We start from the raw sequence: 113,211 nt of genomic DNA on the forward strand, positions 1-113,211 counted from the left end.
GGGTCCGTGCACGACGGGGATCATGTGGGTGCCGAGCAGATCGGATTGCTTCTTCCTGCCGTGCTCGCGCCAGCGCTTGCGCTTCGCCTTGACCTCGCGCATGCCGACCGTCATCTGCGTCGGCCGGAGCGACAGGATCGGCACCGGATGCACTCTCGGTTCGCGCGCGTTGGTCGTGGTCATGATCGAAAGCCCCTTGCATGGATGCAGCCGGCGGGTCCGGTTCCCCTGATTACCATGGGCTGTGCGGCGGCAAAATGCGCTCAGTGCGGATGTCGAGATCACAAGACGATGTTCGCGGCCGGCGCAATGCGCGCGTCGTGACGCTTGCTGCAACGCAACTCCCTGATCATCCTGACGCCGGCATGACGGCCGGCGCCGTGCCGCCATGAAAGATAGTGCAATGGCGCAACGCTCGTGTGCGTTGAGAAGATTTTCTGCAACCCTTTGACCACGTGTGCTATCTAAAAATCGCTGCTTCGGAGTGATCCTCACACCATGAAAACCCAGCGGCCCATAAGCTCTGATGAGGAGCATCGGGTGCTCCAGTTCAGGCCGCGCTCCTCGCCGTCCCCGGCCGTTCACCGGGGCAGCGGCACCGTGCAGCCTCTGCGGGTCACACCCGAGCCGCTCGACCTGTCGCGCTACGAGCAGCCCCGCGCCGAGCCCGACCATTTTCGCCATCGCATGCTCGCCAACATCGCCGCCCTCGCCTTCACCATCGCGCTGACGGCGGTCGGAATCTGGCTCGCGGTGAGCATCGCCGACCTCCGGCGGACCCAGGATTGCGTGCTGATGGGGCGCCGGGACTGCGCCAGGATCGTCACGCCGCAGATCTAGGCCTGGCCCGCCGCCGATACCCCGGCGGGATCGGCCTTGGCCGCCATCCCCAGCCCTGTGCCTGCTGTCCCCCACAGCGGCCCGGCTCCATTGAACTCAGGGCGGCGCTCCGATATACGGGCTTTCGACCCGGCCAGAGGGGGGTTTGTGGGCGTCATAGGGGCGCGACGCCCAGCCACCGCGCCACTCTGGAACATCTGACAAATATCCGCAATATATCAAAGGCTTAGTGATGTCTTCCACATTCGATCAGGTCGCCACGATCATCGCTGAAACCTGCGACATCCCGCGCGACACGATCACGCCGGATAGCCATGCCATCGATGACCTCGGCATCGACAGCCTCGATTTCCTCGATATCGCCTTCGCGATCGACAAGCAGTTCGGCATCAAGCTGCCGCTGGAAAAGTGGACCCAGGAGGTCAACGACGGCAAGGCGACCACGGAACAATACTTCGTGCTGAAGAATCTGTGCGCCCGGATCGACGAACTGGTTGCCGCCAAGGGCGCGAGCGCCTAAGCGCGCAGTCATGCGGCTCGAATATTTCCACATGATCGATCGCGTCGTCGACCTCAACGTCGACGCGAAGACGATTGTCGTCGAGGCTCAGGTCCCCAAGGAGAGCACCATCTTCGAGGGGCACTTCCCGGGCTATCCCCTGATGCCCGGCGTGCTGCTGATCGAATCGATGGCGCAGGCCTCGGGCTGGCTCCAGCTCGGCGTGCTCAAGTTCGAGCGCATGCCGATCCTGGCCGCCGTGAAGGAAGCCAAGGTCCGCGGATCGGTATTCCCGGGCGACCTCATGAGCATCGAGGCGACCCTCGCCCATGAGGGCTCGGGCTACGCCATCACCGAAGCCAAGATCCGGGTCGGCGGCAAGCTGCGCGCGAATTCGACGCTCACCTTCACGCAGATACCCTTCCCCAATGCGGATATGCGCGGCTACATGGACGACTTCGCCAAGCGCATCGGCTTTCCGCAACAGGCCGCATCGTCATGACTGAGACTGCTTCGAAGCCCGGCCAGACGGAAGTCTGGATCACCGGCATTGGCCTTGCCACCTCGCTCGGCGAAGGCCTCGACGCCAATTGGGCCGCGCTTCAGGAGAAGCGCATCAACGTCGATGAGAAGGGCTTTGCGCCCTACATCGTGCATCCCCTGATGCCGGTGAGCTTCGACAGCCAGATCCCGAAGAAGGGCGACCAGCGCCAGATGGAGGCGTGGCAGCGCATCGGCACCTACGCAGCCGGACTTGCGCTCGACTCCGCCGGGATCAAGGGCAACAAGGATATCCTGTCGAAGATCGACATGGTGGTCGCCGCCGGCGGCGGCGAGCGCGATCTCAACGTCGACACCGGCGTGCTCACGGCCGAGGCCAAGGGGGCGAACGCGCCCGGCTTCCTCAACGAGCGCCTGATGAGCGATCTCAGGCCGACGCTGTTCCTGGCCCAGCTCTCCAACCTGCTCGCCGGCAACATCGCCATCGTGCACGGCCTTGGCGGCACCTCGCGCACCTTCATGGGCGAAGAGGTGGCGGGCGCCGACGCCGCCCGCATCGCGCTGGCGCGCATCGCCTCCGGCGAGAGCGACATTGCCCTGGTCGGCGGCTCGCACAATGGCGAGCGCAAGGACCTCATGGTCCTCTACGAATTCGGCGACTTCAACCTGAAGGACAAGTTCGCTCCCGTCTGGGCGCGCAAGGACCATGCGGGCTTCGCGCTCGGCTCGGCCGGCGCGTTCCTGGTGCTGGAATCGAAGGCGCACGCCGAAGCGCGCGGCGCCAAGCCATTCGCAAAGCTGTCGAGCGTCGTTGCCGATCTCGCCCGCCGCAAGCAGCCCGGCGACATGGCCGCAACGCTCGAGAAGCTCTGGGGCCAGTTGCCCAAGCGCGAGGGCAAGGGCGCGATCATATCGGGCGCGACGGGCGCCGAGCCCGCGACGAGCGAAGAGCGCGGCTTCCTGAAGGGCCATGCCGACTTCCCGGTGCGTTCGACCGGTACGATGTTCGGCCACACCATGGAAACGCAATTCCCGCTCGGCCTCGCGCTCGCCGCGCTGTCGATCTCGCGCGGCGCGCTGTTCCCGCCGAACGATTCGACCGGAACCGAGATTGAAATGCAGGGGGCGCCCACCCAGATTGTGGTGGTGGGGGCCGGACACTGGCGCGGCGAAGGCATGGCGCTGGTCGAGGCTGTCGGCTGAAGCGCACCGCGCTTTGACCGAATGCTTTAGCTCTATCGGGGGATCGACATGACTGCACCACGCGACAAATTCGGGCGTCCCGTCGTCGTCGTCACCGGCATGGGCATCATGACCTCGCTCGGTGCCGGCAAGGCCGACAATTGGGCCAAGCTCGTCGCCGGCGAATCCGGCATCCGCACCATCACGCGCTTTCCGGTCGAGGGTCTGAAGACCACGATGGCCGGCACCGTCGACTTCGTCAGCGTCGATCCGTTCTCCTCCACCGGCCTGTCCGAACGGATGGCCGAGATCGTGACGCAGGAAGCACTCGAGCAGGCCGGCATCGGCGCCAAGGCCGATTTCCCGGGCCCCCTCTTCCTGGCGGTCGCGCCGGTCGAGGTGGAATGGCCGCAGCGCCGCGAGCTCGGCCGTGCGGTCGGTGCGCCCGACTTCACCTATGACGATCTCTTGCGCATCTCCGGCGGCGGCAAGTACAGCGCCTATCATCACCGCTTCATGTTCGGCTCGGTCGCGGCCCACCTCGCCGAGACCTTCGGCACCAAGGGCTCGCCGATCTCGCTGTCGACAGCCTGCGCGTCCGGCGCGACCTCGATCCAGCTCGGCGTCGAGGCGATCCGCCGGGGCGAGACCGATGCCGCGCTGTGCGTTGCGACCGACGGCACCGTGAATCCTGAAGCGCTGGTGCGCTTCTCGCTGCTCTCGGCGCTGTCGACCCAGAACGATCCGCCGCAGGCGGCCTCCCGTCCCTTCTCCAAGAACCGCGATGGTTTCGTCATGGCCGAAGGCGCCGGCGCACTGGTGCTGGAGAGCTACGAGGCCGCTGTCGCGCGTGGTGCAAAAATCCTCGGCGTGATCGCCGGCTGCGGCGAGCTCACCGATTCCTTCCATCGCACCCGCTCCTCGCCGGATGGCAAGCCGATCATCGGCTGCATGAACAAGACGCTGGCCGACGCCGGCATGACGCCGGACCAGATCGACCACATCAACGCGCACGGCACCGCGACGCCCGAGAACGACAAGATGGAGTTCAACACGACCTCGGCCGTGTTCGGCGATCTCGCGCAGAAGATTCCGGTCACCTCGAACAAGTCGATGGTCGGCCACACCATCTCGGCCGCGGGCGCGGTCGAGGCGATCTTCTCGCTGCTCACGCTCGAGCACCAGCGCATCCCGCCGACGATCAACTACGACAATCCGGATCCCACGATCCTGTTCGACGTCGTCGGCAACAAGGCACGCGATGCCCGCGTCACCGCCGTCATGTCGAACTCGTTCGGCTTCGGCGGCCAGAATGCCTCGCTGATCCTGACCCGCGAACCGGCCTGACCGGACGCATGGCGCTGATTTCTCTCGGTACGAAGATCCGCGCACGCAATGCAGCCAAATCGATCGGCGGTAGCCTCATCGGCGCCGCCACCGTCGCCATGCTGCGCACCACGCGCTATTTCGATCCGGTCAAGACCTCGGACTTCTTCGCGCGCGTCGTGAAGACGATCGGACCGCGCCTGCGCGAGCATCGCATCGGCCGCGCCAATCTCACGGCCGCCTTTCCCGAGAAATCGCCGGAAGAGATCGATGCGATCCTGATGGGCGTGTGGGACAATCTCGGCCGCGTCGGCGCCGAATTCGCCCATATGGACCACGTCTGGGACTATGACCGCGAGCATCCGGAAAACAGCCGGATCGATTTGCCCAAGCGCAGCATCGAGCTGTTCGACCAGATCCGCGACGACGGCAAGCCGGCGCTGATCTTCGCCTCGCATCTCGCCAATTGGGAATTGCCGGCGCTCGCCGCCGTCTCCCACGGCCTCGACGCCGCGATCCTCTACCGCCGCCCCAACATTGCCTCCGCCGACCGCATCATCCAGGAGATGCGCCAGGTCAACATGGGCACGCTGATCCCGGCCGGCCGCGACGCGCCGCTGCGCCTCGCGCAGGCGCTGAAGGACGGCAAGCACGTCGCGATGCTGATCGACCAGTATCTGACCGGCGGCGTCGAGGTCACCTTCTTCGGCCGCAAGACCCGCGCCAATCCGATGCTGGCCCGCCTGCTGCGCCAGGTCGAATGCCCGATCCACGGCGTCCGCATCATCCGCCTCCCCGGCGGCCGCTTCACCGCCGAGCTGACCGAAGAGGTCCCGCCGGTGCGCGACGCCGACGGCAAGATCGACATCCAGGGCACGACCCAGGCAATCACCAATGTGGTGGAAGGCTGGGTGCGCGAGCATCCCGAGCAGTGGCTCTGGCTGCATCGGCGGTGGCGGTAGCCGCCTTCACTGCTCCGGCAGACCTGCATCCACCATCGACTGGACGACGCGAGCGGACGCCTCGAGAAAGACCGGACTCGTATTCCCCTTCGGCGGCGAGACGTTGAGCCTGGTCGTGCCGGGCCGCAGCCTCAGACCCTCCTCGATCGCCGCCTTGGCCTCTTCCTTCCGGCCTGCCCTGTAAAGGGCCGCCGCAAGCAGCATGTGCGAGCGGCCGGACGCCGACGTGATCGCGATCGAACGCTGCAACCACGGCAGCGCCTCCTCGCCCTGCCCCTTCAAGAGCGTCGCCCAGCCCGCGCCAAGCAGCCAGGTCCAGCGGGAGGACGGCGGCGTGTCGTAACGATCGGCCTGGCGGAATGTCGCGAGCGCATCGTCGAAGCGGCCAAGATGGATCTGCCCGAGACCGATCAGATAGAGCGCAGGTCCATTCCACGGATCGAAGCTCAGCGCCTTGGCGCAGGTGACGAGACTTTCGACGAAATGATTGGTCGCGCTGAGGAAGCGGCAATAGGCTTCGAGCACCGGAATCGAATTCGGCTTCGACCGCAATGCCTGCTGGAGCGTCGCATTGGCCTTGGCCTCGACCACGACAGCCTCGTCGGCGATGAACCAGGCCATCTGGATGCCGCGCAACTGCAGCGAAGACAGCGCAACGGCGATGTCGAGATTGTCGGGCTCGTCAGCGAGCGCCTTTTGCAGCATGCTCTGCGCCATGCCGAAGCGCTCGCGCGTGGTCTGGTTGATCGACGCTATGGCCTGCTCGATCGCGACCTTGTCGCCTCCGGCCGACGCCCCGCGCGCGCGTGCGGACAGCACATTCGGCTCCAGCACGTCGTTGAGGCGCCGTGCAAGCGCATGACCGACGCCGGCGACGAGACGCGACTGTTGCAGCTGCGCGTCCGCTTCGTCCGCGTTGACCGATGCGGCAACGACCGACTGAACCTCGCCGGTGCCCGCCTTGATGATGCGCGCGCGCAGGGTCCAGGACTGATCGTTTCGCTGCAGCTCGCCGCGAACTTCGTAGTCCGGTGACGTCACGGACGCACCGGCCTTGTCGGCACCCGCCACCGCCGACGGGCGCAACGCCACGACGCTGATGTTCTGGATCTTCGCAAAGCCGTCCGTGAGACGGTCGGTGACCTCCGCCACCATCATCGCGCCCCGCGGGTCGTTGCTGGCGTCAACGATCGGCATCACGGCGACGCGCGGCGGCGCCCGCCTGAACAGCAGCTCCGGCTTCCACACCGGCACGGCGGCCGCAACCGCGAGAATGATGGCGCAGAGTCCGGTCGCCGCCGCCACAAGAGCCCGCTTTCGCGAGCCGATGACGATGTGCGGCGGCGTGACAGATGCGGCTTCGGTCGGTGGCGCAGGACCGGCTTGCACGGGGTCGGCCACCGGACGCTCTGTGACTACCGCCGCGGCGGCGACCCGTTCGGCCAGAACCTCCGCCATCAGCGAATAGCCGCCGCCCGAGGCGAGCTTGATGAGCTGCCGCCGTTCGTCGCCGAGCGCGGTGCGAAGCTCCCGGATGCATTGAAACAGGCTGTCCTCGCCGACATGGACGTTCGGCCAGACCGCCTCCATCAGCTCCTGCTTGGTCAGGACCTGTCCGCCGCTGGTCGCGAACAACCGGAGCATCTCGAAGGTCTTGGGCCGCAGCCTGATCGCAACGCCATCGGCCCCACGCAGCTCTCCGCGCTGCTGATCCAGCTCGAAACCGGCGAAACGAAGCAACTTGTCCCCCAAACGTCTCTCCCGGCCGCTCATATAGATGAAGTTTGTCGAGATTGACCGAAAAGCGGGTCTGAAACGGAAATATCAGAAATCTTCAGAAAGCTCCCGCCCCCCTTATCAGGACACCAGCCCGAACCCAATGCGATGAATCGGCACGCGGACTCGTGCCCGCAGTGGGGAAAATCGTGAGGACGGAGAAAGATTATTTCGGGCGGAGCCGCAGCCTGCGCGCCGCGTTGCTTGGCTCGACGGCGCTGGCTTTGGCCTGGTCGCTGCCGGCCGGCCCCGCCCGCGCACAGGATGCGACGTGGCTCGCCTCGCCGGGGTCGAATATCTACAACACCGGCAGCAACTGGAGCACCGGCTCGGCGCCGACAGGCACTGCGTATTTCGGCACCTCGAGCCAGACGAACCTGACGTTGGCGACCGCCGTCTCCGTCGGCAAGTGGTATTTCAACGTAGGTGCTTCGTCCTATACCTTCAACATCCCCAACGGGAGTGGGCTAAGCTTCACCGACGGCGGCATGGCCCTCTGGGGAGGCAGCTCCACCATCAATAACAACGGCGGCTTGAATTTCTACAACTCCAGCGTCAGCCAGGGCACCATCATCAATAATGACTTCCTGACCTTCTGGGGCATGAGCGCGGCGGGCTCTGGCACCATCACCAACAACAACATCCTGTCGTTCAACGGCAACACTTTCAGCGGCGGCACGACCATCATCAACAACCACCTCATGGCGTACCAGGAGACCAGCTTTGCCGGCTACGGCACCGGCCTCACCAACAATTCCCATCTGGAATTCCGCAACACGGCCCGCGCCGGCAACGGATCCTCCATCACCAACAGCGCGGGCGCCGACCTGTACTTCAAAGCCAGCAGTCGGGCCGACGGAGGTTCCACCATCGCCAACTCCGGCAACCTGTACTTCTCAGAGGGCAGCACTGCCGGCAATGCATCCATAACCAATAACAGCCAGCTGTACTTCAGCGACGCCAGCAAGGCCGGAAGCGCCACCATCACCAACAGCGCCGGCGCTGTCGTGAATTTCAGCAACACCAGTACGGCCGATAACGCCGCTATCACCAACGACGGCATCGTCGATTTCTCGCCAAGCGCTGGCGTGAACAACGACCACAAGCTCAGCGCCGGCTCGATTGCCGGTGCTGGCCAGTATTTCCTCGGCTCCAACGAGTTGACCGTCGGCTCCAACAACCTGTCGACCACGGTCACCGGCGTGATCGCAGATGGCGGTTCTGCCGGCGGCACCGGCGGCTCGCTGGTCAAGGTCGGGACCGGCGTGCTGGCACTGGCAGGAACCAACACCYATACCGGCGGCACGACGATCAACGGCGGCACACTGAGCSTCAGCGGCGACGCCAATCTCGGCGATGCAGCCGGCGCGCTGACCTTCAACGGCGGCACGTTGCAGATCACTGGAAYGTCTTTCCATTCGACCGCGCGCACCATCRATTGGGGCGCGGGGGGCGGCGGCTTCGACATCGCCGATTCCGCCAACACGTTCACGGTGAGCCAGTCGCTCGGCGGCGCCGGCGGCCTCACCAAGCTGGGCGCTGGAACGCTGGTGCTRTCAGGCACCAACACCYATRSCGGCGGCACSACGATCGCGGCCGGCACTTTGCAGATCGGCAATGGCGGGACGACCGGCTGGATCGTCGGCAATGTCGTCAACGACAGCGTGCTCGCCTTCAACCGCAGCGACACGATCACCTTCGCCGGCGAGATTTCCGGCAGCGGCGCCGTGCAGAAACTCGGCTCGAACACCGCGATCCTGACAGGAAACAACAGCTACACGGGCACCACCACGATCGCGGCCGGCACCTTGCAGATCGGCAATGGCGGGACGACCGGCTCGATCGCCGGCAATGTCGTCAACGACGGCGTTCTCACCATCGACCGCAGTGACGCGGTCACCCTGCCCGGCGATATCTCAGGCAGCGGTTCACTCCGGCAGGTCGGTTCGGGCACCACGATCCTGACCGGCAGCAACAGCTACACGGGCGGCACCACGATCGCGGCCGGCACCTTGCAGATCGGCAATGGCGGGACGACCGGCTCGATCGTCGGCGATGTCGCCAACGACGGCGTGCTCGCCTTCAACCGCAGCAACACGCTCACCCTGGCCGTCAATATTTCCGGCAGCGGTTCCGTGCAGCAAATCGGTTCGGGTACCACGATCCTGACCGGCACGAACACCTATAGCGGCGACACGATCGTCTCCGGCGGCCGGTTGCAGTTCGGCGACGGCAGCGCAGGCGGCAGCACCAATCTGGCCGGCAACATCAACGTCACGGGCGGGACGCTGGCGATCCAGGCGCCGGCGACCCTGAACGTCGCGCAGGCCGTGACCTTGGGCAACAACACCGCACTCTCCATCGTCGCGGGAACGAACAGCCCCGCGCTGTCCGCCGACGGCGTCGCGATCGGCAACGGCGTTGCCTTCAACGTCAGCGGCATCAACGATGCGAGCCAGCTCGACAAGGTGCTGATCGACACCCGTACTGGCATCAGCGGCGACTTCGCCAACATCACCATCGGCGGTTTCAGCGGCACGGTGGATTACCTCACGATGTCCGTCCGCAAGTCGGCCGACGGAATGCAATACCTCGCCAGCTACGGTCTGAGCTGGACGGCAGGCAACTCCCTTGCCCATGGTACCTTCACGCTGACCAACGTCAGCGACAGTTTCACGGTGGGGACAGCACTGACCGATCAGGCGGCGAACCCCGCGACAGGCTGGGACGGCAAATCGCTCACCAAGGCTGGTGCCGGCACGCTCATCCTGACCGGACAGAACACCTATAGCGGCGGCACGGCCGTGTCGGGCGGCACGCTCCAGATCGGCAGTGGTGGTGCGACCGGCTCTATTGTGGGTACAGTCACCGTCAACAGTGGGGCCACATTCGAGGTCGTCAACGCCGACACGAGCGGCATCACCAACCTCGCAAACGACGGGCTCACGAACTTTCGCAACAGCTCCAGCGCCGGCAACGCCAGCGTCGCCAATACCGGCCAGTTGAATTTCTATGACGCGAGCACCGGCGGTGCCGCCACCATCACCAACGACGGCAACCTGGCGTTCAACAATTCGAGCAGCGCAGGCAGCGCTGCGATCACCAACAACGCCAATCTCTATTTCCGGAACACCGCATCGGCCGGCAGCGCTCTGATCGGCAATCTGGGCACGACGAACTTCAACGACACCAGTTCGGCCGGCACCGCGACGATCAACAACTCTTCCACCCTGGCCTTCAATGGTTCAAGCACAGCCGGCGGCGCCAACATATCCAATAGCGCCAATCTGAACTTCAACAATTCGGCCTCGGCCGGCACTGCAACCGTCACCAATACAGGCACGCTCGAATTCAAGGACGTCGCCACGGCAGCCAATGCCCAGATCACCACGACGGGCTTGACGAATTTCCGAGACTCCAGCTCGGCCGGCAACGCAACGCTCACCGTCAACGGCAGTTACTATAGCTACGTCAACTTCTACAATACGAGCACGGCCGGCAGCGCCACGATCAACGTCGACATCGGCACCTTCAATTTCCGGGATACGAGCACGGCCGGCAACGCCACCATTATCAATAGCGGGGGCCTCGTCACCTGGAACAGTGCCACGCTGAGCAATGCCAACATCACCAATAACAGTGGCTTCTATCTGGAAGACAACAGCTCGGCCGGCAACGCTGTCATCACCAATAACCGCTGGATGTACTTTTATTACAGTTCGACGGCTGGGACCGCCACGATCGCCAACAATCTCAGCCTGAATTTCTGGAGTGACTCCAGCGCCGGAAGTGCGCGCATCACCAACGCCGCCGCAGGCACGCTCGAGATCGTCAACAGCGCCACACTGGCCAATGCCACGGTCATCAACAGCGGTCAGATGAGTTTCTGGGGCGGCAATTTCGGCGACGTTCCCACGGCCGGCAACGCGACCATCACCAACAATGCCAGCGGCACGATCGAATTCCGCGACAGCGGCACCGCAGGCGGTGCGACCGTCACCAACGCCGGCACCATTATTTTCAGCAACAGCTCCACAGCCGGCAACGCATCAATCACAAACAACAACCAGTTGCGGTTCTATGCCAACACCACGGCTGCCAGTGCCGCCATCGTCAACAGCGGCAACGTGCTGTTCGACGGAAACTCGACGCCTGGCAATGCGCAGCTCATCAACGCCGCGCCCGGCGCGGTCTTCGATCTCTCGATGACAACAGGCCCGAACGGCGACAACAGGCTCACCGCCGGCTCGCTCGCCGGCAGCGGGACCTTCCAGCTCGGCGGCAAAGAACTGACAGTCGGCAGCAACAATCTGTCGACCACCGTCACCGGCGTGCTCGCCGACGGTGGATCCGGCGGCTACACCGGTGCCTCGCTGGTGAAGGTCGGCACCGGCAGGCTGACCCTGTCGGGCGTCAACACCTATACCGGCGCGACGACAGTCGACGGCGGCACGCTGGCGGTGAACGGCGATATCACGGCATCGAGCGGCGTGACCGTGAACGCGGGCGGCATTCTCGGCGGCACCGGCATTGTCGGCAACACAACGATTGCGAGCGGCGGCGCGCTGGCGCCCGGCAATTCCGTGGGCACCCTCACCGTCAGCGGCAACCTCACCTTCAGTGCCGGCAGCTCGTACACGGTCGAGGTCTCCACGAACGGGGCCGACCGCACCAATGTCACGGGCACCGCGGCGCTCACCGGGGCCACCGTGCAGGCGGTTGCCATCCCCGGCAGCTTCCGCGGCCAGACCTTCACGCTCCTCAATGCGGCCGGCGGCCTCGGCGGAACGCAATTCGCCGGGCTGAGCATCAGCGGCACGTTTAGCCCTGCCCGCAATCCGCGTCTTAGCTACGATCTCAACAACGTCTATCTCGTGCTGGATCCCGGCACGATCGTCTTGCCGCCGGGCACGAGCGGCAACCAGACCGGCGTTGCGAACGGCATCAACAATGCGGTCAACAGCGGTGCGACACCGCCCGCCGGCTTCGATACGCTGCTCAACATGAGCGGCGCGCAGTTGAACCGCGCGCTGAGCGAGGTCTCGGGCCAGCCCGGCGCCGCCAGCACCCAGGCCGCGTTCAACGCTATGCAGCAGTTCTTGGGCATGCTCGATCCCTTCAATGGCGGCACGGATGGCGGGCGCGGCACGGACGCTGCCGATGGTGGCGCGCTCGGCTATGCCGCCACCGCCGAGAGCGACGCCAGGACGCGCGAGGCCTACGCCGCAGTGACGCCGGTTGATGCCAGCAGCGATGTCATCGACCGGCGCTGGGGCGTGTGGGCCTCAGGCTATGGCGGCGCCAGCACGTTGAACGGCAATGCCGCGGCCGGTTCGAGCCCCACCACCAGCCGCATCTACGGCACCGTGGTCGGCGCCGATTATCGCCTCTCGCCGGACACGCTGCTCGGCTTCGCGCTCGGCGGCGCCGGCTTCAACTTCTCCGTTGCGGATGCGCTCGGCGGCGGCCGTGCCGATGTCTTCCAGGCCGGCCTCTATGCCCGGCACAATCTTGGGCCTGCCTACATCTCCGCGGCCCTCGCCTATGGCTGGCAGGACGTCACCACCGACCGCACCGTCACGGTGTCAGGCACCGACAAGCTGACCGCAAACTTCAAGGCGAGCACCTTCTCCGGCCGCCTCGAAACCGGCTGGCGCTTCGCGCCCATCCCCGCCTCCAGCTTCGGCGTGACGCCCTACGCTGCGGTGCAGGCGACGGCCTTCCACCTCCCCGGCTACGGCGAGACCGCGCTCGTCGGCAGCAACCAGTTCGCGCTGTCCTACACCTCGCAGGACACCACCAATGTCCGCACCGAGCTCGGCGCCCGCGCCGACCAGCGCTTCCTAGTCGCCGATGGCCTGCTCACTTTGCGCGGCCGGCTCGCCTGGGCCCACGACACCAACACCAATCGTCTCGTGAACGCCGCCTTCCAGGCGCTCCCCGGCGCCGCCTTCACCGTCAGCGGCGCGCAACCCGCGGCCGACTCTGCGCTGGTCGGTGGTCGCGCCGAGATGAAGTGGAGAAGCGGTCTCTCGCTCGCAGGCACGGTCGAGGGCGAGTTCTCGCAGAGCACGCAGACCTACACCGGCAAGGGCACGGTGCGGTATGAGTGGTGAGGCTCGGAGCGCGCTTTCGTCATAGTCCGCTGTCATCGCCCGGCTCGACCGGGCGATCCAGTACTCCGAGACGCTAGCGATGGAACCGAGAAGCTGCGGCGAACTGGATTCCCCGCCTTCGCGGGGAATGACAGCGAGGTTGGGAAGCCGCTTGCGCTCCTGACCCACGCTTTCTGTCCCTTTGCGCCCGCGCGGCGATTAGCCCAGGTTGCGCCACGGCTTAAGCCCCGCCACCGCCGACAACGCAGCGATCGCGGTTCTACTGTGCATGGGGTTGTTTTTCAGGTTTTGGATTCGAGGCTGGTCGCCGGATGCGCCTAGCGCCCCGTCTTCACCTTGGTCCAGAGCCGGTTGATGATCCGCTGGGTCGCCGGTTCGCGCGCCGTGATGACGAACAGTTTTGCCAGCGTCGCCTCGTCCGGATAGATGTTCTTGTCGTTCAGGATTTTTGGGTCGACCAGCTTCTGGCTGGCGAGGTTGCCGTTGGCATACGACAGGAAGTCCGAGTTCTTGGCGGCAACATCCGGACGGTAGAGATAGTTGATCAGCTCGTAGGCTTCCGCGACGTTCTTGGCATCCGCGGGGATCGCGAGATTGTCGAAGAACATCTGCGCACCCTCCTTCGGAATGGTGTAGCCGATCTCGACGCCGCTCTTGGCTTCCGCCGCGCGGGCGCGGGCCTGCATGATGTCGCCGGACCAGCCGACCACGAAGCAGATCTCGCCGGTCGCGAGTGCGCTGAGGTATTCGGAGGAGTGAAACTTGCGCACGGAGGGCCGGACCTTGGCGACGGCATCGGCGGCCTTCTCGAGGTCGGCCTGCTTGGTCGAGTTCGGATCGAGCCCGAGCCAGCTCAGCGCCGCCGGAAAGATGTCGTCGGCGGAATCGAGCATGTGCACGCCGCAGTCTTTGAACTTGGCCAGGTTCTCCGGTTTGAAGACGATGTCCCAGCTGTCGATCTTCGCATCGGGGCCGAGGATCTGCTTCACCTTGGCGACGTTGTAGCCGATGCCCGTCGTGCCCCACATGTAGTTGGCGGCGTAGACGTTGCCGGGATCGTAGATGCCGAGACGCTGCGTCACCACCGGCCAGGCGTTGGCGAGGTTCGGCAGCTTCGCCTTGTCGAGCTTCTGGAAGATGTTCGCCTTGATCTGGCGCTGCAGGAAATAGGCGGTGGGCACCACGACGTCGTAGCCGGACTTGCCGGCCATCAGGCGCGTCTCCAGCGTCTCGTTGGCATCGAAGGTGTCGTAGACCACCTTGATGCCGGTCTCCTTGGTGAAGGCCTCCAAGACATCCGGTGCCATGTAGTTGGACCAGTTGTAGAAGTTGACGACCCGCTCCTCGGCCCCGGCGGGAGGCGACAGCAACGTCAGCGCGGCGATGGCAAGACCAAGACAAAACCCCGCGCGGCTGACGTTCGTCATCTCGGTCTACCTCTTGCGTCCACGCACCGCGTCCGACAGCCGCTCCAGCGCGGTGTCCAGCGTCTCGTCCTTCTTGGCGAAGCAGAAGCGCACCACCGAGGTGACCGGATCCTGCTCGTAGAACGCCGAGACCGGGATCGCGGCGACTTTGTAGTCCTTCACGATGCGCCAGCAGAACTCGGTGTCGCTCTCGTTGAGCCCGAGCGGCGACAGGTCTACGGTGAGGAAGTAGGTGCCCTGCGACTTCAGCACGGGGAAGCCGAGGCTTTCGAGACCCTTGGTCAGGCGGTCCCTGCTCCGCGTCAGATCCTTGCGCATCGACAGGAAGTAGTCGTCGGACTTGCCGAGACCGTAGGCGACGGCGGCCTGCAGGTTCGGCGCGGTGGTGAAGGTCAGGAACTGGTGCACCTTGGCGGCGACGCGCAAGAGCGGCGGCGCGGCGCAGACGAAGCCGATCTTCCAGCCCGTCAGCGAGAAGATCTTGCCGGCCGAGCCGACCTTGATGGTGCGATCGCGCATGCCGGGGATGGTGATCAGCGGGATGTGCTTGTGCTCGTCGAAGGTGACGTGCTCCCAGACCTCGTCGCAGATCGCGATGACGTCGAACTCCTGGCAGTAGCGCGCCAAGAGCTCGAGGTCCTCGCGCGGATAGACCACCGCGGAGGGATTCAGGGGATTGTTGAAGAGCACCGCCTTGGTCTTTGAATTGAAGACGCTTTTCAGCATGTCCTCATTCAGGCGCCAGTGCGGCGGCTCGAGGCGCACGAGGCGCGGAATGCCGCCGGCCTGGCGGATGATCGGCAGGTAGGAATCATAGACCGGCTGGAAGCAGACCACCTCGTCGCCGGGCTGGACCACGGCAAGGATCGCCGAGGTCAGCGCCTCGGTGCCGCCGGAGGTGACCATCACCTCGCTCATCGGATCGAGCTTGAGGCCGTGCCAGTGGCCGTAATGAGTCGCGATCGCCTGGCGCAGCTCCGGCAGGCCCATCATCGAAGGGTACTGGTTGTAGCCGTTCAGCGAGGCCTCGGCCGCGGCGCGGCGGATGTCCTCGGGGCCGGGATCGTCAGGAAAACCCTGGCCGAGATTGATGGCGGCATTGTCGCGCGCGGCCTGCGACATCGCCTCGAAGATGGTGACAGGAAGGTCGGAGAAGACCTTGTTCAGGGACGAGCTTTTGGACATCGGGCCGATCAGCCACCGACCTTGCTGGGAAGACCCGCCGCTTTCCAGCCGAGCATGCCGCCGGCCAGATGCTTGTCGTAAGGCAGGCCCGCCGCCTGCGCCGCGAGCGAGGCCGTCACCGAGCGCTTGCCCGAGCGGCAGGCGAACACGACCTGCTTGCCGGCGGGATCGGGGATCGCCTTGGGATCGAAGGTCGAGAGCGGAACCACGACGCCGTAGGGGTAGGCCTCGGCCTCGACCTCGTTCGGCTCGCGCACGTCGACGAGCAGATAGCGCCCTTCCGCGACACCCTTGGAGACCTCGTCCGGGGTCAGATCCTGTACTTGATGCGCCACATCATCCTCCAACGTCGCAAGTCGCCTGCCGGGGCGATCCCGGCGGGCGGCAACCTCGCCTCTCGGCAGACGAAAATCAAGCGCTACAAAGGCTTGAGCTGCCTTGCGCAAGTTAAAGCTAAATCGCAGCGACTTGAAGCACGGCGTTCGGAGGCCCTGCCTGAGAGGGCCTTTACCCCCACCACGCCCTCGGTGTCATTCGCCGCGAAGGCGGGGAATCCAGTACGCCGCGGCTCCTCGGTTCTAGCCGCGCCGTCTCTGGAATACTGGGTCGCCCGGTCAAGCCGGGCGACGACAGCGGTCCTAGATCGTCACCTGCGTACCGACCTCGACCACACGGCCCGACGGGATCTGGAAATAGTCCGTGGCGTCGTTGGCGGAGCGGCTGAGCGAGATGAACAGCCGGTCCTGCCAGCGCGGCATGCCGGAATGGGCGGCGGGCTTGAGCGCCCTGCGCGACAGGAAGAACGAGGTCGACATGATGTCGAACTGCCAGCCGAGCTTGCGGGCGATGGCGAGGGCCTTCGGCACGTTGGGTGATTCCATGAAGCCGAACTTCAGCGTCACCTTGGAGAAGGTCGGCGAGATCTGCTCCAGCCGCACCCGCTCGGCCGGGTCGATGCGCGGGGTCTGCGCGGTCTCGATGGTGAGAATGACGTTCTTCTCGTGCAGCACCTTGTAGTGCTTCAGACTATGCATCAGCGCCGTCGGCGCGCTGAGCGGGTCCGAGGTCAGGAACACGGCGGTGCCGGGCACGCGCTGCGGCGGCCGCTTCTCCAGCATGGCGACGAGGTCGGCGAGCGGGAACTCGAGCTTGCGCGACTTCTCGAACAGCAGCCGGCTGCCGCGCCGCCAAGTGTACATCAACAGGATCATCAGCGAGCCGAGCGCCAGCGGCACCCAGCCGCCCTCGAACACCTTGAGCAGGTTGGCGGCAAGGAAGGTCAGGTCGAGGAACAGGAAGGGCACGATCAGCGCGGCGGCGGCGAAGGGCGACCAACGCCAGGCCTTCCAGATCACGACGAAGCCCATCATTCCCGTGACGACCATCGTTCCAGTCACGGCGATGCCGTAGGCCGACGCCAGCGCGCTGGAGGAGCGGAACAGCAGCACCATCAGGATCACCGCGACCAGCAGCAGCTGGTTGATGCGCGGGATGAAGATCTGCCCGGAATGGGCTTCGGACGTATGACGAATTTCAAATCGCGGCAGCAGCCCGAGTTGGATCGCCTGGCGCGTCAGCGAATAGGCGCCGGTGATGACGGCTTGGCTCGCGATCACGGTCGCCATGGTGGCCAGCACGACCATGCTGCCGCGGAGCCAGCCCTGCGGAAACAGCTGGAAGAACGGGCTCACGATCGCGCCGGGGTCGTCAAGCACGAGCGCCCCTTGCCCCAGATAGTTCAGCGCCAGCGACGGCACCACGATGAACAGCCAGGCGGTCTGGATCGGGCGCTTGCCGAAATGACCGAGGTCGGCATAGAGCGCCTCGGCGCCGGTCACGGCCAGGAACACCGCGCCCAGCGTGACGAAGCCGATGACGCCGTGATGGAGCATGAAGGACACCGCGTAGAGCGGGTTCAGCGCGAACAGGATTTGCGGCTGCCGGATGATCGGGCCGATCGCGGCGACCGCGATCACGGCGAACCAGACGCACATCACCGGGCCGAAGAACGCCGCGACCCGGGCGGTGCCGCGCGATTGCACGGCGAACAGGCCGACCAGGATCACCACGGTCAGCGGAACGATATAGGGCTCGAAGGTCAGAGTGACGTCCTTCATGCCTTCGATCGCCGACAGCACCGAGACCGCCGGGGTGATGACGGCATCACCGTAGAACAGGGCGCCGGAAATGATGCCGAGCAGGACGATGGTGGCCCCGCCGGTTCCGACCGCGCGCTGGGCCAGCGCCATCAAGGCGAGCGTGCCGCCCTCACCGTTGTTGTCGGCGCGCAGCAGGATCACGACGTATTTGAGCGTGACCACGACGATCAGCGCCCACAGGATCAGCGAGACCACGCCGAGCACGGCCGCCGTCGTCGGCGACCCCTCGGCGCCCGCAGCCACCATCACCGCCTCGCGGAAGGCGTAGAGCGGGCTGGTGCCGATGTCGCCGTAGACGACGCCGATGCTGCCAAGCGTCAGCGCGCCGAAACCGGCGGTGGTGTGGGCTTCGCCATGCCCATTGGCCGCCGCCGTTGCCGGGGCGGGAACTGCTACGTCGCTAGTCATGGGAGAGCCTGATGGCCTCTAAAAATGCTTCACTGCACAACGGCGGAAGAGCGCGCGGCTTATAGTCCTGCGCTACCGGCATAGCCTAGCCCGATTTTGGGCCCTTGCCATGCGATTTTCGCATGGGTTCGGCAGTTGCCTTTTCAAATAGTCACTTGAGTTCCGACTTCAACCACCCGCCCGGTCGGGATCTGGAAATAATCGGTGGCGTCGTTGGCGGAGCGGCTGAGCGCGATGAACAGGTGGTCCTGCCAGAGCGGCATGCCCGACTGCGCCGAGGCCTTCAGCGACCGACGCGACACGAAGAACGACGTCGACATGATGTCGAACTGCCAGCCCTGCTTGCGCGCGATCGCCAGCGCCTTCGGCACGTTGGGTTGCTCCATGTAGCCGAAGCGCAGGCGGACCTTCGAGAACTTGTCGCTGATCTTCTCCATGCGGAATCGCTCGGACAGATCGACCCGCGGCGTATGTGAGGTCTCGATGGTCAGGATCACGTTGTGCTCGTGCAGCACCTTGTTGTGCTTGAGGTTGTGCAGCAGCGCGGTCGGCACGAAGGCGGGATCGCTGGTCAGGAACACCGCGGTGCCCTTGACGATGTGCGGCGGCCGCTTCTCCAGGCTCCGGATCAGATCGTCCAGCGGCACCTCGATGCGCCGCGTCTTCTGGATCAGGATTCCGGAGCCCTTCCGCCAGGTCCAGATCGTGCCCGCCATGGCGGCACCGAACAGCAGCGGCACCCAGGCGCCCTCCAGCAGCTTGAGCAGGTTGGCGCTGAAGAAGCTGAGGTCGACGACGACGAACGGAACGATGACGGCCGCAGCCGTGGCAGCGCGCCAGTTCCACAATTTCCAGATCACGACGAAGCCCATGATGCCGTCGGCAACCATGGTGGTGGAGACCGCGATGCCGTAGGCCGACGCGAGATTGCTGGGAGTATGGAACAACAGCACCAGCAGCATCACGCCGATCAGCAGCAGCCGGTTCACGCGCGGCAGATAGATCTGCCCGGCATGGGTTTCGGAGGTGTAGCGCACTTCGAAGCGCGGCAGGAGGCCGAGCTGCACGGCCTGATAGACCAGCGAATAGGCGCCGGTGATCACCGCCTGGCTCGCGATCACGGTCGCCGCGGTCGCAAGTCCGACCAGCGGCAGCACCAGACCCTCGGGGACCATGCGATAGAACGAATGCTCGATCGCGCTCGGATCGGACAGCACCAGCGCGCCCTGCCCGAAATAGTTGATCAGCAGCGCGGGCAGCACGAAGAACATCCACGCGGACTGGATCGGCTTGCGGCCGAAATGGCCGAGATCGGCGTAGAGCGCCTCGCCCCCAGTGACCGCCAGGAACACGGCGCCCAGCGTCACCAGGCCGATCGTGCCGTGCGACAGCAGGAATTGCAGCGCGTAATAGGGATTGATCGCCGCCAGCACCGTGGGATCGTCGGCGATGTGGACGGCGCCCATCACTGCGAGGACAGTGAACCAGACCACCATCACCGGGCCGAACGCGGACGCCACCAGCGCCGTCCCCTTGCTCTGCACGGCGAACAGCAGCGCCAGGATGAGGACGGTGAGCGGCACGACATAGTGCTCGAACGCAGGCGTAGCGAGCTTGAGACCTTCGACCGCCGACAGCACCGAGATCGCCGGCGTGATCATGGAATCGCCGATGAACATGGAGGCGCCGACGACGCCGAGCGCGAGCAGGAACCAGCTCCGCCGCCCCAGCGCACGCTGGCCCAGCGCCATCAGCGAGAGCGTGCCGCCCTCCCCGTTGTTGTCGGCGCGCAGGAGCAGCAGGACGTATTTGGCGGTGACGACGATCAGCAGCGCCCACAGGATCAGCGAGAGCACGCCGAGCACCATGCTCCGTGTCACCGCCTCGCCATGGGCCGCGCCGCGGACCGCCTCGTGGAATGCGTAAAGTGGCGACGTGCCGATGTCGCCGAAGACAACGCCGATGCTTCCGAGCGTCAGACCCCAGAAACCCGAGGTGGCCGGAGCTTGCCCTTCTTGGGCGTCGCTCGATGTGATGCTCGCCGTCATGTGAAACTGGAAACGCTTCTTCCCGAGAATTGATCCGGCGCCTTTTGACGGTTCCGGCGCGCCTGTCAATCGGCACACCACCATAGCAGGCGGCGAGCCGGATGCTGTGACGACGCAGCAACGGTCGCCGCCAGCGCGACGACATGCCTCAGGTAGAATGGTAGCGCAAGGGCCTGAAGCGCGAACCGTGCGTCGAGTTCGCTCGAAACCGCTCTATGGCTTCAGATTCGGCGGCAGCGGCGGATCTTCGCGCATGAGCGTGATGGTCACGCGCCGATTGGCGGCAAGCGAGGGATCGTCCGGAAACAGCGGCTGGGTGTCCGCCTTGCCGGAGACGGCGAAGATGTGGGAGGGCGGCAGGCCCTCGCGCTCCAGGATCTGGCGCACGGCGTTGGCGCGGTCGGCCGACAGGTCGAAGGCGCCGTATTCGCTGCGGGTCGGAACGAATCCAGCCGCGGTGTGACCGGCGATGGAAACGCGGAGCGGCGTCGCCTTGAGCGGGATCGCGAGCTTCTCGATCAACCGGCGCGTGCGGTCGTAAGGCACCTTGGAGCCGTCGGCGAACATCGAGCGCCCGTCCTGGTCGACGATCTCGAGGTTGAGCCCCTGCTTGGTCTCCTCGAACATGATGTGCTTGGACATCTCGGTCAGTTCCGGCATGTCCTGCAAGGCCTGGCGCAGCGAGGCCGCGGCGAGCGCGAAATTGCGGTCGACCTTGATCTTCGCGCCCGACGTCTTGTCGCGGTCCTCCTGGTCCGGGGTCGGCGTGTTGGAGGCGTCCTCGGGCTGGATATGGTCGACGTTCTTCAGCCGCGGGCGCGTCGGCAGGCCGTCGGACTCGACGATGCCGGCGTAGCGCGCCTCGCTCTGCACACCGAAGGCATCGCGCATCGAGCCGGCGACGATCTTCAGCTTGTTGGCGTCCTGCGTCGAGAACGCGACGAGCATCACGAAGAAGCTCATCATCAGGCCCATCAGGTCGGCGAAGGTCACGAACCAGCCGTGACCGCCACCGTGAGCATCGCCGCGTTTCTTCTTGGCCATCTCGCGAAATCCCGACGGGCGGCGTTAGGCCGGCACCGGCTCGCCTTCGGCGTGACGATGCTTCTCCGGCAGATAAGCCAGCAGCATTTCGCGCACGAGCGTGGGGCTCTTGGAGTCGCGGATCATCAGGATGCCGTCGATGATCAGGGTGCGGTTGGTTTCCTCGTCGAGCAGCTTGCCGTGCAACTTGTCGGCGATCGGCAGACAGAACAGGTTGGCGACGAGCGCGCCGTACAGCGTGGCGAGCAGCGCGGTCGCCATGAACGGGCCGAGCTTGGACGGGTCGGTCATGTTCGCGAACATCTGCACCATGCCGATCAGCGTACCGATCATGCCGAAGGCCGGGGCGCAGTCGCCGATGGCGCGGTAGATCTTGCTGCCCTCGTCGAGGTGCATGAGGAAGTTGTCGCGGTCGCGCTCGAGATTGTCGCGGATGAAGTCGAGGTCGTAGCCGTCGGCGACGTAGCGGATGCCCTTGGCCAGGAACGGCTCGTCGGTCTCGACCTTTTCCAGACCCACCGGGCCCTGCTTGCGGGCGATCTCGGCGATGCGGGCGAGCTCGTCAACGAGGTCGTGGGCCGACAGGCGGCTCATCGTGAAGGCGAATTTGGCGCCGAGCGGAAGGCCGTGCAGCAGCGCGCTGAGCGGAAAACGGATCATGGTGGCGGAGATCGAGCCGCCGAAGATGATGATCATGGCATGTTCGGAGATGAACATGTGGAGGTCGCCGCCCATGAAGATCATCGCCGTGATGACGATGATGCCCGCAATGAGCCCGACGCTCGTCATGATATCCATGGGAGACTCCAACGCGAACGCAACAACGGCCGTCCTGGCCGCTGGCGCGGCCCAACCCCGAACCGCATCGGAAACCCTAGAGTGCCGCCCTTAAAGCCGCGTAAAGGTTAAGTTGAGCCGATGCGCCGGACCGGGGCAGCGCGCTGAGCCGGCGCCCGCTTTGCTGGCCGCCGACACGGATCTCAACACTTTGCTAACCATAAGCGGTCCCAAGCGCCTTGCTCTCCGGGGCGACCAGCAGGACCGACGGTATCCGCGCCGGACGGGCGGCGCGCAGATAGAAATAGCCGGTGCCGGCGAGACCGAGCATCAAGCCGGGCGACTCCGGTGCACCGTCGATTCCGGACGGCCAGGGACGATGCTCGCGGGCGAAGTCCTGGATGCCGCGCGCCGCAACCGTGTCGACCAGGCCTCGCGCTTCGGAATCACCGGTCAGCTCCGCCCAGGTCAGGAACAGTTCGGCGTCGCCGGCAAGGCCGTGGCACAGCGAGTAGTTTGCCGAGGCCGGATTGCCGTTGAGCAGCGAACGCGCCGTCATCCTGAGCGCTGCGACCACGTCGCCGCGGTAGCGCTCGTCTGCCGTGATCCGCCAGGCCCGCATGCGCGCAAGCCCGATGCCGACCGCTCCATGGCACCAGGCGATGGGACCCGCTGACGTGCCATCGTTGCCGGCGTCGTGCAGACGCAAATCCGGCCAGCGATCATTCGCTGCGTCGAACCAGCTGTCCTCGTAGGCGAAGGCATCGCGTGCCGCATCCTGCATCCGGGCCTCGCCACTCGCCGCACCGAGCTCGAGCAACGCCCAGGCGATACCGCTGGCGCCGTGCGAAAATCCGATCAGGTTCGGGCGCGACCTGTCGCCGGCCTTGATGTCGGCCAGGCGCTCCGACACCCGGGACAGATCCATGGTGCCGGCGAGCTCGCCGAGCACGTCCCATGAAAGACCTCGTTCGTCGCGGCTTGCCCGGGCGAGCAGCATGTCGCCGCGCCTGCGCGCAGCATCCATCAGCCAGCCCTCCCCGCTGTCTGCGAACAGCCGAAGCAGCACAGGGATGACGCCGGCACTTCCCGACATCACGTCAATGACGGCATTGCCGTCGAGATTGGCTTCGGCCGCAGTGCGGACCAGCTCGAAGCCGCGCGCCACGAGCGTCGAATCTTCAAGACATCTGCCGACCTCGATCGCCGCGTAGCCGATCCCGACCTCGCCGGTATAGAAGCCGTACTTGATCCCCCCCGGAATATCCTTCGCGCGCGCCAGTGCGTGCCCGATCGCCGCGTGCGCGACGCGCTTGAAGGCCGGGTCCGCCAGTTCGCGGCCGAGATGTCCGAGGAACAGCGCAATGCCGGCCGTGCCGTCATAGAGGCCGGGACCGAGCGTGCCGCAGGCCAGCTGGTGCGATCCCGCATGCTCCTCGAACACCGGACCGAACCAGTTGCAGATGTTGCCGTGCCAGACCGCACTTCGCAGCAGCCGGGCGCCGATCCCGAACGCGGCGTCGAGATACGAGCCGCCGTCGCCGGACTTAGGCCGAAGATCGGCAGCAGCCGCCATGACACCGTTCATGACCATACCTCGTAGATGTCGGGCGAGCCGGGATTGAGATGGAGCGCCGCAAGGTCGAGCTTCGCCGCAGCGACGGTATCGGCAAACGCGCGCTCGAAGGCGTTCCAGACGAACCGGTCGTCCTCGTGCGCCGACATCAGCGCGGCCGCGACGAGCCGGCTCCTCGACGTGCCAAAACTGTCGCCGTGGCCGGGATCCTCCGCAAACCCGATGCCGCCGCTGAGCCGCTTGGCGAACAGCGGCACGTCATCCGCAAGCAAGCCATCGATCTCCGCGATCCCTGCGCGGATCGCCAGCACCGCCGCGCGAAAATGGTCCTGCGCCAGATAGAGCACGGCATTGTCGGTGCGGATGAAATCTGCGCCGCGCACCGTGATCTTGAACTGGAATGGAATTTGATAACGGTTCAGCGCGCCCGTCAGCGCCTTCACGAATGCCGCCGCATCGTTTGCGCCGACATTGAAATAGAGCCGCACCAGCGGACTGAGGTCATTGGCATCGACGAAATTCTCGCCGAAGCAGTACAGGAACCCCGGTTGCTGGCTGCGCGATCCCGCGGGCAATTGCACCGTGAGCGAGGCGCCGCTGCGTGCCGGCAGGACGCCGTCGGCGACCATGAACTGGCCGGCCATCAAGCGGCGCGACCGGCCATGCCTGATGGCGACCACTCCGCCATCGGGTGCGTGCTCCAGCAGCGACCAGCCGCTCTCGACGCGCGGCCGCGTCGCGTTGGCCTGCTCAAGCTCGGCGGTCAGGTCGGCATCGGGATTGGCGAGGTCCGGCGGCGGAGGGTATGGCTGCATATAGACGTGCTGATAGACGGCGGCACTGAGCGAAGCCGAAAGGTCGGCCCCGGCCTGACCGATCGAGCGCTCCAATAACCGGATCGTCCCCTTGCCATCCACGCTCAGCGCCTCGACGAAGCGTTGCAACCGTCCCGTCGGCTCACACATGCTGCGCCTCATGGGTCAGGGATTGTTCGAGCGCGGCTTGCGACGATGGCGCGGACGGCATCGCATCCGGCGCCTGATTCCGCCGAATGCCGAGCAGCTCGCCCGCGGCCTGCCGCGGATTTTCGAACACGTTGAAAGCGATCTGCAGCACCAGCAGCAGGCGCGGATCGCCGACCTCGACATGCGCGCTCATCTCATAGGCGGAGATCAGCATGCGCGCGGCCATCATCCGCACGCAGCGATCGAGGAACGCGTCGGTGACAGGACGATAAGCGGCGCTGCCCTGGACATAGCCGTCCCAGAAGGAAGAGATCGCCGACTGCACGTCGTCGATCGGCAAGGCTGCATTGGCCAGCAGCGCGTCCGGGCTGGTGCCGCCATTCGCGGACATCGAGCCGATCCAGAAATTGACATAGGCCTGCAGGATGCCGGCGGCATCCCAGGCCGCATCGCCGATATCGGCAAGCTCCCAGTCGATGACGAGCAATCTCTGCTGCTCGGGCGCGGCCTTGCGCGGCGCGAGCAGGCAGTTCTCCCACTTCATGTCGGTGTGGATCAGCGTATCGCGCTGCCAGTCCTCTCGGATTGCGGCGAGATGGGCGGCAAGACCGGGCGCCTCCAGCAGCAGATCGGTCAGCGACGAGGCCGCTCGGCTGCGGCGCAGGCGCGAGACATCGGACTCGATGTGAAGGTCGCAGATCCACGGCGGCTTCTGCGGAAACAGCGCGGCCTGTGGCTTGCCGGGCTCGAAGCGGATACGGTGATAGCCGGCGATCGCCCGTCCGAGCCGGCGCGCCAGATCGGGCGGACACCGGCGCAGGCGGCGGTGATGCTCGGCGACGTTCTCGGCATCGTCGACGAGCTGCACCACGAGGATGTTCTGGCTTTCGTCGAAATCGTGAAAGGCGGGCAGCAGCTCGCGGAGCGGCACCAGACGCTCGTCGCCGAATGCGCCGCGATAGATCTCCGCTTCGCGCTTGACGGTCTCGATGCTCATCGGCTCGGTGGCGATGGCCTGCTTGATGAAGAAGCCGGGACCACCACGCTGCGTCACGCGCACGAAGCGGTTGCGGCTTCTGCTCATCGAAACCGCAAGTCCTCCTGCAACCACCGCGTCCTGATCGAGCAGCTTCTTCTGCACCAGGAAACGGACGATGTTTCGCGTGACGATCTCCATGCCGGCTCCGCTCCTGCAATGCCCTACCCGCGCAAGACGACCGCCGGTCGCTGTGACCGGCGATCGCCATGCCTATGATGTCTGCTTGTCTCCCGGGTGCGCGCGTCGCCGCGCCCACCCGGATTCGTGCAACGCTAGACGGTGCAAACCAGCGTCCAGGCGCCGCTGCCGCAGCCGACGCCGCCTTGCTGTGCCTGACGGAGCTGGTCCACCTGCTGGGCGCTGAGCGTGCATGCGAGCGTGCCGAGCACGTTGCCGCAATCGGCACCGACCGCACCGCCCTGCTGCGCGGCGAAGGTGCAGCCAGCGGTCCACATCACGTTCTTGCAGCCCTCGCCGACGCTCCCCTGCGCGCCCTGCTGGCCCGCGAAGGTGCAACCGGCCGTCCACATCACGTTCTTGCAGTCGGCTCCGCCGCCCACGGCGCCTTGCGCTCCGCCCTGACCGCCGGCGGCGGCCTGCGCCACCATTTGCGTGCCGACCGTGCAGAACGTCGTTGCGGTGATCTGGATGCAGCCAAAGCCGCCGCCGCCGTGTCCGCCCTGCTGCTGGCCTGCGAAGGTGCAGCCGGCCGTCCACATCACGTTCTTGCAGTCCGCGCCGACAGCACCGTGCGCGCCCTGCTGCCCCTGGGGCATCGTGCAAAACGCTGTCATGGTGACCGGCGAACAGTCACCGCTGCCCTGGCCGCCCTGCTGACCCGCAAAGGTGCAGCCGGCCGTCCACATCACGTTCTTGCAGCCCTCGCCGCCTTGCGCGGCCTGCGGCCCCTGCTGCAGCGTGCATGCAAGCGTGCCATACAGATTGACGCAACCGACCGCCCCTCCGGACTGTCCCTGCGCGGCAGCCTGGGCGACGGCCTGGGTGCCGACCGTGCAGAACGTCGTCGCGGTGATCTGGATGCAGCCGAAGCCGCCACCGCCGTGTCCGCCCTGCTGCTGGCCCGCGAAGGTGCAGCCGGCCGTCCACATCACGTTCTTGCAGTCCGCGCCGACAGCACCTTGCGCGGCCTGCTGGCCGTGGGCTGCGAGCGTGCAGGCGAGCGTGCCGAGCACGACGCCACAGCCGGCCTGGCCGGCCTGCGGCGAAGCGAACGTACAGCCCGCGGTCCACAACACGTTCTTGCAATCGTCGCCGAAGGCACCGCCTTCGGCGAATTTCTGTTGAAGCTGTCCGCGAAGATATTGAGCCGCGGGATGATTGCTCATTGGGCGTCTCCTGAAGTCTGGTTATCGTTGTTCGGGATCTTGAAGATGGGGTCGTCGATGTCGAACCAGTCCGCCTTGAGAAGTGACCACCAGTCGATCGCAAGGCCACGCAGGACATATTCATAGGGAAGCCAGCCGTAGCCATCATTGCCCCAGTCTGGGCCCCATGAATTTCGAATCCGGAGCGCGCCCGTCGTGGCTGCGCCTCCGGCCGGATTCTCGATGACGTGCGCGTCGTCATATCCGACCGCGACGACGGCATGTCCGCCGATGCCCTGCTCGTTCTCGGCGGGAAAAGGAATGTTGCCGGTGCTGCCGGCCGAAGCGATCGACTTGAAAAGGTAGAACCCGAAAGCTGCAGGCAGCCCGGCCGCCAGATGGGCCTTGATGCGCTTGAGCACATCCTCCGGAGCGGTCCCTTGCGGGTCGTATCGGTAATATTGCAGCGCCCGATAGTTCGACGCGAAGGCGTACATGAACGCAGGCGGCTCCAGCGTCAGCGTCTCCGGACCGGCCGGCCAGAACAGCTCCGGCGGCGCGCCGAACAGGACCAGCGACTCCATCGCCGTCCGCAAATACGCACCGGCGTCCTGGCTCGTTCCCAGCATGTTGCGGGTGGTCTTGTAGATGAACATCCGCGACGGCGTGACCGCGATCGATTTCGTCCTGATCTCGAAATACTGGATCAGGCCGCCAATCGCGTTTGCGGTGCAGGAGTTGGTCTGCCCCTGATCGAACACTTCAGGGAAATATTGCTGCAGGTTCACGGCCGGCGGCACGGCCAGCGCGACCGCCCCCTCGCCGAACACCTTTCGCAGATGCGCCTCGATCGCGGGCGCAGTCGGGCCCGGGTCGAGTTCAGATGGCGGATCAGGAATCCACCCCGTGCCCGTCGTGACAATCATGGCTCACCCCGCCGTGGTGGAACCGGACCGCGCGCGGTCCAAAAGAAATACAATCTTAAATCGTCTACAATCTAAGATTATGTGTTTCATATATTGCTACCAAACGCGAGTGACATTCCCGTGTAGTTGCCATGAAATCACATACAACCTCTGCGGCGTGTCGCCTCACCGCACGAGGAAGTGAATGTCCGCAGGCTCTTTGCGAACGACCGTTCACGGAAGATGAGTATCGTCTCATCATTGCAACGCAGCGCTTGGCCCTCGCGCGCATGACATCGTCGAAATCGAGCGGACTGCCCGGGCGAGGCAACGGTGACGATCCGCGGGCGGCACCGCGTCCCTGCGCCGCACCCGCCGCGAGCGGCGATGCGATATTCTACGCCCGTGCGGTACGCTCCATCACGGGAGCCGATTTGCAATGTTGACGCTGTTCAGTCTTCTCACCGCACTGCCTGCGGTGCTGGCGCTTCATCTGCTCGAGCCGGAACTCGTGCTGCCGGCCTTCAGCGCGCTGCTGTTTGTCGAGGCCGGCTTCGCCGTGATCGCAGCGCGGCTGCTTCACAGCCCCGACAGCGCAGACGACATTACCCTGTGGGATCTTGCCGGCGGCTTCACCCTGATCGGATGTGCCGCCGCGGTGTTCGGCGAGCCCGATCAGGCCGCCCTGTTTCTGACGGAACAGGGCGACCCGCGGCCGCAATCGCGGCCGTAGGCCACCCCGTCACAACTCAGTGGATCTCCGCCGAGCGCTTCAGCGCGGCCTTCAGCTTCTCCAGCGAGAAGTCGGGGCTGCGCGCGATCTCGAGGATCGGCGTCTCGCGGCGGCCGCAGAGCTCGGCGGCCTCGGGCAGCTTTGCCGCGATGTCGTGCGGGATCACGATGGCGCCGTGCTGGTCGGCATGGATCAGGTCGTCGGACTTCACGGTCATGCCGGCGACGCGCACCTCACCACCAAAGCTCTCGGCATGCACCCATGCATGCGACGGGCCGATCGAGCCCGCTAGCGCCTGGAAGCCCGGAGCCCATTGCGGGATGTCGCGGATCGAGCCGTCGGTGATGACGCCGAGGCAGCCGAGCGCCTTGTGCACGTTGCTCTGCACCTCGCCCCAGAACGCGCCGTAGCCGACGTCGGGACCGTCGATGTCCTGGATCACCGAGATACGCGGACCGTGGCCGGTGCCGACATATTCGTAATATTCGATGCGGCGCTTCGACTGCTCCTCCGCCGGCAGCGAGGATTTCAGCACCGAGCGGATCGCGACCGTGCGGGCATAGCCGACGATCGGCGGCAGATCGGGGAACGGGCAGACCAGTTGCTTGGTGGTGTAGCCGATCAGACGGCGCTCGGGCGCCACGATCTCCATGGCATTGCAGATCGTCGGGGTGTCATAGCGGCCCAGCGCTTCGAGAACGGAAGCAGGCAGCGGCCCGGTCACGGTATTCGTCACGGCGTTATCTCCCAGATTGGCGGCTGATTGACGCAATGCCGCCGGCACAGGGCGATATAGCCGAGATCGGGCTTCAACCCAACCAAGGCCGGCCTCATGGCAGATATCCGCGCGTGGCCGCTCAGTGCAGCCGGCCGGGCCGGTCGTCGTCGTGCGGGGGCTCGGACAAATTCGCCAGCGTCGGCGCCGAGGGCGGCGACGGGACTTCCCCGCCTGACGGCCCGGCCGCTTCCATCGCACGCGCCTGGTCGCGATAGGATTTGTAGCCGAGCGGCAGGGCGAGCAGATACAGCACCGTGCCGATCGAGAGCACGTGCCAGGGATAGGCGATCAGCAGCGCGATGAAGACGATCACCGCGACGAAGGCCGGCAGCACCAGCTCGGGCGGCACCCGCATCCGCTTGGTCTTGCCGGAGAACACCGGCAGGCGCGACACCATCAGGAAGGCGATCAGCAGCGTGTAGGCCGCCGTCACCGACGCGGGCAGCCGGCCGAGATCAAGGAACGCGACATAGATCGGCAGCAGCACGGTGATCGCGCCGGCGGGAGCCGGCACGCCGGTGAAGAAATTGGCGGCGAATGCCGGCTTGTTCGGATCGTCCATCGTGGCGTTGAAACGCGCGAGCCTTAAGCCCCCGGAGATCGCGAACACCATGGCGGCGATCCAGCCGGCATTGCCGAGCTCGTGCAGCTGCCAGAAATACAGCATCAGGCCGGGCGCCACGCCGAAATTGACGAAATCGGCGAGGCTGTCGAGCTCGGCGCCGAATTTCGACTGTCCCTTGAGAATGCGCGCGACGCGGCCGTCGATACCGTCGAGCGCGGCCGCGAACACGATGGCGTAAACCGCGAGCGACATCCGCCCCTCGATCGACAGGCGGATCGAGGTCAGGCCGGCGCAGATCGCCAGCAGCGTGATGACGTTGGGCACCAGCATCCGCACCGGAATCGGGCGGAACCGCCGGCGGCGGACGTCGGGATCCTTGTACTCGTAGGGCGTCATGGCTCGTCCTTATCCTAAGGCGAGATATAGCAAGCCCCGTCCCCCTCCGCCATTGCGGCGGAAGGCCCGCAAGGACCGACTTTGGTTAATTGGCGCGGAAGGCGCGGCTGGGGTCTTCGCCGGCAAGGTCGGCCAGAATGGTCTCGCCGGCGATCGCGGTCTGCCCTTCCGAGACCAGCGCCTTGGTGCCGACCGGCAGGTAGACATCGAGCCGCGAGCCGAAGCGGATCAGGCCAAAACGCTCGCCGGCGCCGATCGCCTGCCCTTCCCTGACGAAACAGACGATGCGCTTGGCGACGAGCCCTGCGATCTGGACCACGCCGATCCGCGCATTGGGTGTCGAGATGACCAGCGAGTTGCGCTCGTTGTCCTCGCTCGCCTTGTCGAGCTCGGCATTGATGAACAGGCCGGGCCGATAGGCGATGCGATCCACCCTGCCCGCCAGGGGAGCGCGGTTCACGTGGCAGTTGAACACGCTCATGAACACCGAGATACGCGGCAGCGGCCGGTCGCCGAGGCCGAGCTCGGCCGGCGGCAGCGCCATGGTGATCATCGAGACGCGGCCGTCGGCCGGCGACACCACGAGCCCCTCGCGCACCGGCGTCACCCGCACGGGGTCGCGGAAGAACAGCGCGCACCACACGGTGAGGATGGTGCCGATCCAGCCCAGCGGCGACCACAGCCAGAACAGGATCAGGCTTGCCAGCGCAAAGCCGCCGATGAAGGGATAGCCCTCCTTGTGGATCGGCGGGATCTGACGCTGGATCGAATCGAGAATGGACATCGCTATCTGCCGCTCAGGGTTGATTGCACGCGGGCATCTCCCGGTGCGGTGGGCCTGTTTAGGCCAGAGTTGGGACCCGAGACAAGGTCACTCCGCGGCCGCCGGCGCCGTCAGGGCGTCGTCGACCGGCGGCGGCTCCCGGTTGGGGGCCTCGCTGCTGTCGGCCATCTGGGCCAGTTTTTCGCGCGCCGCCTCGGCCTCGCGCTGCCTGTTCCACATGCTGGCGTAGAGGCCGCCCTGCGCCAGCAGGTTGGCGTGGGTGCCGCGCTCGGCGATGCGGCCCTGGTCCAGCACGATGATCTCGTCGGCGCCGACGATGGTGGAGAGCCGGTGCGCGATCACCAGCGAGGTGCGGTTCCTGGCGACGCGGTCGAGCGCGCCCTGGATCTCGTGCTCGGTGTGGGTGTCCAGCGCCGAGGTCGCCTCGTCCAGCACCAGGATCGGCGGCGCCTTGAGCACGGTGCGCGCGATCGCGACGCGCTGCTTCTCGCCGCCCGACAGTTTCAGGCCGCGCTCGCCGACCTGGGTCTCGTAGCCCTTCGGCGCCATGCGGATGAAATGATCGATCTGGGCGAGGCGCGCCGCCTCCTCCACCTCGGCATCGCTGGCGTCCCAGCGGCCATAGCGGATGTTGTAGCGGATGGTGTCGTTGAACAGCACGGTGTCCTGCGGCACCATGCCGATCGAGGCGCGAAGGGAGTCCTGCGTCACCGCGCGGATGTCCTGGCCGTCGATCAATATCTTGCCGCCAGAGACGTCGTAGAGGCGGAACAGCAGGCGCGAGATGGTCGACTTGCCCGCGCCGGAGGGACCGACGATCGCAACCGTCTTGCCGGCGGGCACCTCGAAGCTGATGCCCTTGAGGATCGGGCGCGTCGGCTCGTATGCAAAGCGGACATCCTCGAAACGAACGGTGCCGGCGGTGACGGCCAGCGGCCTCGCGTCGGGCGCATCCTTGATCTCGGCCTCGCGGTGGAGCACGCCGAACATCTTCTCGATGTCGATAATCGCCTGCTTGATCTCGCGATAGACCATGCCCATGAAATTCAGCGGCTGGTAGAGCTGGATCATCATGGCATTGACCAGCACGAAATCGCCGACCGTGTTGGTGCCGTTGCGCACGCCGATCGCGCACATCAGCATGGTCGCGGTCAGGCCCAGCGTGAAGATCACGGCCTGCCCCGTGTTGAGGACGGCGAGCGAGGTGTAGGTGTGGACGCTCGCCTCCTCGTAGCGCGCGACCGATCTGTCGTAGCGCTGCGCCTCGCGCGCTTCGGCGCTGAAATACTTCACGGTCTCGTAGTTCAGCAGCGAGTCGATCGCCTTGGTGTTCGCCTCGGTGTCGGAATCGTTCATCTTGCGGCGGATGCCGATCCGCCATTCGGTCGCAATGTAGGTGTAGTACATGTAGACCGTGACGGTGATCAGCGTCGCCACCACGTAGCGCCAGTCGAACTGCCAGAGCAGCACGGCCATCAGCAGCGAGACCTCGACGATGGTCGGGATCAGCTGCAGGATCACCATGCGCACGATGACCTCGATGCCCTCGCGCCCGCGCTCGAGCACGCGCGTCAGGCCCCCGGTCTTGCGCTCCAGGTGGAAGCGCAGCGACAGCTCGTGCATGTGAATGAAGGTGATGGTGGCAAGCTTGCGCACCGCATGCATGGCGACGCGCGCGAAGATGCCGTCGCGCCATTGCGTCAGCACCGCCATCATGATGCGCATCGCGCCGTAGCTCGCCGTCAGCAGCAGAGGCGAAGCGATCACCCAGAGGTGCCAATTGTCGGCCGCGACGGGCGCGGTGTCGGCGCCGGTCAGCGCGTCGGTGGCCCATTTGAAGCTGAACGGCACCGCGAGCGTGATCAGCTTGGCGGCGAGCAGCAGCACCAGCGACCAGACCACGCGCATCTTGAGGTCGAAGCGGTCGCCCGGCCAGATATAGGGCCACAGATGCGCCAGCGTGCCCATCAGCGTGGCCCGTTCCGGCGACCCGCCGGCCGGAGGATTGGGAACGTCGGCGCCGTCCAAGGATTGGGGTTGGTCCATCAAAAAGCCTGAAAGCCCGCCGGATGCGGAGCGTCGCTGCGATTAACGATTTTCGCCTGTCATATAGAGCCTTCCCGATGCGCGCGCACCCCGCCAGATGGCGAATCTTCGATTGTTTGTCGTCATTTACCGGTAGATTTCCGGGTAGTCCGAATCACCGAATGGGCTTGACGCCTCTTCGCTGCAATGCATCATGACACCAATGAGCACCATCAAAACCGTCTGTGTCTATTGCGGCTCCGGCCCCGGAACCAATCCCCGCTTCACCGAAGGCGCCAAGGCGTTCGGCAAAGCCCTCGCCGATAACAACATCCGCCTCGTCTACGGCGGAGGCTCGCTCGGCCTGATGGGCTCGGTCGCGACCTCCGTGCTGGATCACGGCGGCACCGTCACCGGCATCATTCCGGAATTCCTGCGCAAGCGCGAGAACGCGCTGACCCGCGTGCAGGAGATGATCGTCACCCCCGACATGCACGAGCGCAAGCGACTGATGTTCGAGCGCTCCGACGCCTTCGTGGCGCTGCCCGGCGGCGTCGGCACGCTGGAGGAGCTGGTCGAGCAGCTGACCTGGAAGCAGCTCGGCCGTCACGCCAAGCCGGTGCTGCTCGCCAATATCGACAATTTCTGGGAGCCGCTGTTCTCGCTGCTGTCGCACATGCGCCAGACCGAGTTCATCCGCGCCGGCCTCTCGGTCGACATCCTCAAGGCCGATCGCGTCGAGGAGATCCTGCCGAAGCTGAAGGCGGCGGCGGCACAGATCGCCGAGGCGGAAAAGCAGCTCGCCCCGGAAGTCGCGCGCAAGCTGTAAGGGCTTTTGTTTGCGCATGATCTATCCGGAAAACCGCTGCACACTTTTCCGGATCATGCGCTACTCGCTCGGAAACGTCACCGCCTCGATCCGGTTGCCATCGGGATCGAAGACGAAGGCCGCGTAATAGCGCACGCGGTCATGCGGGCGAATGCCGGGCGCGCCGTCGGAGGCGCCGCCGGTTGCGAGCGCGGCGGCGTGAAACGCATCGATCTCGGCTGTCGTCTTCGCCCGCAGGCAGATGTGCACGCCGCTCTCAGGCGCGACGCGCGGCATGGCTTCGCGCAGATTGATCCAGAATTCCGGATAGGCCTTGCCAAAGCCGACCGTACGCGGCCGCGTCACGAGACGCGTGAGGCCGAGGGCGGCGAGCGTTGCCTCGTAGAATTTTGCCGAGCGATCGAGATCGCTGACGCCGACGGAGATGTGGTCGATCATTGGTCGCGCTCCTCCCTCTCCTCGTCATTGCGAGCGAAGCGAAGCAATCCAGACCGCGTTCGCGGAGACAGTCTGGATTGCTTCGTCGCTTCGCTCCTCGCAATGACGGTGCTTGTGGCACCGTCATCGCCCACGTCGCAGTCCTCTACGCCGGCGCGCCCGATTTCACGAGCTTGTAGATCACCGAATCCATCAGCGCCTGGAACGAGGCGTCGATGATGTTCGGGGATACGCCGACCGTGGTCCAGCGATCGCCGTTCTCGTCTTCGCTCTCGATCAGCACGCGTGTGACCGCGCCGGTGCCGCCGTTGAGGATACGGACGCGGTAGTCGATCAGCGTCAGCCCCTCGATATATTTCTGGTACTTGCCGAGATCCTTGCGCAAGGCGACGTCGAGCGCGTTGACGGGGCCGTTGCCTTCGGCGGCCGAGATCAGATGCTCGCCGGCCACGTCCACCTTCACCACCGCCAGCGCCACCGTGACGCGCTCGCCATGCGAATTGTAGCGCTGCTCGACATTGACGTCGAACTGCTCGACCTCGAAATAATGCGGCACCTTGCCGAGCGTGCGGCGCGCCAGGAGATCGAACGAGGCGTTGGCGGATTCATAGGCATAGCCCTGCGCCTCGCGCTCCTTCAGCTCCTCGACAAGACGCGTCAGTTTCGGATCGCTCTTCTCGTAGGCGATCCCGGCGCGGTCGAGCTCGGCGATGACGTTGGAGCGGCCGGCCTGGTCGGATACCAGCACCTTGCGGTGATTGCCGACCAGCTCCGGCAGCACGTGCTCGTAGGTCTGCGGGTCCTTCAGCACGGCGGAGGCGTGGATGCCGGTCTTGGTGACGAAGGCGCTTTCGCCGACGTAAGGAGCATGCCGGTTCGGCACGCGGTTGAGCATGTCGTCGAGCGTGCGCGACACCTTCACCAGCGTCGCCAGCTTCTCCGCGGTGACGCCGATCTCGAAGGCGTCCGCAAACTCCTTCTTCAGCTTCAAGGTCGGGACCAGCGAGCAGAGATTGGCGTTGCCGCAGCGCTCGCCAAGGCCGTTCAGCGTGCCCTGGATCTGCCGCGCGCCGGCGCGCACCGCGGCGAGCGAATTGGCCACCGCCTGCTCGGTGTCGTTATGGGCGTGGATGCCGACGTGGTCGCCCGGGATGTGCTTCGTCACCTCGGTGACGATGGCCTCGATCTCGTTCGGCATGGTGCCGCCATTGGTGTCGCACAGCACCACCCAGCGTGCGCCGGCATCAAAGGCGGCCTTGGCGCAGGCGAGTGCGAAATCGGCATCTTCCTTGTAGCCGTCAAAGAAGTGCTCGCAGTCGAGCATGACCTCGCGCCCGGCCGCCTTCGCCGCAGTGACGCTGTCGCGGATCGAGGCGAGGTTTTCCTCTTTCGTCGTCTCCAGCGCGACGCGCACCTGATAGGCCGACGACTTCGCCACGAAGCAGATCGCATCCGCCTTGGCTTCCAGAAGACCGGCGACACCGGGGTCGTTCGAGACCGAGCGCCCGGCCCGCCGCGTCATACCGAAGGCGGTGAAGCGCGCGTGCTTGAACTTCGGCTTGGCACCGAAAAATTCGGTGTCGGTCGGGTTGGCACCTGGATAGCCGCCCTCGACATAGTCGATGCCGAGATCATCCAACATCGCGGCGATGACCTGCTTGTCTTCAAGCGTGAAATCGACGCCATTGGTCTGCGCGCCGTCGCGCAGCGTGGTGTCGAACAGATAAAGGCGCTCCCTGCTCATGCCGCGGCTCCGAGCGTCTTCTTCATGGTGGTGTTGGCGAGCCATTCGTCGTTGATGGTGATGCTGTTGCGCTGCTGGGCGGTGTAGCCGCGCTTGGCGAAGAAGCCTTCGGCGGTATCGCTGGCATCGACCGTCAGGCTCTTTGCGCCGCGACCGCCGGCGAGCTTCTCCAGCGCGTCGACCAGCATGCTCGCGATGCCCTGCCCGCTGACGGCCGGATGCACGTAGAGCATGTGGATGTGATCGGCGCCGCGCAACGAGGCGAATCCGACCGGCGAGCCCTCGAGCGTCGCGATCAGTGTCAGGTCGGAGGCGAGCTGCTTGCCGAACTCCTCGTCCTCCGCCCTTTCCATCCAAGCCTGCTGCTGCGCCTCGCTGTAGTCGTCGCCGGTCAGCTGCTCGATGCTGGCGGCGAAGATCGCGGCGAGCACGGGCACGTCATCAGGCAGGAACGGCCGCAGGCCGGGCTTTGGCAAAGTCTGTCCCATCGTCTTCACCACATCCCATAGAGTTTGAGCACGATCGCCACCGCGGCGCCGAGCAGCACGATCTTCAGCGCGATGTAATAGAGCCAGTGCCGCGGGAACGGCGTGTCGGGCCGCTTCATCGCGAAACCTCCCAGGTCGTCCCCTCCTTGGAGTCCTTGATCGCAACGCCCATCGCGGCGAGCAGATCGCGGATGCGATCGGACTCCTTGAAGTCTTTCCGCGCGCGCGCAGCTGTCCGCTCCGCAAGCAGGCGCTCAACCTCCCCGGCATCGACCCCGCTCGCCTGCTGCTTGCGCCCTTCCCACTGCGCCGCGGTCTCCGACAGGAAGCCGAGCAGCCGCAACGAACCGGACAATGCAGCGGCATCGCCGCGCAAGCCATGCAGCGCCGCGATCGCCAGCGGCGTATTGAGATCGTCGAGCAGCGGCTCGACCACCGACGCAGCGGGGCTGGCCGGCGCGACGTCGGCCGCGGTGCGATACCAGTCGTCGAGCGTCTTGGCGCTCTCCTCCAGCGACTTCATGGTCCAGTCGATCGGCGAGCGGTAATGCGTCTTCAGCATGTTGAGACGCAGTACCTCGCCCGGCCAGTCCTCGAGCAACTCGTGGATGGTGATGAAGTTGCCGAGCGACTTCGACATCTTCTCGCTCTCGACCTGCAGGAAGCCGTTGTGCATCCAGTAGTTCGCCATACGCTCTTGGTGGAAGGCGCAGCAAGTCTGCGCGACCTCGTTCTCGTGATGCGGAAACACGAGATCGATACCGCCGCCATGGATGTCGAAATGTTCGCCGAGATGCTTCCAGGCCATCGCCGAGCACTCGATGTGCCAGCCTGGACGGCCCTCGGCCTTGATGCCGGCCGGCGACGGCCACGACGGCTCGCCCGGCTTGGACGGCTTCCACAGCACGAAGTCGGTGTTGCCCTTCTTGTAGGGCGCGACATCGACGCGGGCACCGGCGACCATCTCGTCCAGCGAACGGTTGGACAGCGCGCCATAGCGCGGCAGCCCGTCATTGGCCGCGTTCATCGCCTGCGGCGAGAACAGCACGTGGTCCTCGGCGGCGTAGGCAAAGCCGCCTTTGATCAGCCGCTCGATGATCTCGCGCATCTCGACGATGTGCTCGGTCGCACGCGGCTCGACGCTTGGCCTGAGCGCACCGAGCGCATCGACATCGGCGTGAAACTGCTTGCCGGTCTGCTCGGTCACTTTCCGGATCGCCTCGTTCAATGGCAGACCGGGAAAGTCGCGCGCGGCGCGGTCGTTGATCTTGTCGTCGACGTCGGTGATGTTGCGGACATATTTGACGTGCGCCTCGCCGTAAGCGTGGCGCAGCAGCCGAAACAGCACGTCGAACACGATCACCGGCCGCGCATTGCCGATATGGGCGAAGTCGTAGACGGTCGGTCCGCAGACATACATGCGGACGTTGTTCGCATCGAGCGGCACGAAGGTGCGCTTGTCCCGGCTCAGCGTATCGTAGAGGCGTAATTCCATATGGATACCCGTCGGCTGTTGGCCGGGCGTCCAGTGCTCTCAATGTGTTTGAGAAAAGACGGCTCCAGCCAGCGAATCGCTAGCTCGTAATCTCGCAAATGATGCAAATGGCGAGGAGACCGTTCATGCGGGAACATATGGGCTATGAGGCCGCCTTCCGTCAAGGGAGCCGCGAAAATGCCGCCTTCTGCCCGCAATGCGCTCGCGCCCGCCGCAATGGTTCCATTCTCCTTAACCTTTTGAGTTTATTGAGATGCGGGCGGTTTCCAGCCCCCGGTGCCCCATGCGATCCCTGTTCGCGCTCGTCCTTTGCGGCTCGATTGCCGCGTCATCCGTCGCCTTTGCCGAGACGCGTGTCTTCATCATCGCCAACCAGGCGGATGGCTACGGTGTCGACCAGTGCCTGGCCAAAGGCGACAAATGCGGGGCACAGGTCGCGCGGACCTATTGCCAGTCACGGGATTTTGCCCAGGCTTCGGCCTATCGGCGGGTCGATCCCGACGAAATTACCGGCTCTGTCCCCAAAACCGGCGCAAACTGCTCCCATGGCCATTGCAACGAATATGTCGCAATCACCTGTCAGCGCTGAATTCCCTCGGCGCTGGCGGACCTTAGGACCAGTCTTCGGCCCCTGAAACGACGTGACGATGCCGCAGGAAGCGGCTATTGGGTGGGCGCGCTTCGGCCCCCAAATCACGCTGGGCCGTGACCTCGCTAGAATGGCGGATATGCCTGAATTTTTGTCCCTCTCCCGTGCCCGCTCCTTCCTTGCCTGCACCGTGCTCCTCGGCACCGTCGTGCTCGCCAATGGCGCTTTCGCGCAGGCCGGACCGCCCGGCCCGCCGCCTCAGCCGGGCCAGAACGGGCTTGGTCCCAATCCGATGTGCGTGCGGCTAGAAGGCCAGCTCGCCGCGCTCGATCGCGGCGGCGGCGGTGGCGACCCCGCGCGCGAAGAGCAGATCCGCCGTTATCAGGACTCCCAGGCCAAGCAGCAGGCCGAGCTCGATCGCGTCACCATGCAGGCCAAGCGCATGGGCTGCGATTCCTCCGGCTTCTTCTCGCTGTTCAACGGCCAGTCGGCGCAGTGCGGTCCGGTCAACACCCAGATCCAGCAGATGCGCGCCAATCTGGATCAGATCACCGGCAATCTCGAGCGCCTGCGCAGCGCAGGCGGCGCCAGCCCCGAGCGCGACAACCAGCGCCGCTCGGTGCTGATGGCGCTGGCGCAGAACGGTTGCGGCCCGCAATACGCCAACGCGGCGCAGTCGCAGGGCGGCGGCAATTTCCTGAGCAACCTGTTCGGCGGCAACAATCCGAACAACCCGAACAATCCGCAAGGCGTGCCGCCCTCCGACCTCGGTCCGCAATCCGGCACCTTCCGCACCGTGTGCGTGCGCACCTGCGACGGCGCCTATTTCCCGATCTCGTTCGCGACCGTGCCGGCGCGCTTCCCCGACGACGAGAAGACCTGCAAGGCGCTGTGCCCGGCCGCCGAGGCCGTGCTCTACACCCACCGCAATCCCGGCGAGGACATGAACTCCGCCGTCTCGGTCGGCGGCCAGCCCTACACGGCGCTGCCGACGGCGTTCAAATTCCGCAGCGAGTTCAACCCGTCCTGCTCCTGCAAGGCGGCCGGACAGACCTGGGCCGATGCGCTGAAATCGGCCGACGACAAGGCTGCAGTCGAGCAGCAGGGTGACATCATCGTCACCGAGGAGAGCGCCAGGAAGATGCAGCAGCAGCGCCTCAACAAGGGCGCGCCGCAGCCTGCCAACGCCAAGAAGGGCGCAGCGCCGACGACGGCCACCGCACCCGCTGCGACCCCGCCGGCCGATCCAGCCCCCGCGACCTCGTCGGAGAACAAGCCGATCCGCTCCGTCGGCCCGACGTTCCTGCCGCAGCAGCAGAAGTAAGCACCCACGAACTCAGCCGTCATACCCCGCGAAGGCGGGGTATCCAGTAGTCCGCGGCGACAACTGGTTTTCACGATGTCCGCCGCGGAGTACTGGATCATCCGCCCCAGTGCGCAATTGCGCACAAGGCGGATGATGACAGCGCCGTAGGCGGCGAGGCCGCTCGTCCACTCCGCTTACGACGGCTCGCCGCGTAGCCTCCGGTCGATTGTACGCATGAGTTCGCCAACCCGGCCGCCACCGGACGGTGCGAGCGGGTAGCGACGCAGGACCTCAACGAGCCCAGGGGTTGCACGCTGAAGCGCGCGCTCAAGATAGTCGGCACCGCCACCGGGGACATCACCCGCTGCAAGTTCGACGGCCCGCGCAGCGTGGGCAGCGGCGCCAAGAATATGCCTGACCTGCGTTGAACGCGCCAAAGGATGAAGATAGGCCGCAGACGAGGCACTCATCGCCGCCCGCGCGACCTGGCTTGCCGCGGCATCTTCGGCTTCCTTTGCCGCCCTCAGCGCAGCCCAGGCTGCATCGCGCAAGGCCTTCCCCCGCTTGCCTCCGCACGCGAAGGTTCGCGCGGCTTCGACTGCGTCGCGCGGACGAAAATCCTCAGGGCGGGATCGTTCGAAGATCTCCAGCACCTCCGCGGCATTTTCCGCCGCGTACGCCGCGACCACACGGATGTCCTCCATGTCCAGTGCGATCTCGTCTGCCATGCTCCGCCCGCCCGACACCAACAGCCGACTACGCCTATGTGCCGCAGCAGCAGAAGTAAGCAACCACAAACTCAGCTGTCATGCCCGCGAAGGCGGGGCATCCAGCACTCCGCGGCGGGGATTGGTTCCGACAATGTCCGCCGCGGAGTACTGGATCATCCGCCTGCGCGGATGATGACAGCGTTCTGTGTGGCGAGAGCGTCCGTCACACGAGCTTGCGCTTGAGACTCACCCCTCGAATGCGTCGATCGAGGCCCGGCTGCCGCGCGACACCAGCGTCTCGTCTGCCACCGGCAGCTTCTCGCCCTTGTCGCGAAAGCGGTTGGTGATGGGATAGCGGCGGTCGCGGCCGAAATTCCTGGCCGTCACCTTCACGCCGGGCGCGGCCTGACGGCGCTTGTATTCGGCGACGTTGAGCAGATGGTCGATGCGGGTGACGGTGTCGCGCTCGAAGCCGGCGGCGATGATCGCCTCGAGCGGCTCCTCGCGTTCGATCAGCCCTTCGAGGATGGCGTCGAGCACGTCGTAAGGCGGCAGCGAATCCTGATCGGTCTGGTTCTCGCGCAGCTCCGCCGTCGGCGGGCGCGTGATGATATCGGGCGGGATCACTTCGCCTGCGGGGCCGAGCGCGCCATCCGGCTTCCAGCCATTGCGCAGAGTCGACAGGCGAAACACCTGCGTCTTGTAGATATCCTTGATCGGGTTGAAGCCGCCGTTCATGTCGCCGTAGAGCGTGGCATAGCCGACCGACATCTCCGACTTGTTGCCTGTGGTCACCACCATCAGGCCGGTCTTGTTGGAGATCGCCATCAGCAGCGTGCCGCGGGTGCGGGCCTGGAGGTTCTCCTCGGTGATATCAGGCGGCAGGTTCTTGAAGAGGCCCGACAGGATCGTCTCGAAGCCGGTCACGGCTTCGGCGATCGGCAGCACCTCGTAGCGGATGCCGAGATGGCCGGCGAGCTCGCCGGCATCGGCGATCGAGTGCGCGGCCGTGTAGCGATAGGGCAGCATCACGCCATGCACCTGGTCGGCGCCGAGCGCGTCCACGGCGATCGCGGCGCAAAGCGCGGAATCGATGCCGCCGGAGATGCCGAGCAGCACGCCGGGAAAGCCGTTCTTGCCGACATAGTCGCGCAGGCCCAGCACGCAGGCGGCGTAGTCGGCCTTGTCACCCTCGAGCTGCTCCGCGGTCGGCCCCGCGCAGCGCCAGTCGTCGCCATTCCTGGTGAAGCGTAGCGTCGTGATACTCTCCTCGAACGCCGGCAATTGCGCTGCGAGCGACAAATCGCCGTTGAGCGCGAACGAGGCGCCGTCGAACACCAGCTCGTCCTGACCGCAGACCTGATTGAGATAGACCAGCGGCAAGCCGCTCTCGGTCACGCGCGCGACCGCGACCGACAGGCGCACGTCACTCTTGTCGCGGGCGTAGGGCGAGCCGTTCGGCACCAGGATGATCTCGGCGCCGGTCTCGGCCAGCGTCTCGACCACGTTCTCGTAGTCCTCGGACTCTTCCAGCCAGATGTCCTCGCAGATCGGCACGCCGATCCGAACGCCGCGCACGGTCACGGGGCCTGCGGCGGGGCCGCGCGAAAACAGCCGCTTCTCGTCGAACACGCCGTAGTTCGGCAGATTGCACTTGAACCGCAACGCCGCGATGCGGCCGCCATCGAGCAGCGCGCAGGCATTGTAGAGCCTGCCCTCCTCGACCCAGGGCGTGCCGACCAGCATCGCCGGCCCGCCACCGGCGGTCTCGCGCGCGAGGCTTTCGATGGCCGCGCGGCAGGCGGCCTGGAAGGCCGGCTTCTGCACCAGATCTTCCGGCGGATAGCCAGCGATGAACAATTCCGGAAACAGCACGAGATCGGCGCCGTCGGCAGCGGCTCGCGCGCGGGCCGCGCGCACCTTGGCGGCATTCCCCTCGATATCGCCCATGGTCGGATTGAGCTGGGCGAGCGTGACCGCGAATGCGTTGAGACGTTCGGTCATGGCCGCCCCTTATCCGCTTCCAATGGCTAGACGAAACCCAACCGCTCGACGATGGCAAAGATCCAGAACGCGCCCGCCATCAGCAGCGCAACGCCGACGGCAGCCGAGCCCATGTCCTTGACGCGGCCGATCTGCTTGTCGTGGTCCATGGTCAGGCGGTCGGCGAGCTTCTCGATCGCGGTGTTGAGCAGCTCGACCGTCAGCACGAACGCGACCGCGCAGACCAGTTCGACCGCGCGCATCGCGGTCGCGGCGATCAGCCAGGCGGCCGGCACCGAGAGGATGAGCGCAAAAATCTCCTCACGGACCGCCTGCTCCGACCGGAACGCAAAGGCCAGACCGTTACGGGAATTGATCGTGGCCTTCCAAATCCGCAGCAAGGTGTTAGAGCCCCGCTGCGGCCGGCATCGGCTTGACCTTGCCTGCCCGTTCCTGCTTGAGCAGCTCGGCGACCAGGAAAGCCATATCGATGGATTGCTCGGCATTGAGACGGGGATCGCAGACCGTGTGATAGCGGTCGTTGAGGTCCTCGTCGGTGATCGCGCGGGCGCCGCCGAGGCACTCGGTGACGTCCTGGCCGGTCATCTCCAGGTGCACGCCGCCGGCATGGGTGCCTTCCGCGGCGTGGATCGCGAAGAACGACTTCACCTCGGACAGGACGCGGTCGAACGGCCGCGTCTTGTAGCCTGACGTCGAGGTGATGGTGTTGCCGTGCATGGGATCGCACGACCAGACCACCACCTTGCCCTCACGCTTCACCGTGCGGATCATGTTCGGCAGATGCTCGCCGACCTTGTCGGAGCCGAAGCGGCCGATCAGCGTCAGCCGGCCGGGCTCGTTGTCGGGGTTGAGCACGTCGATCAGCTTCAACAGCTCGTCGGGCTTGAGCGACGGGCCGCACTTCAGGCCGATCGGGTTCTTGATGCCGCGGAAATACTCGATGTGGCCGTGATCGAGCTGACGGGTGCGGTCGCCGATCCAGATCATGTGGCCCGAGGTCGCGTACCAGTCGCCGGTCGTGGAATCGACGCGGGTCATGGCCTGCTCGTAGCCGAGCAGCAGCGCTTCGTGGCTGGTGTAGAAATCGGTGGCGCGCAGCTCGGGATGGCTCTCGAGGTCGAGGCCGCAGGCGCGCATGAAGTTGAGCGCATCCGAGATGCGGTCGGCCAGCTCCTTGTAGCGGCGGGACTGCGGGCTGTCCTTGAGGAAGCCGAGCATCCATTCATGCACGCTGCCGAGATTGGCGTAGCCGCCGGTCGCGAAGGCGCGCAGCAGGTTCAGCGTCGCGGCCGACTGGCGGTAGGCCATCAGCTGGCGTTGCGGATCCGGAACACGCGCTTCCTTGGTGAAGGCGATGTCGTTGACGATGTCGCCGCGATAGCTCGGCAGCTCGATGCCATTCAGCTTTTCGGTCGGCGACGAGCGCGGCTTTGCGAACTGGCCGGCAATGCGACCGACCTTCACCACCGGCACGGCGCCGGCATAGGTCAGCACCACCGCCATCTGCAGCAGCACGCGGAAGAAGTCGCGGATGTTGTTGGCGCCGTGCTCGGCAAAGCTCTCGGCGCAGTCGCCGCCCTGGAGCAGGAAGGCCTCGCCGGCCGCAACGCGCGCCAGCGCCTTCTTCAGATTGCGCGCCTCGCCCGCGAACACCAGCGGCGGAAAGGTCGCAAGCTGCGCCTCGACGTCGGCCAAAGCCTTGGCGTCGGGATATTCGGGCACCTGTAGCACCGGCTTGCTGCGCCAGGACTCGGGCGTCCATCGCTCGGACATCGCAATCTCTCCGTGAAGCAAAAAGCGCAACCTGATCTGTGGGTTGCGAGGGCCGCCTTATACACAGGCTAAAACGACACCGCCAGTTGTAAATCCGTTTTGCATTGCAAACCCTTGCGGGCAAAGCTGAATTCGCATTTGCTGGGGGCAGCGAGGAAACCGGCAAGATACTTTCCGCCCATGGACGCGGCATTGGACGACGTTTTCATCGACGAGATCAGCTTCCCGGCGGCCGACGGCTATGCGCTGGCCGGCACCCTGTTCCTGCCGCGCGGCACCAAGCGCCACGCCGTCCTGATCAACTCGGCCACCGCCGTCCCGCGCAAGATCTATCGCGGCTTTGCCTCCTATCTCGCCCATCGCGGCTGCGCGGTCCTCACCTACGACTATCGCGGCATCGGCGACAGCAGGCTGCCGGCGATGGTCGGCTACAACCAGCCGAAATCGCTGGTCGGCTTCAAAGCCTCGATGTCGGATTGGGCCGCGCTCGACGTCAGCGCCGCAGTGCGCTGGATGCGCGAGCGTTACAACACCCTGCCCCTCGCCTATGTCGGCCATTCCTACGGCGGCCAGGCGCTCGGGCTGATCGAGAACAACAGCGAGATCTCGCGGGCCGCCTTCGTGGCCTCGCAGGCCGCGACCTGGCGGCTGATGACCTCGCCGGAGAAGTACAGAGTCTACGCCTTCATGAATTTCGTGGGGGTCCCGCTGGTCCACGCTCTCGGCTACGCGCCGGGCTGGGCCGGCATCGGCGAGGACCTGCCCAAGGGCGTCTTCCTGCAATGGGCCGACTGGGTCTCGAGCCCGCGCTATCTCTTCGATTCAAAACTGCCGGCGCTCGACAATTTCGCAAAGTTCAAGGGCGAGCTGCGGGCGCTGTGCTTCTCCGACGATCCCTGGGCAACGCGCTCCGCGGTCGAGCTGCTGACGAGCGGCTTCACCGCGATCAAGCCGGAGGTCTTGACGGTGAAGCCGTCCGACGTCGGCACCAAGGCCATCGGCCATTTCGGCTTCTTCCGCCCCGATCACCGCGACACGCTGTGGCGCGGCCTTGCGGAATGGATCCAGGGCGAGTGAGACGGCGTCAGCGAATGATCGTCGTGAGCGACGAGTAGCGCCTGTTCGGTTTGACCTCGCTCGGCGCAAACTGCGCGAACGCTTCGCTGACGCGCACGGCCGGCGGCGTGTCGCTTGCGAAGCGGAATTCCTTCGGCTTCGGCGCGTAGAAGCTGGCGCTATAATAGGAATCGTCGAAGCGCGCCTCGCCGACCCCGAACACTGCGTCGCAGGCGAACAGGAGCGCATACACGCCCGCAACCGCCACGACGATCTCCCTGAAGATAGACATGATGAAGCCCTGCCCTGTTGCGGACAGGATGCAGGCCGGTTCCAAAGCTCTGGTTTAAGGCGCCGTGCGACTTGTCGGGAGGGTTTGCACCGGCTGAGCCGAATGCAGACAATTTTACCGATCTCGAAAAAAAGAGCCCGCCTGACCGGACGATCAGGCGGGCCCAGGATTGGCCGATCGGGAGGGTATCAGACGGCCAGATTCATCCACACCGCCTTGGGTTCGGTGAAATTGTCGAGCGCGGCGGTGCCGTGCTCGCGGCCGAGGCCGGAGTCGCGCTCGCCGCCCCAGGGCAGGCGCACGTCGGTATAGCCATAGGTGTTCATCCAGACCGTGCCGGCGCGGGCCCGCTTGGCGAAGCGCTGAAGCTTGCCGACGTCGCGGCTCCAGACGCCGGCGGCGAGGCTGTAGGCGGTGCCGTTGGCGATCCTGAGCGCATCGGCCTCGTCCTTGAACTTGATGACGCTGACGACGGGCCCGAAGATCTCCTCCTGCGAGACCCGCATTTCGTGCTCGACGTCAGCGAACACCGTCGGGCTGATGAAATAGCCGCGCTCGCCGATACGCGTCCCGCCGGTGACGAGCCTCGCGCCCTCCTTCTGTCCGATCTCGACATAGTCGAGGATCGACTTCATCTGCTTCTCGGAAATGACGGGGCCGAGCGCGGTCTTGCGATCGAGCGGATCGCCGATCCTCAGCGACTTCGCGCGCGCGGCAAGCCGCTCGACGACCTCGTCATAGGCCTTCTCCTGCACCAGCACGCGTGAGCCGGCCGAGCAGACCTGGCCTGCATTGAAGAAGATGCCGGAGGCCGCAGCCTTGCTTGCTGCTTCGAGATCGGCATCGTCGAAAATCACGTTGGCCGACTTGCCGCCGAGCTCGAGCGAGACGCGCTTGAAGTTGCTCGCCGCGCCCTTCATGATTCCGCGGCCGACGCCCGGCGAGCCCGTGAAGGTGACCTTGTCCACGTCGGGGTGGTTGACCAGCGCGTCGCCGACGACGCGGCCCGGCCCCGTGACGACGTTGAACACGCCCGCCGGAAGACCCGCTTCGAGCGCGAGCTCGGCGATGCGCAGCGCCGACAGCGAGGTCAGCTCGGCCGGCTTCATCACGATGGTGCAGCCGCAGGCCAGTGCGGGGGCGAGCTTCCACATGCCGATCATCAGCGGGAAATTCCACGGCACGATCGCCGCGACCACGCCGACCGGCTCGCGCATCGTGTAGGTCAAGGCATCATCGCGCACCGGCACGACGTCGCCGCTGATCTTGTCGGCCCAGCCGGCGTAGTAGATCAGCGTGTCGACGGCGGCGGGGAAGTCCTGGCGCATCGTCGCCGAGATCGGCTTGCCGGCATCGATCGACTCGAGCTCGATGATCTCGTCTGAGTGCCGCTTGAGCAGGTCGGCCCAGCGCAGCAGGATCTGGCCGCGCTCGGAGGCGCGCATGGTGCGCCAGGGGCCCTCGAACGCCCGGCGCGCGGCGGCCACGGCGATCTCGACATCGGCCTCGCCGCCCTCGGCGACGGTGGCGATGACCTGCCCCGTTGCAGGATTGAGGGATTTGAAGGTGCGGCCGGAGCTGGCGGGCACGCGGCGGCCGTCGATGAGCAGATGCTGTGGCCGGGCCATGAACTCGGTCGCCGGCGAATGCGCAAAGTCATATGCAACAGACATCATATTTCCTCCTGATCTGGTATGCCAGACTAGGTGTCTATTGGCTGGAGTAAATATGATACGTTCTGCAAATGGACGCCCAACATATGAAGCGTAGTTCATAAGGATAGCCCATGCTTCAGATCGAGATCGAGGCCGTCTGGCGGTTTCGCCGCGAGGGCAGCCCGCGCACTGTCGTCGTCATGCTCGGCGTGCTCAACGAGATCCGGAAGACCGGAAAGATCACCAGCGCGGCCAGCGATGCGCAGCTCTCCTACCGCCACGTCTGGAATCTGATCGAGCAATGGTCGGAGTTCTTCGGCACGCCGCTGGTGGAAACCCAGCGCGGCAAAGGTTCAAAACTCACGCCGTTCGGCGAGCGGCTGGTGTGGGCCGGCGAGCGCATGCAGGCCCGGCTCGGGCCGCAGCTCGAAAACCTGGCGCAGGAGCTCGCCAGCGAGATCAAGCCGTTCCTCGAACAGCGCCCCTCCGTGATCCGCGTTCATGCGAGCCACGGCTTTGCCGTGGCAAAGCTGCGCGAATTCCTCGACCGCGAGCCCGGCATCGGCGTCGATCTGCGCTATGTCAGCAACCAGCATTCGCTGGTGTCGCTGGCGCAGGGTGCCTGCGACCTCTCCGGCCTGCATCTGCCGCACGGCGCACTGCGCGCGCAAGGGATCAAGGCTGCGCGCGAATGGCTCGATCCGCGCGAGGACCGCATCATCAACTTCGTCACCCGCGAGATGGGCCTGATGGTCGCGCGCGGCAATCCGCTGCGGATCGCCTCGCTCGATGACCTCACCAAGCCCACCGTCCGCTTCGTCAACCGTGACCATGATTCCGGCACGCGCCTTTTGTTCGACCAGTTGCTGGCCGCGAACGGTATCGACGAGAGCAGGATCAACGGCGCGCAGCAGATCGAGTTCACCCACGCCGCCGTTGCGGCCTATGTCGCCAGCGGCATGGCGGATGCGTGCTTCGGCGTCGAGGCCGCCGCGCGCCAGTTCGGGCTCGATTTCATCCGCATCCTCACAGAGGACTATTTCTTCGTCTGCAAGCGCGCCTTCCTCGACACCGCGCCGATGCAGCGCATCCTCGAAATCATCCGCAGCCACGATTTTCGCGCAGCGATCGCCACCCTGCCCGGCTACACCGCATCGGACACGGGCGAAGTGACCGGCGTGAAGGCGTTTCTGGAGATGCACGCCGTGCGGTGATGAATGACGGCGCGCTCGCTTGTCCGCGGCGGGCAAGAGTGGCAATGTCGTCAGGCAAAGTCCAAGAGATGCCCGTCATGTCGCGCGCGAGCGCCAAGCCGCTTCCCCAGCTCAGCCTTCGCATCGACCTCGACGACGAGAATCGGATCGGGCCCGGCAAGATCGAGCTTCTGGAACAGATCCGCGAGCACGGCTCGATCTCCGCGGCCGGCCGGGCCATGGACATGTCCTACAAGCGGGCCTGGGACCTGGTCGACGAGATCAAGCGCATCTGCGGGCATGCCGTGGTCGAGCCGCAGGCCGGCGGCAAGAACGGCGGCGGCGCGATGCTGACCCCGTTCGGCGAGAAACTCGTCGCACGCTACCGCAAGATCGAACGCGACGCCGCGCGCGCCGTGCACAAGGAGCTGGAAGCGCTCAGGAGCGACATCGGCCGTTCGCGGAAGTCGTGACAGCGATCAGTTCGGCCGCCCCATCACTTCCGGCATCGGCTGCGTCAGCGCTTCGCCGAGCAGGCTCTGCTCCGACTTCGGGATCGAGAACCGCACCTTGAAGCCGTCCTCGGTCTGGAGCGTGATGATGCGCTGGGTCGTGTCGGTCGCTTGCTCCAACACCCAGGACGCGAGCGGATAGGCATAGCGCAGGCTCTGGTCGCCATAGCGGGCCTTCAGCGCGGTCTCCAGCAGACCGGGGAGCGTCATGATCAGCGCGCCGACCTGGTTGAGCGAGACGCTGACCGCGGCAGGATTGCCCGCCACATCCTCGAATCCCAGCGAGATCGCGCCGCCATCGGCGGCCACCTCGCAGGTCGTGAGCTGCCTCACCTTGATTTCCATCGCCGGTCCAAGAGCACGCTTCGCTATATCCATCAGGATATATCGATGTCGCGGCCGGCGTCCAGCCCCGCTTTTCTGGAATTGATCGAACCCGCCGGAAGCGCTCTGCAAGGCAGCGCGGATCAGACCAGCGGCTCGTCCTTGAGCGCCGAGACCACCTGCTCGCCGCGTTCGGTCAGGCGATAGGTCACCAGCGGACGGCTCGAGGGCGGCTTGCGATCGATCTCGACGATGTAGCCGCGCACCATCAGCGCTTCGAAGCTGCCGTAATAGCCGAACATGCTGATCTGGTTCTGCTTGAGCAGCTTGAACTCGCGCAGCAGGCGGATCTCGTTGCCCGAGAGCAGCGAACGGCGCACGCGCTGCACGAACCGCGCGCGCTGGTCGAACCAGACCTGATCGGGCAGTTCATGCGCGGCCGGCGCCGCATCGCGTTCGCACGGGCGCGCCTCCAGCGTGATGTCGGCGATGGCAGGCGGCAGGCAGGGCATGCTGCTGACGACCGCTTCCCTGGCGACGTCGAGCAATGCGATCGACCAGCGCCGCTTGTTGTCCACCATCACCGGCGGCGGCACGACGTTGTCACGCACCAATTGCTCGAAACGGCCGGCGGTCACCCCGACATAGGCCGCGGCGCGGCGGCGATCCACCAGACGGGTGGTGTCCGGCTTGTGCTCCAGCTCGCAAGCGATGTTCTCGTTCACCCCGAAATCCCCCGGCGCCTCGTTGCGCACGGCCCGGCCGTCCCCTGGGACCTGATCGAGCCGGCGGCGAACCTAGGGATGAGGAGCGCTCTCGAAAAGCAGAGAATTTCGCACGGGTTGATGCCGTTTCGGCAACAGCTATAGTTGGGACGGGGGTCCCATGCGCTTTCATTCGCCGTCCATCCAGTATTTCCATGCCGTGCGCCGGACCGGTTCGATCCGTGCCGCGGCGCGCGTCCTGAATGTCGCCTCCTCGGCCGTCAGCCGTCAGATTCTTAAGCTCGAGCAAGAGGTTGGGTCGCCCTTGTTCGAGCGCAATGCGCGCGGCCTGACGCTGACGACGGTCGGCGAGATGCTGGCCCGGCATGTCATGAACGTGCTCCAGGACCTCGACCGCTTCCGCTCGGACGTTGCCTCCCTCTCCGGCGCCTGGAGCGGCACCGTCAGCATTGCCTGCATCGAGTCGCTGACGGAATCCGTCCTGCCGGACCTGATCGCGTCCCATCGCGGCCGCGCCCGCCGCGTCAGCTTCACCACCGAGGTGAAGGGATCGTCGGACGTGCTGGAGGCGCTCAGCCGCGGCGAGGCCGACATCGGCATCGCCATGGCGCTCCGCCATCCGCCGGATCTGCGGCAGGTCGCCCTGAAGCGCTTTCGCCTCGGCGCGGTGGTCGCCCGCGAGCACCCGCTGGCGCGCCGCAAGACGGTGACGCTGGAGCAATGCCTCGCCTTCCCCGTCATCAATGCGCTGCCGGAGCTGTCGATCTTTCATCTGCTGCAGCCGCTGATCGCGCAGCTCCCGGAGACGCCGGAGCCGGCGATCCAGGCCAATTCGATCGACCTGATGCGCGAGCTCGCCGCGCGCGGCGTCGGCGTCGCCTTCCAGACCCAGCTCGGCATCAACAGGCTGTCGCGCGACAGCCGGCTCGTCTTCCTGCCGCTCGACAATGCCGGCAGCCCGGTCTGGTCCGATCTCGGCATCTATGTGCGCGCCGAGCGCACCTTGCCCGCCTACACCGAGTCGTTTCTCCAGGAGCTGGTGCGGGAGCTTGGCGATCGCGAGCGGCGCGAGAACACGGCCTATCCGCCGACGCCGTAGCGCCGCGTGCAGCCCCGTGCTTCTGCGGACAACCCCGATGAAACACGGGGCATTCTGCCCATTTCCGACAACCGGCTGCACGTCCTGTTAATGACGGAACGAGTTTCAGGCCCCGCGCGCGCGAAAATTAGTTGCTCGGCAATGCCGCACGGCAATGGTGGCCGGATCACACCGGAACAGGCCGATGCCGTCCAGAAGTCTTCATGCCAGGATCCAGCGTCACCCGACCATGGTCGTCTGGGGCTTCGTCGCGCTCATGAGCGCATGCGTGCTCGGGCTCGTCGCGTGGAAGGCGGCGCTCGGCCGCGAGAGCGTGTTGACGCGCAACGAGGAAGACATCCAGAACCTCGTGCACTCGCTCGCCCGGCATGCCGTGCATTCGTTCCAGGCACCCGACGTCGCGATGAACGGCCTTGTCGATCTCCTGAAATACCGCAAGCCCGACATCGCAGCGCGATTCAACGCTCATCTGGCGAGCACGGTGCGATCGCTGCCCCAGCTGCGCGAGCTCAAGGTGCTCGACAGCAACGGCGCGGCGATCTATTCGAGCGCCGCGACGCTCGTCTCGCACAACAATGCCGACCGCGACTATTTCCGCTTCCACCGGGACAACCCGGATGCCGGCCTGCACATCAGCGGACCCAGCATCTCCCGAACCACGGGCGAGCCGACCATCGTGCTGTCCAAACGCATCAGCGATGCCACGACCGGGGAATTTGCCGGCATCGTCATGGGCGCGATCCCTTGCGACTATTTCGGCGATTTCTACCGTTCGCTCTGGGTTGGCGCGCATGGCGCCATCAGCCTGATCACCAGCGAGGGCAAAGTGCTGGTGCGTTGGCCGTCCGGGTCCAGCGGACACGACCTTTCGGGCACGCCGCTGTTCCAGACGCGCCTGAAGCAGAGCCCCGCCGGCTATTACAAGATCACCTCGCCGTTCGACGGGATCAGCAAATATTTCGGCTACGAGCAGAGCGCCAGCTATCCCATCATCGTCACCGTGGCGCGATCGGAGGCGCAGATCCTCGGTGGGTGGCGCCAGAACCTGCAATGGGACGCCCTGGTGGCCTCGTTCCTGCTGCTCGTCGTTGCCGGCACTGCGGTGCTGCTGGCGCGGCAATTCCGCTACCGCTCGCGTCTGGAGCAATCGCTGCGCGAACGCGAGGAGCGCCATCGCCTGCTCGCCGACAACATCGCCGACATCGTCGTCGTGCTCGACGAAGAGGGCGTGTGCCGTTACGTCTCGCAATCGGTCCACACAGCCCTCGGCCTGACCGAGGACATGGTGCTCGGCCGCTCCTGCCTCGACCTCGTCCACCCCGACGATCGCGAGATGGTGGCCAGGAGCAACGAGTTTCGCGACGACAGCGATCGCACGCGCTCGGTCAGCTTCCGCATCACGCGGCCGGACGGCGCGGTGGTGTGGCTGGAATCCAATTTCCGCCGTGCCCGCGGGCTCGGCACCGGCGGCCCAGAGACCGTCGCGGTGCTGCGCGACGTCACGCAACGCAAGCTGCTCGAGGAGGAGCTGTCGACGGCAAATCGCCGCCTCGCGCAGCTCGCGACCACCGACGGCCTGACGCGGCTCGCCAATCGCCGCAGCTTCGACAGCTTCCTGCGCGAGGCCTATGCGCGCAATTCCGCCCTGTCGGTGCTCATGATCGACATCGACCATTTCAAGGGATTCAACGATACACTGGGCCACCAGGCCGGCGATGCCTGTCTGCGCCGGATCGCTGGCGTGATCGAAAACGTCACCGCCGAGGCCGGCGGCCAGGCCGCACGCTATGGCGGCGAGGAATTCGCGATCGTGCTTCCCAGCATGTCCGAGGAGCAGGCGATGGCGGTCGCCGAGCAGCTACGACGCGCGGTCGGCGCGCTCGACATCGCTCATCCGGCGGCACCTTGCGGCACCGTCAGCATAAGCATCGGCGTCGCCGCCAGGAACGAGTCCTGCGCCGACGACATCACGCTGCTGCGCGAAGCCGACATTGCGCTCTACCACGCCAAGGACACCGGCCGGAACCGCGCGGTCGCGAGCAGCGCGCTGCGCTCCGCAGAAATCGCCTCACCGCCCCTCGCCGACCTCGATCTCGCGGGCTAGCCGCTCAACCGTGACCGGCCTGCTTGCGGTGACCGTTCTCGCTGAGACGGTCGACCCAGGCGATGCCGATCGCGGAGATGATGAAGGTCAGGTGGATCAGGACCTGCCACATCACGCCGCTCTCGGTGAAATTGCTGCGCGTGGTGCCGAGATTGCCGGCCTCGATGAAGGTCCGGAGCAGCGAGATCGAGGAGATGCCGATGATCGCCATCGCCAGCTTGATCTTGAGCACGCTGGCATTGACATGGCTGAGCCACTCCGGCTCGTCGGGATGACCGTTCAGGTTCAGCCGCGAGACGAAGGTCTCGTAGCCGCCGACGATCACCATCACCAGCAGGTTCGAGATCATGACGACGTCGATCAGCCCGAGCACGACCAGCATGATCTGCTGCTCGCTGGCGTCGAAGGAATGCACGACGAGGTGCCAGAGCTCCTTCAGGAACAGCAGCACATAGACGCCCTGCGCGATGATGAGGCCGACATAGAGCGGCACCTGCAGCCAGCGCGAGCCGAAGATCAGCTGGGCGAACGGGCCGATCTGCGGCCGGGGCGGCGGTGTAGCCGAATGTGCTTTGGGTTCAGACGTCATCAATCACTCCGAAGTGCAGTCAGGACGCGTCCACTTAGAGACTTGCGATCACGGGCGCAAGCTCGAGCGAGCCGCGATAGATCATCTCGAAGGCGACGTAGACGATGATGGCGAGACCCACATAGGCGATCCAGCGCTGCTTCTGCAGCACCCGTCCGAGCAGATCGGCGGCAACGCCCATCAGCGCGACCGACAGCAGGAGGCCGAAGGCCAGGATGTAGGGATGCTCGCGCGCCGCGCCCGCGACTGCCAGAACGTTGTCCAGCGACATCGAGACGTCGGCGGCGACGATCTGCACCGCGGCCTGGCCGAAGGTCTTGCGCTGCGCCGGCGCAGCACCGGCGCCGCCGCCATGGCTGAACGCCAGCTCGCTCGCATGCGTCTGCTCCCGCAGCTCGCGCCACATCTTCCAGCACACCCAGAGCAGCAGCACGCCGCCCGCAAGCAGGAGGCCGATCACCTGCAGGAGCTGTGTCGCGACGCCGGCAAAGGCGATACGGAGCACGGTCGCCGCGGCAATGCCGACGACGATGGCGCGCCTGCGCTGCTCGGCCGGCAGGCCGGCGGCGGCAAGGCCGATGACGACGGCGTTGTCGCCGGCAAGCACGAGGTCGATCAGGATGACCTGAAACAGCGCGGTCAACGCCTCGGCAGTGATGAATTCAGTCATGATTGATCATTTTTCGATGCAGACGGATCGAGCCATCCCGGCTTCTTCCGCTCGACCCAGTCGAGAACCTTGGAACGCGAGGCGCGCAGCGCGGGCACGTCCTCGGCGAGTAGCGCAAGTCCAAGCGGCAGCATCCAGATGCCGAGCACCGGCAGGAACGAGAACACGCCACCGACGACGAGCAGCGCGCCGGATGGAATCCGCACCCAGCGGCTGGACGGCTTCATCAAATAGGTGACGGTGTCGCTCATGCGCGGCGGCAGGCGATTGACGAGCTTGTCGAGCCGCGGGTCGCCGCCGGCCATCTGGCTGGCGCTACCCGCAGTCCCGTTCATCTGCTCATCCGATGCTGTGCTCATGCTCACTCCTTGGGGGCAGTGCTCGTCACACCCGGCCCGACCTGCTTTGCGCGCGGCAGCACCAGCGTCAGCAGCCGGAGCAGCTTGATCGCCTGTACTTCATGGGGATGGACATCCTCGTCCGCCGCCGCGACGCGCTCCGACAACTCCATCAGGTGCGATGACAGCGGCATGTTCGAAACCGGCCGCAACGTGTCGATCACCACATTGGCAAAGTCCGGCTCCTCCAATCGTTCCGCCAGCTCGTCGAACATCGAGAACAAGCGCTCGTCGGCGACGTGCGGGGCCAATCCGCGATCCCTGATGAAGCGGATCACCTCGTCGCGCTCGACCGGCGAGACGGAGCGGTCGGCGACCGCGACCAGCGCGCCGGCAATGATCAGGGCCGCGGCCGCCTGCTCGTTCAGGCTGGACGGTTCGGTGATCTCGATCGGATTTGAGAATTTGGCGTCAGACATCGTTGCTCCTCGTTTGCGAAATGGCCGCACGGAGCTGCGATGGGGGACGATGAGCCGGAAGGAACTCGAGTAAGCCCGACGATCGGCCGATCCATCGCATTCGCGCGGGACAGGTCATCCGACATCGCGAGGTTTGCCGACATCTGTCGGTGTCCTCGCCAGAGGGGCCCGGATTCTTGTTCGCCTCAGAAATAAAGATCGGTCCGCCGGAATCAAGGCGATGAACTGCGACCAGCAGCCGCACCGGGTTCCGTGGCGCCGCGATTGGTTAAGCAACGGTGTGCGTGTGCCGGCGGCTTCGTAGCCCGGATGAGCCAGCGATATCCGGGAAGCGGTCCCGCAGGTCGCTTCGCTCATGCGGGCTACGGGAGATCCCGACGCACGACGCTCGCTCAACTCATTCCATCCGCTCCACGAGATGCGCACGCGAGGGCCCGGGATCGAACCGGTCGCCGAAATATTGAGTCTCGTGGGCCACCCGTCCGTCGCGAAATTCCATGATGCTGACGACGTAGGACGGTATGCCATCGTAGCTGAGCACGAACTCGCTCACCCAGAGATCGCCGCCGCCGATGATGCGCCGAACCGTGAAGCGCTTCCTGTTCGGCTGCACCGTCCGGCTCTCCTGAATATTCCTGCGGCCACGGATGCGCTCACCCGACTGCGGATAGTCGAGCACGGCGTCCTCCCGGTAGATGTCGTGCTCGGCCTCGAAATCGTTTGCGTCCGAAGCCTCCCAATGGCGCCGCAGCGCTGCCAACCCGGCTTGATCATCCATCTCGGCCTCCGATCTCCAGTGAACATGACCTCTTCGCCCCCCTGAGCTGATGACGCGGAACCGCCGCGGCAAGGCTCCCCTCGCAACGTCTAACAACGGCTAACGCGCCAACACTCCGGTTTGGATGCAGATTACCCTTGGGGCGCCCCGCCGCATGGGGGCCTGCACGCAGGGCCGGGAACATCACGATGGCACGTCTTCTCTCCCTCAATGTCGGAATGCCGCGCGACATCGACTGGCAAGGCAGGACGGTTCACACCGGCATCTGGAAGACGCCGGTCTCAGGCGCGCGCCGCGTCCGGCGGCTCAACATCGACGGCGACGGCCAGGGCGATACGGCCGGCCACGGCGGCGAGCAGCGCGCGGTCTACGTCTACCAGCAGGAGTCCTATCGCTTTTGGCAGAACGAACTGGGCCGGGCGAACCTTGTCCCTGGACAATTCGGCGAGAACTTCACCGTCGAGGGCCTCGCCGACGCGGAGGTCTGTATCGGCGACCGCTACAGGATCGGCTCTGCCCTGTTCGAGGTTACGCAGCCGCGCGTCACCTGTTACCGGCTCGGCATTCGCATGGATGAGCCAGACATGGCCGCGCTGCTCGTCAGGCACGGCCGGCCCGGATTCTATTTTCGCGTCATCGAGGAAGGCGATGTCGAGGCCGGTGACGAGATCACGCAGGTCGCAAGCGGACCCGAGCGCATGAGCGTGTCGGAGATCAACGCGCTGCTCTATCTGCCGCCGCACCCGCGCGATCGCCTCGCGCTTGCGCTGACGATTCCGGCCCTGAGCGGCGGCTGGCGTCATTCCTTCGCGGCGATGCTCGAGCAGCAGCGCGCGGAGACCGGGGCGTCGGGAAACGCCGGGCTCGGGCCGGGGGCGAGCCCGGCTCCGGCGTGGCGCGGCTTCCGGCCGTTTCGGGTCTCGCAGAAGATCGCCGAAAGCGGCAGCGTGACGTCACTGATCCTCGAGCCCGCGGATGGAGATCCACTCGCCGCCGCCCTGCCCGGCCAGTTCGTCATCATCCGGCTCGGGCCTTCCGGGGGACCGGCGATGACGCGCAGCTATTCGCTGTCGGGCCGCGCCGGCGCGCCGTATCGCATCAGCATCAAGCGCGAGGCAAACGGTGCGGCCAGCGCCTATGTCGCCGACAGGCTGCAGGCCGGCGACACCATCGAACTCGGCGCACCGCGCGGGAGCTTCACGCTCCGGCAGGACACGCGGCCCGTCATCCTGCTGAGTGCAGGGATCGGCGTCACGCCGGTGCTTGCGATGCTGCAGGCGCTCGCGGCGGACAGATCGACGCGAGATGTCTGGTGGCTGCATGGCACGCGCAACGGCCGCGAACATGTGTTTGCCACCGAGGTACGCGAGCTGCTGGCGGGGCTCCCCAACGGTCACAGCCGCATCTGCTACAGCTCCCCCGACCCGGGCGATCGCCCCGAAATCGATTTCGATATCCACGGACATCTCGATGGTTCCTTGCTTGCGCGGCTGAACGTGCCGCGCGACGGTGATTTCTATCTCTGCGGACCGTCCTCCTTCATGCGCGACCTGACCGCCGGCCTTGCCACGCTCGGTGTCGCGCGGGATCGCATCCACACCGAATTGTTCGGCTCAAAGCCATCCCTGACGCCCGGCATCGCGGCTTCGCCGCAGAAGCCCGTCCACATACCGGCCGGACCACCGGGGCCGGGCCCGATGGTGTCCTTCGCCCGCAGCGGTCTCAATGTGCCCTGGGCATCATCCTACGGCAGCCTGCTCGAGCTCGCCGAAGCGTGCGACGTCCCCGTGCGCTGGTCGTGCCGGACCGGCGTCTGCCACAATTGCGAGAGTGGGCTGGTCGCGGGCGCAGTCAGCTACGCTCCGGATCCGCTCGACGCGCCCGCCGACGGCAATGTCCTGATCTGCTGCGCGCGGCCCCAGCAGGACATAGTCCTCGATCTCTGATCGCTCCAAGAAAGGAAACTCGATGAGACCCGACATCATGCAGGGGACAATCCCGACTATGAGCTCAGCGACCACACCGGCAAGCATCGGAAACTCTCGGAGCTGCAAGGCAACGACCCGATGGTGCTGGTGCTCGGCCGCGGCGGCTTCTGCCCGAAGGACCGCCGGCAGGCCGAAGGATTGCTGCAGCTGCATCGGGAAATGGAAGTGGGCTATTGCCGGATGGTGACGATCACGACCGACACGATCGCCGAAATCATCGAGTATCGCAGCGGCGTCGGCGCGCACTGGCCCTTCCTCTCCGACCCCAGACGCATCGTCCAGAAGGATCTCGACATCGCCGAATATACCGATCCCGTCCACAATCCGATGATCCCGCATGTCATCGTGCTCAAGCCCGGCCTCGTCGTTCACAAGATCTACAACGGCTACTGGTTCTTCGGACGTCCGACGGTCGAAGAGCTCCGCCACGATCTCAGGGACGTCAGCAGGATTTGCCGCCCGGACTGGGACATCACGGCACCGGGCCTCAAGACGCTCTGGCAGCAGGGCCACAAGGACCATTTCTTCCCTTACGGCAAACCTCACGTCGAAACCGCCGGCGGACAGGATTAGAAACACATTCCAGCCCCCGCGATTCCCGCGGGGACGGCGCGGAGTGTGGATGCCACCGATCAAGCCCAAGCCCCGGCCCGGCGCCGGCCACATCGGCGCACGCCAGATCTACGAGGCGCTGCGCGACCAGATCATGGCGCGGGTATACGGCACCGACGGGCAGCTGCCGTCCTCGCGGGCGCTGGCGGGCGAGATGGGCGTGGCGCGCTCGACCGTCACCGTCGCCTACGAGCAGCTTGCGGCCGAAGGTTTCATCGAGACGCGGCATGGCGCCCGGCCGCGTGTCGCGCGTGCTGTCGTCGAGCGCGAACGCACGCGCGTCGCCGCGCATGCGCCGGCGCGCAAGGTGCGCCTGTCGCGCTTCGGCGAGCGGCTGCGGCAGGACCCGCCGCGCTGGACCGAGCCGCCGCGCGGCCTCGTCGCGAACTTCCGCTATGGCGAGCTCTCGCCGTCGGACTTCCCGGTGCTGGCCTGGAAGAAGGCCGTGACCGCGGCGATGGCGCGCAGGCCCGAGCGGCTCGCCTATGACGACCCCTGCGGCTCGCTGCGGCTGCGGACCGCGCTGCAAGGTTATTTATGGAGATCGCGCAGCGTCCGCTGCGAGGTGGACCAGATCGTGGTCGTCAACGGCTCGCAGCAGGGCCTCGACATCTGCGCGCGCCTGCTGCTCGATTCCGGCGACCACTTCGTGATGGAGGATCCCGGCTACCAGATGGCGCGGCATACCTTTGCGGCAACGGGCGCCAAGACGGTGCCGGTCCCGGTCGATGCGGACGGCCTCGAAACCGAACGGCTCGCCGGCGTCGAGGCCCGCCTCGCCTATGTGACGCCCTCGCATCAATATCCGCTCGGCGGCGTCATGCCGATCGGGCGCAGGCACCAATTGCTTGCCTGGGCGCGCAAGAATGACGCCTACGTGATCGAGGACGACTACGACAGCGAGTACCGCTACGACACGCGGCCGATCCCGCCGCTGCATGCGCTCGAAGGCAGCGGCAACGTGATCTATCTCGGCACCGTCTCCAAGACGCTCTCCCCGACCTTGCGGATCGGCTACCTCGTGGTGCCCGCAGGCTTGCGGCCGCTGTTTGCCGCCGCCAAACAGGTCATGGACCGGCACACGCCGCTCGTCGAGCAGGAGGCGCTGGCCGCAATGCTGGAGAGCGGCGCCTATGACAGCCATGTCAGACGCGTGCGCCGGCGCAATGCCGAGCGCCAGCAGGCCCTGCTCGGCGCGCTGCGGCGCCGGTTCGGCGATCGCGTCCGCATCGAGGGCGCAGCCGCCGGGCTGCACGTGGTGGCATGGTTCGATCATCTCCCGCACAAACGCGAGGATGCACTGATCGCGGCGGCGCGCGCCAAGGGCGTCGGTATCTACCCCGTTTCCGCGCTACGCGTTGGTCCGCGCCGGACCAGGACCGTCGGCCTCGTCATGGGCTATTCGGGGCTGGAGGTCGTGCAGATCGAACGCGGCTGCAAGCTGCTGGCGCAGGCGGCAGCCGAACTGGACTGACAAAATCGTCGCAAACTGGCCGTTTCTGACAGGCCAGATTTCCGCTATCTCCGTGACCAGAACGGAGACACGCCATGTACATTCCCCCCGCCTTCCGCGACGACGACATCGAGAGCATCCGCGCGACCATCCGCGGCGCGCGCCTCGCAAGCCTCGTGACGGCCACCGCCGAGGGTCCGGTCGCAACCCCGCTGCCGCTGTTCCTCGACGAGACGGAGGGCGAGCACGGCGTGCTGTACGGGCACGTCGCGAAGGCTAATCCGCAATGGCAGCTTGCCCCGATCGGCCACGCGCTCGCGATCTTCAATGGGCCCGATGCCTATGTGACGCCGTCCTGGTACGCGACCAAGCAGGAGACCGGCAAGGTCGTGCCGACCTGGAACTACATCGCCGTGCACGCTTACGGCCCGGTCGAATTCTTTGGGGAACCCGAGCGCCTGCTCGACGCGGTGACCCGCCTGACGAACCGGCACGAAGGCGCGCGCGCAAAGCCCTGGGCGGTCGGCGATGCCCCCGCCGATTTCGTCGCCGCGCAATTGCGCGGGATCGTCGGGGTGCGCATTCCCGTCGTGCGGTTCGAAGGCAAGCGCAAGATGAGCCAGAACCGTCCCGAGGCCGACCGCATCGGCGTCGCGCAAGGTCTTGCCGCGAGCAGCGACGTGCACGACCGCGAGGTCGCGGCCCTCATCCCGCAGCCGGCGTGAGACGAGGCCCCGCGCGCGGGCTGAACAAGGAGACGAAGCCACGATGTTGAGATTGGCACTTCCGATGCTCTTCGCCGTGGCGGCGGGGATCAGCCTCGTCGTGCAACAGGCGCTCAACGCCAATTTGCGCACCGCGCTCAATTCGGCAGCGTGGTCGGGCTTCATGAGCTACTTGCTCGGCGTGCTCTGCATGGCCGCGCTGGCGCTCGTGATGCGCGATCCCGTCCCCTCGATGGCGACCGCGTCCCGCATTCCCTGGTTCGCATGGAGCGGCGGACTGTTCGGCGCCGTCTTCATCGGCCTTGGCATCTTCCTCGTGCCGCGGCTCGGCGCCGCCACGTTCTTTGCGCTGCTGATCGCCGGCCAGATGCTCGGATCGATCGCGTTCGACCATTTCGGCGTGCTTGGCGTTCCCGTTCAGCCCGTGAGCGCGGTCCGGATCGCCGGGGCAGCACTTTTGGTCGCCGGCGTCGTCCTGATCCGCATGTAGGATCAGCGGGAACCATCCCGCTGCCAGGCCTGTTGGTGGACCTCAGGACAAATCCGCGACGGGAACACCATGTGCCGCTGGATCGCATACCGGGGCGAGACCACCTCGTTCGAGCCTTACGTCACCGAGCCCGAGCATTCGCTGATCGCGCAGAGCATCCGCTCGCTGCAGTCGACGGCGGGCTCGAACGGCGACGGCTTCGGGCTCGGCTGGTATGGCGAGCATCCGGAGCCGGGCCTTTACCGCGAGACGCGCCCGGCCTGGTCCGACGAGAACCTGCGCTATCTCTGCCGCCATCTGCGCTCGCATCTCTTCTTCGCTCACGTGCGCGCCGCCACAGGCACCGCGGTGACGCGGCAGAACTGCCATCCCTTCGCCTGCGGCCAATGGATGTTCATGCACAACGGCTTCGTCGGCAGCTGGAATCGGCTGCGCCGCAAAGTCGAGGCGCTGATCCCGGACGCCTATTATCCCTCGCGGCTGGGCACGACCGACTCGGAGGCCGTTTTCCTCGCCATGATGGGCGCGGGCCTGGAAAACGATCCGCTTCGGGCGACAGAAGCCGTGTTGCAAGCCCTCGTCGGCCTCGTCAACGAAGACGGCCTTCGCGAGCGGCTGCGCTTCACCAGCGCGATCGCCAATGGCCGCGACCTCTATGCGTTTCGCGTCTCCGTCAACGATGCCGCGAACACGCTCTACTTCCGCGAGGACGGCGGCCAGGTCATCGTCGTGTCGGAACCGTTCGACAAGGAATCGGACTGGACGGAAGTGCCGCCGAATCACGCGTTGATCGCGCGCGCGTCCGAAAGCGTCAAAATTGTTCCGTTCGATCCTGCCATTTCCGGTGAGTCCGGCGCGGAACCGGTTCCTGTCAGACGGATTATCGCCCGCAGGTGGTGACCACGCCGGGTGGCCAATGACAATTGCATCGGACGTCCTGAAACTGCTGCGCGTCGATCCCTCGGACGACAGGCAGCATCTCGTCATCCGCTCCGCCGGTGGGGGCGGCAAGGCGGCGGAATATTCCTTCGGCATCGAGGAGGAATATTTCCTCGCCGATCGCCGGACGTTCGAGGTCGCCATCGAAACGCCCAACGCCCTGTTCGAATCGGCGAACTGGTCCACAGGCGGCCAGGCCATGCGGGAGATGCTGCAATCCCAGCTCGAGGTCGCCACCAACGTCCATGTCGACGTCAACGACGCGCGCGAGGAGCTGCGCTTCCTGCGCCGCGAGGTCGCCAACGTCGCCGCGCAATACGGCTTCGCGATCATGGCCTGCGGCACGCATCCGACCGCGGTCTGGCGGATGTCGCAACCGAGCCCGAAGCCGCGCTATGAGGAGATGATCGAGGACCTGCGCAGCATCGGCCACCGCAACATGATGTGCGGCATGCATGTGCACGTCCAGTTGCCCGACCCGGAGAAGCGCATGGCGGTGATGCGGGCGATGCTGCCGCATCTGCCGCTGTTCATCGCGCTGTCGGCCTCCTCACCGTTCTGGAATTCGCACAAGACCGGCCTGAAGGGCTATCGACTGGCTGCCTATTCCGAGCTGCCGCGCACCGGCCTGCCCGAACTGTTCGAGACGCGGCACGATTACGACGAGTATGTCGGCGCCTTGCAGCGCTCCGGCGTGATTCCCGACGAGAGCCACATCTGGTGGGCGATGCGTCCCTCGATGAAGCACCCGACCCTCGAGCTGCGCGCGCCCGACACCTGCACCTTCGTCGACGACGCGGTCGCCATCGCCTCGCTCTATCGCTGCCTGACGCGGCATCTCTATCTGCGCCCGCATCTGTCCAGGGAGGTCACCGTGGTCGAGCGCGCGATTGCGGTCGAGAACAAATGGCGCGCGCAGCGCTACGGCACCGATTGCATCTTTGCCTCGAAGGACGGCCCCGTCACGATCGCGGAGCTGCTGTCCCGGGTGATCGAGGATACCGCGGAGGACGCCGCGGCCCTCGATTGCGTCGCCGAGATCGAGCACTGCCGCACCATCGTGGCGCGCGGCAGCTCGGCGGAGTTCCAGCTTCGCGCCTATCGCGACAATGGTGAGGACATCGCAGCCGTGTCACGTTGGATTGCTACATCCACGATATCGGGGACGAACGCTCCGATGCGTCCCGGCGCGCCGGCGCCGTCATAGCGCCCGCACAAGCTTCGGCGGCCAAGGTGCCGCCCTCGAATTGGACTGTCGTGGAGAAGAACATGAGTAGCATCACATCGTGCACCGGCTGCGGCCATGCGCTTGTCCCGATGCTGACGGCCAAGGGCCGCGCCGAGCTGAGCTGCCTCTGGTGCGAAGGCATCGACGCGCGCGCGGTGGAGATGGCGAAGTGGGCGGACAGCCCCACCGGCAAGCCCGAGCGGTCCGCTCACCAGCCGTTCGAATGAGCCGCTTTCGCCGCCATGCCGGCGGCGTTCGATGATCCCGCCGGCCCTGCGGTTGCATGCCCTTTGCTGGGCATGCCGACAAATTAGACAAGAGACGTCTCGGCACGCGATCCCAAGGTCGCGTGAACAGGGCAAGGCAAGCCGGTGAAACCGCGCATCTAACCTCAGGCGCGGCCTCGACTTTCCTTCGCGCTTGGTGGCGCCGGAGCGCCCGCGCGCGATGCCGTGCGCCGACTGGCCCGGAATTCGCAAGACAGCATCAAGGCCTGATTCCCTGCCCCTGCCACGCGGGAGCAGCAGGATGCGTGCGCGAGCTTCGGGATCGATGGCCCAGGATCGGAGAATGCCATGAACGTGCATGCCGCGGGCGATCTCAAATTCACCGGCCTCACCCGCCCGGATGGCTCACCCCTTCGCCTCAACGATCAGGATTTCGTCGCGATCGACCGCGACAGGAATGCGACGTTCGAGGCGACCTACCGGCCGCAGGCCCTCTACAACCGCGCCAACGAGGGCTTTCACGCCAACAACGAGACCTTCCTTCTGCACGAAGTCGCGACGAACCTTCCGATCTACCGGCCGGATACCGGCCCGACCGATTTCCATCTGCATCTGCCCCCGGGCGGCTTCCAGCTCGTGCTGGTCACGTCGGGCGCGTTCACCTTCGACTATGACGGGCGCTTCTACAATGTCGGTCCGGGCGCGGTGATGCTGCAAAGCGCGATCGTGCACCGCCAGCTGTTCTACACCTGGTCGGGCCTGTCGACCGAAGAGAACCTGAAGACGCCGCAGACCGTGGTGCCCGATCCGATCTCGATGGGCTATTCCGGCAAATTCCTCGAAGCCTTCATCACCGATCCCACCACCTTTCCGAACCCGACCATTGTCGGTCCGGACCAGATCAACGAAGCCGAGACACCGCGCGTGGCCTGGAGCCATCCGCTGCACAACCGGCCGGCCGATGCCGGCTTCTGGCTGCAGGATCCCCTGGCGCTGGATGCGCTGTTCAAGCCGCTCACCGACGGCTCGGTCAAATCGGCGATGCCGGTTTACGTGCGCGACATCGGCATCAAGGTGCCGAGCGGCCATCTCGTCACCGGCCACATCATCGCGACCGACCCGAGCGGCCAGTCGCTGCTGCCGAAGAGCACGTCGATCGCCGCGGACCCGGCCTGCTTCGCCAAGGGCGAGGTCGTGATCTACCGCGTCATTCGCGGCACGGCCGAGTTCAAAAGGAAGTCCGGCGAAAGCTTCGAACTCTCCGCCGGCGACGTGGTCACCGCAGGCAAGGCGTCCATCAGCCTCGTTGGCATCAGTGAGAACACCCAAGTCCTCCGCCTCGGTTTGCTCAAGGGCATGAACGACCTTCGCGGCTGGACGCCGACGCAGCGCGACGAGATCGACGGCCTCGCCGGCCAGATCATCACGCACAAGGACATCCGCCCCCTGCGCACCGAAGGCAAGCCGGTCGGGTATCTCTACGGCTAGGCGGGTCGCAGCCAAGCCAAGCTGCTCGAGTTCTTCTTCCTTCTCCCCTTGTGGGACAAGGTGGCGCGAAGCGCCGGATGAGGGGTTCTCTCCACTCATAAGACCGTTCGTGAGGAGCGAGACCCCTCACCCGTCTCGCCGCTTCGCGGCGAGCCACCCTCTCCCACAAGGGGAGAGGGTAAGCGCGTCAACTCAACGAAAATCGTGTTCGATTGAGAGCCGCTCGCGCGCCGCCCTACTCCGCCGCCTGCCGCACGTGGCGCGCGGTCGGGGTACGCATCGTCACGAGCTCTTCGGCCGCGGTCGGATGCAGCGCGACGGTCGCGTCGAAATCGGCCTTGGTCGCCTTCATCTTCACCGCGATCGCCACGGCTTGCGTGATCTCGGCGGCGGCATCGCCGACGATGTGGCAGCCGAGCACGCGGTCGGTCGAACCGTCGACGACGAGCTTCATCAGCACGCGGGTATCGCGGCCCGACATCGTGGCCTTGATGGGACGGAACGTCGCCTTGTAGATGTCGACGTGACTGAACTGCGCACGCGCCTCGGTTTCGGTCAGCCCGACCGTCCCCACTTCCGGCTGCGAGAACACCGCGGTCGGGATATTGGCGTGATCGACCTGCACCGTACGATTGCCGAACACGGTATCGGCGAAGGCATGGCCTTCGCGGATCGCGACCGGCGTCAGGTTGAAGCGGTGGGTGACGTCGCCGATGGCATAGATGCTGTCGACCGAGCTCTTCGAGAAATGGTCCACGGCAATGCCGCCATTCTTCGGATTGATCGCGACACCCGCCTTCTCCAGGCCGAGATTGGCGACAGCCGGATGGCGGCCGATCGCGAACATCACCTGGTCGGAGGCAAGGCTCGAGCCGTTCGACAGATGCGTGGTGAACTCCTCGCCGTGACGATCGACCTTCGCCACCGTGCAACCGGTGAGGATGGTGATGCCCTGCTTTTCCATCTCGCTGCGGACGTGGCTGCGCACGTCCTCGTCGAAGCCGCGCAGGATGTTGTCGCCGCGATAGATCACGGTGACGTCCGAGCCGAAGCCGGCGAAGATGCCGGCGAATTCCAGCGCGATGTAGCCGCCACCCTGGATCACGATCCGCCTCGGCAGCTTCTTGAGATGAAACGCCTCGTTGGACGAGATCACGTGCTCGATGCCGGGAATGGAGGCGCCATGGTTCGGCGCACCGCCGGTGGCGATCAGGATGTACTTTGCGGTGATCTTCCTGTCGTTCTCGAGCAGGCGGACAGTGTGCTTGTCCTCGATCACCGCCCGGCTCTTGACGACTTGCGCGCCCGACTTCTCGACATTCGTCGTGTAGGCCGCCTCCAGCCGCGCGATTTCCTTGTCCTTGTTGGCGATCAGCGTCGGCCAGTCGAACGTCGCGGGCGGAACGGTCCAGCCGAAACCGGCGGCGTCCTCGAGTTCGTGACGAAAATGCGAGCCGATCACGAACAGCTTCTTCGGCACGCAGCCGCGGATCACGCAGGTGCCGCCCATGCGGTACTCTTCCGCGATCATCACGCGGGCACCGTAGCCGGCCGCGATGCGGGCGGCACGCACGCCGCCCGAACCGCCACCGATGACAAAGAGGTCGACGTCGAATTCAGCCATTGTCCACTCCGACCTCTAGAGCATGATCCGGACCCGAAGGGCCGCGCCAGCGCAAAGTGTGGAGCGGTTTTCCGAAAAGATCATGCTCAAATAACAACCTAAAGCGCGGTGACGCGCTTTAGGTATTTCTGACTAGATAGGTACTGTCAGATTTCCTTGCCACGCTTGCGCATCTCGGCGCGGAAGGCACCCATCACGGTTTCCGAGAAGTTCTGGGCCCAGGAGTTCATGAAGGCCATGCTGAGGCCGATGGCGCGCGGCTCGGCGTCGATCAGCTTCTTGCCCAGCGGCGACCTGTAGAAGGTGACGAGGTCCTTCAGCTCCTGCTCGGTGAACTCGCTGGCATAAATCTGGGCCATGCCCTCGCCGATCTCGTTCTGGCGGCCGTTGAGCTGCTGGGCCACGATCGGGGCGACCTCGTTGAGATCCTTCTGGTAGTTCAGATTCTGCTGGATCAGCGCGATCTTGGTCTTCTCCACGAGGCCGGGCACGGCGCCGGTATACATCGCGGTGGCGTTCTTGATCTGCAGGATCTCCCTGGCCGCGGCAATCGCCGCCGGCGAGGCCTTCGGCTGGGCCGGTGCGGCGGCCGCCTTGGGCTGTGCCGGCGCCTGCTGCGCAATCGCCGGGATCGCCGAAACGGCCAGGCCAGCAGCAAGCGTCGCGGCCGGCAAGAATTTCAAAACGCTCTTCATTCCTAGTCTCCTTTCGGCTTTCGCCGTTCAATCACGCGAATTCCCTCGCCGCCCGCCAGCACAGCCGAGCTGGCCAGGCCGATGAACAATCCATGCTCGACCACGCCGGGGATCGCGCTCAACGCTCTGGCGAGGCTGGCCGGATCCGCAATACGTCCGAGCTGGGCATCGACGATCCAGTGGCCGCCGTCAGTGACGAAAACGTGGCCGTCCTTGGCCTTACGGACCGCCATTTGCCCGGAAACGCCGCACGCCGCAAATGCCTTCTCGATGGCATGGCGCGTCGCGCCAAGCCCGAACGGGATGACCTCGATCGGCAGCGGAAACTTGCCGAGCGTCGGCACCCATTTGCTGTCGTCGGCAATCACGATCATGCGATCCGAGGCGGCCGCCACGATCTTCTCGCGCAACAGCGCACCGCCGCCGCCCTTGATCAAATTGAGCTCGGGATCGATCTCGTCGGCGCCGTCGACGGTGATATCGAGATGATCGATCTCGTCGAGCGTCGTCAGCGGGACGCCGCAGCGCTCCGCGTCGGCCCGCGTCGCCTCGGAGGTCGGCACGCCGATCACCTTGAGGCCGGCGGCGACGCGCTCGCCAAGCAGCTCCACGAAATGTTTCGCAGTCGAGCCCGTACCGAGCCCCAGCTGCATGCCGTCACGCACCTCCTCGAGGGCGCGCGCCGCAGCCTGCCGCTTCAACTGGTCCATGTTCACGTGTGCGCCCGCCCCTGGATTGAGAGTGCCGCCGGTATAGCCGCTTGCGGCGGCCTATGTAGCCTCGTTTTTTCCTGGAGAACAGGGTCCTGCGGAACAGGCCTCCGGGCCCATCTTATAAGGTGAACTTATGGCCTCGGCCCTTGCGCCGATCCGGCCGGCCCGATAGCGCTGGGGTCATGACCTCCTCCTACACCCTCGTCTTCGATCTCGACGGCACGCTTGTGGATACGGCGCCCGACCTGATCACCGCGCTCAATTACGTGCTCGACCGCGAAGGCCTGCCGCCGGTACCGATGGCCTCGGCCCGCAACATGATCGGCGCCGGCGCCCGCAAGCTGATCGAACGGGGCCTGGAGGCCGAGGGCCGCAGCGTCACCCCCGCCGACATGGACCGCATGACGGCGGATTTCATCGCCTATTACGCCGACCATATCGCGGTCGAATCCCGGCCCTTCGAGGGGCTCGAGGCCGCGCTGGACCATTTTGAGGGCCAAGGCCATCGCCTCGCGGTCTGCACCAACAAGCTGGAATGGCTGTCCAGGCGCCTCTTGGACCAGCTCGACCTCAGCCGCCGCTTCGCGGCGATCTGCGGCGCGGACACTTTTGGGGTCCAGAAACCGGATCCGACCATCTTCCGGGAGACGGTGGCGCGGGCCGGTGGCGAGGTGAAGGCCAGCATCATGGTCGGCGACGCCGGAACCGACGTCGGCGTGGCCCGCCGCGCCGGGGTGCCCGTGATCGGGGTCAGCTTCGGCTATACGGACGTGCCGATCGCCGATCTGAAGCCCGACCGGCTGATCCATCACATGCGCGACCTGCCCTCGGCGGCCGGCAGCCTGATGACGGCCTAGCACCCAACCGACTGAAATTTCATAATAATCCACACGATAGCCCGCGTTAACCAACTATTAACCATGCGCGGCGCGACGGTTGCCTGCCCTGACCGACACTCATAAGGTCCGCCCGGGATGTGGCGGTTCGTCGCAGTCAAAGTGGGTGGTTCATGCGTCGTGTGATCGCAATTGTGCTGGCGGGGGCGAGCCTGGGTGGTTGCTCCTCTTCGATGTCCTGGGACATGTTCAAATCGGCCCCGCCGCCCCTCCAGGTCCGGCTCGAGTCCAATCCGCCGGGCGCCGACGCCACAACCTCGCTCGGCCCGGGCTGCAAGACCCCCTGCTCGGTCTCGGTTCCCGCGCCCGATCTGCCGTTCTCGGTCGCCTTCGCGCTGCCCAAGTACCAGCCCGCGACCGTGCCGGTGAACGTCATCAAGAATCCCGGCGATTTCACCACGCCGGCGTCGGTCACGACCGATCCGAACCCGGTATTCGCGGAACTGCAGCCGGCCGCCCCGCCGAAGCCGGTCCGCAAGCCGCATCGGCCGAAGAAGCCGAAACCGGCCGCGGCCGCTGCTGCGCCGGCCGAGGCTGCACCGGCCGAGGCCGCACCGGCCGGGGCCTCGCCGTTCCCCGATCCGAACGCAGGCAAGCGCTGATCCGGACGGCGGGCTTACGTATACCACCCGATTGTCCTAGCCGCGTCCGATGCTTAGATTGCTTCCAGAGCACCGCCGAAGCAAAGGTGCACCGTCGCCGTAAGTGACAAGGCAATTGGTATGAACGGATCTTCTGCGAATCCCCGCACCGCGCTGTCGAGCGCGATGACCGATCCGTTCGGGCGGACCATCTCTTATCTGCGCGTCTCGGTCACCGACCGCTGCGATTTACGCTGCTTCTACTGCATGTCGGAAGACATGACGTTCCTGCCCAAGGCCGACCTGCTGACGCTGGAGGAACTCGACCGGCTCTGCTCTGCCTTCATCGCCAAGGGCGTGAGGAAGCTGCGACTCACCGGCGGCGAGCCGCTGGTCCGGCGCAACGTGATGACGCTGGTCCGCTCGCTGTCGCGGCACCTTCAGAGCGGTGCCCTGAACGAGCTGACGCTGACCACCAACGGCACCCAGCTGGCAAAGCACGCCCGCGAGCTCGCCGATTGCGGCGTCCGCCGCATCAACGTCTCGCTCGACACGCTCGATCCCAAGAAGTTTCGCGAGATCACCCGCTGGGGCGAGATCGACAAGGTGCTGGAAGGCATCGAGGCCGCGCGCGCCGCCGGCCTCGCCATCAAGATCAACGCGGTTGCCCTGAAGAACCTCAACGAGGAAGAGCTCCCCGAGCTGATGCGCTGGGCCCACGGCAAGGGCATGGGCCTGACGCTGATCGAGGTCATGCCGATGGGCGAGATCGGCGCAGGCCGCATCGACCAGTATCTGCCGCTGTCGCTGGTGCGCGCACGCCTCGCCCAGCAATTCACGCTGACGGATCTGGCCGAGAGCACCGGCGGGCCGGCGCGCTATGTCAGCGTCGCCGAGACCGGCGGCAAGCTCGGCTTCATCACGCCGATGACCCATAATTTCTGCGAATCCTGCAACCGGGTGCGCATCACCTGCACGGGCACGCTGCACACCTGCCTCGGCCACGAGGACGCCTCGGACCTGCGCAAGCCCCTGCGTGCATCGGACGACGACGTCCTGCTTGCGGATGCGATCGACCGCGCCATCGGGCTGAAGCCCAAGGGCCACGATTTCATCATCGACCGCCGCCACGACCGTCCCAGCGTCTCCAGGCACATGAGCGTCACCGGCGGCTAGGCCGACGATAGCGATCAGACCGGCTTGTGCATGAAGAACTGGGCGATGATCGTCGCGCCCAGGAACGTCCCCGCATTCGCCATCAGCGAGACCACCACGATCCGCCAGCCCAGCGATCGGAATGCAGGCATGTCCTTGGCGATGGACAGGCCCGCAAACGCCAGCAGCGGTGTCGCGAGTGCGAGAAAGTTGATCTTGCCGGTCGCGGCCGCGATATCGGCCGCAAAGGGCGTGGCAGGATAGGTCAATGCCATCGCGACGAGAGACACCCAGACCACGGCAGGCACCCAGCCCTTCGTGAGCAGGTAGATCAGGTGGCCGACCATGACGGATGCCACGATGATTGCGGTGCCGGCGAGAACCGAGGTGTCCGGCACGGTCTTGTAGGCGATGTAATTGCCGACCAGCGCGATGAGCGCGCTGAAGATCCAGATCGACAGGCGTTCGATCGCCGACACATCCGCCGTCTGAGGATGCACAAGCTCTGCACCTGCCGCCGCGGGTGACGCGAGCTCTTCCGAGATCGTCGCGCGGCCGCGCCCCAGGATCGGCTCGAGCACGCCGTACGCCCAGACCGTGAAGGGCAGCGACAGGAACAGCGTGAAATAGGTGCCGATGGTCGTCGTGATCAAATTGCTCGCCGCGGCGAAGGCCGCGACATCCTTGGCGACATCAGCGGTCTGCTGAGCCGCAATCGCGCCGGAGGCGGCCGCCATCAGGCTGCCCGAGCCGACACCGGCGCCCATGGCGAGAGCGAGCGGATCGAAGATGCCGAGACCGGTGATGACGCCCGCGAAGATGGCAATGAAGACCGCACCGAAGATTGTGCCGGTCATGTACTCGGCGAGTACGCCGCGCCCCTCGGCGCTGTTCATCCCGTACTTCTCGCCGATGATGGCGAGACTCGGCTCGCGCCCGACGGAAAAGGTCGCGCCGATCGCTTCGCGCTTGATGCCGAGCAGCAGGGCAACCGGCAAGCCGAACACCATCGTGCCGAAGAAATGTCCGAACTCCTGGAACACCAGCGCCCAGCCGGCGGTCAGGATCTTCGGTAGCGACCCGCCGACCAGCAGTCCGAGCTTGGCGACGAACAGAAGCAGGGCCGGCTGAAGCGCGGCAGCCGCGAGCGCCTGGGTGCGAGGCTCGAAGCGCATCAAAGCCGGAAGACGCGGGCTCGCAAGCCCCCAGGCCGCACCGATCAGGAGCGCCCAGAGCAGCGGCAGCAGCACGACCTTGTAGGTCCCGCCGAGCGGCACCGTGACCGCGCCGATCAGTTCAGCGAGCAGGACCGTGACGGCGACCCCGGCAAAGACCCTGGGCAGGCCCATCCGGCCTGCATCGATTCCGGCTGGTGATGCGGATGTGACATTGCTCATGCGAAGCCCCCGTTCCACGATGAGATTGATGTGCGCGAGACGCTACTCGCGCACGCCCGGTGCGTAGCCGAAGCCCACGGCCGGCTCGGCCGCGGTCTCCACCCAGACGCTCTTGACCTGGGTGTATTCGAAGAGCGTCTCGACCCCGCTCGAGCGGCCGTAGCCGCTCATGCCGTAACCGCCGAACGGCGATGCGACGTTGATCGTCTTGTAGGAGTTGATCCAGAACGTCCCGGCCCTGACCTGCGCTGCGACCCGGTGCGCGCGCCCGACGTCGCGCGTCCAGACCGCGCCGGCAAGACCGAACTCGCTGTCATTGGCGAGTGCGATCGCTTCCTCCTCGGAATCGAACGGGATCGCGGCAACAACCGGTCCAAAGATCTCCTCGCGCGCCACCGCCATGCTGTTGCTGACATCGCGCAGCACGGTCGGCGTGACGAAGAAGCCGCTTTGCGCTGCGCTGCCATCGCTGCCGGTTGCAAGCTTTGCACCCTCAGCGAGGCCCTGCTTCACCATCGCAAGCACGCGAGTGTACTGCCGCGCATTGTTGATCGGCCCGACCTCCGTGTCGGCCGCACCGGGCGCGCCGACCTTCAACTTCGCAGCACCGTCGGCGACCATCTTGACGAAGCGGTCATAGACCGAGCGCTCGACCAGCAGCCGCGAGCCTGCGACGCAGCTCTGGCCGGCGCCGGCAAAGATGGCCGACTGGGCACCGATGGCAGCGCGCGCAAGGTCGGCGTCGGCGAACACGATATTGGCGGATTTTCCACCGAGCTCGAGCACGCAGGGCAGCAGGCGCCTGGCCGCGGCTTCCGCGATCAATCTGCCCGTCGGCACCGAACCCACGAACACGACCTTCTTCACCGCCGGCTGGCCGAGCGCGGCCTGGCCCGTGGTGTGGCCGTACCCCGCGAGCACGTTGACGAGACCGGCGGGCAATCCGGCCTGCTCGGCAAGAAGCGCCACGGCCATGGAGGTGAGCGGCGTCAGCTCCGAAGGCTTCAGCAGCACGCCGTTGCCCATCGCGATGGCGGGGGCGACCTGCCAGCCGCAGGTGAAGACCGGCGCGTTCCAGGGCGTGATCTGAAGCACAACGCCGACAGCTTCGCGCCGCGTGTAATTGAGATGGCTCGACGGCACCGGAATCACGTCGCCGTGGAATTTGTCGGCCCAGCCGGCATAGTACTCGAACATCTCGGCGACCTTGGCGACCTCGACGCGCGTGTCGCGGATCGGCTTGCCGGCCGAGAGCGATTCCAGCCGCGCCAGCTCCTCTGCCTTGCCTTGGAGCGCACGCGCGATCGCCTGCATGACGCGGCCGCGCGCCGCACCGGTCAGCCGCGTCCAGCCAGCTTGCGCCGCGACTGCCGCTGCGGCCGCCTCGGCGACCACGGCCTCGCCGGCATCATGATAGGCGTAGAGCGGCGCGCCGGTCGCGGGATCGTCGATCGCGATGAGATCGCCGTGACCGCGAACCATGCGGCCCGCCACATGCGAACCGATCGCCGCGCAGTCCGGCCAGAACGGAGCGAGTGCATCGCGAAGCCGCGTGTCGATGAAGGGGGTCATGGTGCCGCTCACATCCTGCCGAGCTGGAGCTCGACGATCCTGTTGAAGTCTTCGCCGCCGTCGATCGCGCCGGCGCTCTCGGACCAGATCCGTGCGGTTTCCTTGGCGATCGGAAGATCGAGCGACAGGCCGGCGATGAGCTGAGCGGCAAGGCGGACATCCTTGCGCATCAGCGCCATCGTGAAGCCGGAATCGAAGGCGCCGTTCAGCACCCAGGTAGGCAGGTTGACCTGCGTGACGCCGGAGCGGCCCGAGCCGGCATTGAGGCCTTCGAGCAGCCGCACCGGATCGACATCGGCGTCGCGCGCGATGCGGATCGCCTCGGAGGCGGTCAGCAGATGCGCCGCGCAGAGCAGATTGTTGACGAGCTTGCAAACATGCCCGGCGCCGACCGGGCCGACATGGACCCGCTTCGCGCTCATGTCGCTGAGAACGGGCTCGACCGCGGCCACATCGTCATCCGCGCCGCCGATCACCATGGTCATTGTGGCGGTGATGGCGCCCTTCGGCCCGCCGCTGACCGGCGCGTCGATCATCGCCATGCCGCTCGCGGCGAGAGCCGCTGCAAGGCGACGGGTCGTCTCGGGATTGGAGGTCGAGGTGTCGACCACGCGCAGGCCCGGCCTTGCATGGGCGATAATGCCGTCCGTGCCGGTGACGACGGCTTCGACGATCTCTGCGGTCGGCAGGGAGAGGATGAGGATTTCGGCGCGGGCGCAGAGCGGCGCGACAGTTTCGAAAACCGCAACGCCGGCGGCGGCGAGTGCCCCGCGCGCCGCGTCCGACGGGTCGGTGCCAAGCACGTCATGACCGGCTCGCGCCAGCGAGAGCGCCATGCCGCGCCCCATATTGCCGAGCCCAACGACGCCGATGACCGCCATATCCCGTCCCTCCCCCTGATCTGTCTGGTGACCATAGGGAGCGGAGCCCGGCCTGGGCATCAGCGGCGCGGTTGCCTAATGTTGCCTCATGGGCAACACTTGGGCATGAGTAATGCGATCGACGAGAACCGGCTTCGCTACCTGTTCGAGGCGGCGCGCTACGGCGCCGTGCGCGCGGCTGCCGACGCGCTCGGCGTCAATCCGTCCGTGGTGAGCCGCCAGATCGCCCTTCTGGAGCAGGAGCTCGACGCGGCCCTCCTCGACCGGCACAGCCGCGGGGTGCGGCCGACCGAAGCCGGCGAGCTCCTGATCGAGCATTATCGCCGCCACACCGTGGACCGCAACGATACGCTGGCAAGGTTGCGCGAGCTGCAGGGACTGCATCGCGGTCACATCGACCTCGTGCTGGGCGAGGGTTTCGTCGCGGATCTCATGGGAGGCTCGCTCGGCGATTTCTGGCGTCGCCATCCGCGCTTGACCATTTCGCTGGAGCTTGCCGGGACGAGCGAGGTCATCCGCGCCATCGCGGACGACCGCTGCCATATCGGGCTCGTCTATCATCCGCCGCAGGATCCGCGGATCCGCTCCTGCGCCGCGATCCGTCAGCCGATTCGCCTGATCGCGCGCCCCGACCATCCGCTTGCGAAGCTCCGCCGCCCGGTCAAGCTGCGGGAGATCGCAAGGCACGAGCTTGGCATCATGCATGCGGGCTACGGCACGCGCCAATTGCTGGCTATGGCCGAAACATCCGAGAAGGTCGGCCTCTCGCCGAAGCTGACCACGACCTCGATCAGCATCCTCCGGCATTTCGTTCGTTCCGGTCTCGGCGTGACCTTGCTTCCGGCCTTCTCGGTTGCATCCGACCTCGATGATGGATCACTGGTTGCCGTTCCGGTCGACAACGTGCTGCTCGCATCGGCAGAAGCCCAGATCATCACCCGGCTCGGCCGCGAGCTGCCGAACGCGGCCAGCCAGTTGCTCAGGTTCTTGATCGGTCGGATGAAGGCGTTTCGACCCGGCCGCCGCTAATCTAAGCTTTTGACCCGGCGTCAATTTGTCCATTTTCCGATTGACGGCACGTGAACCCGCTGGTTTGGTGCCAGCGCCTCTGCTTGCCCGGCAGCAATAAGCCGGCCCGCCCCGTTGGCGGTCGCGGTCAAGACGGCGGGGCACGAGGGGAGGACTGACGCCGCAATCGCTCAGGAATACGAGCCGTGCGGTCCGGTGCTTTTTGCATGCGGGCCGAACGATGCGTGCTGATGCTGCTCCCGTGAACTTGGGCCGCGACGGAGAAAAATTAAGATGCGTCCATTGCTGGCGGTGAGCAACGCCATCGACCTTCTCAACGAGAAGATCGGCTACGTCTGTAACCTCCTCGTGCTTCTCGCGTGCCTGGTCAGCGCGGCCAACGCCATGATCCGCTACGCCTTCAGCTACTCCTCGAACGGCTGGCTGGAGCTGCAATGGTACATGTTCGCGATCCTGGTGATGTTCGGCGCCTCCTACACCTTCAAGCGCAACGAGCACGTCCGGGTCGAGATCCTCTATCTCCTGCTGTCCGAGCGCGGCCAGCTCCTGCTCGATTTGATCGGCACGCTGTTCTTCCTGATCCCCGCCTGCCTCCTGCTCGCCTATCTGTCCTGGCCGTTCTTCATGCAGGCCTATGACGTCGGCGAGATGTCCGGCAATGCCGGCGGCCTGATCCGCTGGCCGATCAAGTTCGTGATTCCCGCCGGCTTCGTGCTGCTGGCGCTCCAGGGTGTTTCCGAAGTCATCAAGCGTATCGCGGCTCTCCAGGGCTATGTGACGATCGACGCCAAGTACGAGAGGCCGACCCAATGATTACGCTGGAGATGATGCCGCCGCTGATGTTCGGCGGCCTGGTTCTGGCGATGCTGATCGGCTTCCCGGTGGCGTTCACGCTCGCCGCGGTCGGACTGTCCTTCGGCTTCCTCGCCATCCATCTCGGGTTCTTCGACCTCAACTTCCTGCAGGCGATCCCGGGCCGCGTGTTCGGCAGCGTGCTCTCCAACGAGCTGCTGCTGGCGATCCCGTTCTTCACCTTCATGGGCGCCATATTGGAGAGATGCGGCCTCGCCGAGGACATGCTGGATTCGATGGGCCAGCTGTTCGGCCCGGTGCGCGGCGGTCTCGGCTATTCCGTGATCATCGTCGGCTTCATCCTCGGCGCGATCACCGGCACGGTGGCGGCGCAGGTGATCGCCATGGCGCTGATCTCGATGCCGGTGATGATCCGCTACGGCTACAACATGCGCTACATCACCGGCGTGCTGGCGGCCTCCGGCACCATCACGCAGCTGGTGCCGCCCTCGCTGGTGCTGATCGTGCTCGCCGACCAGCTCGGCAAGTCGGTCGGCGACATGTATCTCGGCGCCTGGGGCCCCTCGGTGTTCCAGATCATGCTGTTCGCCGGCTACACCTTCATCCTCGGCCTGATCAAGCCGGACCACGTGCCGCCGGTTCCGATGGAAGCGCGCACGCTGACCGGCTGGGCGCTGTGGAAGAAGTGCCTGATGGGCATCATTCCCTCGGCCGTGCTGATCTTCGTCGTGCTCGGCACCATGATGATGGGCCTTGCGACGCCGACGGAAGCCGGCGCGATGGGCGCGGTCGGCGCCATCGTGCTTGCCGCGATCCACCACAAGGACTTCACCTCGAACGACCGCAAGGTGCTGGTCATCGGCGTCATCGCCGCGGGCATCGGCACCATCATCGCGATGCTGTTCAGCGAGAATCTGATCTTCAAGCTCGCCTTCGCCGTGACCTATCTCGCGGTGGCGTGGATCTGCTTCCAGGCCGCGCGCATCCCGGACCTGCGCGATCTCATCAAGCAGGGCTACGAATCCACCATGCGCCTCACCTGCATGGTCACCTTCATCCTGATCGGATCGACCTGCTTCTCGGTGGTGTTCCTCGGCGTCTCCGGCGGCGTCTGGCTCGAGCATCTCCTGACCTCGCTGCCCGGCGGCGTCTGGGGCTTCCTGATCTTCATCAACCTCTTCATCTTCTTCCTGGCGTTCTTCCTCGACTTCTTCGAGATCGCCTTCATCATCCTGCCGATGATCGCGCCGATCGCGCAGAAGATCCTCGCCCCGGTGGTCGGCGCGGACGCGGCGCTGATCTGGTTCGGCGTGATGCTGTGCGTCAACATGCAGACCTCGTTCCTGCATCCGCCGTTCGGCTTCGCGCTGTTCTACCTGCGCGGCGTCGCACCGAAGGAAGTGAAGAGCTCCGACATCTACTGGGGCGCGATGCCCTGGATCGGCCTGCAGATGATCATGGTGCTGCTGGTGATCATCTTCCCGTCCGTCGTGACCGGCCTCCTGGACAAGCCGCTCAACGTCGACCTCGACAAGGTCAAGATCGAGGTCCCGCAGATCGAGCTGCCCCCGCTGGATCTCGGCCCGCCGCAGAAGTAGCGGGCGGACTGACCGACGCGGGTGTAGCTGCCCTCTTCCTTCTCCCCTTGCGGGAGAAGGTGGCGCGAAGCGCCGGATGAGGGGTCGCTTCAGCGAGCGCAAATGAGAGTGGGACTCGCGGAGAGAGACCCCTCACCCGTCTCGCCGCTAATGCGGCGAGCCACCCTCTCCCGCAAGGGGAGAGGGTGCAGCGTCAGTGCCGCATCGCTTGCTCGACGCCGTCCGGTTTCTCAGCCAGCCGAAACCGCAGCGTGAACTCCGCGCCGCCGCCTTCGAGATTCTCCACCGCGACCGTCGCGGCGTGATCGTCGGCGACGCCGCGCACGATCGATAGGCCGAGGCCGGCGCCGTCGCTGCGCTGGCGGTCGCGGCGCCAGAAGCGCTGGAAGATCAGGTCGCGCTCGCCCTCGGCAATGCCCGGGCCGCAATCGCGCACCCGCACCGAGCCGTCCTCGCCGACCTCGACATCGACCGAGGTGTCCTTCGCCGTGAACTTGATGGCGTTCTCGGCGAGATTGAAGATCGCGCGCTGGAGCATCTCGGCATTGCCGTGGATCATTACCGGCGCATCGGTTCCCCTGAGCGCGATGTCCTTGTGCTGGGCCAGCGCGAACGGCGCGATCGACCCCACCACCTCGGTGCAGACGGCGCGCAAATCTGCGGTCTCGCCGGGATCGAGCACCAGCGTGTCGAGCTCGGCGATCTCCAGCAGCTGGGCGACGATGCGGCTCATGCCCTCGATGTCGGCATGCAGCGCCTCCCGCGCCGCTCCGTCGTGGAGCGTCTCGATCCGCGTGCGCAGGATGGCGAGCGGCGTGCGCAATTGATGCGCGGCATCGGCCGTGAACTGGCGCTGCACGCGAAAACCGCCCTCGAGGCGGTCGAGCGCCTGGTTGACGGCGGTGACGAGCGGCATGATCTCGCGCGGGATCTGCTCGGTCGGCAGGCGGATGTCGGTGCGCGCCGGGCCGATATTGCTGGCCTCCTCCGAGGCCTTCCACAGCGGCGCGACGGCGCGGCGGAAGATGATGATGTCGGTGGCGAGCAGGACCAGCAGGATCGGGATGGTGATCCATCCCACGCGCCGGAAGAAGTTCGAGATGATGTCGTCGATGATGACGTCGCGATGGGCAAGGTCCTCGGCGACGCGGATGCGCACCGTCCTGCCCTCGATCACACGGCTGACGCCGGCGCCTGAGATCGTTTCCGACAGTCGCGGCGGCGCGGCATCGCCGGACCTTCGCCGCGAGGAGAACAGCACGCGGCCGTCCTGATCGCGGATGTCGTAGAGGTAGCGGCCATAGGCTTCCGAATAGAGGCCCCTGAGACTATCGGGCAGGTTGAACGTCAGCGTGCCGTCCGGCTGCGGGACGATGCGCTCGGCCAGCACCTCGGCCTGGGCGCGCATGGCATCGCGATGCAGCTGGTCGACCTCGGAGTTGAGCAGCCAGAACAGCACCAGCGGCAGGAAGATCGCGACCACCGCCACCGCGACGATGTGCAGGAACACGATGCGCCAGATCAGCGATTTGAACGTCGGCCTGGCGGATGACCGGGCGGCGGACACGCTATTTCTCCTCCGCCATCAGATAGCCGACGCCGCGGATGGTGTGGATCACGACCTTGGCGCCGTGTTCAGTGAGCTGCTTGCGCAACCGCGAGACGTAGACCTCGACCGCGTTGGAGGCGACATCGCCTTCGAGCCCGAAGATGTGGTCCTCGACGTTCTTCTTCGGCACCACCCGCCCCTGCCGGCGCAGCAGGATCTCCAGCACCGAGGTCTCGCGCGCGGAGATGATCCGCGGCTGGTCGTCGACGAAGATCTGGCGGCTCTCGGTGTCGTAGACGAGATTGGCGAGGCGCAGCGAGCGGCCGAGCAGCTGGCCGGGGCGGCGCAGGATCGCCTCCAGCCGCGCCACCAGCTCCTCCATCGCGAACGGCTTTGCCAGATAGTCGTCGGCGCCGCTGCGCAGGCCGCTGACGCGGTCCTGCAGGCCGCCGCGCGCGGTCAGCACCAGCACCGGCAGCGGCTCCATCTGCCGGCGCAGCTCGCGCAGCACCGACAGGCCGTCGCCGTCGGGAAGCCCGAGGTCGAGGATCATCGCGGCGTAGCTGACGCTGCTGACCGCCTCGCGCGCCTCGGCCGCGCTGCCCACGATGTCGCTCTCGTAGCCCGCAGCCGACAGCCCCGCGGCCACGAGCCGCGCCAGCTCGGCATTGTCCTCGACGATCAGAAGGCGCATCGCGTGTCCGGAACAGTATTCATGTCAGCTCACGGCTCGCGCCGCATCTTCGCTCTCTTCCACCATCCACGCCGTTTCGGCCAGCAAAAAGGCGGGCCTCGCCCGGCCTTTTGCCCTTGTCAGGCTCATGTAAGCCGCAAGCCTACGCCGCCGGAAGCGACACGCCGGTCAGCTCGCTGAGCCTCTCGATGAGCGCGTCCTGGAAGTTCGGGTCGGCCGCCTCACCGGCGGGCTGCTCCTGCCGCAGGTGATGCCAGTAGCGGCCGCTGACCATCGCGGCCGGCTCCTCGCTGACGGCGAGCCAGGACTGTGTCCGCTGCCCGGTGTCGAGGTCCACGGGGGCGCCCGCACCGCCCATTCTGGTGCGGACCCAGCCGGGATCGACCGCATTGCTCAGAACCTGCGGCCAGCGCCGCGCCAGCGCAAAAGCCAGCGCGACCGCATGCAGCTTGCTCTCCGCATAAGCCTTTGCCGCATCCCAGCTGCGCCCGGTCCAGTCGAGATCGTGCAACGATCCCTCGCCGCCGCGATGCAGGCCGCTGCTGAGATAGACCAGCCGCTTCGGCCGTTCGATCAGCGCCGTCAGCAGGTACGGCGCCAGCGTGTTGATCGCCAGCGTGCCGGCATGCCCCTCCGCAGTCGCAGCGCGGCTGTCCTGGGTGTAGACACCGGCATTGTGGATGATCGCATCCATGCGTCCGATCGCATTGACCTGATCGGCGATGCCCTTGGTCTCGGCCGCGCTCCTGAGGTCGCCAACCACAACTCCCGCGGCGCGCGAAGTGAAGTCCGCGACCGCCGCGGCGCGATCGGCCGATCGCGCATGCAGCACCACGCGGTGCCCCTGATCGAGCAGCGACTGCGCCGCCGCCCGGCCGAGACCGTCCGTGCTGCCGGTGATGAAGACGATCGCCATGCGTTGCTCCCTGGTCTGTCGCGGCGCGCAAGCCCGACGTCGGGGCCCTGCGCGTCCGCGATGGCCTGCGACATTGTTCGTCGCCGACCTCGTTCATCCAGTCAACGCTTTTGCCGCCGGCGCGATCCATAGCGTCGCGGCGCGTGCTTCAGGCGAGATATCCGGACACGCCGTCCCACAGCAGCTTGAACGGCGTGACCACCAGCAATCCGTAGCAGGCGCGAAAGATCTGCTGCTGGTCGAGCCGCCCGTGCAGGCGCCAGCCGAGCCACACGCCGGCGGGAATGGCGAGGAGGCAAATCGCCATCACGATCCATTCGTTGCCGCTCGGGCGCACCAGCAGCAGCCACGGCAGCGCCTTGGTCGCATTGCCAACGGTGAAGAACAGGCTCGTCGTTCCCGCATAGACCTCCTTGCTGAGGCCGAGCGGCAGCAGATACATCGCAAGCGGCGGTCCGCCGGAATGCGCGACCATGGTCGTGACGCCCGAGGCGAGACCAGCGGCGACCGCCTTCGGCCTCGAGCGCGGCGCGATGACCACCTTCGGATCGCTAGAGAACCACAGGCCGACAAAGACGAGCGTGACGAGCGCCATCACGATCGCGACAGCGCGGTGGTCCAGCGCGCGAAACAGGAGATAGCCGAGGGCGATGCCGATAAGGAGCCCAGGCAACAGCAAGACGAGGTCCGGCTTCGACCAGGTCGAGGGCTTCCAGTAGCGCAGCGCGAACAGGTCCATCGCGATGAACAGCGGCGCGAGCAGGCCGCCGGCCGTCACCGGGTCCATCACGACGGACAGCAGCGGAATGCCGACGATGGAGAATCCGCCGCCGAACGCGCCTTTCATGAAGCAGATCAGGAACACGCCGGCGAAGGCGATGAGGATGGTGGTGGCCGTCAGATCCATAGCGGCATCCCCGGCCCCTGCTCGGCTCTACGAAGCCCGACGCGATGTGTCCTCTGTCCGGAAAAACAGGCCGGGCAACGCCGAGGGCACGCCGAACACCAATCCGATGAATGCGAGAAACAGGTCGAGATAACTGACGGTCATTTCGTGGCTCCGTGGTCCGGGAACGAGCCCGGTGCAATGCTTTGATTGCATGGAATATGATCCGATCTAAACCTCAGTACAATAATAACATTGATCTCGGTGCAATTTGGGCGCCATCCCTCGACCTCAGCGGCCCTTGCCGTGACCGGCATCACGTTCGGATTGCTGGTCGCATTCGACAGGTTGATCGACGGATGATGCCAGGCGCGCTGCTGCGCTCGCTGCGAGATCTCCCGGCGCTTTCGCGCCGGGAGTAGTCCGTTCACTTCACAAGCGCTGCCTTCTCGATGACCTCGGCGACTTCTTGCGCGTGCACGACGAGCGAGGCATGGCTGCCGGCGATTTCCGTCGTCTGGGCCTTCATCCTGGCTGCGAACGACTTCTGGGCCTCGGGCGCGATGACCCTGTCCTTCGTGGTGATGACGTCGAACGTCGGCTTGTCATGCCAGGCCGCAATGGTGACGGGGGCCTCGAACGCGGCGACACTCAACGGAAGCTGCGAGTGAGCCAGATGCTCGGCGACCTCCGGGGGAAGGTCGGCCGCGACGGCGGACGGAAACACCTTGGGATCGATGTACAGATTGCCCTTCGCGTCGGGATGGATCGCGCTGCCACCTTCGGTCGGCGGGCCGGCCTTTGACAGCGCCGCCAGGGACTCACCCACCTCCGGCGCGAAGGCGGACACATAGACCAGCGCCGAGACCCTGGGATCGTCGCCGGCTTGCGTGATCACCATGCCGCCCCAGGAGTGGCCGACCAGAACGGTCTTGCCGGCCTGCTTTGCGAGCACCTGCTTGGTCGCATCGACATCGGCCTGCAGGGAGGTGAGCGGATTTTCGACGAGCGTGACGTTGTAGCCTTTCTTCGTGAGAATATCGGCAACGGGCTGCCAGCTCGTCTGATCCACGAAAGCGCCGTGCACGAGCACGATGTTGTGGGCTGCGCCCTTGGGCAGTTCGGCTGAACGGGCGAAGCCCATCAACGTTGACCCGGCCAGAAGTACGGTGGCAGCTGAAAGAAGGATATGTCGCATTGAATGGTCCTGTTGGAATGTCGGACGAATACAGTCCGTGGGGGAATGGACAGGCGTTTCCAGTAAGGTCGCGGTTTTCCATCCGCCGTTGGCGAAATGGTTGCCCCACCTGGCGTCGGCCCGCCGCGGGATGAGGTAGTCCGCAGACCTTCGGCCAACAGCGATCAATCGTCCGGATGTTGTGTCCGATCGTCCATCGGACTAACTTGGACGGCATGGACATCCTCGCCCAGGTGCTGGATCGCGTTCGTCTCGGTGGGACGCTGCTCTTTCACTTCGAGCTCGGCCATCCCTGGCACCTTGAGTTGCCGACGCGCCCCTACGCCTTGTTTCACTACCTCAGCCATGGCTCAGCGACTCTCGCGCTTGAACAGGGTGAGGAAATGCAGATGACCGCGGGCGATTTTGTCGTCATCACACGCGGCGAGCCCCATGTGTTTTATTCGGATCGCCGGGCCAAGCCGCTGCGGATCATCGATATCGATCGCATGTCCCCGCGTCTTGGCGTCGTTCGACACGGCAGCCGTACGAAGCCGCACGCGACCATGATCTGCGGCAACTTCACGGTGTCACGCCCATTGTTCGGCAATGTGCTGGAACTGCTCCCGCCCGTGCTCCTGCTGAAGCCGACGGCGGATGGCGGCTGGCTCGAAGCGATCCTGCGGCGCATGGTCAGCGAGTCCGCGACCGAGCGCCCCGGCCAAGGCGTCGCGCTGTCGCGATTGACGGAAGTGCTCTTTGTCGAAGTGCTCCGAAGCTGGATCGCTTCTCTCAGTCCCGGACAAGGCGGCTGGCTCGGGGCCATATCCGATCCGCACATCGGACCGGCACTGAAGCTGATCCACGAAAACCCGGAGCGGCCCTGGACGCTGAGCGACCTTGGTCAGCGCGTGGGGCTCGGTCGCTCGGTCTTTTCGGCGCGCTTTACCAAGCTCGTCGGTCAATCCATGCATCGTTACGTGATCGAACGCCGGATGGCGGAAGCGGCATTCCTGCTGGAAACCAGCGACGAGCCGATCGCACGGATTGCGAGCCGGGTCGGTTACGAGACGGCGGCGGCATTTTCGAAACTGTTCCATCGGCATCAGGGCCAATCGCCCGGCCGGTACCGGGCAGCGCGACGCTCCGACACCGGCATGCGGCATGGAGACGCTCAGGAAGCAGAAGTCGCCGATTGACTCCGGCTCCGATGCGGGCGCCGGATTGGTCGTATGTCCGCGCGGCCGTTGCTCAAACTCGGTCCCCGTCTGTATAACGAGCCCGTCACCCTGATCGATCAGCCTCGCGGGACAATTTGCGGCCGGGGCCCGGCCTGAATGAGACGGAGCGGTGAGAAGATGGACCGGCGTTCGTTTTTGGTCTTGGCCGCATCGATGGCAAGCTGCTCCCGGACTGCTGCTGCGCAGAGCAGCCCGAAAGCCCTCAAGATCGGATGGCTGACAGCGCAGCGGGAAGCGAGCCTCACGCCCTACCTCGCCGCCCTGCGCCAGGGCTTCAGCGACCTCGGCTATGCCGAGGGACAGAACCTTTTCATCGACTATCGGTTCGGCAACGACCAGGTCGGTGACGTGCCCTCACTTGCGGCAGAGCTGGTGAAATCCGGCGTCAAGCTCATCGTCGCTCAAGGGGCTGCCGTGTCCGAACTCGCAAAGCTCTCTTTGCCCGTTCCCGTCGTCTACATCTTCAGCGGCGATCCCGTGGCGGCAGGCTTCGCCGATGGCCTCGCCCGTCCGCGTGGCAACATGACGGGCGTCACCCTGATGGCTGCCGAGCTCAACGGCAAGAGGCTGGAGATCCTGCGCGACATCGTACCAGGGCTCCGACGCGTCGCCATCATCGCGAACCCTGAGCATCACGGCGTCAATCTCGAGAAGGCCAATTCCGAGCAAGCCGGGCAGCGCCTCGGCGTCGATATCGATTACTATCCAACGGCCTCGCCGAGGGAACTGGAAGACGCCTTTGCCAGCATCAGGACCAAACCGGTCCAGGCCGTCTCGATCTTCTCGGACGGCTTTGCGGTCCAGAATCGAAAAACGATCATCGACTTCGCCTCGGATCAGCGCGTCCCGGCGATTGCCGCGTGGTCTCTCTTCGCGAGAAGCGGTGCCATCTGCACATACGGGCCGTTGCAGTCCGAGCAATACCGGCGCCTCGCGGCGTATGTCGATCGCATCGCAAAGGGCGCCAAGCCTTCCGATCTGCCAATCCAGCAGCCGACGAAGTTCGAGACCGTCGTCAATTTGAAGACGGCCAAGGCCCTCGGCCTTTCGCTGCCTCCGACATTGCTGGCCAGCGCCGACGAAGTAATTGAATGAGCTGTCACCGCGCCTTCCGCGCGGCGGCAAAAACGGGCGGTGTTGCTCAAATCCGGCCCGTCTATATAACGAGCTCGCGTCACCGTAACCGATGGCCTCGATCCCCTGCGAGCGCCATGGTCGGACACGAGTGATCAAGTGCCAGCGCTCCGCCGGGGCGAGTGTCGACCGGAGTTAGTTATGTCTCATCAAGACGACAGCCTTGCCGCGAAGATCGAAACGTTTGTCCGTGCGGAAGTCATTCCCTACGAGAAAGATCCGCGGACAGGTCCTCACGGCCCGAGCGACGAGCTCGTGCAGGAGCTGCGCGACAAGGCGCGCAAGGCCGGCGTCCTGACGCCGCATATTCTGCCGGACGGATCTCATCTCACGCAACGCGAGACCGCAAAAGCCCTGATCAAGACCGGCCTCTCGCCGCTCGGGCCGCTGGCGTGCAACACCATGGCGCCGGACGAAGGCAATATGTACCTGCTGGGCAAGGTCGGAAGCAGCGAGCAGAAATCGCGGTTCCTCGAGCCGCTCGTGTCGGGCAAGGCGCGCTCGGCGTTCTTCATGACCGAGCCTGCGGATGCGGGCGGCGCCGGATCCGATCCGTCGATGATGCAGACGACGTGCCGTCTGGACGGCAATCACTGGGTCATCAACGGCCGAAAGAAGTTCATCACCGGGGCCGAGGGCGCAAAAGTCGGCATCGTCATGGCGAAGTCGAACGACGGCGCCTGCATGTTCCTCGTCGATCTGCCCAATCCCGCGATCCGCACGGTGCGCGTGCTGGATACGATCGACAGCTCGATGCCCGGCGGACATGCCGAGATCGACATCGAAAATCTTCGCGTGCCCGCCGACCAGATGCTCGGCGCGTCCGGCGACGGTTTCAAATATGCCCAGATCCGACTGAGCCCTGCCCGCCTGTCGCACTGCATGCGCTGGCTGGGCCTGGCGATCCGCGCCAACGAAATCGCCACCGACTATGCCTGCCGCCGCCAGGCGTTCGGCAAACCGCTGGTCGATCACGAGGGCGTCGGCTTCATGCTGGCGGAGAATTTGATCGATCTCAAGCAATCGGAGCTGATGATCGACTGGTGCGCGAGCGTGCTCGATACCGGCTCCCTCGGGACGAGCGAAAGCTCCATGGCGAAGGTGGCCGTGTCGGAAGCCCTGATGCGCGTCGCCGATCGCTGCGTCCAGGTGATGGGCGGCACCGGCGTCTCGACCGAGACGATCGTCGAGCAGGCCTTCCGCGAGATCCGCGCATTCCGGATCTACGACGGCCCGACCGAAGTTCACAAATGGTCACTGGCCAAGAAGATCAAGCGCGACTGGAAAGCAGGGCAACACTGACGCCCGGAGAAGCACGCAGGACGTAGGATGGGTAGAGCGAAGCGAAACCCATCCTACAACGTTCCCCCGGGCTAGTCCGCCTCCAGCGCCTTTCGTTGATGCGGTCGATTGTGGCCCTGAAGGTCTCCGCGGCCACCTTGATGGCCGTCCTGCGGGTTTCGATGAAATTGGTGATCGTGAGCGCGGTTGCAAGCAACAGAGCCGCCAGCACGAACAGGGACAACACGGTGACGAATATCGGAATCCGTGGACTTCGGCCTGCGGGACGCATGGCTGTCAGCTCCACAACTCGTCTTCACGTTGACAGGTCGTTGATGCGCTTGGACAGGTAGTCGACCCAGTATCGAAGAAACGGGTCGGCCTCCTCGAGTTTTTGCTTGAGCCTGCTCTCGCTCACCGCCAGGAGCTCGCAGCCATTCTCGGTGTAGGCCGTAGCAGCGCGCTGCGCCCCGGCCATCAGCGCATGCACGCCAAACATCTGGGGCGGCGTCAGCCTGGTGACGGCGCGTTGCTGCTCGGTTCCGAACCTGAGGAAAATGGTAACGTCACCGCGAAGAAGAACATAGGCGATCGTTCCGATCTCGCCTTCTGCGAAGATAGTCGAACGGGCGGGAAAGACTCTTCTGCCCAGTCCTTCCCGGATGGATGCGATCGGGGCGTCGCTCGTCTTGGGTTCGATGATCATTGGCATCGCGCTCCGGCGACCGACAACAGCGCCGCTCGGGTTCACGACATTCTATGTCGACCGTCTCACTCGCCGTGCTTGTTCAGCTTCTTCATCGCGTCATCGACGGCCTTCTTCATGCTGAGCGTGTCCGCTCCCTGGCCCGGTGGAAACGCGGCCAGGCTTTCCAGATGAGCCTGCACGAAAGGTCCGGCGGCCGTCGGCGCCCAAAGCTTCTGCGCGAAGAACTTTCGCCCTGCATAGCCCCATTCGTGCGACTCGGGATCCATCTTCTCCATCGGATCCATCCGCAAATTGAAGACGTACGGGATGCTCGGATAGGACTTCTCGTTGAACCAGCTATTGTCCTTCTTGACGCCGAACGCGATCTTCCAGTCATCGACGCGTATCGCCATCAGATCGGTTTCGTCGTAGTAGAAGAACTCGCGGCGCGCGGACTTGTTGGATTTTCCGGTCCACAACGCCGTATTGTCGTAGCCGTCGAGATGCACCTTGTATTGGGTCGGCCCGAGCTGGGCGCCGGACAGCAGCTTCTCCTTGAGCCCGGTCTGGCCGGCCGCCGTCGCAAGCGTCAGATAGATATCCTCGTGCGCCTGCACCTCGTTGGAGACCTGTCCTGGCGGGATCTGTCCCGGCCAGCGTACCATGCAGGGAACGCGAACGCCGCCCTCCCACGTGGTCCCCTTCTCTCCCCTGAACGGCGCGTAGCCGCCATCGGGCCAGTACAACAATTCGTTTCCGTTGTCGGTCGTGTAGACGACGATCGTGTTGTTGGCGACGCCCAGATCGTCGAGCTTCTTCAACAAGGCGCCGACATGCTCATCGTGCTCGATCATGCGCGCACGCACCACGTCTTCCTCGGCGCGCCCCTCATCGACGGCCATCTGAACGTATTTTGGATTCGGGTGCGACCAGACGTGAATGGCCGTCGAGTTGAACCAGACGAAGAATGGCTGGTCGCCTTTGGCGTTGGTGTCCATCCATTTCAGCGTTTCGTCGAGCACTTCCTTGTCGATCGTTTCCATTCGCTTGCGTGACAGCGGGCCGGTATCCTCGAACCTTTGCTTGCCGACGCGGCCAAATTTCGGATCGGTGGTGGGGTCGTCGACATCCGTTGCCCATGCGCGCAGGACGCCGCGCGGGCCGAACTTCTGCTTGTATGCCGGATTCTTCTGGCCGGGATAGTCGAGCTCTTCCGGCTCTTCCTCTGCATTCAAGTGATAGAGGTTGCCGAACCAATAGTCGAAGCCATGCATGGTCGGCAGAAACTCGTTCCGGTCGCCGAGGTGGTTCTTGCCGAATTGTGCGGTCCGGTAGCCAAGCGGCTTCAGGACTTCGGCCAGGGTGGGATCTGTCTTTTGTATCCCGCGCGTTGAGCCTGGAATGCCGACCGTCGTCATGCCGGTCCGGATCGGCAACTGCCCCATGATGAACGCGGCGCGGCCGGCGGTACAGCTCGGCTGCCCGTAGTGATCGGTAAAAATGATTCCTTCCTTGCCGACGCGGTCGATGTTCGGTGTCCAGCCCATCAAGCCGTTGTTGTAGGCGCTGACGTTCCACATGCCGATGTCGTCGCCGAAGATGACAAGGATGTTGGGACGTCGGGCGGAAGCGGCTGGCTGGTTTTGTTGTGCCTGAGCCGCGGGAATGACAGCTCCCGGGCTCATCGCCGAAGCGGCGGCCATCGCGGTGCCGGCGAGCAGGATATTTCGCCGGCTCATGAATGGTCGATCCGACCTGCTGTTTGTGGGCTGACGACGCATTTCGACGGGATCTTCCGCGGTCTTGCTCATCGATGCCTCCTAGCGGTCTAGTATTTTCTCTTGATCGAATATCCTTCGCTTGGTCAGCGCTCCAGCGCAGCGCCCTTACTCTAGCCGCGATGTCGAGCCAGGGGATGTGCAGATCGTGCCATTCGTGGCGGAGCCTTCGGTCGCCATCCCAGCCAAATGGTCGCACCTGCTGCGGAGCGTCCGCGAGATTGATCAGCCTATAGCTTCTATGGATAATGGTACGGATGGATCGAGCCGATCCGCACGGCGCGCGACTTCGGATTATTCGATTCATGCATTCTGCCACTGTTTTGCCCGACGGGTCAAAGGGCCTCGTTGCTGCTCAGCAGAACTCCGCTCCATCGTCCGTCATTCCGAGCGCAGCAAAGCCAATCCGGTTCCTTCCGAACTCCGTATTGCTTCGCGCGGACCCGTTGGCTCGCCATGACGATGTGGAAGCAGACGGGACGCCGGTGTCGCTCCGAACACGGTCGGGCGAAAATCACCGTTTCGGCCACAATTGCCCGCCCCGCTGATTTGTCCCGACATGTCAGACGATTAGCCGCCTTGTTGAGCGACATGCCCTCGCCCCGTGTCTACTGTGCATGGGGTTGTTTTCGACGTTTTGTTTCGGATCCGGATTCTCGGCGCAAAGAAAAAGCCCGGCCTCTCCTGGAGGCCGGGCTTTCCGGTGTTTGCTACGTCTGAAAGATCAGCCGCGGGTGCGCGCGCGGATCATGAAGGTGTCGTAGGTGTACTCGGCGACCTGCCACCACAGATATTCGTCGGAGCGGTAGGCCTGCATGGCGTCGATCGACTTCTTGAAGTCGGCGTTCTTGGCCGAGATCTCGGCCCAGAGCTCGTTGGTCGACTTGAGGCAGGCTTCCAGCACTTCGTTGGTGAACGGACGAAGCTGGGTGCCGCCGGCAACCAGACGCTTCAGCGCCGCCGGGTTCTGCATGTCGTAGCGCGCGGCCATCCAGCTGTTGGCATTGGCCGCCGCGTTGGTGAGGATCGCCTGGTAGTTCTTCGGCAGCGAATTCCACTTGTCGAGGTTGGTGAAGGCGTGGACGGTCGGACCGCCCTCCCAGAAGCCCGGATAGTAGTAGTACTTGGCGACCTTGGCGAAGCCGAGCTTCTCGTCATCGTAGGGGCCGACCCACTCGGCCGCGTCGATGGTGCCCTTTTCCAGCGCCGGGTAGATGTCGCCGCCGGCGAGCTGCTGCGGCACGACGCCGACCTTCTGCAGCACCTGACCGGCGATGCCGCCGATGCGCATCTTGAGGCCCGAGAGATCCGCAACGGTCTTGATCTCCTTGCGGAACCAGCCGCCCATCTGGGTGCCGGTGTTGCCGCAGGGGAAGCCGATCACGTTCGACTTCTTGAAGAACTCGTTGCCGAGCTGCTCGCCGCCGCCCTGGTACCACCAGGAGTTCTGCTGGCGCGCATTGAGGCCGAACGGCACCGAGGCGTAGATCGCCCAGGTCGGGTCCTTGCCGACATAGTAGTAGGAGACGGTGTGGCACATCTCGACGGTGCCGTTCGAGGTCGCGTCGAGGGCCTGGAGACCCGGGACGACTTCGCCGGCGGCGAACACCTGGATCTGGAACTTGTTGTCGGTCATCTCGGCGACGTACTTCGCCAGCTGCTCGCCGCCGCCATAGATGGTGTCGAGCGACTTCGGGAAGCTCGACGTCAGGCGCCACTTGATCTCGGGCGAGGACTGCGCGATCGCCGGCGAGGCCACCGCGGCGGTCGCCGCCGCGCCTGCTGCCGACACTTTCAGAAAATCACGACGCTTCATCTTCAGGTCTCTCCTTGCTGGGGCGTTTCCCCTAGACTTCCTCTTTGCCGCCGCTCATGCCGGCAACGCGTTATGGGCCGCGTCGCACCGAAGGGGCTTGACTGCCGTGGCCTTTAACACGGACGGCCCGGTTTCGGAACGCGACAATGGCATGACGGGGGTCTACGAAAGTCGCATGCCCCCAATGGATTGGCCGGGCCTCCTCAGGCCGTGGCGATGACGCCCTTGAGCTGGTCCCGGACCTGTCCCGCAATGGCGCGGTAGATCGCCGCATGGGGACCGTCCGGCTCGCTGTCGACCACGGGGTTGCCGGCGTCCGAGGTGGCGCGAATCGCCATGTGCAAGGGGATCTCGCCGAGGAACGGTACCCCGAGCTTCTCGGCCTCGTGCCGCGCCCCGCCATGGCCGAAGATGTCGGATTTCGTGCCGCAATGCGGGCACTGGAAATAGCTCATGTTCTCGACGATGCCGAGCACGGGCACGTTGACCTTCTTGAACATCGCAAGGCCCCGGCGGGCATCGATCAGCGACAGGTCCTGCGGGGTCGAGACGATCACGGCGCCCTTCAGCGGCACGTTCTGCGCCAGCGTGAGCTGGGCATCGCCGGTGCCCGGCGGCATGTCGACGACCAGCACGTCGAGCGTGCCCCAGGCGACGTCGCGCAGCATCTGCGTCACCGCCGACATCACCATCGGACCGCGCCAGATCATTGCGGTCTCTTCCTCCACCAGGAAGCCGATCGACATGATGGCAAGGCCGAAGCGGCGAAGCGGAATCATCTTGCGCTCGCCGTCCAGCTCCGGCTTCTCGTGCAGGCCGGTCAGGCGCGGCACCGAGGGGCCGTAAATGTCGGCATCGAGCAGCCCGACCTTGAGGCCGAGGTCGCGCAAGCCCAGCGCGAGGTTGAGCGCGGTGGTCGACTTGCCGACGCCGCCCTTGCCGGAGGCGACCGCGATCACGGCGGCGACACCCGGAATTTCGGACTGCCGCGCCATCGGCGACTGGGCACCGCCCTGCGGCGGCGGCTTGTGGGCGTGGACGGGCTGCACGCCGGGCGCGCCGCGGCTCGGCTGCGGGGGCGGCGGCGGTGCGGAGCCCGCCTTGCGCTCGGCGGTCAGTGCCACCATCACCGTGGTCACGCCGGGAATGGCGCGCACCGCGGCCTCCGCCTCGCCCCGGATCGGCTCCCAGGCCCGCGCCTCGGCGGCATCAACGTTGATCGAGAAGAACACCTTGCCGTCGGAGGCGCTGATCGGGCTCAGCACATTGGCATTGGTGAGCGCGACCCCGCGCGGCGACTTGATCCGGGCGAGGCTGTCGAGAACCTGTTGCTGCGTCACGCTCAAAGCGCATCTCCTGCAGAGAGCAAGATCCGGAAACGTGTGAAGCGGTGTTCCGGCCGGATCATGCTCAGGACTTTAGGATGCCCCATTAGAGCGGAAACGCCCAAAAGGCTACTGCCTGCCGATATCGTCTGCCATCTCGACGGGCGCGGCCCCCTGCTCCAGGGCGGCCTCGTAATTCAGCTCGATCATGACCCCGTTGGGGTCGTGGACGAAGATCTGCCAGAGGTCGCCGCCGGGCACCTGGCGGGAGTCGAATGTCATCCCCTTGGACGTCAGCCGCTGCTTCATGCCGTCAAACCCGCGGCTGACGAAGGCGACGTGGTGGACAACGCCGGAATCCGGCTTTTGCGGCTCGGCGGTCGGCGAAATATCGACGAGGTGCACCACAGCCTTGCCCTCGCTGTACATCCAGGCCCCCGGGAAGGCGAAATTCGGCCGGGCGCCTTTTTCCAGGCCGAGCACGTCCTCGTAGAAGCGAACCGTCTCGGCCAGATTCCGGGTCCGGATGTTGAAGTGATCGAGGACACCCACGCTCACGCCGCCCATGCTTTTCGCTCCCTTGTTTTGAAGTCCTTGAGGTCCGCCATCCTAGCACAGGAGGCCGCCAAACGAAGCCGTTGCCCTCCGGCCCATAGGGTTTATGGTGCCCCCGGTCCGCTTCCTCGGCGGAACCTCAAATTGCCGCCTGGGCGTCCCTCGCCCGGCTATAACCGTAAAACTCAAACTACGGACAAGGTACCACAATGGCTAAAGTCGCTTTCCTCGGTCTCGGCGTGATGGGCTTCCCCATGGCCGGACACCTCGTGAAAAAAGGGGGCCATGAGGTCACCGTCTATAACCGCACCGCGGCCAAGGCGAAGGAATGGGCGGACAAGTTCGGCGGCAAGACCGCGGCCACCCCGAAGGCCGCCGCCGAGGGCCAGGATTTCGTGATGTGCTGCGTCGGCAACGACAACGATTTGCGCTCTGTGACGATCGGCGCTGACGGCGCGTTCGCCGGCATGAAGAAGGGCGCGACCTTCGTCGACCACACCACCGCCTCCGCCGAAGTCGCGCGCGAGCTCGATGCGGCCGCGACCAAGGCCGGCTTCAAGTTCATCGACGCCCCGGTCTCCGGCGGCCAGGCCGGCGCCGAGAACGGCGTGCTCACCGTGATGTGCGGCGGCGCGCAGGATGCCTATGCCGGCGCCGAGCCGATCATCACGGCCGCCTATGCGCGCATGTGCAAGCTGCTCGGGCCCGCCGGAAGCGGCCAGCTGACCAAGATGGTCAACCAGATCTGCATCGCCGGTCTGGTTCAGGGTCTCTCCGAGGGCATCCACTTCGCCAAGAAGAGCGGCCTCGACGTCGCCGACGTGATCGAGACCATCTCGAAGGGCGCAGCGCAGTCCTGGCAGATGGAGAACCGCTACAAGACCATGAACGATAACAAGTACGATTTCGGCTTCGCAGTCGAATGGATGCGCAAGGACCTCTCGATCGCGATCGCGGAAGCCCGCCGCAACGGCGCCAACCTGCCCGTCACCGCGCTGGTCGACCAGTTCTATGCCGAAGTCGAGAAGATGGGCGGCAAGCGCTGGGATACGTCGAGCCTGCTCGCGCGCCTCAATCGCTGAGATCTGACGAACTGCTCCCGCCTTGCTGATCGCGATCGCCGCCATCTTCGTCCTTGCCTACGCGGCGATCGCGCTCGAGCACCCGCTTGGCGTCAACAAGAGCGCCTCCGCGCTGCTCGGTGCGGGGCTGCTATGGACCATCTACGCGGTCGCGACGGGCGACCATGCGCTGGTCGGCCGGCAGCTCGACGAATCCGTCGGCTCCACCGCGCAGATCGTCTTCTTCCTGATCGGCGCGATGACCATCGTCGAGGTGATCGACGCCCATGACGGCTTCGAGGTCATCACCTCGCTGATCCGCACCACGAGCCAGGTCACGCTGATCTGGCTGATCGGCTTCGTCACGTTCTTCCTCAGCGCGATCCTGGACAATCTGACGACCACCATCGTCATGATCTCGCTGATCCAGAAGCTGATCGCCCGTCGCGACGACCGCCTGCTGTTCGCTTCGCTCATCGTGATCGCCGCCAATGCCGGCGGCGCCTGGACCGTGATCGGCGACGTCACCACGACCATGCTGTGGATCGGCGGACAGATCACGCCGGTGAAGATCATGGGCGCGGTGTTTCTGCCCTCGCTGCTCAATCTGCTGGTGCCGCTCGTCTTCATCAGCTTCTCGCTCAGGGGCAAGACCATCGCACCGCCGCCGAAGGACGATGGAGTCCTGGCTGTCGACAGGTTCGAGCGCAATTTGATGTTCTATCTCGGGCTTGGCACGCTGATCGCGGTGCCCGCGTTCAAGGCGGTCACGCATCTGGCGCCGTTCATGGGCATCCTGTTCGGGCTCGGCGTGCTCTGGCTTGTCGGTGAGATCGTGCACCGTCACAAGGACGAGCATGTCCGCCAGCCGCTCACGCTGGTTCACGCACTGACGCGGATCGACATGAGCTCGATCGTGTTCTTCGTCGGCATCCTGCTCGCCGTCGCCTGCCTCGACCATGCCGGCCTGCTGTCGATGGTCGCCAAATGGCTCGATGCCACGATCGGCCGCCAGGACATCATCGTGATCGTGCTCGGCCTACTCAGCGCCATCATCGACAACGTGCCGCTGGTCGCTGCGACCATGGGCATGTACGACCTCGCGCATTATCCGCCGGACAGCTTCATCTGGGAGTTCATCGCCTATTGTGCCGGCACGGGCGGCTCGATCCTGATCATCGGCTCGGCCGCGGGCGTTGCAGCCATGGGCCTCGAGCGGATCGAGTTCCTCTGGTACGCCCGCCGCATCGCCGGCCCCGCGCTGGCGGGCTATCTGGCCGGCGCAGTGGTGTACATCGCCCAGCACGGCGCGCTGCACTGAGGGCGCGGACCGGCAGGAAATTAACGCCGGGTTAACGTAATTCTTTAGCTCCTTAAGTCACCTCTTAAGGATTTCTTGCCAGAGATAGACAATGCAGAAGGCCCGCGCCCGGCGCGGGCAGGAATCGTTGTTGTTCGATGAGTAACCCCGCTGAAAAGCCTGAAGTTGTCCAGCTTCCGGCCGAGCCGGTAAGCGCTCCATCGGCGAGCAGCCGAAGGGCTGCGTCGCAACGGGTGCGCGAGGCACGCGATAAGTTAACGTCGACCAGCGGAACCCGGCCGGCCTTCGACGCCGAGATGCTGCGCCAATATGCCCAGACACGGCTGTCGGCCTCCTATGTCGTGATGCTGCTGGTGGTCGCAACCGGCGTGCTGTTCGGGCTGTGGATGCAGCCGATCCCGGCCGCGGCCTGGACCGCCGGCATGCTTTGCATTCATGCCGCGCTGATCCGCAGCTGCCATCGCTTCCTGGCCGAACCCACCTCGCCCGCGGCAACGCGCGCCTGGCGCACCCGCTTCGTCGTGCTCGACCTGCTCTATGGCCTGTGCTGGATGGCGATCCTGATCCATCCCGTGCTCGACATGGTCACGGAAACGCTGATGATGTTCCTGATGCTGCTGGTGATCGCAGTGTCGAGCATGCTGGCAGCGAACCTGCCGATCGCAGCGCTGGCCGCCACCGCCCCGGTCGCTGTCGCGATGGCGCTGAGCTTCGTGATGACCGGCTCGCTGGACAATTACATCCTGGCTGCGCTGGCAATCGCGGCCGAAGGCTATTTCGTGTTGCTGGCGCATCGCCTGCACTCCTCGACCTTCGCCACGCTCGAGGCCCGCGCCGAGAAGGACGCGCTGATCGGCGAGCTGGAACAGGCCAAGGCGATCTCGGACGAGGCGCGTCACCGCGCCGAATCCGCCAACGTCGCCAAGTCGCGCTTCCTCGCGCAGATGAGCCACGAGCTGCGCACGCCGCTCAATGCGATCCTCGGTTTCTCCGAGGTGATGAAGAGCGAGATCTTTGGCGCGCATGCAGTGCCGGTCTACAAGGAGTACTCGGCGGACATCCATAATTCCGGCGTGCACCTGCTCAACCTCATCAACGAAATCCTCGACCTGTCGCGGATCGAGGCCGGCCGCTACGAGCTCAACGAGGAAGCGGTGTCGCTGGTCGGCATCGTCGCCGACTGCCATCATCTGATGAAGCTGCGCGCGTCCAGCCGCGGCATCACCATCCACGAAGTATTCGAGCAGGCGATGCCGCGGCTCTGGGCCGACGAGCGCGCGATCCGTCAGGTCGTTCTCAATCTGCTCTCGAACTCGATCAAGTTCACCCCGCAGGGCGGCGAGATCTGGCTCAAGGCCGGCTGGACCGCCTCGGGCGGACAATACCTCTCGGTGCGGGATTCCGGTTCCGGAATCCCCGAGGACGAGATCCCGGTGGTTCTCGCCTCGTTCGGCCAGGGCTCCAACTCGATCAAGTCGGCCGAACAGGGCGCGGGCCTGGGCCTGCCGATCGCCAAGAATCTGATCGACCTGCATGGCGGCACGTTCACGCTGAAATCGAAGCTGCGGATCGGCACCGAGGTGATCGTCACCTTCCCGCCGGAGCGGGTGATGAGCGCGCTGGCGCCGCTCTCGGACGATTCTCCGCCGCTCCAGCCCGAAGGTTCCATGGTGCCCGACGAGAAGCGCCGGCCGCGCCACAAGCCGATCATGAGCGCAGGCACGGGCTCTTAACCAGATGCTTGCCGACATGCCCGACAATCCTCCACTATGTCCGAATGAGCAAAGAAACGCCGTGCGTCGCCGTCTGCATGATCGATCCCAAGACCAAGCTGTGCTTCGGCTGCGGCCGCACCTTGCCGGAGATCGCGCGCTGGCACGCCATGGACAGCGCGGAACGACTCTCGGTCATGGCGCTGCTGCCCGCGCGCATGGCCGACGCCGGACTGACGCCGATCGGGGGATCGCCGAAACGCGGCTGACCGGCCTGCGCGCTCGTGGAGGCGCGCGATGATCCGCCTTCTGCTCGTTCTCGTCATGCTCGCCGGCACCGCGGGCGCCGTCGTTGCCTATGGCGATCCCGATCGGATCGCACGCGCGAGCCACAAGGTCTCGCACATCTTCCGCGGACAGATTGCCTCCCCGGCGCCGGCCGTGCAGATCCCGCGCGGCCAGGGCGGCGAATTCGCGCTGCGCGCCAAAATCAACGGCGTCGCCGCACCGATGGTGATCGACACAGGCGCGACCTCCGTGGTGCTGACCTGGGAAACCGCCAAGGCGATCGGGCTGCCGCTGGAGATGCTCGAATACAATGTCGACTTGGAGACCGCGGGCGGCCACACCAAGGCGGCGCGGCTCACGATCGACCGCCTCGCCGTCGGCCATCTCGTTGAGAAATCGGTGCCGGCGCTCGTCGTGCAGCGCGGACAGATGAAGACAAATCTGCTCGGCATGAGCTTCCTCGACCGCCTGGAAAGCTGGGGCGTGCGCGCCGACAAGCTGATGCTCACGGGCTATCCGGAGCTCCAGGGCGGCCACCGCCGCCAGCGCACGGCGATCGACTAATCCTTCCACTCCCGCCACGACGACCCCGGGCGATCCATCGAATGCACGGGAGTGTGGCTTTCGGGCTATTTACAAACCGTCTAGTCGGTTTATAACGGACGCCATTCCCGGATCGGGGTTGGACGAGTGCCGCATTCCCAGGGGGAACGCGGCCAAGTGGGAGATTGAGATCATGACTGCCAGAGCTGCCCTACGGTGCGCGATGCGCGCCCTGCCCCTCGCCGCGGCCTTCGCCGCAGGCACCGCCAGCGCTGCGGACCTGTCGCCGCGCTATGCGGCACCCGCCTCCGCCTACATGGCGCCGCAGCCGGTCTATTCGTGGACCGGTCTCTACGCGGGCTTCAATGCCGGCTATGCCGAAAGCGGCGACGATGCCTTCAACAATCTGGTCGGCGTCAGCGGCGGCAAGGTCAAGGGCGCCGTCGGCGGCGTGCAGATCGGCTACAATTATCAGCTCTCGCCGATGTTCGTGGTCGGCATCGAGAACGACTTCGAAGGCGGCGACATCAAGAACCACGACGCCCTCAACAGTGCCGCGGTGAGCGTTCCCTGGTACATGACCGGCCGCGCCCGCGCCGGTATCGCGACGATGGATTCACGGCTGCTGTTCTTCGGCACCGCCGGCCTTGCCGCCGGCGAGTTGAAGGACGGCCCGATCAACAAGATGAAGATGGGCTGGACCGCGGGCGGCGGCGTCGAGTGGGCGTTCCTGCCGAAATGGTCGGCCAAGGCCGAATATCTCTACACCGAGTTCAAGCACGACGATTTGCCGGACTGGAACGCCGCGAAATTCCACACCTTCCGCGTCGGCGTGAACTATCACTTCGACCTGTTCCGCTGAGAGCGATTGACGAAGAGCCGGATGCTGCGATCCGGCTCTTCAAGATGTTCGCGGCTAGGCCGCGGCCTCTGCGGGCGTGCGTGCACCGACATGCGCGATCGCATCGCGCAGCACGTCGAGCCCGGCGCCCGGCTTCACGCCCTGCTCGGCAAGATGCCGGCGGAAGGCGCGCGCGCCGGGGACGGCGTGGAATGCGCCGACGAAATGCCGCGTGATGGCGTGCAGCCGCGTGCCGCGTGCGAGCTGCGCCTCGATATAGGGCATCATCGCCTCGAACGCGTCCTGCATGGTCGCATGCGGCGCGGCTTCGCCGAAGATCTCGGAATCGACGGACAGCAGCCGCCACGGGTCTTGATAAGCAGCGCGCCCGAGCATCACGCCATCGACGTGCTGAAGATGCGCTTTCGCTTCATCGATGCCTGGGACGCCGCCATTGATGATGATGGGCACGTCAGGCATGGCGCGCTTGAGGCGATAGACGCGATCATAGTCGAGCGGCGGAATATCGCGGTTCTCCTTCGGCGACAGACCGTTGAGCCAGGCCTTCCGCGCGTGCACGATCAGCGCGTCGCAGCCTGCGGCGACCACCCCGCGCGCAATCGCATCGAGCGCGACTTCCGGATCCTGCTCGTCGATACCGATGCGGCACTTCACGGTGACGGGCACCGCAACTGCGGCCTTCATCGCAGCGACGCATCGCGCCACCAGCTCCGGCTCTGCCATGAGGCAGGCGCCGAAGCGGCCGTTCTGCACGCGATCTGACGGGCAGCCGACGTTGAGGTTGATCTCGTCATAGCCGAAGCCCTCGCCGATCCGCGCAGCCTCAGCGAGGTCGCGCGGATCCGACCCGCCGAGCTGAAGCGCGACAGGATGCTCGCTCGCGTCGAAGCCAAGCAGCCGCTGCCGATCCCCATGAATGACGGCGCCGGTCGTCACCATCTCCGTATAGAGCAGCGCCCGGCCCGTCAGATGACGGTGGAACACCCGGCAATGCCGGTCGGTCCAGTCCATCATGGGTGCCACGGAAAAGCGATAGTCTTGTGATTTCAATATTTTATCCTAAACTCTCAATAGGATGTAACAAGAACGACCACCCTTCAAACTGGCCGAAATTGCACACGTTTGTACCCGTTTTGACCTCTCAGCGCACACGTATCGCACACTATTTGGGGACTGCACACGACCATGGCCAGCTTCACTCAGTTGCCGTCTGGAAACTGGCGCGTCCAGGTTCGTCGCAAGAAGCGCTATGTGGCAGAGACCTTTCGGCGCCGCAAGGACGGTGAGGAATGGGCGCTCGACATGGAGCGCAATATTGATCGCAGCGGATCCCCAAAGCCGCGCGCGGCCGTCAAGGCCAAGACTTTTGCCGATGTTATCGATCTCCACGTCCAGGACATGCGCGAAGTCGGCCGCCCTCCCCGCCGATCCAAAGCAGCCGTGCTTGATGCGCTCAAGGAAGATCTGGGATCCACCAAAATACCCGAGTTAGATCGCGGGCGCCTGATTGAATATGGCAGAAAGCGAGCGAAGGAAGGCGCCGGGCCCGCGACCCTTGCGATCGACATGGCGTTCATCCGAACACTCGCAACACATGCCGCAGCCATCCATGGAATTGAGATATCTGCCGAAGAAGTTCGCCTAGCACGCGTGGCGCTGAAATATCTGGGTCTCGTCGGAAAGTCCCACGAGCGAGATCGACGACCAACTCAGGATGAGCTCGATGAGCTCATCGAATACTTTGAATCCAACTATCGGCAGGTCATCCCTATGGGTCGGATAGTTCGATACGCCGTCGCGACAGCGATGAGGCAGGAGGAAATATGTCGACCCGATTGGACTGATGTCGATATGAAGAAGCGCATCCTAGTGATCCGCGACCGCAAGGATCCAAGGAACAAGGAGGGCAACGACCAGAGAGTGCCACTTCTAAATTTAACGGGTTATGATGGTTGGGAGATATTGCTTCAACAACGCATCATCACTCGCGGTCTCGGTCGAGTATTTCCATATAATCACCGTTCAGTCAGCGCGGCTTTCACGCGAGCCTGCGATGAATTGAAGATCGATGATCTACATTTTCATGACCTGCGCCACGAAGGTACGAGCCGACTGTTTGAAGCCGGACTGACGATCGAGAAAGTGGCGCTAGTTACCGGTCACAAAGATTGGCGCACCTTGCGGCGATATACCAAATTGAAGCCTGAAGAACTTCATAAACTCCAGACGGCGCCACAGCCATCTCTCGAGGATCTCATGAGGGGCCTGGTCACCGGCCCGACAGCCATCGGACAAAGCTCCTCCAGCCTCTAATGCTATCATACGGCAAACCGGTCGACCGTGCTCAAGCGCATCGACCGGCGGCGCGTTCTCCTGGCGCTCAATCATTCCGATGTAGTTACGATTTAGGCCTGCTCTCTCTTGAGTAGCTATCGATCTTATTCCTTTTCGCGGCTGCCACCTAACAGTGCTCTCGCACCTTTGCTGCTTCTGCTTCGCTTGAAGGAAGAATCGCTATCAAGAAGCGCCTCAAGCATGAACGGTATCAGCTCCGCCACTTCTTCCTTGTTTCCGTAGGTCTCAGCATAGAAGTCGCCATACTCCTTCAGCCTCTGCGCAAGGCGGGGTGTGAGCACGATGCTCATTTTCACCGGGGCCCGGTCAGGCAGCTTCCCCAGCTTCATCCTTCACCTGCCCTTCGCCGTGCTCTGAACGTCCAGGTATGGCTTCAGAACCAAATCTTTCGAAACAATCACCCGCATCGGCCACCCCGGCCGCACCGTGATCGTCGGCTGGACGTCGAGCTCGCGCTCCACCAGGCGCTGGCCAGCACGATTAGTCGTTTGCTGCGCACTTTCCCGCAGCGCCTTAACAAGATCACTCTCGTCGTTTCCGATCGATAGCTGTGTCCCAACCCCGATTAAGGTCGCCAGGGCCACACCCTTGAGCAATTGCCAAGTGTGGAAGTCCACCTCGTCCTCGAGCCCGGCATAGCCCGCTACATCGGTGGCCGGAAGGTTCTCGATCACGATGGAGTTGCCGTTTGGCAGGATGAGCCGTGTCCAAACGACCAGCGCCCGCTTCTGGCCAAAGGCGACGACGCTATCGTATTTGCCCACGAGCCTGGTTCCTTGTGGGATCAGGAGATGCTCGCCGGTCACCGTGTCATAGACGTGCTCGGTCACTTGACCGATCGTGGTCCCGGGCAAGTCAGAATTCAGGCCGGTCACGAGACTGGCCGGGATGATTGAGCCCGCCGTCACGGCATAGGTCGATGGAGCTCGCTTGAGCGCATGAGGATTGGTGGTCTCCGTGTCGGCTTTGGCCGCCACGAAGGTCAGCTTTCGCGTTTGCGATGACGGGATGATCTCGCTGGACCTATCGATCATACCCTGCGCTGTCTTGGCCAAATCGGCGGCCGATGTTCCGGTGTCGGCGGTCGTCGGGCGAAAGTTGGCTGGAGCTGCAGCCGGCACATCCGTCGTACTGGCCTGCTTTCTCTTCTCCTGCTTCTCAGACAACCTGACGAATAGACCGGACTCCTTGGCTTGCTGAGCAATCCGGGCTTGCCGAACCCGCTCGGCTCTCTCGGCGTCCTCCTCGGGACTAGTCCGGAAACCTCCTTCCGTAGCCACACCAGCCTTCTTTTCGTTTTCTGCAAACGCGCGGCCTATGTCGCCAGGCGACGGCGGGCCGAGCCGTCGTGTCGAGGGAGTAAGATTCTCATAGGACTTCGGTAGCTTGCTGAGCCCTTCAGCTGTCTGCTTTCTGTCGGTATTGTAGAGCTCCGCCCGATCCGCGGACTTGAACACTCGCGGCGGACGGAGCGCGATGATTGTCGCCCCGGCAATGAACAGTGCAGCAATAGAGCAACCGATCATCAGTGCGCGCCGGTTCAGGCGCCGGATAGGCCGTGGCTTCGCCCGTAGCTCGAGGAGCTCTGGCGGGTCCTGGTTCAACCCATTCGTCATGATGCGCTCCCAATGCTAAGGGCCTGCGACCCGGGCCGGGCATCGATACGTATGATCCGGACAATGCGCTGCGGATTCTCACCGAGGCGGAGCTCGGCGGCACCGAACATCCGGTCAACGATGTAATAGGACCCGCGAACTCTGTAGTTGACGAGGTTCGGGCGGCCGTCCGCACCGGCCACGAACAACGGTGGCGCTTCGCCTTGGGACAGGCCTGACGGCATCTGGATGTAGACTTTGCGGCCGTCGTCAAAGGCCCGCAGCGGACGCCACGGCGGCTCGTCTCCCTCAATGCGGTAGCGGAAGCTCAGGCTGTCGAGCCTCACGCCGCGATCAGCGACCCGCTCCTCGTTCTCCTGGGCAACGGCGTTCTGCTTGTGGAGCGCAACGAGGGTGTCGGTCGGATAGGTCCACGAGATCGAAGCCATATAGGTCTGCTTCGTGGAGACGAGCTCGAGGTGATAGGCACGCCGGTCGGTCAGGACCACGAGGTTGGTTTGAATGTCCGGAAGGGTCGGCTTGATCAGGATATGAACCCGCCGAGCAGTGCCCTGCCCGCTCGCGGTGTCGCCGACGACCCAACGAACGGTATCGCCGGTAGAGACGTCGATCAGCTCTTCGCCAGACTGAAGCGTTATCGTCGAGACTTTCTCGGGGCTGGCGTAAAGCCGGTAAAGCGCGCCCTCCGTCCAGGGGTAGACTTGGATCGCGTTGATGTAGCCGGCTCGCGTAGGCTCCATCCTGGCCGCCTTATTGGCCTTGGCGATCGCCTCCTCGGGCGGCAGCTTTTCTTCCTTGGCGGCTTTCGTCGGAAGGGGCTTGAGCTGACCTGGTAGTGGCAAAACCTTGGGTGTCTCGACGACCGCAATCGGCTTGGGCGGATCCGTCTCCGGAAGCCCTTGCTCGAATGTCATCTCATCGTAAGGCGCCTCAAGATTGAGCTTGGTGGCACAGCCGCCAAGCAAGAGTGACAGAGTGAAGACGCTGGTCGACGCGAGTTTGATGGTAGCAGTTTTCATTTGGCGTCTCCGATGAGGTCACGTGACCAGTTGAGGGAATGGACGTAGAGGCCGAGCGGATTCTTCCGCAGCGTTTCGGCATCCGAGGGGGGCTTGAGGACCGTTGTGACGAGACCGGTGAAGCGCTCGGTCTTTGCGATAGTGCCGTTCTCGTAGGTGTTTTCCTTCCAACGAATCTCGAAGCTGTCGCTGGAGGCGCGCACCACGGACGTGACCTCTGACGTCACCGTCTTGGATCCGATTTTGGTGAAGGGATCGGCCTCACGCGCATAGTCGTTCAACGCTTGCGCGCCGCGGTCTGTGGCAAAGTCATAGGCGTGAAGCCAATTCGCTCGAACAATGACAGGGTCAATCGACAGTGAGCGAACGTTCTCGATAAAGCGCGCCAGGAAATGCGCGATCTGCGCGTCCGACGGCTGATAGACCTCGAGCGCCGGTCCGACCGCGCGAACCTCGCCGAGTCGATCGACCTCGACCACGTACGGCACGACGCCTGACCGCGCAATTTGGGCAAAGATGGTCAAACCAAGAATGCCCGAAAGACCGATGGTTGCTAGAGCCGCTAACCGCCAGTTGCTCGCCTGCACACGTGCCGAGCCGAGACGCTCGTCCCAGACTTGTGCTGCCTTCTGATAGGCCGTGACCGGTTCTGGCGTCTGGCCATAGCGTACAGACGCGCGCTGAAAGGGGTGATTTGCCATGATCTATTCCTCTCCCAGCTTCGGACCGGATGAATGCCCGCCCTTGTCACCTTCTTTCAGCGTGTGGGCCACAACCTGTGCGGCCTCCCTCGCCTGTCGCCCTGGTGAAGAAGAACGGTTCGTCGACGGCGTCCCGCCGCCAGCGGCGCCGCCGCTGCTGGCGGCTGGCATCTGGCCGGCTGCAACGGCTTGGGCCGACGAACCGCTACGCGAGGCCGCACCCGTCAGAGAGGCTGCGGACCGAACCGCGGCGGCTGAACCACCAGCTGCGACGCGTAGTCCACCCATGACCGCGGCTCCGCCACCGATTGGGATGGCGGCTGCGCCTGCGACCGCTCCGGCCGCGGCACCGGCGCCGAGCTGAGGCGCGCCTGACACCAGGCCTGCCGCAATGCCAGGACCAAAGATGCCGAGACCGAACAGCGAAAGGGCCGCAAGCAGCAGGCTCATGGCCGACGCAATGTCGATCGGCCTGGTCATAGTGTCGGAGAGACCGCCAAAGATGGTTGAACCGATGCCGATGATGATCGCGAGAACCATCACCTTCACGCCTGATGCAACCACGTTGCCGAGCGTTTTCTCGGCAAGAAACGCGGTCTTTCCCCAGAGGGCAAAAGGCACGAGAATGAAGCTCGCGAGCGTCGTTAGCTTGAACTCGATCAGAGTGACGAACAGCTGGATCGAGAGAACGAAGAAGGCGAGCACAATAAGGATCCAGCAGAACAGAAGGATCAGAATCGTTGGGAGGTTGGTCAGGACATCAAAGCCGGAAAAATGACCGGTTTCCTCCAGAAGAGGATAAGCCGCCGAAAAGCCGGCCGAAGCCACAAAGCCAGGACGGGATAAGTTTGCTGCAGTCAGCCCGCCGCCAGATGCCTTCAATCCGATGCTGGAAAACGATGCAAAGACAATATCGGCAAGGCTTTTGAAGTTGCCGATAATGAAGGCGAAGGCGCCAACGTAGAGAACCTTTTTGGCCAGCGTGACCAGAATATGGTCGTCAGCCCTGACGCACCACGCTAACCCGGCGAGCGTCAGGTCGACGCCTATCAGGGTTGAACTCAGGAATGAGACATCGCCCGACAAAAGTCCAAACCCGGAATCGATGTAGCGGGAGAACGTCTCAGTGAAGCGGTCAATGACGGAAAGATCTGCCATGATGCCCTCTCCTACTTTCCAGCCGCGTAGGCATGCCCGTCGCCAATGAAGCGAGTAAATCGCTCCTGTGCCGCCGCAACCGACGCTTGTTGCTCAGCAGCCCGTAATGTCTCTGCGCGTGCCTGCGTCAGAAGGAGTACCTGCGCTTGCAACGCCTGCTTCGCCTGAAGCCCGAGTAGCTCGTTGCTAGACTGCTGTGCCTGTAATGACCCAACGGCTGCTGACGAGTTCGTCATCAAGGTGCTGAGGGTTTTCCGGTCCTCGTCAAGGTCTGACGCAATTGTTGCTTGCGTCAGCAAAGCCTGCTTCAGCCCCTCATAGGTGTTGTCCCAGCGGGACGTCGCGTCCTGCACCATGACACTTGACGCGGACGACGCGGTGTACTGGCGTGGATAGAGGCGTTCGTAGTCGCTACGCGCCTTGTCGACGTCGAACGAAATGCCCTTGGCCTGTGCAACGAGGCTATTGAGCCGATTGATCGTGCTCGTGAGCTGCCCCACCACGCTATTAGGCAGGCTCGTGAGGTGCCGGGATTGATTGATCAGCATCTGAGCCTCGTTCTCGAGGCTGGTGATCTGGTTGTTGATTTGATCAAGCGCGCGTGCGGCGCTGAGAAGCGTTTGGCTATAGTTCCAGGGATCCCAGACGAGGGACTGGGCGAACGCCTGGCTCGGACCATCGATCCCAATGGTTAGGGACAGGAGGACAGACACGACAAAAAAGGCGCGCGAAATCAGTCCGCGCGAACGGGCACGTAGCATTGGTAGCTCCAGGAGGTTAGTTACTGGGGGTACGGGTCAGGTCGTCTGCGTCTGCTCGAAGGTACTTATGAGATTGGCCGCCCAGTGCAGCTCTCGTTGGGCGAGATAACGCTTGGCGAAGTCGTGCAGGCCAGTTCGGGACAATACAGCATCAATATCGCGCTGATCCTCCGGAGAGGACGCGGCAACGAGCGCCAGCGCCACGGGTCCAAGGCCTAGCTCGAACAGACGGTTGCCGGCGCGAGACTGCAGGTAGTAGTCGCGCTTCGGAAAGGCCTCCGCGATCAGACGTATCTGGGTCTCGTTCAGGCCGAACCGGCGATAGGTCTCCGTTTGGGTGGGCTCCAGCGCACGGGGATTTGGCAGGAATATCCGTGTCGGGCAGGACTCGATGATCGCCGGCGCAATTTGGCTTTCCGCTATGTCGGCGAGTGATTGAGTCGCGAAAATGACGGCGACGTTCTTCTTCCGGAGCGTCTTCAACCATTCCCGGATACGGCTTGCGAAGAGCGGGTCGTCAAGGAACACCCAGGCTTCGTCAAGGACCAGCAAGGTCGGCCGGCCGTCGAAACGCTCCTCCAGCGAATGGAATAGATATGTGAGAACCGGAGCAACCAGACCCGGCAGGGCCATCAGTTCCTCCATCTCGAAGGTGAGAACGTCGGCACCGGAAATACGGTCGGTGTCCGCATCAAGAAAACGTCCATACGGCCCTTCGAGCGTATAGGGCTGCAGGGCTTGTCTTAGTGCATCGCGGGACAGCAGGGCCACGAGCCCAGTCATTGTTCGCTGGGGAACCGGCGCCGAACCAAGGCTCTTGAGCGCAGACCAAAGCGTCTCCTTGACCCCAGGCGTGACCTCAACCTGCTCATGGGCGAGGACGCCGCAGAGCCAGTCGAGTGCCCAAAGCCTCGCGCCCTCCTCCGCGACGTCCTTCAAAGGCTGGAAGGCAATTCCCACCTTGGCTCCCAGTTCGTACCAGGCACCCGACAAGGCAAGCGTTGTGACGCGGGCAGAACGGCCCTTGTCAAAGGTGATCAGCTGAGCGTTGGGGTAACGCCGGTATTGAAGGGCAAGCATCGACAACAGGACCGACTTGCCCGCTCCGGTTGGCCCGACAATCACGGTGTGCCCGACGTCGCCGGCGTGCAACGACAGTCGAAACGGAGTCGCGCCTTTGGTCTTGGCAATCAAAAGTGGGGGACCGTCCAAATGCTCGCAGCGCGCTGGCCCAGCCCAAACGGCCGACAACGGACACATATGGGCAAGATTCAGCGTGTGGACGATCGGCTGACGGATATTGGCGTAGGCCTGCCCTGGCAGGCTACCCAACCAAGCTTCCACTGCGTTGACGCTTTCGCGGATGACCGTGAAGCCACGGCTGTTGATGACGCGCTCGACGGCCCGGATCTTCTCGTCAGCTTGCCGTGAGTCCTCGTCGGTGACAGTAACCGTGGTCGTCACGTAACCGAATGCAACCAGATCGTCGCCGAGTTCAGACAATGCGGCATCGGCATCAAAGGCCTTGTTGCTAGCATCAGTATCGAGCAGCGCGGCCTGCTCGTTGAACATGACTTCTTTGAGGATAGCCCCCAGCGACTTTCGCTTGGCGAACCACTGCCTGCGGTACCGCGTCAGCGTGGCGTTCGCTTGTGTCCGGTCCAGCGGCAGAAACCGCGTTGCCCAGCGATAGGGAACTCCGAGCCTGTTCAACTCATCGAGCAGGCCGGGAAATGTCACTGCCGGAAAGCCAAGAACCGTCAGCGCGCGAAGATGGCTTCGCCCGATCGCCGGTGAAAGACCACCGGTAAGTGGCTCATCGCTGAGGAAACAATCGAGATAGGCGGGAATCTCGGGAACATTTACCGGATGCCGCTTGGTCGAGATACAACTATGGAGATAGGTCAGCGTCTCGGCGTCATTAAGAGGCCAGATCTCCGGCAAGACCGAAGAGAGCAAGTCTATTGCCCGGTCGCTCTCCTGCACGAAACGCCGCAAATGATCCCGATAGCCGTGCTCTTTCTGTCCGGATTTTCGGGTGCCTTCGGTCCCAACGGCCGGGTCGTCGTCACCTGCCGGACGCTGTGGCCGAGCTTTGTCGGCGAGTGGCCAGCCGCGATTTGCGTTCGCACGTGAATCCGTTGCCCCGCCCCCACACTTTGGGCTCTCCAGGAACAGCCCTTCGAGCCGCGAGACCCGTTCGGCCGGCGGCAAGTACAGCAGCGTGAGGTAAAGCACGCTTTCGAAATGCTGTCCTCGCGGGCGCGACGGATCTTCCCATGCGATGCCGGCAGCCCCCTCAAAAGCGGCTCGCCGTTCCTCATCAACCAGCCAGGAAACCGCATCCGGAAACTGTGAGCGTGGGTATTCGGAGGCCTCGATGCGGGTGGCGTCGAAGAACAACGCCCAACCCGATCCAAACCGCTTCAGCACATTGTTGACGCGCGAGGTCACGCTCATCAACTCGGCCTCGGTCGCGCTATCGAGATCAGGCCCTCGATAGCGGATTGTGCGCTGGAAGCTGCCGTCCTTATTCAGGACGACGCCCGGGGCAACCAGAAATGCCCATGGCAGCCAATCGGCAAGGCGATGCGCTTGGCCGCGGAATTCTCTTAAGTTCAGCATGCGAGCCAGCCCTTGTGTTTGGTGTGGCGGATGGTGACTTCGACGAAGGCCGGATCGCGCTTGGCGAGCCACACCGCCAAGCCGTGCCCGACGATCCAAAGCAGGAGGCCCACGAGCCATAGCCGCAGGCCGAGTGCCAGCACGGCCGATAGCGTGCCGATGAGGATCGATGCGGCACGTGGCGCGCCCCCGATCAGGATGGGCTCGGTCAGCGAGCGGTGGAGTACGAGTTCGAATCCTTGCGAGCGCATCAGATCAGCGCTCCCCCGCCAAACGAGAAGAACGACAGGAAGAATGAGCTGGCTGCAAAGGCGATCGACAAGCCGAACACGACCTGGACCATCTTGCGGAACCCGCCCGAAGTGTCGCCGAACGCGAGTGAGATGCCCGTCACCGTGATGATGATGACGGCGACAATCTTGGCGACCGGTCCCTGCACAGATTCAAGGATGCGCTCGAGCGGAGCTTCCCAAGGCATGCCTGAGCCCGCAGCATTTGCTGCCGAAGCGGTCAAGAGCATGCAAGCCGCGGCCGCACCGAGTTCGGTCAAAAGATCTCCCGGCGAGCGCCAGTGGCGGAAGCACGAACGGAGGTATGGACGCAGTTGAACGAGCATCTTGTAGTCTCCCTTGATCAAGGATGGTGGGTGGTGCCTGGAAGTCCGAATGGAGTTTCGAGCGAATAGTCGCCCGATGGATCGAGGCCCCTAAGCTCGGCGATTGTCTCGATCCGCCGAGCGGGTCCCCGCCCCTTGATGAACACGATCAAGTCAATCGCCTCAGCAATCAGGCGCCGCGGCACCGTTGCGACGGCCTCCTGGATCAATTGTTCGATCCGGTAGAGTGCAGCTCGCGCAGAATTGGCGTGGACGGTGGCGATGCCACCGGGGTGGCCTGTGTTCCAGGCCTTCAGCAAGTCGAGTGCTTCGGCGCCTCTGACCTCACCAACGATGATGCGATCGGGTCGCAAGCGGAGGGTCGAACGCACGAGATCGGCGAGGCTTGCTACGCCCGGCTTTGTCCGTAGGGTCACAGCGTCCTTGGCGTCGCAGCGCAGCTCGCGGGTGTCCTCGATGATGACCACCCTCTCTTCGAGACCGGCAATTTCTGCCAGAAGCGCGTTGGCGAGCGTCGTTTTGCCCGAGCCGGTGCCGCCGGCGATCAGGATGCTGCGCCCTTCCCTGACCGCGGCCACCAGTACCCTCGCCATCAACGGAGAGACGATCTGCGCCTTGACGTAGTCGGGCAGGTGAAACGTGGTTGTGGCTGGCTTTCGAATTGCAAAGCATGGCGCCAGGGAAACGGGCGGCAAGACGCCCTCGAAGCGTTCTCCTGTTTCCGGCAGCTCCGCCGAAATGATGGGTGACGATCTGCTTGCTTCAGCGCGAACGTGGCTTGCGACCAGGCGAATGATCCGCTCGGATTCCTGTGGTGTGAGGATCACACCGGTATCCGCCCGACCCGATCCGTGCCGATCCAGCCAGAGCTTTCCGTCAGGATTGACCATGACTTCGACAACGTCGGGCTCTTCAAGAGCGACGGCGATCGCCGGTCCCATGGCAGTCCGCAGCATGCCGCGGCGTCGTTCCCGGGTCTCGGACGAGAGGAGATCAGACATTGTCGACCTCCTCTCGCCCTGCCGGAGATGGCCCCGGCTGCTGGCCCGCCGCCTCCTGCGCGCGGGAACCAGTGGCGGCAGCCTGGGCTTCGCCTAGTGGCGCGCCTTCTTCGAGGTGCCGTATGAAGAGATCGGGATTTGATGTGCTGACGCGTTCCATGACGTCTGCGACGAGCTTCCCGCCGGAAGCAATGCGCTTGCCGACCTGAGCGACGAACATCTCAAAGCGCTCGCGTCCAAGAGCTCGCGCTGCATCCTGGTCGCCGGCCGGCAGCGGCGGCGTGATCGTCAGGTAGTAGCGAATGAAGAGCGCAATGGTCTCAGCTGTAACCGAGAGATCACGGTCGGTTCGCTCGAGCTGCCGGCTCATCCGATCAAGCCTGCGTATCAGCGCGGCGTCACCACTGGCGTCCCGCTCCGGATTGAGGAAACGGTCGAGCGCCGCCTCTACAATTGCCGACTTGTTGCTCCCAGGCCGCTTTGCCGCGATCTCTAGACGCTGCGCGACGCTGTCGGAGACATAGGCTGACAGTTTTGGCTTCATCGAAATAGCTCATCAGAAAGAGGGAAGAAGATCGTCGTCGTCGCGGTTGACGGCGTGAGCCTGACGGATTGCGCTGGAAGGGCTTGCGCTCCGCTGCATCTGACTGCGGTCCGCGGTCACATCGGTATCATCGTCGAGCAAACGATCTTCGAGGAAGCGATTACCTTCGCTTGGTAGGCGAGACGGCTCCTCAAGCAGGGACAATTGCTGCTTGAGACCTCCCTGTTCGCTGCCGGCATCTATCAGATCGCTATATGGCGTCGTGGCGAGACGAAGGTCGACGACACGGATTTGTCCGGCCCAGTCGTTGGACCTCGGTACCGGCCGATCACGATATTCGGCACCGGAGAGGCTTGGCGGTTTCAGCAGGCGACGGACAAAATTCGCATCTTCATAGTGCCGAAGCTTGGAAGCTCTGACGGGCGCCAGGCCCGAGACGAGGACGATCGCCTGGTTGGGTGGCAACTGCATCACCTCCCCCGGGGTGAGCAGCGGTCTGGCGGTCTCTTGCCTGCTGACCATGACGTGGCCAAGCCAGGGCGCTAGTCGATGACCCGCGTAATTGCGCTGAGCGCGCAACTCGGTCGCGGTGCCTAGTGCATCCGAGATGCGCTTTGCCGTTCGCTCGTCATTGGCGGCAAAGGCAATTCGGACGTGGCAATTGTCCAAAATCGCGTTGTTATCGCCGTAGGCCTTCGCGATCTGATTGAGCGACTGTGCGATCAAATAGGCTCGGATACCGTAGCCAGCCATAAAGGCGAGCGCGCTCTCGAAGAAGTCGAGCCGACCAAGCGCCGGAAACTCATCCAGCATCATCAAGAGCTGGCGTTGCTTGCGCTCTCCGGCGTTCAACGTTTCGGTCAGCCGGCGTCCGATTTGATTGAGGATCAGCCGGATGAGCGGCTTGGTGCGGCTGATATCCGACGGAGGAACGACCAGGTAGAGCGTGACCGGTTTGCCGGCGCTGACGAGGTCAGCGATTCGCCAGTCGCAGCATTCGGTGTTCCGGCTGACGATCGGGTCGCGATAGAGCCCCAGGAAGCTGACGGCCGTCGATAGGACGCCCGAACGTTCGTTCTCTGATTTGTTAAGGAGCTCGCGCGCGGTCGCGGCCACAACGGGATGGACTTTTGGCTCCTGCTTCGTCCCGAGGTGGTTCGTAGCAAGCATGATCCTCAGCGTCTTTTCAAAGGACTGCGCAGGATCGGCAAGGATCTCCGTGACCCGAGTGAGCGTCTTCTGTTCCTCGGCATAAAGAACGTGAAGGATGACGCCGACTAGGAGCGAATGGCTGGTCTTTTCCCAGTGAGTCCGGCGTTCGAGCGCTCCCTCGGGATCGACGAGAATATCCGC

At 64.9% G+C, this 113,211-nt stretch carries 104 protein-coding genes and 1 pseudogene (2 of these 105 only partly in view); 41 read left to right on the forward strand and 64 right to left on the reverse strand.

The annotated features are described in order from the left end of the window. Positions 1-183, reverse strand: the beginning of a protein-coding gene (locus A7X65_RS11145; RefSeq protein WP_063684582.1) for a ParB-like protein. 447 nt of this gene lie to the left of the window's left edge; the window shows 183 of its 630 coding nt (coding positions 1-183); the start codon lies at positions 181-183; the stop codon falls past the left edge of the window. A 315-nt stretch (positions 184-498) separates the two neighbouring features. Here A7X65_RS11145 and A7X65_RS11150 point away from each other — a divergent pair, with 315 nt between their 5' ends. The 6 genes from A7X65_RS11150 to A7X65_RS11175 all read left to right on the forward strand — a co-directional run bounded on the left by A7X65_RS11150 (position 499) and on the right by A7X65_RS11175 (position 5,310). After that, positions 499-840 (forward strand): hypothetical protein, encoded by a 342-nt coding sequence (locus A7X65_RS11150; RefSeq protein ID WP_063684583.1) that lies wholly within the window; start codon positions 499-501, stop codon positions 838-840. Positions 841-1,072: 232 nt separating this feature from the next. Beyond that, positions 1,073-1,360 carry an acyl carrier protein gene (locus A7X65_RS11155; RefSeq protein ID WP_007592476.1) on the forward strand — a complete coding sequence of 96 codons (288 nt, stop codon included), beginning with the start codon at positions 1,073-1,075 and terminating at the stop codon, positions 1,358-1,360. 10 nt (positions 1,361-1,370) lie between these two features. Next, the gene (locus tag A7X65_RS11160; protein ID WP_063684584.1) at positions 1,371-1,841 is read left to right on the forward strand and encodes a 3-hydroxyacyl-ACP dehydratase FabZ family protein; all 471 of its coding nucleotides are present in this window, start codon (positions 1,371-1,373) and stop codon (positions 1,839-1,841) included. Further along, complete coding sequence (locus A7X65_RS11165; protein ID WP_063684585.1) at positions 1,838-3,043, forward strand: beta-ketoacyl-ACP synthase; 1,206 nt, start codon at positions 1,838-1,840, stop codon at positions 3,041-3,043. The genes A7X65_RS11160 and A7X65_RS11165 overlap by 4 nt, the downstream gene beginning before the upstream one ends. Before the next feature lie 48 nt (positions 3,044-3,091). Further along, positions 3,092-4,369, forward strand: coding sequence for a beta-ketoacyl-ACP synthase (locus A7X65_RS11170; protein WP_063684586.1), 1,278 nt, complete (start codon positions 3,092-3,094; stop codon positions 4,367-4,369). 8 nt (positions 4,370-4,377) lie between these two features. Beyond that, complete coding sequence (locus tag A7X65_RS11175; protein WP_063684587.1) at positions 4,378-5,310, forward strand: lipid A biosynthesis lauroyl acyltransferase; 933 nt, start codon at positions 4,378-4,380, stop codon at positions 5,308-5,310. A 6-nt stretch (positions 5,311-5,316) separates the two neighbouring features. Here A7X65_RS11175 and A7X65_RS11180 read toward each other — a convergent pair whose 3' ends face one another. Continuing rightward, the gene (locus A7X65_RS11180) at positions 5,317-7,062 is read right to left on the reverse strand and encodes a winged helix-turn-helix domain-containing protein (RefSeq protein ID WP_245323391.1); all 1,746 of its coding nucleotides are present in this window, start codon (positions 7,060-7,062) and stop codon (positions 5,317-5,319) included. A 173-nt stretch (positions 7,063-7,235) separates the two neighbouring features. Here A7X65_RS11180 and A7X65_RS11185 point away from each other — a divergent pair, with 173 nt between their 5' ends. After that, positions 7,236-13,202, forward strand: a complete 5,967-nt coding sequence (locus A7X65_RS11185) for an autotransporter-associated beta strand repeat-containing protein (RefSeq protein WP_063684588.1) — start codon at positions 7,236-7,238, stop codon at positions 13,200-13,202. 317 nt (positions 13,203-13,519) lie between these two features. On the opposite strand, the gene A7X65_RS11190 is transcribed toward A7X65_RS11185, so the two are convergent. The 12 genes from A7X65_RS11190 to A7X65_RS11245 all read right to left on the reverse strand — a co-directional run bounded on the left by A7X65_RS11190 (position 13,520) and on the right by A7X65_RS11245 (position 28,081). Beyond that, positions 13,520-14,629 (reverse strand): polyamine ABC transporter substrate-binding protein, encoded by a 1,110-nt coding sequence (locus A7X65_RS11190; protein ID WP_063684589.1) that lies wholly within the window; start codon positions 14,627-14,629, stop codon positions 13,520-13,522. A 6-nt stretch (positions 14,630-14,635) separates the two neighbouring features. Beyond that, positions 14,636-15,814 (reverse strand): aminotransferase, encoded by a 1,179-nt coding sequence (locus tag A7X65_RS11195; RefSeq protein ID WP_063684590.1) that lies wholly within the window; start codon positions 15,812-15,814, stop codon positions 14,636-14,638. Positions 15,815-15,822: 8 nt separating this feature from the next. After that, positions 15,823-16,149, reverse strand: coding sequence for a rhodanese-like domain-containing protein (locus A7X65_RS11200; protein WP_063684926.1), 327 nt, complete (start codon positions 16,147-16,149; stop codon positions 15,823-15,825). Between the two features lie 303 nt (positions 16,150-16,452). Then, the gene (locus A7X65_RS11205; RefSeq protein ID WP_063684591.1) at positions 16,453-18,381 is read right to left on the reverse strand and encodes a potassium transporter Kup; all 1,929 of its coding nucleotides are present in this window, start codon (positions 18,379-18,381) and stop codon (positions 16,453-16,455) included. 143 nt (positions 18,382-18,524) lie between these two features. Next, a complete protein-coding gene (locus A7X65_RS11210; RefSeq protein ID WP_063684592.1) occupies positions 18,525-20,429 on the reverse strand; it encodes a potassium transporter Kup in 1,905 nt (634 codons plus the stop codon). Between the two features lie 213 nt (positions 20,430-20,642). After that, positions 20,643-21,473, reverse strand: coding sequence for an OmpA/MotB family protein (locus A7X65_RS11215; RefSeq protein ID WP_063684593.1), 831 nt, complete (start codon positions 21,471-21,473; stop codon positions 20,643-20,645). 24 nt (positions 21,474-21,497) lie between these two features. Beyond that, on the reverse strand, positions 21,498-22,271 hold the full coding sequence (locus A7X65_RS11220) for a motility protein A (RefSeq protein ID WP_014496127.1): 774 nt from the start codon (positions 22,269-22,271) through the stop codon (positions 21,498-21,500). Positions 22,272-22,464: 193 nt separating this feature from the next. Then, the gene (locus A7X65_RS11225) at positions 22,465-23,838 is read right to left on the reverse strand and encodes a lanthionine synthetase LanC family protein (RefSeq protein ID WP_167358231.1); all 1,374 of its coding nucleotides are present in this window, start codon (positions 23,836-23,838) and stop codon (positions 22,465-22,467) included. Beyond that, positions 23,835-24,791 carry a T3SS effector HopA1 family protein gene (locus A7X65_RS11230; protein WP_156527727.1) on the reverse strand — a complete coding sequence of 319 codons (957 nt, stop codon included), beginning with the start codon at positions 24,789-24,791 and terminating at the stop codon, positions 23,835-23,837. The genes A7X65_RS11225 and A7X65_RS11230 overlap by 4 nt, the downstream gene beginning before the upstream one ends. Beyond that, on the reverse strand, positions 24,784-25,968 hold the full coding sequence (locus tag A7X65_RS11235) for a phosphotransferase (RefSeq protein ID WP_063684596.1): 1,185 nt from the start codon (positions 25,966-25,968) through the stop codon (positions 24,784-24,786). Before A7X65_RS11235 ends, A7X65_RS11230 begins: the two co-directional genes overlap by 8 nt. A 134-nt stretch (positions 25,969-26,102) precedes the next feature. Beyond that, positions 26,103-27,176 carry a hypothetical protein gene (locus A7X65_RS11240; RefSeq protein WP_063684597.1) on the reverse strand — a complete coding sequence of 358 codons (1,074 nt, stop codon included), beginning with the start codon at positions 27,174-27,176 and terminating at the stop codon, positions 26,103-26,105. Then, on the reverse strand, positions 27,173-28,081 hold the full coding sequence (locus tag A7X65_RS11245) for a C1 family peptidase (RefSeq protein WP_063684598.1): 909 nt from the start codon (positions 28,079-28,081) through the stop codon (positions 27,173-27,175). The genes A7X65_RS11240 and A7X65_RS11245 overlap by 4 nt, the downstream gene beginning before the upstream one ends. Positions 28,082-28,499: 418 nt before the next feature. Between A7X65_RS11245 and A7X65_RS11250 the strand changes: the two genes are divergently transcribed. Then, positions 28,500-28,793 (forward strand): hypothetical protein, encoded by a 294-nt coding sequence (locus A7X65_RS11250; protein WP_063684599.1) that lies wholly within the window; start codon positions 28,500-28,502, stop codon positions 28,791-28,793. 16 nt (positions 28,794-28,809) lie between these two features. On the opposite strand, the gene A7X65_RS11255 is transcribed toward A7X65_RS11250, so the two are convergent. From A7X65_RS11255 to A7X65_RS11270, 4 genes are all read right to left on the reverse strand, one after another. Continuing rightward, positions 28,810-29,529, reverse strand: coding sequence for an RraA family protein (locus tag A7X65_RS11255; protein WP_063684600.1), 720 nt, complete (start codon positions 29,527-29,529; stop codon positions 28,810-28,812). 121 nt (positions 29,530-29,650) lie between these two features. After that, positions 29,651-30,532 (reverse strand): CDP-alcohol phosphatidyltransferase family protein, encoded by an 882-nt coding sequence (locus A7X65_RS11260; RefSeq protein WP_063684601.1) that lies wholly within the window; start codon positions 30,530-30,532, stop codon positions 29,651-29,653. Positions 30,533-30,617: 85 nt separating this feature from the next. After that, entirely contained in the window at positions 30,618-31,322 is a 705-nt protein-coding gene (locus A7X65_RS11265; RefSeq protein ID WP_283806145.1) for a phosphatidylserine decarboxylase, read from the reverse strand. An 81-nt stretch (positions 31,323-31,403) separates the two neighbouring features. Next, on the reverse strand, positions 31,404-33,362 hold the full coding sequence (locus A7X65_RS11270; protein WP_063684603.1) for an ABCB family ABC transporter ATP-binding protein/permease: 1,959 nt from the start codon (positions 33,360-33,362) through the stop codon (positions 31,404-31,406). Positions 33,363-33,564: 202 nt separating this feature from the next. Between A7X65_RS11270 and A7X65_RS11275 the strand changes: the two genes are divergently transcribed. Then, a complete protein-coding gene (locus A7X65_RS11275) occupies positions 33,565-34,170 on the forward strand; it encodes an LOG family protein (protein WP_063684604.1) in 606 nt (201 codons plus the stop codon). A gap of 60 nt (positions 34,171-34,230) precedes the next feature. On the opposite strand, the gene A7X65_RS11280 is transcribed toward A7X65_RS11275, so the two are convergent. The 4 genes from A7X65_RS11280 to cysS all read right to left on the reverse strand — a co-directional run bounded on the left by A7X65_RS11280 (position 34,231) and on the right by cysS (position 38,335). Then, positions 34,231-34,608: a VOC family protein gene (locus A7X65_RS11280; RefSeq protein WP_063684605.1), complete on the reverse strand. Its 378-nt coding sequence runs from the start codon at positions 34,606-34,608 to the stop codon at positions 34,231-34,233. 145 nt (positions 34,609-34,753) lie between these two features. Further along, positions 34,754-36,352 (reverse strand): citramalate synthase, encoded by a 1,599-nt coding sequence (gene cimA / locus A7X65_RS11285; protein WP_063684606.1) that lies wholly within the window; start codon positions 36,350-36,352, stop codon positions 34,754-34,756. Further along, positions 36,349-36,840: a GNAT family N-acetyltransferase gene (locus A7X65_RS11290; RefSeq protein ID WP_063684927.1), complete on the reverse strand. Its 492-nt coding sequence runs from the start codon at positions 36,838-36,840 to the stop codon at positions 36,349-36,351. Before A7X65_RS11290 ends, cimA begins: the two co-directional genes overlap by 4 nt. Before the next feature lie 115 nt (positions 36,841-36,955). Then, complete coding sequence (gene cysS, locus A7X65_RS11295; RefSeq protein ID WP_063684607.1) at positions 36,956-38,335, reverse strand: cysteine--tRNA ligase; 1,380 nt, start codon at positions 38,333-38,335, stop codon at positions 36,956-36,958. A gap of 283 nt (positions 38,336-38,618) precedes the next feature. On the opposite strand from cysS, the gene A7X65_RS11300 reads away from it, so the two are divergent. Next, positions 38,619-38,924, forward strand: a complete 306-nt coding sequence (locus tag A7X65_RS11300) for a hypothetical protein (RefSeq protein WP_063684608.1) — start codon at positions 38,619-38,621, stop codon at positions 38,922-38,924. Between the two features lie 130 nt (positions 38,925-39,054). Then, positions 39,055-40,248 (forward strand): DUF2865 domain-containing protein, encoded by a 1,194-nt coding sequence (locus A7X65_RS11305; protein WP_063684609.1) that lies wholly within the window; start codon positions 39,055-39,057, stop codon positions 40,246-40,248. A gap of 176 nt (positions 40,249-40,424) precedes the next feature. On the opposite strand, the gene A7X65_RS11310 is transcribed toward A7X65_RS11305, so the two are convergent. The 4 genes from A7X65_RS11310 to A7X65_RS11325 form a co-directional block, all read right to left on the reverse strand. Then, positions 40,425-40,958, reverse strand: coding sequence for a putative immunity protein (locus A7X65_RS11310; protein ID WP_063684610.1), 534 nt, complete (start codon positions 40,956-40,958; stop codon positions 40,425-40,427). A gap of 228 nt (positions 40,959-41,186) precedes the next feature. Continuing rightward, entirely contained in the window at positions 41,187-42,944 is a 1,758-nt protein-coding gene (locus tag A7X65_RS11315; RefSeq protein WP_063684611.1) for an NAD+ synthase, read from the reverse strand. Positions 42,945-42,970: 26 nt separating this feature from the next. Continuing rightward, positions 42,971-43,324 (reverse strand): diacylglycerol kinase, encoded by a 354-nt coding sequence (locus A7X65_RS11320; protein WP_063684612.1) that lies wholly within the window; start codon positions 43,322-43,324, stop codon positions 42,971-42,973. Positions 43,325-43,328: 4 nt separating this feature from the next. Next, complete coding sequence (locus tag A7X65_RS11325; RefSeq protein ID WP_063684613.1) at positions 43,329-44,717, reverse strand: class II 3-deoxy-7-phosphoheptulonate synthase; 1,389 nt, start codon at positions 44,715-44,717, stop codon at positions 43,329-43,331. A gap of 180 nt (positions 44,718-44,897) precedes the next feature. Between A7X65_RS11325 and A7X65_RS11330 the strand changes: the two genes are divergently transcribed. Further along, positions 44,898-45,794, forward strand: a complete 897-nt coding sequence (locus A7X65_RS11330; protein WP_063684614.1) for an alpha/beta hydrolase family protein — start codon at positions 44,898-44,900, stop codon at positions 45,792-45,794. A 7-nt stretch (positions 45,795-45,801) separates the two neighbouring features. On the opposite strand, the gene A7X65_RS11335 is transcribed toward A7X65_RS11330, so the two are convergent. Further along, entirely contained in the window at positions 45,802-46,065 is a 264-nt protein-coding gene (locus A7X65_RS11335) for a hypothetical protein (RefSeq protein WP_063684928.1), read from the reverse strand. 188 nt (positions 46,066-46,253) lie between these two features. Continuing rightward, positions 46,254-47,738 carry an aldehyde dehydrogenase family protein gene (locus A7X65_RS11340; protein ID WP_063684929.1) on the reverse strand — a complete coding sequence of 495 codons (1,485 nt, stop codon included), beginning with the start codon at positions 47,736-47,738 and terminating at the stop codon, positions 46,254-46,256. Between the two features lie 113 nt (positions 47,739-47,851). Between A7X65_RS11340 and A7X65_RS11345 the strand changes: the two genes are divergently transcribed. Continuing rightward, the gene (locus A7X65_RS11345; protein ID WP_063684615.1) at positions 47,852-48,934 is read left to right on the forward strand and encodes a substrate-binding domain-containing protein; all 1,083 of its coding nucleotides are present in this window, start codon (positions 47,852-47,854) and stop codon (positions 48,932-48,934) included. A gap of 77 nt (positions 48,935-49,011) precedes the next feature. After that, positions 49,012-49,386 (forward strand): winged helix-turn-helix domain-containing protein, encoded by a 375-nt coding sequence (locus A7X65_RS11350; protein WP_063684930.1) that lies wholly within the window; start codon positions 49,012-49,014, stop codon positions 49,384-49,386. 6 nt (positions 49,387-49,392) lie between these two features. On the opposite strand, the gene A7X65_RS11355 is transcribed toward A7X65_RS11350, so the two are convergent. Then, positions 49,393-49,770 carry a hypothetical protein gene (locus A7X65_RS11355; protein WP_063684616.1) on the reverse strand — a complete coding sequence of 126 codons (378 nt, stop codon included), beginning with the start codon at positions 49,768-49,770 and terminating at the stop codon, positions 49,393-49,395. Positions 49,771-49,892: 122 nt separating this feature from the next. Continuing rightward, on the reverse strand, positions 49,893-50,474 hold the full coding sequence (locus A7X65_RS11360; RefSeq protein WP_063684931.1) for a hypothetical protein: 582 nt from the start codon (positions 50,472-50,474) through the stop codon (positions 49,893-49,895). 160 nt (positions 50,475-50,634) lie between these two features. On the opposite strand from A7X65_RS11360, the gene A7X65_RS11365 reads away from it, so the two are divergent. Both A7X65_RS11365 and A7X65_RS11370 read left to right on the forward strand, forming a co-directional pair. Then, entirely contained in the window at positions 50,635-51,573 is a 939-nt protein-coding gene (locus A7X65_RS11365) for a LysR family transcriptional regulator (protein WP_063684617.1), read from the forward strand. Between the two features lie 184 nt (positions 51,574-51,757). After that, complete coding sequence (locus tag A7X65_RS11370) at positions 51,758-53,677, forward strand: sensor domain-containing diguanylate cyclase (RefSeq protein ID WP_063684618.1); 1,920 nt, start codon at positions 51,758-51,760, stop codon at positions 53,675-53,677. A gap of 4 nt (positions 53,678-53,681) precedes the next feature. Here A7X65_RS11370 and A7X65_RS11375 read toward each other — a convergent pair whose 3' ends face one another. The 5 genes from A7X65_RS11375 to A7X65_RS11395 all read right to left on the reverse strand — a co-directional run bounded on the left by A7X65_RS11375 (position 53,682) and on the right by A7X65_RS11395 (position 56,531). Further along, a complete protein-coding gene (locus A7X65_RS11375; RefSeq protein ID WP_063684619.1) occupies positions 53,682-54,266 on the reverse strand; it encodes a TIGR00645 family protein in 585 nt (194 codons plus the stop codon). Positions 54,267-54,300: 34 nt separating this feature from the next. Beyond that, the gene (locus A7X65_RS11380; RefSeq protein WP_063684620.1) at positions 54,301-54,936 is read right to left on the reverse strand and encodes a TerC family protein; all 636 of its coding nucleotides are present in this window, start codon (positions 54,934-54,936) and stop codon (positions 54,301-54,303) included. Then, a complete protein-coding gene (locus A7X65_RS11385; protein WP_063684621.1) occupies positions 54,933-55,295 on the reverse strand; it encodes a hypothetical protein in 363 nt (120 codons plus the stop codon). The genes A7X65_RS11380 and A7X65_RS11385 overlap by 4 nt, the downstream gene beginning before the upstream one ends. A 2-nt stretch (positions 55,296-55,297) precedes the next feature. Beyond that, positions 55,298-55,753 carry a tellurite resistance TerB family protein gene (locus A7X65_RS11390; RefSeq protein ID WP_063684622.1) on the reverse strand — a complete coding sequence of 152 codons (456 nt, stop codon included), beginning with the start codon at positions 55,751-55,753 and terminating at the stop codon, positions 55,298-55,300. A 397-nt stretch (positions 55,754-56,150) separates the two neighbouring features. Then, the gene (locus A7X65_RS11395) at positions 56,151-56,531 is read right to left on the reverse strand and encodes a nuclear transport factor 2 family protein (protein ID WP_063684623.1); all 381 of its coding nucleotides are present in this window, start codon (positions 56,529-56,531) and stop codon (positions 56,151-56,153) included. Positions 56,532-56,719: 188 nt separating this feature from the next. Between A7X65_RS11395 and A7X65_RS11400 the strand changes: the two genes are divergently transcribed. The 9 genes and pseudogenes from A7X65_RS11400 (at position 56,720) to A7X65_RS11440 (ending at position 65,681) form a co-directional block, all read left to right on the forward strand. After that, positions 56,720-58,477, forward strand: a complete 1,758-nt coding sequence (locus A7X65_RS11400) for an MOSC and FAD-binding oxidoreductase domain-containing protein (protein ID WP_063684624.1) — start codon at positions 56,720-56,722, stop codon at positions 58,475-58,477. Positions 58,478-58,528: 51 nt separating this feature from the next. After that, positions 58,529-59,092 (forward strand): annotated as a pseudogene (locus A7X65_RS11405) (redoxin domain-containing protein); the annotation flags it as partial. 49 nt (positions 59,093-59,141) lie between these two features. After that, entirely contained in the window at positions 59,142-60,605 is a 1,464-nt protein-coding gene (gene pdxR / locus A7X65_RS11410) for a MocR-like pyridoxine biosynthesis transcription factor PdxR (RefSeq protein ID WP_063684625.1), read from the forward strand. 74 nt (positions 60,606-60,679) lie between these two features. After that, positions 60,680-61,309, forward strand: coding sequence for an FMN-binding negative transcriptional regulator (locus tag A7X65_RS11415; RefSeq protein WP_063684626.1), 630 nt, complete (start codon positions 60,680-60,682; stop codon positions 61,307-61,309). Positions 61,310-61,352: 43 nt separating this feature from the next. After that, entirely contained in the window at positions 61,353-61,799 is a 447-nt protein-coding gene (locus tag A7X65_RS11420) for a DMT family transporter (protein ID WP_063684627.1), read from the forward strand. A 69-nt stretch (positions 61,800-61,868) separates the two neighbouring features. Then, positions 61,869-62,699, forward strand: coding sequence for a class II glutamine amidotransferase (locus A7X65_RS11425; RefSeq protein WP_063684628.1), 831 nt, complete (start codon positions 61,869-61,871; stop codon positions 62,697-62,699). Between the two features lie 16 nt (positions 62,700-62,715). Continuing rightward, positions 62,716-63,945: a carboxylate-amine ligase gene (locus A7X65_RS11430; protein ID WP_063684629.1), complete on the forward strand. Its 1,230-nt coding sequence runs from the start codon at positions 62,716-62,718 to the stop codon at positions 63,943-63,945. Between the two features lie 62 nt (positions 63,946-64,007). After that, positions 64,008-64,193 (forward strand): hypothetical protein, encoded by a 186-nt coding sequence (locus A7X65_RS11435; RefSeq protein ID WP_063684932.1) that lies wholly within the window; start codon positions 64,008-64,010, stop codon positions 64,191-64,193. Between the two features lie 348 nt (positions 64,194-64,541). Next, entirely contained in the window at positions 64,542-65,681 is a 1,140-nt protein-coding gene (locus A7X65_RS11440) for a hypothetical protein (protein WP_063684630.1), read from the forward strand. Between the two features lie 235 nt (positions 65,682-65,916). Here A7X65_RS11440 and gor read toward each other — a convergent pair whose 3' ends face one another. From gor to rpiA, 3 genes are all read right to left on the reverse strand, one after another. Beyond that, entirely contained in the window at positions 65,917-67,305 is a 1,389-nt protein-coding gene (gene gor / locus A7X65_RS11445) for a glutathione-disulfide reductase (protein WP_063684631.1), read from the reverse strand. A gap of 146 nt (positions 67,306-67,451) precedes the next feature. Beyond that, entirely contained in the window at positions 67,452-68,000 is a 549-nt protein-coding gene (locus A7X65_RS11450) for a DUF2059 domain-containing protein (RefSeq protein WP_063684632.1), read from the reverse strand. A 2-nt stretch (positions 68,001-68,002) separates the two neighbouring features. Next, the gene (rpiA, locus tag A7X65_RS11455; RefSeq protein ID WP_063684633.1) at positions 68,003-68,716 is read right to left on the reverse strand and encodes a ribose-5-phosphate isomerase RpiA; all 714 of its coding nucleotides are present in this window, start codon (positions 68,714-68,716) and stop codon (positions 68,003-68,005) included. Positions 68,717-68,895: 179 nt separating this feature from the next. Between rpiA and A7X65_RS11460 the strand changes: the two genes are divergently transcribed. From A7X65_RS11460 to moaA, 3 genes are all read left to right on the forward strand, one after another. Next, positions 68,896-69,570 carry an HAD-IA family hydrolase gene (locus A7X65_RS11460; RefSeq protein WP_063684634.1) on the forward strand — a complete coding sequence of 225 codons (675 nt, stop codon included), beginning with the start codon at positions 68,896-68,898 and terminating at the stop codon, positions 69,568-69,570. Between the two features lie 152 nt (positions 69,571-69,722). Then, positions 69,723-70,211, forward strand: coding sequence for a hypothetical protein (locus A7X65_RS11465; RefSeq protein WP_063684635.1), 489 nt, complete (start codon positions 69,723-69,725; stop codon positions 70,209-70,211). 120 nt (positions 70,212-70,331) lie between these two features. Then, positions 70,332-71,366, forward strand: coding sequence for a GTP 3',8-cyclase MoaA (moaA, locus tag A7X65_RS11470; RefSeq protein ID WP_063684636.1), 1,035 nt, complete (start codon positions 70,332-70,334; stop codon positions 71,364-71,366). Between the two features lie 14 nt (positions 71,367-71,380). On the opposite strand, the gene A7X65_RS11475 is transcribed toward moaA, so the two are convergent. From A7X65_RS11475 to A7X65_RS11485, 3 genes are read right to left on the reverse strand one after another with little or no spacing between them, the layout of a single operon-like run. Further along, positions 71,381-72,742, reverse strand: coding sequence for a DUF3100 domain-containing protein (locus tag A7X65_RS11475; protein ID WP_082884888.1), 1,362 nt, complete (start codon positions 72,740-72,742; stop codon positions 71,381-71,383). Between the two features lie 42 nt (positions 72,743-72,784). Continuing rightward, positions 72,785-74,314: an aldehyde dehydrogenase family protein gene (locus A7X65_RS11480; RefSeq protein WP_063684933.1), complete on the reverse strand. Its 1,530-nt coding sequence runs from the start codon at positions 74,312-74,314 to the stop codon at positions 72,785-72,787. Between the two features lie 8 nt (positions 74,315-74,322). Further along, a complete protein-coding gene (locus A7X65_RS11485; protein WP_063684638.1) occupies positions 74,323-75,195 on the reverse strand; it encodes an NAD(P)-dependent oxidoreductase in 873 nt (290 codons plus the stop codon). Positions 75,196-75,300: 105 nt separating this feature from the next. Here A7X65_RS11485 and A7X65_RS11490 point away from each other — a divergent pair, with 105 nt between their 5' ends. The 3 genes from A7X65_RS11490 to A7X65_RS11500 all read left to right on the forward strand — a co-directional run bounded on the left by A7X65_RS11490 (position 75,301) and on the right by A7X65_RS11500 (position 78,635). Continuing rightward, entirely contained in the window at positions 75,301-76,224 is a 924-nt protein-coding gene (locus A7X65_RS11490; RefSeq protein WP_063684639.1) for a LysR family transcriptional regulator, read from the forward strand. 273 nt (positions 76,225-76,497) lie between these two features. After that, positions 76,498-77,037, forward strand: a complete 540-nt coding sequence (locus A7X65_RS11495) for a TRAP transporter small permease subunit (RefSeq protein WP_063684640.1) — start codon at positions 76,498-76,500, stop codon at positions 77,035-77,037. Further along, positions 77,034-78,635, forward strand: a complete 1,602-nt coding sequence (locus A7X65_RS11500; RefSeq protein ID WP_063684641.1) for a TRAP transporter large permease — start codon at positions 77,034-77,036, stop codon at positions 78,633-78,635. The genes A7X65_RS11495 and A7X65_RS11500 overlap by 4 nt, the downstream gene beginning before the upstream one ends. Before the next feature lie 193 nt (positions 78,636-78,828). Here A7X65_RS11500 and A7X65_RS11505 read toward each other — a convergent pair whose 3' ends face one another. From A7X65_RS11505 to A7X65_RS11525, 5 genes are all read right to left on the reverse strand, one after another. Beyond that, positions 78,829-80,202, reverse strand: coding sequence for a sensor histidine kinase (locus tag A7X65_RS11505; protein ID WP_063684642.1), 1,374 nt, complete (start codon positions 80,200-80,202; stop codon positions 78,829-78,831). Between the two features lies 1 nt (position 80,203). Beyond that, positions 80,204-80,878: a response regulator transcription factor gene (locus A7X65_RS11510; RefSeq protein WP_063684643.1), complete on the reverse strand. Its 675-nt coding sequence runs from the start codon at positions 80,876-80,878 to the stop codon at positions 80,204-80,206. A 142-nt stretch (positions 80,879-81,020) separates the two neighbouring features. Then, positions 81,021-81,794: an SDR family NAD(P)-dependent oxidoreductase gene (locus tag A7X65_RS11515; RefSeq protein ID WP_063684644.1), complete on the reverse strand. Its 774-nt coding sequence runs from the start codon at positions 81,792-81,794 to the stop codon at positions 81,021-81,023. 148 nt (positions 81,795-81,942) lie between these two features. After that, on the reverse strand, positions 81,943-82,701 hold the full coding sequence (locus A7X65_RS11520) for a sulfite exporter TauE/SafE family protein (RefSeq protein WP_063684645.1): 759 nt from the start codon (positions 82,699-82,701) through the stop codon (positions 81,943-81,945). 406 nt (positions 82,702-83,107) lie between these two features. After that, complete coding sequence (locus A7X65_RS11525; RefSeq protein ID WP_063684646.1) at positions 83,108-83,878, reverse strand: alpha/beta fold hydrolase; 771 nt, start codon at positions 83,876-83,878, stop codon at positions 83,108-83,110. Between the two features lie 215 nt (positions 83,879-84,093). On the opposite strand from A7X65_RS11525, the gene A7X65_RS11530 reads away from it, so the two are divergent. The 3 genes from A7X65_RS11530 (at position 84,094) to A7X65_RS11540 (ending at position 87,534) form a co-directional block, all read left to right on the forward strand. After that, positions 84,094-85,056, forward strand: a complete 963-nt coding sequence (locus tag A7X65_RS11530) for an AraC family transcriptional regulator (RefSeq protein WP_063684647.1) — start codon at positions 84,094-84,096, stop codon at positions 85,054-85,056. A gap of 195 nt (positions 85,057-85,251) precedes the next feature. Next, positions 85,252-86,193 (forward strand): ABC transporter substrate-binding protein, encoded by a 942-nt coding sequence (locus tag A7X65_RS11535; RefSeq protein WP_167358232.1) that lies wholly within the window; start codon positions 85,252-85,254, stop codon positions 86,191-86,193. A gap of 138 nt (positions 86,194-86,331) precedes the next feature. Next, positions 86,332-87,534, forward strand: a complete 1,203-nt coding sequence (locus A7X65_RS11540; protein ID WP_245323395.1) for an acyl-CoA dehydrogenase family protein — start codon at positions 86,332-86,334, stop codon at positions 87,532-87,534. Between the two features lie 295 nt (positions 87,535-87,829). Here A7X65_RS11540 and A7X65_RS11545 read toward each other — a convergent pair whose 3' ends face one another. The 5 genes from A7X65_RS11545 to A7X65_RS11565 all read right to left on the reverse strand — a co-directional run bounded on the left by A7X65_RS11545 (position 87,830) and on the right by A7X65_RS11565 (position 93,687). Next, complete coding sequence (locus tag A7X65_RS11545; protein ID WP_063684650.1) at positions 87,830-88,219, reverse strand: cyclic nucleotide-binding domain-containing protein; 390 nt, start codon at positions 88,217-88,219, stop codon at positions 87,830-87,832. A 65-nt stretch (positions 88,220-88,284) separates the two neighbouring features. Then, positions 88,285-89,940, reverse strand: coding sequence for an arylsulfatase (locus A7X65_RS11550; protein ID WP_245323397.1), 1,656 nt, complete (start codon positions 89,938-89,940; stop codon positions 88,285-88,287). A gap of 763 nt (positions 89,941-90,703) precedes the next feature. Beyond that, positions 90,704-91,795, reverse strand: a complete 1,092-nt coding sequence (locus A7X65_RS11555) for a TRAP transporter substrate-binding protein (RefSeq protein ID WP_063684651.1) — start codon at positions 91,793-91,795, stop codon at positions 90,704-90,706. A gap of 203 nt (positions 91,796-91,998) precedes the next feature. Beyond that, a complete protein-coding gene (locus tag A7X65_RS11560) occupies positions 91,999-93,141 on the reverse strand; it encodes an Mrp/NBP35 family ATP-binding protein (protein WP_063684652.1) in 1,143 nt (380 codons plus the stop codon). 108 nt (positions 93,142-93,249) lie between these two features. Beyond that, a complete protein-coding gene (locus A7X65_RS11565) occupies positions 93,250-93,687 on the reverse strand; it encodes a VOC family protein (protein ID WP_063684653.1) in 438 nt (145 codons plus the stop codon). A 197-nt stretch (positions 93,688-93,884) separates the two neighbouring features. On the opposite strand from A7X65_RS11565, the gene A7X65_RS11570 reads away from it, so the two are divergent. The 6 genes from A7X65_RS11570 to A7X65_RS11595 all read left to right on the forward strand — a co-directional run bounded on the left by A7X65_RS11570 (position 93,885) and on the right by A7X65_RS11595 (position 99,462). After that, positions 93,885-94,757, forward strand: a complete 873-nt coding sequence (locus A7X65_RS11570; protein ID WP_063684654.1) for an NAD(P)-dependent oxidoreductase — start codon at positions 93,885-93,887, stop codon at positions 94,755-94,757. Positions 94,758-94,779: 22 nt separating this feature from the next. Then, complete coding sequence (nhaD, locus tag A7X65_RS11575; protein WP_063684655.1) at positions 94,780-96,057, forward strand: sodium:proton antiporter NhaD; 1,278 nt, start codon at positions 94,780-94,782, stop codon at positions 96,055-96,057. 137 nt (positions 96,058-96,194) lie between these two features. Continuing rightward, entirely contained in the window at positions 96,195-97,790 is a 1,596-nt protein-coding gene (locus A7X65_RS11580; RefSeq protein WP_063684656.1) for a sensor histidine kinase, read from the forward strand. 44 nt (positions 97,791-97,834) lie between these two features. Beyond that, positions 97,835-98,038 carry a DUF1289 domain-containing protein gene (locus A7X65_RS11585; RefSeq protein WP_063684657.1) on the forward strand — a complete coding sequence of 68 codons (204 nt, stop codon included), beginning with the start codon at positions 97,835-97,837 and terminating at the stop codon, positions 98,036-98,038. A 28-nt stretch (positions 98,039-98,066) separates the two neighbouring features. Further along, complete coding sequence (locus A7X65_RS11590) at positions 98,067-98,621, forward strand: TIGR02281 family clan AA aspartic protease (protein WP_063684658.1); 555 nt, start codon at positions 98,067-98,069, stop codon at positions 98,619-98,621. A gap of 172 nt (positions 98,622-98,793) precedes the next feature. Continuing rightward, positions 98,794-99,462, forward strand: coding sequence for an outer membrane protein (locus tag A7X65_RS11595; protein ID WP_063684659.1), 669 nt, complete (start codon positions 98,794-98,796; stop codon positions 99,460-99,462). Positions 99,463-99,516: 54 nt separating this feature from the next. Here A7X65_RS11595 and dusA read toward each other — a convergent pair whose 3' ends face one another. Continuing rightward, positions 99,517-100,512 (reverse strand): tRNA dihydrouridine(20/20a) synthase DusA, encoded by a 996-nt coding sequence (gene dusA, locus A7X65_RS11600; protein WP_082884891.1) that lies wholly within the window; start codon positions 100,510-100,512, stop codon positions 99,517-99,519. 135 nt (positions 100,513-100,647) lie between these two features. Between dusA and A7X65_RS11605 the strand changes: the two genes are divergently transcribed. Continuing rightward, on the forward strand, positions 100,648-101,775 hold the full coding sequence (locus A7X65_RS11605) for a site-specific integrase (RefSeq protein ID WP_063684661.1): 1,128 nt from the start codon (positions 100,648-100,650) through the stop codon (positions 101,773-101,775). A 125-nt stretch (positions 101,776-101,900) separates the two neighbouring features. On the opposite strand, the gene A7X65_RS11610 is transcribed toward A7X65_RS11605, so the two are convergent. From A7X65_RS11610 to A7X65_RS11665, 12 genes are all read right to left on the reverse strand, one after another. Continuing rightward, a complete protein-coding gene (locus A7X65_RS11610) occupies positions 101,901-102,146 on the reverse strand; it encodes a DUF2274 domain-containing protein (protein WP_063684662.1) in 246 nt (81 codons plus the stop codon). Between the two features lie 3 nt (positions 102,147-102,149). After that, positions 102,150-103,433 (reverse strand): TraB/TrbI/VirB10 family type IV secretion system protein, encoded by a 1,284-nt coding sequence (locus A7X65_RS11615; protein ID WP_063684663.1) that lies wholly within the window; start codon positions 103,431-103,433, stop codon positions 102,150-102,152. Then, complete coding sequence (trbG, locus tag A7X65_RS11620; RefSeq protein ID WP_063684664.1) at positions 103,430-104,452, reverse strand: P-type conjugative transfer protein TrbG; 1,023 nt, start codon at positions 104,450-104,452, stop codon at positions 103,430-103,432. The genes A7X65_RS11615 and trbG overlap by 4 nt, the downstream gene beginning before the upstream one ends. Further along, positions 104,449-105,153 (reverse strand): conjugal transfer protein TrbF, encoded by a 705-nt coding sequence (gene trbF, locus A7X65_RS11625; protein ID WP_063684665.1) that lies wholly within the window; start codon positions 105,151-105,153, stop codon positions 104,449-104,451. The genes trbG and trbF overlap by 4 nt, the downstream gene beginning before the upstream one ends. 3 nt (positions 105,154-105,156) lie before the next feature. Next, entirely contained in the window at positions 105,157-106,311 is a 1,155-nt protein-coding gene (trbL, locus tag A7X65_RS11630; RefSeq protein ID WP_063684666.1) for a P-type conjugative transfer protein TrbL, read from the reverse strand. An 11-nt stretch (positions 106,312-106,322) separates the two neighbouring features. Next, complete coding sequence (trbJ, locus tag A7X65_RS11635; protein WP_063684667.1) at positions 106,323-107,072, reverse strand: P-type conjugative transfer protein TrbJ; 750 nt, start codon at positions 107,070-107,072, stop codon at positions 106,323-106,325. Between the two features lie 36 nt (positions 107,073-107,108). Beyond that, positions 107,109-109,697, reverse strand: coding sequence for a conjugal transfer protein TrbE (trbE, locus tag A7X65_RS11640; RefSeq protein ID WP_063684668.1), 2,589 nt, complete (start codon positions 109,695-109,697; stop codon positions 107,109-107,111). After that, entirely contained in the window at positions 109,691-109,948 is a 258-nt protein-coding gene (locus A7X65_RS11645) for a VirB3 family type IV secretion system protein (protein ID WP_063684669.1), read from the reverse strand. The genes trbE and A7X65_RS11645 overlap by 7 nt, the downstream gene beginning before the upstream one ends. Then, positions 109,948-110,217, reverse strand: coding sequence for a TrbC/VirB2 family type IV secretion system protein (locus tag A7X65_RS11650; RefSeq protein WP_145660047.1), 270 nt, complete (start codon positions 110,215-110,217; stop codon positions 109,948-109,950). The genes A7X65_RS11645 and A7X65_RS11650 overlap by 1 nt, the downstream gene beginning before the upstream one ends. Before the next feature lie 113 nt (positions 110,218-110,330). Further along, on the reverse strand, positions 110,331-111,314 hold the full coding sequence (trbB, locus tag A7X65_RS11655) for a P-type conjugative transfer ATPase TrbB (protein ID WP_063684671.1): 984 nt from the start codon (positions 111,312-111,314) through the stop codon (positions 110,331-110,333). Beyond that, positions 111,307-111,858: a hypothetical protein gene (locus tag A7X65_RS11660; RefSeq protein ID WP_063684672.1), complete on the reverse strand. Its 552-nt coding sequence runs from the start codon at positions 111,856-111,858 to the stop codon at positions 111,307-111,309. Before A7X65_RS11660 ends, trbB begins: the two co-directional genes overlap by 8 nt. 12 nt (positions 111,859-111,870) lie before the next feature. Further along, on the reverse strand, positions 111,871-113,211 hold the 3' portion of the coding sequence (locus A7X65_RS11665) for a conjugal transfer protein TraG (protein ID WP_063684673.1). Its footprint extends 684 nt past the window's final position; 1,341 of the gene's 2,025 nt are visible here — the last part of the coding sequence; its start codon lies beyond the right edge, outside the window; it ends in the stop codon at positions 111,871-111,873.

Source organism: Bradyrhizobium stylosanthis (genome assembly GCF_001641335.1).
GTDB classification, from domain to species: Bacteria; Pseudomonadota; Alphaproteobacteria; order Rhizobiales; family Xanthobacteraceae; genus Bradyrhizobium; species Bradyrhizobium stylosanthis.

What these genes read in the sequence shown, in the direction of transcription:
- A7X65_RS11160 (WP_063684584.1), top strand. Translation starts at nt 1,371, where the DNA reads ATGCGGCTCGAATATTTCCACATGATCGATCGCGTCGTCGACCTCAAC.
- moaA (WP_063684636.1), top strand. Translation starts at nt 70,332, where the DNA reads ATGAACGGATCTTCTGCGAATCCCCGCACCGCGCTGTCGAGCGCGATG.
- trbL (WP_063684666.1), bottom strand. Translation starts at nt 106,311, where the DNA reads ATGGCAGATCTTTCCGTCATTGACCGCTTCACTGAGACGTTCTCCCGC.
- A7X65_RS11565 (WP_063684653.1), bottom strand. Translation starts at nt 93,687, where the DNA reads ATGGGCGGCGTGAGCGTGGGTGTCCTCGATCACTTCAACATCCGGACC.
- trbF (WP_063684665.1), bottom strand. Translation starts at nt 105,153, where the DNA reads ATGGCAAATCACCCCTTTCAGCGCGCGTCTGTACGCTATGGCCAGACG.
- trbG (WP_063684664.1), bottom strand. Translation starts at nt 104,452, where the DNA reads ATGAAAACTGCTACCATCAAACTCGCGTCGACCAGCGTCTTCACTCTG.
- pdxR (WP_063684625.1), top strand. Translation starts at nt 59,142, where the DNA reads ATGCCACCGATCAAGCCCAAGCCCCGGCCCGGCGCCGGCCACATCGGC.
- A7X65_RS11510 (WP_063684643.1), bottom strand. Translation starts at nt 80,878, where the DNA reads ATGCGCCTTCTGATCGTCGAGGACAATGCCGAGCTGGCGCGGCTCGTG.
- A7X65_RS11480 (WP_063684933.1), bottom strand. Translation starts at nt 74,314, where the DNA reads ATGACCCCCTTCATCGACACGCGGCTTCGCGATGCACTCGCTCCGTTC.
- A7X65_RS11150 (WP_063684583.1), top strand. Translation starts at nt 499, where the DNA reads ATGAAAACCCAGCGGCCCATAAGCTCTGATGAGGAGCATCGGGTGCTC.
- A7X65_RS11610 (WP_063684662.1), bottom strand. Translation starts at nt 102,146, where the DNA reads ATGAAGCTGGGGAAGCTGCCTGACCGGGCCCCGGTGAAAATGAGCATC.
- A7X65_RS11205 (WP_063684591.1), bottom strand. Translation starts at nt 18,381, where the DNA reads ATGACTAGCGACGTAGCAGTTCCCGCCCCGGCAACGGCGGCGGCCAAT.
- A7X65_RS11645 (WP_063684669.1), bottom strand. Translation starts at nt 109,948, where the DNA reads ATGCGCTCGCAAGGATTCGAACTCGTACTCCACCGCTCGCTGACCGAG.
- A7X65_RS11370 (WP_063684618.1), top strand. Translation starts at nt 51,758, where the DNA reads ATGCCGTCCAGAAGTCTTCATGCCAGGATCCAGCGTCACCCGACCATG.
- A7X65_RS11350 (WP_063684930.1), top strand. Translation starts at nt 49,012, where the DNA reads ATGTCGCGCGCGAGCGCCAAGCCGCTTCCCCAGCTCAGCCTTCGCATC.
- A7X65_RS11530 (WP_063684647.1), top strand. Translation starts at nt 84,094, where the DNA reads ATGGACATCCTCGCCCAGGTGCTGGATCGCGTTCGTCTCGGTGGGACG.
- A7X65_RS11175 (WP_063684587.1), top strand. Translation starts at nt 4,378, where the DNA reads ATGGCGCTGATTTCTCTCGGTACGAAGATCCGCGCACGCAATGCAGCC.
- A7X65_RS11225 (WP_167358231.1), bottom strand. Translation starts at nt 23,838, where the DNA reads ATGAACGGTGTCATGGCGGCTGCTGCCGATCTTCGGCCTAAGTCCGGC.
- A7X65_RS11460 (WP_063684634.1), top strand. Translation starts at nt 68,896, where the DNA reads ATGACCTCCTCCTACACCCTCGTCTTCGATCTCGACGGCACGCTTGTG.
- A7X65_RS11605 (WP_063684661.1), top strand. Translation starts at nt 100,648, where the DNA reads ATGGCCAGCTTCACTCAGTTGCCGTCTGGAAACTGGCGCGTCCAGGTT.
- trbJ (WP_063684667.1), bottom strand. Translation starts at nt 107,072, where the DNA reads ATGCTACGTGCCCGTTCGCGCGGACTGATTTCGCGCGCCTTTTTTGTC.
- A7X65_RS11230 (WP_156527727.1), bottom strand. Translation starts at nt 24,791, where the DNA reads ATGTGTGAGCCGACGGGACGGTTGCAACGCTTCGTCGAGGCGCTGAGC.
- A7X65_RS11345 (WP_063684615.1), top strand. Translation starts at nt 47,852, where the DNA reads ATGCTTCAGATCGAGATCGAGGCCGTCTGGCGGTTTCGCCGCGAGGGC.
- A7X65_RS11340 (WP_063684929.1), bottom strand. Translation starts at nt 47,738, where the DNA reads ATGTCTGTTGCATATGACTTTGCGCATTCGCCGGCGACCGAGTTCATG.
- A7X65_RS11435 (WP_063684932.1), top strand. Translation starts at nt 64,008, where the DNA reads ATGAGTAGCATCACATCGTGCACCGGCTGCGGCCATGCGCTTGTCCCG.
- A7X65_RS11660 (WP_063684672.1), bottom strand. Translation starts at nt 111,858, where the DNA reads ATGAAGCCAAAACTGTCAGCCTATGTCTCCGACAGCGTCGCGCAGCGT.
- A7X65_RS11585 (WP_063684657.1), top strand. Translation starts at nt 97,835, where the DNA reads ATGAGCAAAGAAACGCCGTGCGTCGCCGTCTGCATGATCGATCCCAAG.
- A7X65_RS11250 (WP_063684599.1), top strand. Translation starts at nt 28,500, where the DNA reads ATGTTGACGCTGTTCAGTCTTCTCACCGCACTGCCTGCGGTGCTGGCG.
- A7X65_RS11170 (WP_063684586.1), top strand. Translation starts at nt 3,092, where the DNA reads ATGACTGCACCACGCGACAAATTCGGGCGTCCCGTCGTCGTCGTCACC.
- A7X65_RS11420 (WP_063684627.1), top strand. Translation starts at nt 61,353, where the DNA reads ATGTTGAGATTGGCACTTCCGATGCTCTTCGCCGTGGCGGCGGGGATC.
- A7X65_RS11535 (WP_167358232.1), top strand. Translation starts at nt 85,252, where the DNA reads ATGGCAAGCTGCTCCCGGACTGCTGCTGCGCAGAGCAGCCCGAAAGCC.
- A7X65_RS11520 (WP_063684645.1), bottom strand. Translation starts at nt 82,701, where the DNA reads ATGGATCTGACGGCCACCACCATCCTCATCGCCTTCGCCGGCGTGTTC.
- A7X65_RS11290 (WP_063684927.1), bottom strand. Translation starts at nt 36,840, where the DNA reads ATGGGACAGACTTTGCCAAAGCCCGGCCTGCGGCCGTTCCTGCCTGAT.
- A7X65_RS11385 (WP_063684621.1), bottom strand. Translation starts at nt 55,295, where the DNA reads ATGAGCACAGCATCGGATGAGCAGATGAACGGGACTGCGGGTAGCGCC.
- cimA (WP_063684606.1), bottom strand. Translation starts at nt 36,352, where the DNA reads ATGAGCAGGGAGCGCCTTTATCTGTTCGACACCACGCTGCGCGACGGC.
- A7X65_RS11545 (WP_063684650.1), bottom strand. Translation starts at nt 88,219, where the DNA reads ATGATCATCGAACCCAAGACGAGCGACGCCCCGATCGCATCCATCCGG.
- A7X65_RS11615 (WP_063684663.1), bottom strand. Translation starts at nt 103,433, where the DNA reads ATGACGAATGGGTTGAACCAGGACCCGCCAGAGCTCCTCGAGCTACGG.
- trbE (WP_063684668.1), bottom strand. Translation starts at nt 109,697, where the DNA reads ATGCTGAACTTAAGAGAATTCCGCGGCCAAGCGCATCGCCTTGCCGAT.
- A7X65_RS11440 (WP_063684630.1), top strand. Translation starts at nt 64,542, where the DNA reads ATGAACGTGCATGCCGCGGGCGATCTCAAATTCACCGGCCTCACCCGC.
- A7X65_RS11650 (WP_145660047.1), bottom strand. Translation starts at nt 110,217, where the DNA reads ATGCTCTTGACCGCTTCGGCAGCAAATGCTGCGGGCTCAGGCATGCCT.
- A7X65_RS11310 (WP_063684610.1), bottom strand. Translation starts at nt 40,958, where the DNA reads ATGGCAGACGAGATCGCACTGGACATGGAGGACATCCGTGTGGTCGCG.
- A7X65_RS11355 (WP_063684616.1), bottom strand. Translation starts at nt 49,770, where the DNA reads ATGGAAATCAAGGTGAGGCAGCTCACGACCTGCGAGGTGGCCGCCGAT.
- A7X65_RS11495 (WP_063684640.1), top strand. Translation starts at nt 76,498, where the DNA reads ATGCGTCCATTGCTGGCGGTGAGCAACGCCATCGACCTTCTCAACGAG.
- A7X65_RS11215 (WP_063684593.1), bottom strand. Translation starts at nt 21,473, where the DNA reads ATGGCCAAGAAGAAACGCGGCGATGCTCACGGTGGCGGTCACGGCTGG.
- A7X65_RS11305 (WP_063684609.1), top strand. Translation starts at nt 39,055, where the DNA reads ATGGCGGATATGCCTGAATTTTTGTCCCTCTCCCGTGCCCGCTCCTTC.
- A7X65_RS11155 (WP_007592476.1), top strand. Translation starts at nt 1,073, where the DNA reads ATGTCTTCCACATTCGATCAGGTCGCCACGATCATCGCTGAAACCTGC.
- A7X65_RS11475 (WP_082884888.1), bottom strand. Translation starts at nt 72,742, where the DNA reads ATGAGCAATGTCACATCCGCATCACCAGCCGGAATCGATGCAGGCCGG.
- A7X65_RS11220 (WP_014496127.1), bottom strand. Translation starts at nt 22,271, where the DNA reads ATGGATATCATGACGAGCGTCGGGCTCATTGCGGGCATCATCGTCATC.
- A7X65_RS11430 (WP_063684629.1), top strand. Translation starts at nt 62,716, where the DNA reads ATGACAATTGCATCGGACGTCCTGAAACTGCTGCGCGTCGATCCCTCG.
- A7X65_RS11240 (WP_063684597.1), bottom strand. Translation starts at nt 27,176, where the DNA reads ATGAGCAATCATCCCGCGGCTCAATATCTTCGCGGACAGCTTCAACAG.
- A7X65_RS11165 (WP_063684585.1), top strand. Translation starts at nt 1,838, where the DNA reads ATGACTGAGACTGCTTCGAAGCCCGGCCAGACGGAAGTCTGGATCACC.
- A7X65_RS11490 (WP_063684639.1), top strand. Translation starts at nt 75,301, where the DNA reads ATGAGTAATGCGATCGACGAGAACCGGCTTCGCTACCTGTTCGAGGCG.
- A7X65_RS11515 (WP_063684644.1), bottom strand. Translation starts at nt 81,794, where the DNA reads ATGGCGATCGTCTTCATCACCGGCAGCACGGACGGTCTCGGCCGGGCG.
- A7X65_RS11300 (WP_063684608.1), top strand. Translation starts at nt 38,619, where the DNA reads ATGCGATCCCTGTTCGCGCTCGTCCTTTGCGGCTCGATTGCCGCGTCA.
- A7X65_RS11210 (WP_063684592.1), bottom strand. Translation starts at nt 20,429, where the DNA reads ATGACGGCGAGCATCACATCGAGCGACGCCCAAGAAGGGCAAGCTCCG.
- A7X65_RS11270 (WP_063684603.1), bottom strand. Translation starts at nt 33,362, where the DNA reads ATGGACCAACCCCAATCCTTGGACGGCGCCGACGTTCCCAATCCTCCG.
- A7X65_RS11380 (WP_063684620.1), bottom strand. Translation starts at nt 54,936, where the DNA reads ATGACTGAATTCATCACTGCCGAGGCGTTGACCGCGCTGTTTCAGGTC.
- A7X65_RS11395 (WP_063684623.1), bottom strand. Translation starts at nt 56,531, where the DNA reads ATGGATGATCAAGCCGGGTTGGCAGCGCTGCGGCGCCATTGGGAGGCT.
- A7X65_RS11235 (WP_063684596.1), bottom strand. Translation starts at nt 25,968, where the DNA reads ATGGAGATCGTCACGCGAAACATCGTCCGTTTCCTGGTGCAGAAGAAG.
- cysS (WP_063684607.1), bottom strand. Translation starts at nt 38,335, where the DNA reads ATGGAATTACGCCTCTACGATACGCTGAGCCGGGACAAGCGCACCTTC.
- A7X65_RS11245 (WP_063684598.1), bottom strand. Translation starts at nt 28,081, where the DNA reads ATGATTGTCACGACGGGCACGGGGTGGATTCCTGATCCGCCATCTGAA.
- A7X65_RS11375 (WP_063684619.1), bottom strand. Translation starts at nt 54,266, where the DNA reads ATGACGTCTGAACCCAAAGCACATTCGGCTACACCGCCGCCCCGGCCG.
- A7X65_RS11260 (WP_063684601.1), bottom strand. Translation starts at nt 30,532, where the DNA reads ATGACGCCCTACGAGTACAAGGATCCCGACGTCCGCCGCCGGCGGTTC.
- A7X65_RS11465 (WP_063684635.1), top strand. Translation starts at nt 69,723, where the DNA reads ATGCGTCGTGTGATCGCAATTGTGCTGGCGGGGGCGAGCCTGGGTGGT.
- A7X65_RS11550 (WP_245323397.1), bottom strand. Translation starts at nt 89,940, where the DNA reads ATGAGCCGGCGAAATATCCTGCTCGCCGGCACCGCGATGGCCGCCGCT.
- A7X65_RS11415 (WP_063684626.1), top strand. Translation starts at nt 60,680, where the DNA reads ATGTACATTCCCCCCGCCTTCCGCGACGACGACATCGAGAGCATCCGC.
- A7X65_RS11555 (WP_063684651.1), bottom strand. Translation starts at nt 91,795, where the DNA reads ATGAAGCGTCGTGATTTTCTGAAAGTGTCGGCAGCAGGCGCGGCGGCG.
- A7X65_RS11335 (WP_063684928.1), bottom strand. Translation starts at nt 46,065, where the DNA reads ATGTCTATCTTCAGGGAGATCGTCGTGGCGGTTGCGGGCGTGTATGCG.
- A7X65_RS11590 (WP_063684658.1), top strand. Translation starts at nt 98,067, where the DNA reads ATGATCCGCCTTCTGCTCGTTCTCGTCATGCTCGCCGGCACCGCGGGC.
- A7X65_RS11365 (WP_063684617.1), top strand. Translation starts at nt 50,635, where the DNA reads ATGCGCTTTCATTCGCCGTCCATCCAGTATTTCCATGCCGTGCGCCGG.
- A7X65_RS11425 (WP_063684628.1), top strand. Translation starts at nt 61,869, where the DNA reads ATGTGCCGCTGGATCGCATACCGGGGCGAGACCACCTCGTTCGAGCCT.
- A7X65_RS11275 (WP_063684604.1), top strand. Translation starts at nt 33,565, where the DNA reads ATGAGCACCATCAAAACCGTCTGTGTCTATTGCGGCTCCGGCCCCGGA.
- trbB (WP_063684671.1), bottom strand. Translation starts at nt 111,314, where the DNA reads ATGTCTGATCTCCTCTCGTCCGAGACCCGGGAACGACGCCGCGGCATG.
- A7X65_RS11500 (WP_063684641.1), top strand. Translation starts at nt 77,034, where the DNA reads ATGATTACGCTGGAGATGATGCCGCCGCTGATGTTCGGCGGCCTGGTT.
- gor (WP_063684631.1), bottom strand. Translation starts at nt 67,305, where the DNA reads ATGGCTGAATTCGACGTCGACCTCTTTGTCATCGGTGGCGGTTCGGGC.
- A7X65_RS11330 (WP_063684614.1), top strand. Translation starts at nt 44,898, where the DNA reads ATGGACGCGGCATTGGACGACGTTTTCATCGACGAGATCAGCTTCCCG.
- A7X65_RS11195 (WP_063684590.1), bottom strand. Translation starts at nt 15,814, where the DNA reads ATGTCCAAAAGCTCGTCCCTGAACAAGGTCTTCTCCGACCTTCCTGTC.
- A7X65_RS11570 (WP_063684654.1), top strand. Translation starts at nt 93,885, where the DNA reads ATGGCTAAAGTCGCTTTCCTCGGTCTCGGCGTGATGGGCTTCCCCATG.
- A7X65_RS11400 (WP_063684624.1), top strand. Translation starts at nt 56,720, where the DNA reads ATGGCACGTCTTCTCTCCCTCAATGTCGGAATGCCGCGCGACATCGAC.
- A7X65_RS11580 (WP_063684656.1), top strand. Translation starts at nt 96,195, where the DNA reads ATGAGTAACCCCGCTGAAAAGCCTGAAGTTGTCCAGCTTCCGGCCGAG.
- A7X65_RS11280 (WP_063684605.1), bottom strand. Translation starts at nt 34,608, where the DNA reads ATGATCGACCACATCTCCGTCGGCGTCAGCGATCTCGATCGCTCGGCA.
- A7X65_RS11450 (WP_063684632.1), bottom strand. Translation starts at nt 68,000, where the DNA reads ATGAAGAGCGTTTTGAAATTCTTGCCGGCCGCGACGCTTGCTGCTGGC.
- A7X65_RS11390 (WP_063684622.1), bottom strand. Translation starts at nt 55,753, where the DNA reads ATGTCTGACGCCAAATTCTCAAATCCGATCGAGATCACCGAACCGTCC.
- A7X65_RS11315 (WP_063684611.1), bottom strand. Translation starts at nt 42,944, where the DNA reads ATGACCGAACGTCTCAACGCATTCGCGGTCACGCTCGCCCAGCTCAAT.
- A7X65_RS11485 (WP_063684638.1), bottom strand. Translation starts at nt 75,195, where the DNA reads ATGGCGGTCATCGGCGTCGTTGGGCTCGGCAATATGGGGCGCGGCATG.
- A7X65_RS11595 (WP_063684659.1), top strand. Translation starts at nt 98,794, where the DNA reads ATGACTGCCAGAGCTGCCCTACGGTGCGCGATGCGCGCCCTGCCCCTC.
- A7X65_RS11190 (WP_063684589.1), bottom strand. Translation starts at nt 14,629, where the DNA reads ATGACGAACGTCAGCCGCGCGGGGTTTTGTCTTGGTCTTGCCATCGCC.
- A7X65_RS11525 (WP_063684646.1), bottom strand. Translation starts at nt 83,878, where the DNA reads ATGCGACATATCCTTCTTTCAGCTGCCACCGTACTTCTGGCCGGGTCA.
- A7X65_RS11325 (WP_063684613.1), bottom strand. Translation starts at nt 44,717, where the DNA reads ATGTCCGAGCGATGGACGCCCGAGTCCTGGCGCAGCAAGCCGGTGCTA.